The 111,785-nt window shown below is 71.8% G+C and carries 115 protein-coding genes, 4 tRNA genes and 1 riboswitch (2 of these 120 running past the window's edge); of the genes, 77 read left to right on the forward strand and 42 right to left on the reverse strand.

The features are described from left to right. The 9 genes from J3P41_RS09375 to J3P41_RS09415 form a co-directional block, all read left to right on the forward strand. Positions 1-11, forward strand: the 3' portion of a protein-coding gene (locus tag J3P41_RS09375; RefSeq protein WP_210650048.1) for a pirin family protein. Its footprint begins 928 nt before the window's first position; 11 of the gene's 939 nt are visible here — the last part of the coding sequence; the start codon falls outside the window, past its left edge; it ends in the stop codon at positions 9-11. Between the two features lie 5 nt (positions 12-16). Next, positions 17-604, forward strand: coding sequence for a DNA-3-methyladenine glycosylase I (locus tag J3P41_RS09380; protein ID WP_307861914.1), 588 nt, complete (start codon positions 17-19; stop codon positions 602-604). Between the two features lie 9 nt (positions 605-613). Further along, positions 614-2,053: an amidase gene (locus J3P41_RS09385; protein ID WP_210650049.1), complete on the forward strand. Its 1,440-nt coding sequence runs from the start codon at positions 614-616 to the stop codon at positions 2,051-2,053. Positions 2,054-2,111: 58 nt separating this feature from the next. After that, positions 2,112-2,184, forward strand: a tRNA-Thr gene (locus J3P41_RS09390). A 37-nt stretch (positions 2,185-2,221) separates the two neighbouring features. Next, a tRNA-Met gene (locus J3P41_RS09395) sits at positions 2,222-2,298 on the forward strand. A gap of 40 nt (positions 2,299-2,338) precedes the next feature. Continuing rightward, a complete protein-coding gene (gene rpmG, locus J3P41_RS09400) occupies positions 2,339-2,509 on the forward strand; it encodes a 50S ribosomal protein L33 (RefSeq protein ID WP_090969093.1) in 171 nt (56 codons plus the stop codon). A gap of 68 nt (positions 2,510-2,577) precedes the next feature. After that, positions 2,578-2,991: a MaoC family dehydratase N-terminal domain-containing protein gene (locus tag J3P41_RS09405; RefSeq protein ID WP_210650050.1), complete on the forward strand. Its 414-nt coding sequence runs from the start codon at positions 2,578-2,580 to the stop codon at positions 2,989-2,991. Next, on the forward strand, positions 2,988-3,404 hold the full coding sequence (locus J3P41_RS09410; RefSeq protein ID WP_210650051.1) for a MaoC/PaaZ C-terminal domain-containing protein: 417 nt from the start codon (positions 2,988-2,990) through the stop codon (positions 3,402-3,404). Before J3P41_RS09405 ends, J3P41_RS09410 begins: the two co-directional genes overlap by 4 nt. After that, positions 3,397-4,455: a UDP-N-acetylmuramate dehydrogenase gene (locus tag J3P41_RS09415; protein WP_210650052.1), complete on the forward strand. Its 1,059-nt coding sequence runs from the start codon at positions 3,397-3,399 to the stop codon at positions 4,453-4,455. Before J3P41_RS09410 ends, J3P41_RS09415 begins: the two co-directional genes overlap by 8 nt. A gap of 10 nt (positions 4,456-4,465) precedes the next feature. Here J3P41_RS09415 and J3P41_RS09420 read toward each other — a convergent pair whose 3' ends face one another. Next, positions 4,466-5,491, reverse strand: coding sequence for an adenosine deaminase (locus J3P41_RS09420; protein WP_210650053.1), 1,026 nt, complete (start codon positions 5,489-5,491; stop codon positions 4,466-4,468). 174 nt (positions 5,492-5,665) lie between these two features. Here J3P41_RS09420 and J3P41_RS09425 point away from each other — a divergent pair. From J3P41_RS09425 to J3P41_RS09450, 6 genes are all read left to right on the forward strand, one after another. Continuing rightward, positions 5,666-5,738: transfer RNA gene (locus J3P41_RS09425), tRNA-Trp, on the forward strand. A 42-nt stretch (positions 5,739-5,780) separates the two neighbouring features. Further along, positions 5,781-6,035, forward strand: a complete 255-nt coding sequence (gene secE, locus J3P41_RS18670; protein ID WP_307861915.1) for a preprotein translocase subunit SecE — start codon at positions 5,781-5,783, stop codon at positions 6,033-6,035. A 97-nt stretch (positions 6,036-6,132) separates the two neighbouring features. Beyond that, positions 6,133-6,945, forward strand: a complete 813-nt coding sequence (gene nusG, locus J3P41_RS09435) for a transcription termination/antitermination protein NusG (protein WP_307861916.1) — start codon at positions 6,133-6,135, stop codon at positions 6,943-6,945. 100 nt (positions 6,946-7,045) lie between these two features. Beyond that, positions 7,046-7,474 (forward strand): 50S ribosomal protein L11, encoded by a 429-nt coding sequence (gene rplK, locus J3P41_RS09440; RefSeq protein WP_210650054.1) that lies wholly within the window; start codon positions 7,046-7,048, stop codon positions 7,472-7,474. Positions 7,475-7,575: 101 nt separating this feature from the next. Continuing rightward, on the forward strand, positions 7,576-8,298 hold the full coding sequence (gene rplA / locus J3P41_RS09445; RefSeq protein WP_210650055.1) for a 50S ribosomal protein L1: 723 nt from the start codon (positions 7,576-7,578) through the stop codon (positions 8,296-8,298). Between the two features lie 172 nt (positions 8,299-8,470). Beyond that, positions 8,471-9,352 carry a hypothetical protein gene (locus J3P41_RS09450; RefSeq protein ID WP_210650056.1) on the forward strand — a complete coding sequence of 294 codons (882 nt, stop codon included), beginning with the start codon at positions 8,471-8,473 and terminating at the stop codon, positions 9,350-9,352. Positions 9,353-9,356: 4 nt separating this feature from the next. On the opposite strand, the gene J3P41_RS09455 is transcribed toward J3P41_RS09450, so the two are convergent. Then, positions 9,357-10,346, reverse strand: a complete 990-nt coding sequence (locus J3P41_RS09455; RefSeq protein ID WP_210650057.1) for a DnaB-like helicase C-terminal domain-containing protein — start codon at positions 10,344-10,346, stop codon at positions 9,357-9,359. Positions 10,347-10,630: 284 nt separating this feature from the next. On the opposite strand from J3P41_RS09455, the gene rplJ reads away from it, so the two are divergent. The 16 genes from rplJ to J3P41_RS09535 all read left to right on the forward strand — a co-directional run bounded on the left by rplJ (position 10,631) and on the right by J3P41_RS09535 (position 32,135). Continuing rightward, positions 10,631-11,287, forward strand: coding sequence for a 50S ribosomal protein L10 (rplJ, locus tag J3P41_RS09460; RefSeq protein ID WP_210650058.1), 657 nt, complete (start codon positions 10,631-10,633; stop codon positions 11,285-11,287). Positions 11,288-11,368: 81 nt separating this feature from the next. Then, complete coding sequence (gene rplL, locus J3P41_RS09465; RefSeq protein ID WP_210650059.1) at positions 11,369-11,764, forward strand: 50S ribosomal protein L7/L12; 396 nt, start codon at positions 11,369-11,371, stop codon at positions 11,762-11,764. A gap of 186 nt (positions 11,765-11,950) precedes the next feature. Further along, positions 11,951-12,907: an ABC transporter ATP-binding protein gene (locus tag J3P41_RS09470; protein WP_210650060.1), complete on the forward strand. Its 957-nt coding sequence runs from the start codon at positions 11,951-11,953 to the stop codon at positions 12,905-12,907. Positions 12,908-12,919: 12 nt separating this feature from the next. Beyond that, positions 12,920-13,699, forward strand: coding sequence for an ABC transporter permease (locus tag J3P41_RS09475; protein WP_210650061.1), 780 nt, complete (start codon positions 12,920-12,922; stop codon positions 13,697-13,699). A 2-nt stretch (positions 13,700-13,701) separates the two neighbouring features. Then, positions 13,702-14,538: an ABC transporter permease gene (locus tag J3P41_RS09480; protein ID WP_210650062.1), complete on the forward strand. Its 837-nt coding sequence runs from the start codon at positions 13,702-13,704 to the stop codon at positions 14,536-14,538. 4 nt (positions 14,539-14,542) lie between these two features. Then, positions 14,543-15,820: an MCE family protein gene (locus J3P41_RS09485; protein WP_307861917.1), complete on the forward strand. Its 1,278-nt coding sequence runs from the start codon at positions 14,543-14,545 to the stop codon at positions 15,818-15,820. Then, the gene (locus J3P41_RS09490; protein WP_210650063.1) at positions 15,817-16,854 is read left to right on the forward strand and encodes an MCE family protein; all 1,038 of its coding nucleotides are present in this window, start codon (positions 15,817-15,819) and stop codon (positions 16,852-16,854) included. Before J3P41_RS09485 ends, J3P41_RS09490 begins: the two co-directional genes overlap by 4 nt. Further along, on the forward strand, positions 16,851-17,813 hold the full coding sequence (locus J3P41_RS09495; protein WP_210650064.1) for an MCE family protein: 963 nt from the start codon (positions 16,851-16,853) through the stop codon (positions 17,811-17,813). The genes J3P41_RS09490 and J3P41_RS09495 overlap by 4 nt, the downstream gene beginning before the upstream one ends. 3 nt (positions 17,814-17,816) lie before the next feature. After that, the gene (locus J3P41_RS09500) at positions 17,817-18,959 is read left to right on the forward strand and encodes an MCE family protein (RefSeq protein WP_210650065.1); all 1,143 of its coding nucleotides are present in this window, start codon (positions 17,817-17,819) and stop codon (positions 18,957-18,959) included. Beyond that, entirely contained in the window at positions 18,956-20,401 is a 1,446-nt protein-coding gene (locus J3P41_RS09505) for an MCE family protein (RefSeq protein WP_210650066.1), read from the forward strand. Before J3P41_RS09500 ends, J3P41_RS09505 begins: the two co-directional genes overlap by 4 nt. Beyond that, positions 20,398-21,687: an MCE family protein gene (locus J3P41_RS09510; RefSeq protein ID WP_210650067.1), complete on the forward strand. Its 1,290-nt coding sequence runs from the start codon at positions 20,398-20,400 to the stop codon at positions 21,685-21,687. The genes J3P41_RS09505 and J3P41_RS09510 overlap by 4 nt, the downstream gene beginning before the upstream one ends. An 8-nt stretch (positions 21,688-21,695) precedes the next feature. Continuing rightward, on the forward strand, positions 21,696-22,247 hold the full coding sequence (locus tag J3P41_RS09515; RefSeq protein WP_210650068.1) for a hypothetical protein: 552 nt from the start codon (positions 21,696-21,698) through the stop codon (positions 22,245-22,247). After that, positions 22,244-23,023, forward strand: coding sequence for a hypothetical protein (locus J3P41_RS09520; RefSeq protein WP_210650069.1), 780 nt, complete (start codon positions 22,244-22,246; stop codon positions 23,021-23,023). The genes J3P41_RS09515 and J3P41_RS09520 overlap by 4 nt, the downstream gene beginning before the upstream one ends. A 242-nt stretch (positions 23,024-23,265) precedes the next feature. Next, positions 23,266-26,847 carry a DNA-directed RNA polymerase subunit beta gene (locus tag J3P41_RS09525; RefSeq protein WP_210650070.1) on the forward strand — a complete coding sequence of 1,194 codons (3,582 nt, stop codon included), beginning with the start codon at positions 23,266-23,268 and terminating at the stop codon, positions 26,845-26,847. An 86-nt stretch (positions 26,848-26,933) separates the two neighbouring features. After that, positions 26,934-30,779, forward strand: coding sequence for a DNA-directed RNA polymerase subunit beta' (locus tag J3P41_RS09530; RefSeq protein ID WP_210650071.1), 3,846 nt, complete (start codon positions 26,934-26,936; stop codon positions 30,777-30,779). 108 nt (positions 30,780-30,887) lie between these two features. Further along, on the forward strand, positions 30,888-32,135 hold the full coding sequence (locus tag J3P41_RS09535; protein WP_210650072.1) for a geranylgeranyl reductase family protein: 1,248 nt from the start codon (positions 30,888-30,890) through the stop codon (positions 32,133-32,135). On the opposite strand, the gene J3P41_RS09540 is transcribed toward J3P41_RS09535, so the two are convergent. Continuing rightward, positions 32,128-33,156, reverse strand: a complete 1,029-nt coding sequence (locus J3P41_RS09540) for an acyltransferase family protein (RefSeq protein ID WP_210650073.1) — start codon at positions 33,154-33,156, stop codon at positions 32,128-32,130. The two genes, J3P41_RS09535 and J3P41_RS09540, sit on opposite strands and share 8 nt — an antisense overlap. A 31-nt stretch (positions 33,157-33,187) precedes the next feature. On the opposite strand from J3P41_RS09540, the gene J3P41_RS09545 reads away from it, so the two are divergent. The 5 genes from J3P41_RS09545 to J3P41_RS09565 all read left to right on the forward strand — a co-directional run bounded on the left by J3P41_RS09545 (position 33,188) and on the right by J3P41_RS09565 (position 38,387). Further along, a complete protein-coding gene (locus tag J3P41_RS09545; RefSeq protein WP_210650074.1) occupies positions 33,188-34,087 on the forward strand; it encodes an NUDIX domain-containing protein in 900 nt (299 codons plus the stop codon). Between the two features lies 1 nt (position 34,088). Continuing rightward, a complete protein-coding gene (locus J3P41_RS09550; RefSeq protein ID WP_210650075.1) occupies positions 34,089-35,363 on the forward strand; it encodes a hydroxyacid-oxoacid transhydrogenase in 1,275 nt (424 codons plus the stop codon). Between the two features lie 198 nt (positions 35,364-35,561). Then, positions 35,562-36,212, forward strand: a complete 651-nt coding sequence (locus J3P41_RS09555; protein WP_210650076.1) for a hypothetical protein — start codon at positions 35,562-35,564, stop codon at positions 36,210-36,212. Positions 36,213-36,301: 89 nt separating this feature from the next. Beyond that, complete coding sequence (locus tag J3P41_RS09560) at positions 36,302-37,522, forward strand: SAM-dependent methyltransferase (protein ID WP_307861918.1); 1,221 nt, start codon at positions 36,302-36,304, stop codon at positions 37,520-37,522. Further along, entirely contained in the window at positions 37,515-38,387 is an 873-nt protein-coding gene (locus J3P41_RS09565; protein ID WP_210650077.1) for a hypothetical protein, read from the forward strand. Before J3P41_RS09560 ends, J3P41_RS09565 begins: the two co-directional genes overlap by 8 nt. A 36-nt stretch (positions 38,388-38,423) precedes the next feature. Here the strand turns inward: J3P41_RS09565 and J3P41_RS09570 are convergent, their stop codons facing one another. Beyond that, positions 38,424-39,200, reverse strand: coding sequence for an SDR family NAD(P)-dependent oxidoreductase (locus J3P41_RS09570; protein WP_210650078.1), 777 nt, complete (start codon positions 39,198-39,200; stop codon positions 38,424-38,426). Between the two features lie 25 nt (positions 39,201-39,225). On the opposite strand from J3P41_RS09570, the gene J3P41_RS09575 reads away from it, so the two are divergent. The 4 genes from J3P41_RS09575 to J3P41_RS09590 all read left to right on the forward strand — a co-directional run bounded on the left by J3P41_RS09575 (position 39,226) and on the right by J3P41_RS09590 (position 42,392). Beyond that, the gene (locus J3P41_RS09575) at positions 39,226-40,116 is read left to right on the forward strand and encodes a ribonuclease HI family protein (RefSeq protein WP_210650079.1); all 891 of its coding nucleotides are present in this window, start codon (positions 39,226-39,228) and stop codon (positions 40,114-40,116) included. Positions 40,117-40,154: 38 nt separating this feature from the next. Further along, on the forward strand, positions 40,155-40,523 hold the full coding sequence (locus J3P41_RS09580; RefSeq protein WP_210650080.1) for a hypothetical protein: 369 nt from the start codon (positions 40,155-40,157) through the stop codon (positions 40,521-40,523). Between the two features lie 122 nt (positions 40,524-40,645). Beyond that, entirely contained in the window at positions 40,646-41,890 is a 1,245-nt protein-coding gene (mshA, locus tag J3P41_RS09585) for a D-inositol-3-phosphate glycosyltransferase (protein WP_210650081.1), read from the forward strand. A gap of 4 nt (positions 41,891-41,894) precedes the next feature. Then, positions 41,895-42,392 carry a YbjN domain-containing protein gene (locus J3P41_RS09590; RefSeq protein ID WP_210650082.1) on the forward strand — a complete coding sequence of 166 codons (498 nt, stop codon included), beginning with the start codon at positions 41,895-41,897 and terminating at the stop codon, positions 42,390-42,392. A 38-nt stretch (positions 42,393-42,430) separates the two neighbouring features. On the opposite strand, the gene J3P41_RS09595 is transcribed toward J3P41_RS09590, so the two are convergent. From J3P41_RS09595 to J3P41_RS09605, 3 genes are all read right to left on the reverse strand, one after another. Further along, a complete protein-coding gene (locus tag J3P41_RS09595; RefSeq protein ID WP_210650083.1) occupies positions 42,431-43,345 on the reverse strand; it encodes a DMT family transporter in 915 nt (304 codons plus the stop codon). Positions 43,346-43,420: 75 nt separating this feature from the next. Continuing rightward, positions 43,421-44,098 carry a response regulator transcription factor gene (locus tag J3P41_RS09600; RefSeq protein ID WP_210650084.1) on the reverse strand — a complete coding sequence of 226 codons (678 nt, stop codon included), beginning with the start codon at positions 44,096-44,098 and terminating at the stop codon, positions 43,421-43,423. Further along, the gene (locus J3P41_RS09605) at positions 44,095-45,324 is read right to left on the reverse strand and encodes an ATP-binding protein (protein WP_210650085.1); all 1,230 of its coding nucleotides are present in this window, start codon (positions 45,322-45,324) and stop codon (positions 44,095-44,097) included. Before J3P41_RS09605 ends, J3P41_RS09600 begins: the two co-directional genes overlap by 4 nt. 121 nt (positions 45,325-45,445) lie before the next feature. On the opposite strand from J3P41_RS09605, the gene phoU reads away from it, so the two are divergent. Further along, positions 45,446-46,096, forward strand: coding sequence for a phosphate signaling complex protein PhoU (gene phoU / locus J3P41_RS09610; protein WP_210650086.1), 651 nt, complete (start codon positions 45,446-45,448; stop codon positions 46,094-46,096). 269 nt (positions 46,097-46,365) lie between these two features. Here the strand turns inward: phoU and J3P41_RS09615 are convergent, their stop codons facing one another. Genes J3P41_RS09615 through J3P41_RS09625 form a run of 3 tightly spaced genes read right to left on the reverse strand, consistent with a single transcriptional unit; the run spans position 46,366 to position 48,307 of the window. Beyond that, positions 46,366-47,109: a phosphoglyceromutase gene (locus tag J3P41_RS09615; RefSeq protein WP_210650087.1), complete on the reverse strand. Its 744-nt coding sequence runs from the start codon at positions 47,107-47,109 to the stop codon at positions 46,366-46,368. After that, positions 47,106-47,582, reverse strand: coding sequence for a hypothetical protein (locus J3P41_RS09620; protein ID WP_210650088.1), 477 nt, complete (start codon positions 47,580-47,582; stop codon positions 47,106-47,108). The genes J3P41_RS09615 and J3P41_RS09620 overlap by 4 nt, the downstream gene beginning before the upstream one ends. Positions 47,583-47,602: 20 nt before the next feature. After that, a complete protein-coding gene (locus J3P41_RS09625; protein WP_210650089.1) occupies positions 47,603-48,307 on the reverse strand; it encodes a hypothetical protein in 705 nt (234 codons plus the stop codon). A gap of 155 nt (positions 48,308-48,462) precedes the next feature. Here J3P41_RS09625 and J3P41_RS09630 point away from each other — a divergent pair, with 155 nt between their 5' ends. The 3 genes from J3P41_RS09630 to J3P41_RS09640 all read left to right on the forward strand — a co-directional run bounded on the left by J3P41_RS09630 (position 48,463) and on the right by J3P41_RS09640 (position 50,258). Beyond that, complete coding sequence (locus J3P41_RS09630; protein ID WP_210439844.1) at positions 48,463-48,948, forward strand: CarD family transcriptional regulator; 486 nt, start codon at positions 48,463-48,465, stop codon at positions 48,946-48,948. A gap of 90 nt (positions 48,949-49,038) precedes the next feature. Then, the gene (locus J3P41_RS09635) at positions 49,039-49,551 is read left to right on the forward strand and encodes a hypothetical protein (protein WP_210650090.1); all 513 of its coding nucleotides are present in this window, start codon (positions 49,039-49,041) and stop codon (positions 49,549-49,551) included. Then, positions 49,548-50,258, forward strand: a complete 711-nt coding sequence (locus J3P41_RS09640) for a 2-C-methyl-D-erythritol 4-phosphate cytidylyltransferase (RefSeq protein ID WP_210650091.1) — start codon at positions 49,548-49,550, stop codon at positions 50,256-50,258. Before J3P41_RS09635 ends, J3P41_RS09640 begins: the two co-directional genes overlap by 4 nt. Here J3P41_RS09640 and J3P41_RS09645 read toward each other — a convergent pair. From J3P41_RS09645 to ispF, 17 genes are all read right to left on the reverse strand, one after another. Next, positions 50,227-50,535, reverse strand: a complete 309-nt coding sequence (locus J3P41_RS09645) for a hypothetical protein (RefSeq protein ID WP_210650092.1) — start codon at positions 50,533-50,535, stop codon at positions 50,227-50,229. The genes J3P41_RS09640 and J3P41_RS09645 overlap by 32 nt on opposite strands. Beyond that, positions 50,532-51,323 (reverse strand): IspD/TarI family cytidylyltransferase, encoded by a 792-nt coding sequence (locus J3P41_RS09650; RefSeq protein WP_307861919.1) that lies wholly within the window; start codon positions 51,321-51,323, stop codon positions 50,532-50,534. Before J3P41_RS09650 ends, J3P41_RS09645 begins: the two co-directional genes overlap by 4 nt. 54 nt (positions 51,324-51,377) lie before the next feature. Continuing rightward, positions 51,378-52,706 carry an NAD(P)H-dependent oxidoreductase gene (locus J3P41_RS09655; RefSeq protein ID WP_210650093.1) on the reverse strand — a complete coding sequence of 443 codons (1,329 nt, stop codon included), beginning with the start codon at positions 52,704-52,706 and terminating at the stop codon, positions 51,378-51,380. Continuing rightward, positions 52,703-53,107, reverse strand: coding sequence for a PTS glucitol/sorbitol transporter subunit IIA (locus J3P41_RS09660; RefSeq protein WP_210650094.1), 405 nt, complete (start codon positions 53,105-53,107; stop codon positions 52,703-52,705). The genes J3P41_RS09655 and J3P41_RS09660 overlap by 4 nt, the downstream gene beginning before the upstream one ends. Further along, positions 53,104-53,475, reverse strand: a complete 372-nt coding sequence (locus tag J3P41_RS09665; protein ID WP_210650095.1) for a hypothetical protein — start codon at positions 53,473-53,475, stop codon at positions 53,104-53,106. Before J3P41_RS09665 ends, J3P41_RS09660 begins: the two co-directional genes overlap by 4 nt. 75 nt (positions 53,476-53,550) lie before the next feature. Further along, positions 53,551-54,138 (reverse strand): PTS glucitol/sorbitol transporter subunit IIB, encoded by a 588-nt coding sequence (locus J3P41_RS09670; protein WP_210650096.1) that lies wholly within the window; start codon positions 54,136-54,138, stop codon positions 53,551-53,553. After that, on the reverse strand, positions 54,135-54,767 hold the full coding sequence (locus J3P41_RS09675; protein WP_246861927.1) for a PTS glucitol/sorbitol transporter subunit IIC: 633 nt from the start codon (positions 54,765-54,767) through the stop codon (positions 54,135-54,137). The genes J3P41_RS09670 and J3P41_RS09675 overlap by 4 nt, the downstream gene beginning before the upstream one ends. Positions 54,768-54,911: 144 nt before the next feature. Continuing rightward, positions 54,912-55,310 carry a transcriptional regulator GutM gene (locus J3P41_RS09680; protein WP_210650097.1) on the reverse strand — a complete coding sequence of 133 codons (399 nt, stop codon included), beginning with the start codon at positions 55,308-55,310 and terminating at the stop codon, positions 54,912-54,914. Continuing rightward, positions 55,307-56,290 carry a sugar-binding transcriptional regulator gene (locus J3P41_RS09685; protein ID WP_210650098.1) on the reverse strand — a complete coding sequence of 328 codons (984 nt, stop codon included), beginning with the start codon at positions 56,288-56,290 and terminating at the stop codon, positions 55,307-55,309. The genes J3P41_RS09680 and J3P41_RS09685 overlap by 4 nt, the downstream gene beginning before the upstream one ends. 169 nt (positions 56,291-56,459) lie before the next feature. Next, a complete protein-coding gene (locus J3P41_RS09690; RefSeq protein WP_210650099.1) occupies positions 56,460-56,933 on the reverse strand; it encodes a PTS sugar transporter subunit IIA in 474 nt (157 codons plus the stop codon). Continuing rightward, complete coding sequence (locus tag J3P41_RS09695) at positions 56,930-58,315, reverse strand: PTS galactitol transporter subunit IIC (protein ID WP_210650100.1); 1,386 nt, start codon at positions 58,313-58,315, stop codon at positions 56,930-56,932. The genes J3P41_RS09690 and J3P41_RS09695 overlap by 4 nt, the downstream gene beginning before the upstream one ends. 50 nt (positions 58,316-58,365) lie before the next feature. Further along, positions 58,366-58,641: a PTS sugar transporter subunit IIB gene (locus J3P41_RS09700; RefSeq protein ID WP_210650101.1), complete on the reverse strand. Its 276-nt coding sequence runs from the start codon at positions 58,639-58,641 to the stop codon at positions 58,366-58,368. Further along, positions 58,638-59,612 (reverse strand): sugar-binding transcriptional regulator, encoded by a 975-nt coding sequence (locus tag J3P41_RS09705; protein WP_210650102.1) that lies wholly within the window; start codon positions 59,610-59,612, stop codon positions 58,638-58,640. Before J3P41_RS09705 ends, J3P41_RS09700 begins: the two co-directional genes overlap by 4 nt. Before the next feature lie 129 nt (positions 59,613-59,741). After that, positions 59,742-61,022, reverse strand: coding sequence for a dihydrolipoamide acetyltransferase family protein (locus tag J3P41_RS09710; protein ID WP_210650103.1), 1,281 nt, complete (start codon positions 61,020-61,022; stop codon positions 59,742-59,744). Then, positions 61,022-62,047: an alpha-ketoacid dehydrogenase subunit beta gene (locus tag J3P41_RS09715; RefSeq protein ID WP_210650104.1), complete on the reverse strand. Its 1,026-nt coding sequence runs from the start codon at positions 62,045-62,047 to the stop codon at positions 61,022-61,024. The genes J3P41_RS09710 and J3P41_RS09715 overlap by 1 nt, the downstream gene beginning before the upstream one ends. A 14-nt stretch (positions 62,048-62,061) precedes the next feature. Beyond that, entirely contained in the window at positions 62,062-63,039 is a 978-nt protein-coding gene (locus J3P41_RS09720; protein WP_210650105.1) for a thiamine pyrophosphate-dependent dehydrogenase E1 component subunit alpha, read from the reverse strand. 159 nt (positions 63,040-63,198) lie between these two features. Beyond that, positions 63,199-63,696: a 2-C-methyl-D-erythritol 2,4-cyclodiphosphate synthase gene (gene ispF, locus J3P41_RS09725; RefSeq protein ID WP_210650106.1), complete on the reverse strand. Its 498-nt coding sequence runs from the start codon at positions 63,694-63,696 to the stop codon at positions 63,199-63,201. Positions 63,697-63,733: 37 nt separating this feature from the next. On the opposite strand from ispF, the gene J3P41_RS09730 reads away from it, so the two are divergent. Further along, the gene (locus J3P41_RS09730; RefSeq protein WP_210650107.1) at positions 63,734-65,251 is read left to right on the forward strand and encodes a molybdopterin-dependent oxidoreductase; all 1,518 of its coding nucleotides are present in this window, start codon (positions 63,734-63,736) and stop codon (positions 65,249-65,251) included. Between the two features lie 15 nt (positions 65,252-65,266). On the opposite strand, the gene J3P41_RS19275 is transcribed toward J3P41_RS09730, so the two are convergent. After that, on the reverse strand, positions 65,267-66,469 hold the full coding sequence (locus J3P41_RS19275; protein WP_210650108.1) for a C39 family peptidase: 1,203 nt from the start codon (positions 66,467-66,469) through the stop codon (positions 65,267-65,269). Between the two features lie 116 nt (positions 66,470-66,585). Here J3P41_RS19275 and cysS point away from each other — a divergent pair, with 116 nt between their 5' ends. The 3 genes from cysS to J3P41_RS09750 are packed head-to-tail and all read left to right on the forward strand — an operon-like array spanning position 66,586 to position 70,449. Next, positions 66,586-67,983 (forward strand): cysteine--tRNA ligase, encoded by a 1,398-nt coding sequence (gene cysS / locus J3P41_RS09740; RefSeq protein ID WP_210650109.1) that lies wholly within the window; start codon positions 66,586-66,588, stop codon positions 67,981-67,983. A gap of 1 nt (position 67,984) precedes the next feature. Next, complete coding sequence (gene rlmB / locus J3P41_RS09745) at positions 67,985-68,944, forward strand: 23S rRNA (guanosine(2251)-2'-O)-methyltransferase RlmB (protein WP_210650110.1); 960 nt, start codon at positions 67,985-67,987, stop codon at positions 68,942-68,944. Then, positions 68,941-70,449: a metallophosphoesterase gene (locus tag J3P41_RS09750; protein ID WP_210650111.1), complete on the forward strand. Its 1,509-nt coding sequence runs from the start codon at positions 68,941-68,943 to the stop codon at positions 70,447-70,449. Before rlmB ends, J3P41_RS09750 begins: the two co-directional genes overlap by 4 nt. Here J3P41_RS09750 and J3P41_RS09755 read toward each other — a convergent pair. Further along, positions 70,433-71,641, reverse strand: a complete 1,209-nt coding sequence (locus J3P41_RS09755) for a DUF4032 domain-containing protein (protein WP_210650112.1) — start codon at positions 71,639-71,641, stop codon at positions 70,433-70,435. The genes J3P41_RS09750 and J3P41_RS09755 overlap by 17 nt on opposite strands. A gap of 72 nt (positions 71,642-71,713) precedes the next feature. On the opposite strand from J3P41_RS09755, the gene J3P41_RS09760 reads away from it, so the two are divergent. Continuing rightward, a tRNA-Thr gene (locus J3P41_RS09760) sits at positions 71,714-71,786 on the forward strand. 140 nt (positions 71,787-71,926) lie between these two features. Here J3P41_RS09760 and pdxY read toward each other — a convergent pair. Genes pdxY through J3P41_RS09790 form a run of 6 tightly spaced genes read right to left on the reverse strand, consistent with a single transcriptional unit; the run spans position 71,927 to position 78,164 of the window. Continuing rightward, a complete protein-coding gene (pdxY, locus tag J3P41_RS09765; protein ID WP_210650113.1) occupies positions 71,927-72,790 on the reverse strand; it encodes a pyridoxal kinase PdxY in 864 nt (287 codons plus the stop codon). A 37-nt stretch (positions 72,791-72,827) separates the two neighbouring features. Beyond that, positions 72,828-73,595 carry a dioxygenase gene (locus tag J3P41_RS09770; RefSeq protein WP_210650114.1) on the reverse strand — a complete coding sequence of 256 codons (768 nt, stop codon included), beginning with the start codon at positions 73,593-73,595 and terminating at the stop codon, positions 72,828-72,830. Between the two features lie 22 nt (positions 73,596-73,617). Then, complete coding sequence (locus J3P41_RS09775; RefSeq protein ID WP_210650115.1) at positions 73,618-74,313, reverse strand: uracil-DNA glycosylase; 696 nt, start codon at positions 74,311-74,313, stop codon at positions 73,618-73,620. Next, positions 74,310-75,734 carry an aminotransferase class V-fold PLP-dependent enzyme gene (locus J3P41_RS09780; protein ID WP_210650116.1) on the reverse strand — a complete coding sequence of 475 codons (1,425 nt, stop codon included), beginning with the start codon at positions 75,732-75,734 and terminating at the stop codon, positions 74,310-74,312. The genes J3P41_RS09775 and J3P41_RS09780 overlap by 4 nt, the downstream gene beginning before the upstream one ends. Further along, a complete protein-coding gene (locus J3P41_RS09785) occupies positions 75,727-77,124 on the reverse strand; it encodes an MFS transporter (protein WP_307861920.1) in 1,398 nt (465 codons plus the stop codon). Before J3P41_RS09785 ends, J3P41_RS09780 begins: the two co-directional genes overlap by 8 nt. After that, entirely contained in the window at positions 77,076-78,164 is a 1,089-nt protein-coding gene (locus J3P41_RS09790) for an alpha/beta fold hydrolase (protein ID WP_210650117.1), read from the reverse strand. Before J3P41_RS09790 ends, J3P41_RS09785 begins: the two co-directional genes overlap by 49 nt. 94 nt (positions 78,165-78,258) lie before the next feature. Here J3P41_RS09790 and J3P41_RS09795 point away from each other — a divergent pair, with 94 nt between their 5' ends. Genes J3P41_RS09795 through J3P41_RS09810 form a run of 4 tightly spaced genes read left to right on the forward strand, consistent with a single transcriptional unit; the run spans position 78,259 to position 81,954 of the window. After that, positions 78,259-78,897, forward strand: coding sequence for a fasciclin domain-containing protein (locus J3P41_RS09795; RefSeq protein ID WP_210650118.1), 639 nt, complete (start codon positions 78,259-78,261; stop codon positions 78,895-78,897). A gap of 52 nt (positions 78,898-78,949) precedes the next feature. Further along, a complete protein-coding gene (locus J3P41_RS09800; RefSeq protein WP_210650119.1) occupies positions 78,950-79,582 on the forward strand; it encodes an RNA polymerase sigma factor in 633 nt (210 codons plus the stop codon). Further along, a complete protein-coding gene (locus J3P41_RS09805; protein ID WP_210650120.1) occupies positions 79,569-80,330 on the forward strand; it encodes an anti-sigma factor in 762 nt (253 codons plus the stop codon). The genes J3P41_RS09800 and J3P41_RS09805 overlap by 14 nt, the downstream gene beginning before the upstream one ends. A gap of 58 nt (positions 80,331-80,388) precedes the next feature. Continuing rightward, positions 80,389-81,954: an FMN-binding glutamate synthase family protein gene (locus J3P41_RS09810; protein ID WP_210650121.1), complete on the forward strand. Its 1,566-nt coding sequence runs from the start codon at positions 80,389-80,391 to the stop codon at positions 81,952-81,954. Positions 81,955-81,972: 18 nt separating this feature from the next. Here J3P41_RS09810 and J3P41_RS09815 read toward each other — a convergent pair whose 3' ends face one another. Beyond that, positions 81,973-83,415 (reverse strand): trehalose-6-phosphate synthase, encoded by a 1,443-nt coding sequence (locus J3P41_RS09815; protein WP_307861921.1) that lies wholly within the window; start codon positions 83,413-83,415, stop codon positions 81,973-81,975. A 200-nt stretch (positions 83,416-83,615) separates the two neighbouring features. Between J3P41_RS09815 and J3P41_RS09820 the strand changes: the two genes are divergently transcribed. The 3 genes from J3P41_RS09820 to otsB all read left to right on the forward strand — a co-directional run bounded on the left by J3P41_RS09820 (position 83,616) and on the right by otsB (position 85,398). Then, entirely contained in the window at positions 83,616-83,909 is a 294-nt protein-coding gene (locus tag J3P41_RS09820; protein ID WP_210650123.1) for a DUF3263 domain-containing protein, read from the forward strand. A 28-nt stretch (positions 83,910-83,937) separates the two neighbouring features. Beyond that, positions 83,938-84,486, forward strand: a complete 549-nt coding sequence (locus J3P41_RS09825) for a LytR C-terminal domain-containing protein (protein WP_210650124.1) — start codon at positions 83,938-83,940, stop codon at positions 84,484-84,486. A gap of 66 nt (positions 84,487-84,552) precedes the next feature. Continuing rightward, positions 84,553-85,398 (forward strand): trehalose-phosphatase, encoded by an 846-nt coding sequence (otsB, locus tag J3P41_RS09830; protein WP_210650125.1) that lies wholly within the window; start codon positions 84,553-84,555, stop codon positions 85,396-85,398. On the opposite strand, the gene J3P41_RS09835 is transcribed toward otsB, so the two are convergent. Genes J3P41_RS09835 through J3P41_RS09845 form a run of 3 tightly spaced genes read right to left on the reverse strand, consistent with a single transcriptional unit; the run spans position 85,358 to position 88,292 of the window. Further along, entirely contained in the window at positions 85,358-86,932 is a 1,575-nt protein-coding gene (locus J3P41_RS09835; protein ID WP_210650126.1) for a hypothetical protein, read from the reverse strand. The two genes, otsB and J3P41_RS09835, sit on opposite strands and share 41 nt — an antisense overlap. Then, positions 86,929-87,336 carry a GtrA family protein gene (locus tag J3P41_RS09840; protein ID WP_210650127.1) on the reverse strand — a complete coding sequence of 136 codons (408 nt, stop codon included), beginning with the start codon at positions 87,334-87,336 and terminating at the stop codon, positions 86,929-86,931. The genes J3P41_RS09835 and J3P41_RS09840 overlap by 4 nt, the downstream gene beginning before the upstream one ends. Beyond that, on the reverse strand, positions 87,333-88,292 hold the full coding sequence (locus J3P41_RS09845) for a glycosyltransferase family 2 protein (RefSeq protein WP_210650128.1): 960 nt from the start codon (positions 88,290-88,292) through the stop codon (positions 87,333-87,335). Before J3P41_RS09845 ends, J3P41_RS09840 begins: the two co-directional genes overlap by 4 nt. A 171-nt stretch (positions 88,293-88,463) precedes the next feature. After that, a riboswitch (SAM riboswitch) is annotated at positions 88,464-88,603 on the forward strand. A gap of 10 nt (positions 88,604-88,613) precedes the next feature. Here J3P41_RS09845 and thrC point away from each other — a divergent pair. The 20 genes from thrC to J3P41_RS09945 all read left to right on the forward strand — a co-directional run bounded on the left by thrC (position 88,614) and on the right by J3P41_RS09945 (position 109,064). Beyond that, positions 88,614-89,885, forward strand: a complete 1,272-nt coding sequence (thrC, locus tag J3P41_RS09850) for a threonine synthase (protein WP_210650129.1) — start codon at positions 88,614-88,616, stop codon at positions 89,883-89,885. Between the two features lie 13 nt (positions 89,886-89,898). Beyond that, positions 89,899-90,174, forward strand: a complete 276-nt coding sequence (locus J3P41_RS09855) for a MoaD/ThiS family protein (RefSeq protein WP_210650130.1) — start codon at positions 89,899-89,901, stop codon at positions 90,172-90,174. A gap of 106 nt (positions 90,175-90,280) precedes the next feature. After that, positions 90,281-91,120: an SGNH/GDSL hydrolase family protein gene (locus tag J3P41_RS09860; protein WP_210650131.1), complete on the forward strand. Its 840-nt coding sequence runs from the start codon at positions 90,281-90,283 to the stop codon at positions 91,118-91,120. 9 nt (positions 91,121-91,129) lie between these two features. Beyond that, entirely contained in the window at positions 91,130-91,972 is an 843-nt protein-coding gene (locus tag J3P41_RS09865; protein WP_210650132.1) for a hypothetical protein, read from the forward strand. Then, positions 91,969-92,829, forward strand: a complete 861-nt coding sequence (locus J3P41_RS09870) for a RimK family alpha-L-glutamate ligase (protein ID WP_210650133.1) — start codon at positions 91,969-91,971, stop codon at positions 92,827-92,829. The genes J3P41_RS09865 and J3P41_RS09870 overlap by 4 nt, the downstream gene beginning before the upstream one ends. A gap of 230 nt (positions 92,830-93,059) precedes the next feature. Continuing rightward, a complete protein-coding gene (locus J3P41_RS09875; protein ID WP_210650134.1) occupies positions 93,060-93,446 on the forward strand; it encodes a TadE family protein in 387 nt (128 codons plus the stop codon). Then, positions 93,446-94,924, forward strand: a complete 1,479-nt coding sequence (locus J3P41_RS09880; protein WP_210650135.1) for a TadE/TadG family type IV pilus assembly protein — start codon at positions 93,446-93,448, stop codon at positions 94,922-94,924. The genes J3P41_RS09875 and J3P41_RS09880 overlap by 1 nt, the downstream gene beginning before the upstream one ends. A 235-nt stretch (positions 94,925-95,159) precedes the next feature. Then, positions 95,160-96,791, forward strand: a complete 1,632-nt coding sequence (gene groL / locus J3P41_RS09885) for a chaperonin GroEL (RefSeq protein WP_210650136.1) — start codon at positions 95,160-95,162, stop codon at positions 96,789-96,791. 101 nt (positions 96,792-96,892) lie between these two features. Then, complete coding sequence (locus J3P41_RS09890; RefSeq protein ID WP_210650137.1) at positions 96,893-97,684, forward strand: hypothetical protein; 792 nt, start codon at positions 96,893-96,895, stop codon at positions 97,682-97,684. An 80-nt stretch (positions 97,685-97,764) separates the two neighbouring features. Continuing rightward, positions 97,765-98,286, forward strand: a complete 522-nt coding sequence (locus J3P41_RS09895) for a hypothetical protein (RefSeq protein WP_210650138.1) — start codon at positions 97,765-97,767, stop codon at positions 98,284-98,286. Then, positions 98,283-98,837 carry an NTP transferase domain-containing protein gene (locus J3P41_RS09900; protein ID WP_210650139.1) on the forward strand — a complete coding sequence of 185 codons (555 nt, stop codon included), beginning with the start codon at positions 98,283-98,285 and terminating at the stop codon, positions 98,835-98,837. Before J3P41_RS09895 ends, J3P41_RS09900 begins: the two co-directional genes overlap by 4 nt. A 46-nt stretch (positions 98,838-98,883) precedes the next feature. Continuing rightward, the gene (locus J3P41_RS09905; protein ID WP_210650140.1) at positions 98,884-99,750 is read left to right on the forward strand and encodes a MoxR family ATPase; all 867 of its coding nucleotides are present in this window, start codon (positions 98,884-98,886) and stop codon (positions 99,748-99,750) included. Further along, positions 99,747-100,871: a VWA domain-containing protein gene (locus J3P41_RS09910; protein ID WP_307861922.1), complete on the forward strand. Its 1,125-nt coding sequence runs from the start codon at positions 99,747-99,749 to the stop codon at positions 100,869-100,871. Before J3P41_RS09905 ends, J3P41_RS09910 begins: the two co-directional genes overlap by 4 nt. Further along, a complete protein-coding gene (locus J3P41_RS09915) occupies positions 100,864-101,988 on the forward strand; it encodes an XdhC/CoxI family protein (protein WP_210650141.1) in 1,125 nt (374 codons plus the stop codon). The genes J3P41_RS09910 and J3P41_RS09915 overlap by 8 nt, the downstream gene beginning before the upstream one ends. 74 nt (positions 101,989-102,062) lie before the next feature. Then, a complete protein-coding gene (locus J3P41_RS09920; protein WP_210650142.1) occupies positions 102,063-103,286 on the forward strand; it encodes a transcriptional regulator in 1,224 nt (407 codons plus the stop codon). A 115-nt stretch (positions 103,287-103,401) separates the two neighbouring features. Then, entirely contained in the window at positions 103,402-104,463 is a 1,062-nt protein-coding gene (locus J3P41_RS09925; protein WP_210650143.1) for a ScyD/ScyE family protein, read from the forward strand. 107 nt (positions 104,464-104,570) lie between these two features. Next, positions 104,571-105,047, forward strand: a complete 477-nt coding sequence (locus J3P41_RS09930; protein WP_210650144.1) for a (2Fe-2S)-binding protein — start codon at positions 104,571-104,573, stop codon at positions 105,045-105,047. Further along, the gene (locus J3P41_RS09935; protein WP_210650145.1) at positions 105,044-107,503 is read left to right on the forward strand and encodes a xanthine dehydrogenase family protein molybdopterin-binding subunit; all 2,460 of its coding nucleotides are present in this window, start codon (positions 105,044-105,046) and stop codon (positions 107,501-107,503) included. Before J3P41_RS09930 ends, J3P41_RS09935 begins: the two co-directional genes overlap by 4 nt. A gap of 5 nt (positions 107,504-107,508) precedes the next feature. Then, on the forward strand, positions 107,509-108,357 hold the full coding sequence (locus J3P41_RS09940; RefSeq protein ID WP_307861923.1) for a xanthine dehydrogenase family protein subunit M: 849 nt from the start codon (positions 107,509-107,511) through the stop codon (positions 108,355-108,357). After that, positions 108,348-109,064, forward strand: a complete 717-nt coding sequence (locus J3P41_RS09945) for an SRPBCC family protein (RefSeq protein ID WP_210650147.1) — start codon at positions 108,348-108,350, stop codon at positions 109,062-109,064. The genes J3P41_RS09940 and J3P41_RS09945 overlap by 10 nt, the downstream gene beginning before the upstream one ends. 4 nt (positions 109,065-109,068) lie before the next feature. Here the strand turns inward: J3P41_RS09945 and J3P41_RS09950 are convergent, their stop codons facing one another. Continuing rightward, entirely contained in the window at positions 109,069-109,680 is a 612-nt protein-coding gene (locus tag J3P41_RS09950) for an alpha-ketoglutarate-dependent dioxygenase AlkB (protein ID WP_307861924.1), read from the reverse strand. A gap of 119 nt (positions 109,681-109,799) precedes the next feature. On the opposite strand from J3P41_RS09950, the gene J3P41_RS09955 reads away from it, so the two are divergent. Continuing rightward, positions 109,800-110,522: a GntR family transcriptional regulator gene (locus J3P41_RS09955; RefSeq protein ID WP_210650149.1), complete on the forward strand. Its 723-nt coding sequence runs from the start codon at positions 109,800-109,802 to the stop codon at positions 110,520-110,522. Positions 110,523-110,525: 3 nt separating this feature from the next. Here J3P41_RS09955 and J3P41_RS09960 read toward each other — a convergent pair whose 3' ends face one another. Both J3P41_RS09960 and J3P41_RS09965 read right to left on the reverse strand, forming a co-directional pair. Continuing rightward, positions 110,526-111,110 carry a hypothetical protein gene (locus tag J3P41_RS09960; RefSeq protein WP_210650150.1) on the reverse strand — a complete coding sequence of 195 codons (585 nt, stop codon included), beginning with the start codon at positions 111,108-111,110 and terminating at the stop codon, positions 110,526-110,528. After that, positions 111,107-111,785, reverse strand: the 3' portion of a protein-coding gene (locus J3P41_RS09965) for an oxygenase MpaB family protein (protein ID WP_210650151.1). It continues 188 nt past the right edge of the window; 679 of the gene's 867 nt are visible here — the last part of the coding sequence; its start codon lies off the right edge, out of view; it ends in the stop codon at positions 111,107-111,109. The genes J3P41_RS09960 and J3P41_RS09965 overlap by 4 nt, the downstream gene beginning before the upstream one ends.

Below are 111,785 nucleotides of genomic sequence, written 5' to 3' on the forward strand. Positions count from 1 at the left end.
TCAGGCGCTGACCGGCGTGGGTGCTGAGGGCGCGGTGCTCGGCGACGACGGCCTGGCCCGGTGCCCCTGGGGCGCCGGCGACCCGGTCATGCAGGCCTACCACGACACCGAGTGGGGACTGCGCGTCCACGGCGAGGCCGCCCACCTCGAGCGCCTCACCCTCGAGGCGTTCCAGTCCGGGCTCTCCTGGCGGACCATCCTCGACAAGCGGGAGCGCTTCCGCGCCGCCTTCGCCGGCTTCGATGCCGACGTGGTCGCCGCCTACGGTCCCGCCGAGGTCGAGCGGCTGATGGGCGACGCCGGCATCGTGCGCAACCGCCGCAAGGTGGACGCTGCGATCGCCAACGCCCGCGCGACCGTGGCGCTGCGCGACAGCGGCGGGCTGGAGGCGTTCATCTGGTCGTTCCGGCCCGCGCCGGCGCCCGCGCCCCGCACGAGCGCCGACGTGCCGACCGCGTCGCCGGAGTCCCTCGCTCTGTCGAAGGCGCTCAAGAAGGCGGGCTTCGCCCACGTCGGGCCCACGACGATGTACGCCCTCATGGAGGCCGTCGGCCTCGTCGACGACCACCTGGAGGGCTGCCACCGCCGCGGCTGCGCGGACTAGCCTCGCGCCATGACGCGCGTGCACGCCTTCGCCGACGACGCCCTGGGTGACCTCGACGCCACCGCGCTGGTGGCCGCGCTGCGGGCCGGCCAGGTCTCGATCCCCGAGGTGGTCGAGGCGGCGATCGCTCGCACCGAGCGGGTCGACCCGACGCTCGGTGCGGTGGCGTACGCCGCCTACGACCGCGCCCGCGAGCAGGCTCGCCACCCGCGCGGCGGCTGGTTCGCCGGGGTGCCGACCTTCGTCAAGGACAACGTCGACGTGGCCGGGATGCCGACCCAGCACGGCGCCGACGCGTTCACGGCCGAGCCGGCGCCGGCCGACGGCGACTTCGCCCGCATGTACCTCGCGACCGGGCTCATCGCCCTGGGCAAGACCCAGCTCTCCGAGTTCGGCTTCTCCGGGGCGGCCGACCACGTGCGGCTGGGGCCGGTGCGCTCGCCGTGGAACCCCGAGCACTACGCCGGCGCCTCGTCGGCGGGCTCGGCCGCGCTCGTCGGCGCGGGTGCGGTTCCCATCGCCCACGCCAACGACGGCGGTGGCTCGATCCGGATCCCGGCGGCTGTCAACGGCCTGGTCGGGCTCAAGCCCACACGCGGCCGGCTGGCCCAGGACCGGAGGCTGCGCGACATGCCGGTGCGCATCGTCTCCGACGGCGTGCTGACCCGCAGCGTGCGCGACACCGCGGCCTTCTACCGCGAGGCCGAGAAGGTCTGGCGCAACCCCCTGCTCGTACCGGTCGGCGACGTCACCCGTCCCAGCCGGGCACGGCTGCGCATCGCGGTCGTGACCCGCGGCATCGGGCGCGACAGCAGCCCCGAGGTACGCGAGCTGACGCTGCGGACCGCGGCGCTGCTGGAGTCGCTCGGCCACCACGTCGAGGAGATCGACAACCCCGTCCCGGCCGGCTTCCCCGACCACTTCGTGCGGTTCTGGTCGATGCTCGCGCTCGTCATCGCCCGCCGCGGACGCCGCGACTTCGGACCGACGTTCGACCCCGCGCGGCTCGACAACCTCACCCTCGGGCTGGCCCGGCACGCGGCACGCAACCTGCACAAGCAGCCGCTCTCGATCGCGGTGCTCCGCGCCTCGCAGCGGCTCGCCGCGCGCCACCGGGCGTCGTACGACGTCACCCTGACGCCGACGCTGGCCACCGAGACCCCCCGGGTCGGGCACCTGCGCCCCGACCAGGACTACGAGGAGATCATGAGCCGGCTGATGGACTGGGTGGCCTTCACCCCGCTGCAGAACGCCACCGGCGAACCCGCCATCTCCCTGCCCCTCGCCACCACCGCGAGCGGACTCCCGCACGGCATGATGCTCGGCGCCGGCGTGGGGCGCGAGGCACGCCTGCTGGGCCTGGCCTACGAGCTCGAGGAAGCCGTCGGCTGGCCCCGGATCCAGGAGGCCGGACAGGCGGCCGGACAGGCGGCCGGACAGGCGGTCTGAGGGTCGGTCCGAGCCGATTTCTCATCGTGGCGGGGCGTGTGTACAGTTCTCCGTCGTTGCCCCTTTAGCTCAGTCGGCAGAGCGTCTCCATGGTAAGGAGAAGGTCTACGGTTCGATTCCGTAAAGGGGCTCTGGGTCGGACCTCCTCCGGGGGCGTCCTTCCTCCGCGGCGGGGTAGCTCAGGTGGTTAGAGCACACGGCTCATAATCGTGGTGTCGCGGGTTCGAGTCCCGCCCCCGCTACCACCCGCTCACACCGCACCACCCTGCAACCCAAGGATCTCCCATGGCCAGCAAGTCTTCTGACGTTCGCCCCAAGATCACGCTCGCGTGCACCGAGTGCAAGGAGCGCAACTACATCACCAAGAAGAACCGTCGCAACGATCCCGACCGGATCGAGCTGAAGAAGTTCTGCCCGCGCTGCCGCAACCACACCGCGCACCGCGAGACCCGCTGACGCCTGCTCGTCACCACCGACCCGTCCGAGACACTCGGGCGGGTCGCTGTGTGTTCTAGGTTGGAGCCATGCCCGTCGACCCCTCCCTCGTGGGACGCGAGTTCCCCGCCCCGGCGTCCCTGACCGTGACCGCCGAGCGGGTCAGCGCGTTCGCCGCCGCCGTCGGCCACCCGCAGAGCCCCGGCGAGCCGCTGCCGCCGACGTTCCCCATCGTGCTGGCCTTCGGGGCCATGCAGGCCTTCCTCGACGCCGAGCGGATCGACCTGCACCGCATCGTCCACGGCGAGCAGCGCTTCGCCTACGTCCGTCCGCCCGAGGTCGGCGACGAGCTCACCGCGACGCTGACCGTCACCGGGCTGCGCCAGATCGGCGGTGCCGACATCATCGCCACGACCAGCGAGATCACCGACGAGACCGGGGCCGTGGTCTGCACGGGCAAGGCGACCCTCGTCCACTCGGCCGCACCGGGAGGTGCCGCATGACCGCGATCCTCGCCGCCGGCGACACGCTGGAGCCGCGCACGTTCACGATCACCCGCGCCGACCTCGTCGCCTACGCCGACGCGAGCGGTGACCACAACCCGATCCACCAGGACGAGGAGGTCGCGCTCGCAGTCGGCCTGCCCGGCGTCATCGCGCACGGCATGTACACCCTCGCCCTGGTCGGGCGCGCCGTCGCGGAGTGGACCGGCGGCGCCGAGGTCGTCGACCTCGGCGCGAAGTTCACCAGCCCGGTCGTCGTGCCCGCCGACGGCGGCGCGGAGGTCGTGGTCGGCGGCACCGTGAAGTCAGTCGCCGACGGCCTGGTCACCCTCGCGCTCGAGGTCACCAGCGGGGGCACCAAGGTGCTCGGCATGCCGCGCGCGGTCGTGCGGCAGGCCGGTGGCCGTGCCTGACCTGCGCCAGCACACCACGCTGCGCCTGGGCGGCCCGGCCCGCGAGTGGGTGCGAGCCACCACCGAGGCGGACCTCGTCGCGGCGGTCGCCGAGGCCGACGCAACCGGCACGCCGGTGCTCGTGCTGGGCGGCGGGTCCAACCTCGTCGTCGGCGACGACGGCTTCGACGGCCGGGTCGTGCAGGTCGCGACGACCGGCGTCCGGGCCGACACGGACGCGTGCGACGTGGACACCCCCGCCCAGTGCGGGGGAGTGGTGCTCACCGTCGCGGCCGGCGAGGACTGGGACGGCCTGGTCGCCCACGCCGTCGCCCGCGGCTGGGCGGGCCTCGAGGCCCTGTCGGGCATCCCCGGCTCCGTCGGCGCCACCCCGATCCAGAACGTCGGCGCCTACGGCCAGGACGTGTCGCAGACGATCGCCCGGGTGCGCACCTGGGACCGGGTCGACCGGACCCAGCGCACCTTCGCCGCCGCCGACTGCGGCTTCGGCTACCGACACTCGCGCTTCAAGGCCGAGCCGGGTCGCTACGTCGTCCTCGAGGTGGCCTTCCAGCTCCGTCAGGGCGACCTGGGCGAGCCGGTGACGTACCCCGAGCTCGCCCGTCACCTCGGGGTGGAGCTCGGGGAGCGCGCCCGGCTCACCGCCGTGCGCGACGCCGTGCTGGCGCTGCGGGCCGGCAAGGGGATGGTGCTCGACGCGGAGGACCACGACACCTGGAGCGCGGGATCGTTCTTCACCAACCCCGTCCTGACCCCCGAGCAGGCCGCCGGCCTGCCCGCCGAGGCCCCACGCTGGGAGCAGCCCGACGGCACGGTCAAGACGAGCGCCGCGTGGCTCATCGAGCACGCCGGGTTCCACCGGGGCCACACCAGCGCCGCCGCGGGGCAGCGGGTCGGGCTGTCCACCAAGCACACCCTCGCGCTGACCAACCGCGGCGACGCCACCAGCGCGGAGCTGCTCACGCTCGCCCGCGAGGTGCGTGACGGGGTGCGCGAGGCGTTCGGCGTCACGCTCGTCAACGAGCCGGTGACGGTGGGCTGCTCGCTCTGAGGCAGCCCCGTCAGCCCAGCCAGGCAGCGATGTCGCGCCGGGCCGCCGCCACGACGTCGGAGGGCGCCCGCGAGGCCGCGAAGGACATCTCGGCCAGCCGGGCCAGGGTCGCGTCGTCGAGCTCGTGCGCCGCGCGCATCGTGGCGTACTGGCCGGCGAGCCGGGACCCGAACAGGAGCGGGTCGTCGGCCCCCAGGGCCACCGTGGCGCCGGCGGCGAGCAGCTGCGGCAGGGGCACCGAGGTGAGGTCGGAGTAGACGCCGAGCGAGACGTTGGAGACCGGGCACACCTCCAGCGCGACACCGGCAGCGACGATCCGGTCCAGCAGCGCGGGGTCCTCGACGCTGCGGACGCCGTGACCCAGCCGCTGGGCCCCGAGCTGGTCGAGGCACGCACGCACGTGGTCGGCCCCGCGCAGCTCGCCGCCGTGCGGCACCAGCAGCAGGTCGGCGCGCGCCGCGATCCGGAACGCGCCGGCGAAGTCCTCGGTCCGACCGCGCCGCTCGTCGTTGGACAGCCCGAACCCGACCACGCCGCGGCCGGCGTACTGCGCCGCCAGCCGAGCCAGCGTCCGCGCGTCGAGCGGGTGCCGGGTGCGGTTGGCCGCGATCACCACCGCCATGCCGAGACCGGTGCGCTCCGAGGCGTCGCGCACGCAGTCGAGCACCAGGTCGGTGAACGCCGTGACGCCGCCGAAGCGCGCCGCGTAGCCGCTGGGGTCCACCTGGATCTCCAGCCACCGGCCGCCGTCGCGCACGTCGTCCTCGGCGGCCTCGCGCACCAGGCGGCGTACGTCGTCGGGCGTGCGCAGGACCGAGCGGGCCACGTCGTAGAGCCGCTGGAACCGGAACCAGCCCTTCTCGTCGGCGGCGCTGAGCCGCGGCGGCCAGTCCTCGACCAGCGAGTCGGGCAACGCGATCCCGTCGCGCTCGGCGAGCTCGAGGAGGGTGCCGTGACGCATGGAGCCGGTGAAGTGCAGGTGCAGGTGCGCCTTCGGCAGCGCGGAGACGTCGCGCACCCGGTCGGCCCCTGACATGCGAGGCATCGTAGGGGGACGCTCCGGGGGCGCGTCGGCCGGTCGGGCGGTCCGGTCGGGCGGTCCGGTCGGCCGCGCCGGTTCGACGGGGGCTGGACCGGCCCCGTATGCTTCTCGACTGGTGGTTCGCACCCCATGCTTCGGCATGCCCCGCATAGGGCGCGCGGCCATCGGAGGGCACTAGCTCAACTGGCAGAGCATCGGTCTCCAAAACCGAAGGTTGGGGGTTCAAGTCCCTCGTGCCCTGCGAGGAATCACTGCACACAGCAACAGCGAGAAGGTGGGAAACGTGGCCGACGGCAACGCGGTTCAGGACCGGCGCGCCTCGCGCGGCGACGACCGTGGGCGCACCAGCCCCGTCACGTTCCTGCGCCAGGTGGTGGCCGAGCTCCGCAAGGTGGTCTGGCCCACCCAGCAGCAGCTGATCACCTACTTCCTCGTGGTGCTGGTCTTCGTCCTCGCCGTGATGCTGCTGGTCTCGGTCCTCGACCTGGCCTTCGGGAAGCTCGTCTTCGAGATCTTCACCGGCAGCAACACCCAGTGACGACGGGGCAGTGAGCTCCACCGCACCGACATCCGCCGGCTCAGCCCGGCCCCCGGTCCGCAGCGACCGGCACCAGCAACGACGTACGGAGTGAGACGTGTCTGACAACTATGACGACGACCGGGTCGAGGACCAGGTCGAGTCCGCCGACGAGGTCACCTCGCAGGACCCCGTCGTGGACTCCGTCGAGGGCGCTGAGGACTCGGTCGAGGACGACGCGGAGGACGACGCCGAGGGCGCGGCCGACGCGGACGGCACGGCCGAGGACGCCGACGCCGACGCCGAGGCGAGCGATCCGCTCGAGGCGTTCCGCCGCGAGCTGTGGGCCAAGCCCGGCGACTGGTTCGTCGTGCACACCTACTCGGGCATGGAGAAGCGGGTCAAGCACAACCTCGAGAACCGCATCATCTCCCTCAACATGGAGGACTACATCCACGAGATCGTGGTCCCCACCGAGGAGGTCGCGGAGATCAAGAACGGCCAGCGCAAGATGGTCACCCGCACCGTCCTGCCCGGCTACGTGCTGGTCCGCATGGACCTCACCGACGAGTCCTGGTCGGCCGTGCGGCACACGCCGTCGGTCACCGGGTTCGTGGGGCACAGCCACCAGCCGGTCCCGCTGAGCATGAGCGAGGTCGAGGACATGCTCGCGCCGGCCGTCGTGGCCGTCGCCGAGGCCGAGGCCGCCGCCGCCGGCGACAAGGGCTCCGCCACCACCCCGCGCAAGCCGGTCGAGGTGGCCGACTTCAGCGTCTCGGACTCGGTCATGGTGGTCGACGGCCCGTTCGCCACGCTGCACGCGACGATCACCGAGATCAACGCCGAGTCGCAGCGCGTCAAGGCTCTCGTCGAGATCTTCGGGCGCGAGACCCCGGTCGAGCTGTCGTTCTCCCAGATCCAGCGGGTCTGACGATTTCACCCGGTCCGCCCGGCGGACCGACAATGGACGAGCAACAACCCGTGGCAGGGGGCGTCCGCCCTCGTCAGGACCACAAGAGAGAGAGAAGGCAATGCCTCCCAAGAAGAAGATCGCCGCACTGGTCAAGGTGCAGCTGCAGGCCGGTTCGGCCACCCCGGCTCCGCCGGTCGGTACGGCGCTCGGCCCGCACGGCGTCAACATCATGGACTTCTGCAAGGCCTACAACGCCCAGACCGAGTCCATGCGCGGCAACGTGATCCCCGTCGAGATCACCATCTACGAGGACCGCTCGTTCGACTTCATCACCAAGACGCCGCCGGCCGCCGAGCTCATCAAGAAGGCTGCCGGGCTGTCCAAGGGCTCGGGCGTCCCGCACAAGGAGAAGGTCGGCAAGCTGACCAAGGACCAGGTGCGCGAGATCGCGGCGACCAAGCTGCCCGACCTCAACGCCAACGACATCGACGCGGCCATGAAGATCGTCGAGGGCACTGCGCGCTCGATGGGCATCACGACCGACTGACAGCGCCCCGTCAGGGGCATGTGGGAGAGCCGCGCTGGCTCGCCGACCACTCCACTCTCGGAGCGCGCTCGCCGCGCCCCGGCCAACGAAAGAGAAGACTCATGCAGCGCAGCAAGACCTACCGCGCGGCGGCCGAGACGTTCGACAAGGACGAGCTCTACGCCCCGCTGGCAGCCATCTCGATCGCCAAGGGCGGCTCGAAGAAGAAGTTCGACGAGACCGTCGACGTCGTGATGCGACTCGGCGTCGACCCGCGCAAGGCGGACCAGATGGTCCGCGGCACCGTCAACCTCCCGCACGGCACCGGCAAGACCGCCCGCGTCCTGGTCTTCGCCAACGGCGACAAGGCCGAGGCCGCCCGTGAGGCCGGTGCGGAGTTCGTCGGCGGCGACGAGCTGATCGAGAAGGTCGCCGGCGGCTGGCTCGACTTCGACGCCGTCGTCGCGACGCCCGACATGATGGGCAAGGTCGGCCGCCTCGGTCGTGTCCTGGGCCCCCGCTCGCTCATGCCCAACCCGAAGACCGGCACGGTGACCCCCGACGTCGCCAAGGCCGTCTCCGACATCAAGGGCGGCAAGATCGAGTTCCGCGTCGACCGGCACGCCAACCTGCACTTCATCATCGGCAAGGCGTCCTTCTCCGAGGTCCAGCTCGCCGAGAACTACGCGGCCGCCCTCGACGAGGTGCTCCGCCTCAAGCCGGCCAGCTCCAAGGGCCGCTACATCAAGAAGGTCACCGTCTCCACGACGATGGGCCCCGGCATCCAGGTCGACCCCAACCGCATCAAGAACGTGGCTTCGGAGGACGAGGCCGTCCAGGCCTGATCCGCGGCAGTCGTGCTCGGCCCGGTCGCCCTGTTGGGGCGGCCGGGCCGAACTGCTGTCCGCACCGAACTGCTGTCCGGGCCGCCGTTTCGATGTGGAACCATCGGGTAGGAACGAGGCGGGCGCATCGCGTCCCACCTCGTCCGTTCCCGTCCTCGTCCCAGGAGATCCCATGCGCCGCACGTCCCTCACCCGCCGCCTCGGCACCGCCACCTTGGTGCTGACCCTCGGGGTCGGGCTCGCCGCCTGCAGCGGAGAGGACGGGTCCGGGGACTCGTCGAGCTCCGCCACCGACGAGAGCACCAGCGAGTCGAGCGAGGGTGCCGCCGACGAGTCGTCGGAGGAGCCCGCTGAGGAGCCGTCGGAGGAGCCCGCGGAGGCCTCGCTGGCGGAGCTGACGAGCGAGGACTTCTACCCGTCGGTGATGGCCGCGATGCGCGAGGCGGAGACGTTCGCCTTCGAGACCGCCACCGGCGCGGCCGGCCAGGCCCAGACGATGACCGGCCAGGCCAGGTTCGGCGACGACGGCGTCGAGATGAAGGCCTCGAGCACCGGCGCTCAGGCGATGGAGCTGATCCTCCTCGGCAAGACGATGTACCTGAAGTCGCCCGACCTCGGCACCGGTGACAAGTGGCTCGAGGTCGACCTGAGCGACCCCAACTCGCTGTTCGGGATGATCGGCAAGGCCACCGACCCCGAGGTGATGTTCCAGGCCATGGAGGCTCCCAAGAAGCTGGAGCTCGTGGGCACCGAGGAGGTCGACGGCGTGGAGACCAACCACTACCGGATCACCCTCGACCCCACTCAGTACCTCGAGGCGATGGAGTTCCCGCCGGCGATGGCGGACATGCTCCCCGAGGAGCTGGTGACCGAGATGTGGGTCGACGCCGACGACCTGCCGCGCAAGTTCTCCCAGACGATCGAGATCCCGGCCGTCGGCGGCGGGCAGCCCACCACCACGACCAGCGAGGGCACCTACTCCGACTTCGGCACCGAGGTCGACATCCAGGCGCCCCCGGCCAGCGAGGTCACCCAGGACGCCCCCGGCGCCTGAGGGGTCACTCCCGGAAGACCCGCTCGTCGATGAGCTGCTCCTTGACCGGGGCTCCCTCGGGCTCGTAGCGGCCCTGGTCGAAGCGCGTACGGAACTGCAGGGCCACGCCGTCGCGGCCGAAGCGGTTCTTCTCGACCGTGAGGACCGCGTAGTCGCGGAACCGCTCGGCATTGGTGAGGTCGTAGGTCAGGTGGTGGCGCGCGACGATGTCGAACTTGTTGTTGAGCACCAGCACCACGTCGGCCTCGTAGGCCAGCGCGCTGGACCCCCGCAGGTCGTTGGCACGCATCCGCTTCCCCGAGCGCAGCGCCTCCTTGTCGGCCGCGGCGACGGCCAGCACCGGCGCGCCGAGGTCGATGGCGAGGTCCTTGAGGCCCTCGACGACCTCGGTGGAGCGCGCCTCGTCGTCGTCGTGGTGCGACTTGACCTTCTGCAGGTAGTCCACAACCACGAGCGGCGCGCTGCCGGCCATCTCGCGCACCGCCTCGACGGCCGCATGGATGGCGGCGAGGTCGGTGCGGGTGCCGGTGGAGCGGTGCACGAAGAGCTGCTCGGAGTAGTGCGCGACCCGGGCCAGCGCCTCGGTGCCCGCCGGCACGGACTCGAGGCGGCGCTCGAGCGAGCTGACCCACAGGTCGTCGAAGATCGCGCGCACGTGGGTGATGCGCACCTGGTCGGAGTCGTCGAGCTCCCCGGCCTCCATGGCGAGCAGCTTCTGCGTGAGGTCCTCGGCGTCGTGCTCGTAGGAGAAGTACACGACGGGCCGCCCGGTGGCGGCGTTGTTGCGCGCCACCTGAAGGGCGAACGTCGACTTGCCGAGACCCTGCGGGCCGGCGAGCAGGACGAGCGAGCCGGCGCGCATGCCGCCGCCGATCAGCGGGTCGAGCCCCTCGAAACCCGTCTTCCACACCCTTCCGGCGGCGTTGCGCCCGGTGAGCATGCGTTCGTCGCTGCGAGCCAGCGAGGCCCCGACCGTCGTGAGCTGGTGATCCACGCCGCCCATCGAACCAGTCCGACGAGCTCCGCGTGGGGGTAATGCCGCGAACGGCCCGCGGCGCCGATTTGGCCCGTCCGGCCGGCCGGCGTAGTCTCCTTCTTCGAAACCAAAGACCGCAGGTTGTCACGGGCTCCTCGCCCGTGGCCGAAGGTTCGCAGGAGCGGACGGCCGGCGCAGGTGACAGAGCAGCGGCCTCGCGCCGCACCCACGCCCTGAGCCTGCGCTCGGGGCGTTCGTCGTCTGTGGGCCGGACGCCGGTGGTCAACCCCGGAAGGAGACCCATGGCGCGGCCAGAGAAGACTGCCGCCGTCGCAGAGATCGTTGAGTCCTTCAACGACTCCGCCGGCGCTGTGCTGACCGAGTACCGCGGGCTCACCGTGAAGCAGCTGCAGGACCTGCGGCGCTCCCTCGGCGAGAACGCCAACTACGCCGTGGTCAAGAACACGCTGGCCAAGATCGCCGCCACCGAGGTGGGCATCGACGGCTTCGACGACCTGCTGACCGGCCCCACCGCCATCGCCTTCATCAATGGAGACGTGGTCGAGGCCGCCAAGGGTCTGCGTGACTTTGCCAAGGCGAACCCCGCCCTTGTGATCAAGGGTGGCGTCCTCGACGGCAAGCCGCTCGACGCGTCCGAGGTGGCCAAGCTGGCCGACCTCGAGTCGCGCGAGGTGCTGCTGGGCAAGCTGGCGGGCGCGATGCTCGCCTCGCTCTCCCAGGCCGTCTACCTGCTCAACGCCCCGATCGCCCAGGCCGCCCGTCTCGCGGGTGCCCTGGAGGCCAAGGCGCAGCAGGACCCCTCGATCCTCGCAGGTGGTGCCGGTACGCCGGCTGCTCCCGCTGCCGAGGACGCCCCGGTCGAGGAGGCCCCCGCGGCCGCCGAGCCCGAGGCGACCGACGAGGCTGCCGAGCCGGCCGCCGAGTCCACCGACGCCTGAGCCCAGGCCGACGTACACCACCTGAAACCCGGCACGACCCGCACCACCGCGGTCGCGCCACACACGGAAGGAACCGCCACCATGGCGAAGCTCAGCACCGACGAGCTCCTTGACGCGTTCAAGGAGATGACCCTGATCGAGCTCTCCGAGTTCGTGAAGCAGTTCGAGGACACCTTCGGCGTCACCGCCGCCGCCCCCGTCGCCGTGGCCGCCGCCCCGGCCGCCGGTGGTGCCGCTGGTGGCGACGCCGCCGCCGCCGAGGAGAAGGACGACTTCGAGGTCGTCCTCGAGGCCGCCGGCGACAAGAAGATCAACGTCATCAAGGAGGTGCGCGCCCTGACCTCCCTCGGTCTGAAGGAGGCCAAGGACCTCGTCGAGGCCGCCCCCAAGACGATCCTCGAGAACGCCAACAAGGAGACCGCGGACAAGGCGAAGGAGGCCCTCGAGGCCGCCGGCGCCACCGTCACCGTCAAGTGACCCGCTGACGGCCGGGCCCTCGCGGCCCGGTCGTCGACCGCCCAGGGCGGTCACCCTCGTTCGGGGGTGACCGCCCTGTGCTCGTTCGGGCATCCGTGTGACGACCGTCGCATCCCGGCGTAACCTGCCGCGCAGTCCCGCGTTGGACTACTCAGGAGTAGCGACGGGGAGGAAGGGGCCGCGCGCGTGGGTGTGGAGATCAAGGTCGAGGACCTCACCAAGTCGTTCGGCAAGCAGCTGATCTGGGGCGACGTGACCCTCACCGTCCCTGCGGGCGAGATCTGCGTGATGCTCGGTCCGTCCGGCACGGGCAAGTCGGTGTTCCTCAAGACCCTCATCGGCCTGCTCAAGCCCGACAAGGGCTCGATCGTCATCGAGGGCACCGACATCGCGAGCTGCTCCGAGCGCGAGCTCTACGAGATCCGCAAGCTGTTCGGCGTGCTGTTCCAGGACGGCGCGATGTTCGGCTCGATGAACCTCTACGACAACGTCGCGTTCCCGCTGCGTGAGCACACCCGCAAGACCGAGTCCGAGATCCGCGAGATCGTCATGGAGAAGATGGACCTCGTCGGGCTCCTCGGGGCCGAGGACAAGCTGCCCGGCGAGATCTCCGGCGGCATGCGCAAGCGGGCCGGCCTGGCCCGTGCGCTGGTGCTGGATCCCGAGATCGTGCTCTTCGACGAGCCCGACTCCGGGCTCGACCCCGTGCGCACGGCGTTCCTCAACCAGCTCATCGTCGACCTCAACGCCCAGATCGACGCGACGTTCCTGATCGTCACCCACGACATCAACACCGCGCGGACGGTGCCGGACAACATCGGCCTGCTCTACCACCGGCACCTGGCCATGTTCGGCCCGCGCGAGCAGCTCCTGAGCTCCGAGGAGCCCGTGGTGCGGCAGTTCCTCAACGCCCAGCGGGTCGGCCCCATCGGCATGTCGGAGGAGAAGGACGCCGACGAGCTCGCCGCCGAGGCGGGCCAGGAGCTGCCGCCGCTGCCGCCGATCCCGCTGCAGCTCGATCCCTCCAACGGCATCCCGCGGCGCAGCCAGCGCCCGGCGGGACAGTGGTGCCGGGAGAACGGCGTCACGCCGCCGCCCGGATCGTTCGAGTCCAGCAACGCCGGCCTCGCCCCGGGAGCCTGAGGCGCCGTGGCCATGTCGACGTCCTCGCGCGCCCTCGCGCCCATCGGGGTCGCGGGCAACCTGTTCGCCTTCGCCCTCGACGTGGGGCGCGGATTGTTCCGGCGGCCCTTCCAGCTGCGCGAGTTCATCCAGCAGGCCTGGTTCATCGCCTCGGTGACCATCGTCCCCACGGCCCTGGTCGCCATCCCGTTCGGTGCCGTCATCGCGCTGCAGGTCGGCGGGCTGATCAAGCAGTTCGGTGCGCAGTCCTTCACCGGCTCGGCCTCGGTGCTGGCCGTGGTCCAGCAGGCCGCGCCGATCGGCACCGCCCTGCTGATCGCCGGCGCCGGCGGCTCCGCCATCGCCGCCGACCTCGGCGCGCGGAAGATCCGCGAGGAGCTGGACGCGATGATGGTGCTGGGCATCGACCCCATCCAGCGCCTCGTCGTCCCGCGGGTGCTCGCCTGCATGCTCGTGGCGTTCTTCCTCAACGGCATGGTCAGCGTCGTGGGCGTGGCCGGTGGCTACGTCTTCAACGTCATCCTGCAGGACGGCACTCCGGGCGCCTACCTCGCCAGCTTCACCGCCCTCGCCCAGCTCCCCGACCTGTGGATCGGCCTGATCAAGGCGCTCGTCTTCGGCCTGATCGCCGCGATCGTCGCGTCCTACAAGGGCATGAACGCCAAGGGCGGCCCCAAGGGCGTCGGCGACGCGGTCAACGAGTCCGTGGTCATCACGTTCCTGCTGCTCTTCGTGGCCAACTTCGTCCTGAGCATGATCTACCTGCAGGTCGTGCCCCCCAGGGGCGGATGACGATGTCCTCGAAGTGGGCCCTCAGGGACGTCTACGCCAAGCCCCTCGCCTCCCTGGACGACCTCGGAGGCCAGCTGGCCTTCCACCTCGCCGTGCTCAGGGCGGTGCCCCGCGCGGTGACCCGCTACCCCCGCGAGATCATGCGGATCCTCGCCGAGGTCACCTTGGGCTCGGGCGCGCTGGCGGTGATCGGCGGGACCGTCGGGGTCATCGTCGGCATGACGTTCTTCACCGGGGCGCAGGTCGGCCTGTCCGGCTACGCCGCGCTCGACCAGCTCGGGACCGCCGCGTTCTCGGGCTTCGTCTCGGCCTACTTCAACACCCGTGAGATCGCGCCCCTGGTGGCCGGGATCGCGCTCGCAGCCACCGTGGGCTGCGGGTTCACCGCCCAGCTCGGCGCGATGCGGATCTCCGAGGAGGTCGACGCGCTCGAGGTGATGGCGATCCCGTCGATGCACTTCCTGGTCGCGACGCGGGTGGTCGGCGGGCTCGTCGCGATCATCCCGCTGTACGTCGTCGGCCTGCTGTCGTCGTACTTCGCCAGCCGGCTCGTGGTGACGCAGATCTACGGCCAGTCGCCGGGCACCTACGACCACTACTTCAACGCCTTCCTGCCTCCGGGCGACGTCCTGTGGTCCTTCGGCAAGGTGCTCGTGTTCGCCGTGACGGTGATCCTCATCCACTGCTACCACGGCTACCACGCCTCCGGCGGACCCGCCGGGGTGGGCGTCGCCGTCGGTCGCGCGGTGCGCACGAGCATCGTGGCCATCAACGTGCTCGACCTGCTCCTGTCCATGGCCATCTGGGGCGCGGCCACGACCGTCCGGCTGGCGGGGTGATCGGGTGCTGAGGACCAGGTCCCTGGGCGTGTTGTTCCTCGCCCTCATGCTGGCGGCGGTGTGGGTGACGTACGGCGTGTTCACCCAGAAGTTCTCCGACTACGACGAGGTGACCGTCCACGCCTCCCGCATCGGCCTCCAGCTACCGCACCGCGCGGACGTCAAGATCAGGGGCGTCATCGTCGGCGAGGTGCTGGGCTTCGATCCCACCGCCGAGGGCGCCGACATCACCCTCGGCCTCTACCAGGACCGCACGGCACAGATCCCTGCCGACGTCACCGCCTCGATCCTGCCCAAGACGCTGTTCGGCGAGAAGTTCGTCTCCTTGATCGTGCCCGGCGACACGTCCTCGGCCCGGCCGCTGGCCGACGGCGACGTCATCGAGCGGACCGACCTGTCCATCGAGGTCGAGCAGGTGCTCAGCGACCTCTACCCACTGCTGCGCGCCGTCCAGCCCGCAGACCTCAACACCACCCTCAACGCGATCGCCACCGCGCTCGAGGGCCGCGGGGAGCAGCTCGGCGCGAGCCTGGAGACGCTCGACGGCTACCTGACCCGCTTCAACCCCGAGCTGCCCGGCCTGATCGAGGACCTGCGGCTGACCGCCGAGGTCTCCGACACCTACGCCGACGTGCTGCCGGAGGTCGCCACGATCCTGCGCAACACGATCACGACCACCTCCACGCTGGAGGACCGCGAGGACAGGCTGCAGGCGCTGTTCAACGACGTCTCGAGGTTCGCAGCCGTGGCGGAGCGCTTCTCCCGGGCCAACGGCGACAACCTCGTGCACCTCGCCGAGCTCGGCGCGACCCAGCTCGAGGTGTTCGCCCGCTACGCCCCCGGGTATCCCTGCCTGCTCGGCGGCATCGTGGGCGCCGGCAAGCTCCAGGGCGAGGCGTTCCGCGGCTTCACCCTCCACATCGTCCTCGAGACACTGCCCAACCAGCCGCGTGCCTACGGGCCGCAGGACGCCCCTGTCTACGGCGACAAGAGCGGCTACTCCTGCGGGCAGCTGCCCGACCCGCCGTGGTCGCAGAGCAACCCGGTCACCAGCCAGCCGGATTTCGTCGACGGCATCGACGAGCCGACCGGCAAGGGCACGAGCCGGGTCGGGCCGGGGTGGTCCGGAACCGCGGCGGGCTACGCCGGCGGTCGGGACGAGAGCGCCCTGCTCAAGGCGCTGCTCGCGCCCGGCCTGGGGATGGGCCCGGACGACGTGCCGGACCTCGGTGTGCTGCTGGTGGGGCCGATGGCACGCGGAGCGGAGGTGTCGCTGCGATGAGCCGGCTCCTCGACGCCAGAACCTCCGTCGACCTGGTCAAGCTCCTGGTCTTCGTCGTGGTCACCTCCCTGGCCACGGCGGTGCTGGTGGTGACCATCGGCAACCTCGGGTTCGGCGACTCGCGGAAGTACCGCGCCGAGTTCACCGACGCGACCGGCGTCACCAAGGGCGACGACATCCGCGTGGCCGGCGTACGCGTCGGCACCGTCGACGACGTCGAGATCGTCGACCGCACGCGCGCGCTCGTCACCTTCTCCGTCGACGAGGGCACGTCGGTCAACGGCGGCACGCACGCCTCGATCCGCTACCGCAACCTCGTGGGCCAGCGCTACATCTCCCTGACCCAGGAGGTCGGTGCCACCGAGCGGCTCCCGGAGGGCACCACCATCCCGGTCTCGCGGACCCGGCCTGCGCTCGACCTGACGGTGCTCTTCAACGGCTTCAAGCCGCTCTTCCAGGCGTTGTCGCCGGAGGACGTCAACAAGCTCTCCTACGAGCTGGTGCAGGTCTTCCAAGGCGAGGGCGGCACGCTCGAGGGCCTGCTGGCCCACACCGCGTCGGTCACCTCGACGCTGGCCGACCGCGACCAGGTGATCGGCGACCTGATCGACAACCTCTCCGTCGTCCTCGACCACGTCGCCGACCGCGACGAGCAGCTGACCCGGCTCATCGACTCCTTCCGCACGCTCGTCGGTGGCCTGAAGCGGGACCGCAACGCGATCCTCGACTCGCTGGAGGACGTCTCGGCCCTGTCCGTCGAGACCGCCTCGTTGATCGACGGGATCCGCGAGCCGTTCGTCCGGGACATCGAGGAGCTGCGTGCCGTGGCCGCCAATCTCGACAGGAACAAGGCCGAGCTGGACCGGGCCATCCAGGTGCTGCCGATCAAGCTCAACAAGATCGGGCGCACCGCGATCTACGGCTCGTTCTTCAACTTCTACCTCTGCGAGTTCCAGGGTCGGGTCAACCTGCCCGGCGACGTCTCGCTGCCGGTGAAGTACCACACCGGATCGGACAGGTGTGACCTGGGATGAAGCCCTTCCGCGAGCGCAACCCCGTCGTCGTCGGCGCCGTCAGCCTGGTCGTCCTGGCGGTGCTGCTGGTCGCCGCGCTGCGCGCCGACGACCTGCCGGTGATCGGGGGCGGCGACACCTACCACGCGATGTTCACCGAGGCCGGCGGACTGAAGGTCGACGACGAGGTCCGCATCGCCGGGGTGCGAGTGGGCCAGGTGGACGAGATCGAGCTCGACGGCGACCAGGTCAAGGTGAGCTTCAAGGTCGATGACACGGCCGCCTTCGGCGCCGAGACCCGCGCGGCGATCAAGGTGAAGACGATCCTCGGCTCGATGTTCCTCGCGCTGGAGCCCGCGGGCGGAGGGCGGCTCGACGAGGGCGCCACCATCCCTGCCGACCGGACCTCCTCGCCCTACGACGTGGTCGAGGCGTTCGAGGGGCTCGCCTCGACCACGGAGCAGATCGACACCGACCAGCTCGCCGAGTCGCTCACGACGCTCGCCGACCTGACCCGCAACACCCCCGACGAGTTCCGCGGCGCGCTGACCGGGCTGAGCCGGCTCTCGGCCAACATCGCCGCCAAGGACGAGCAGCTCAACACCCTGCTGGTGAACCTCGAGCGGGTCTCGAAGGTCCTCGACGCGCGCGACGAGGACATCATCGAGCTGATGGAGGACAGCGACGTCCTCTTCCGGGCGTTGGTCGCGCGGCGTGAGGCGGTGCACGACCTGCTCGTGTCCAGCAGCCGGCTCTCCAAGGAGCTGACCGCGCTGGTCCGCCAGTCGCGTGCCGACCTGAAGCCCGCCCTCGCGCACCTCGAGAACGTGGTGGCGGTGCTCAACAAGAACGAGGACAACCTCGACAGCAGCCTGCGGCTGATGGCGCCGTTCTACCGGGTCTTCGCCAACACGCTCGGCACCGGGCCGTGGTTCGACACGTGGATCGCCAACTTCCCTCCCGTCCCGCAGGTGGGCTGAGCCATGGACCTCGTCAGGCGACTCCTCGTCCCCCTCGTCGTGCTCGGCTTCGTCGTCGCAGCCGCCGTCACCGTCCTCGGCGGCGATCCCGGCCGCAGCGTCGTGGCCCGCTTCCCGCGCACCGTGTCGGTCTACGAGGGCAGCGACGTGCGCGTCCTCGGCGTGCCGGTGGGCACGGTCACCCGCGTCGAGCCCACCGGCACCGACGTGGCGGTCACGATGACGTACGACAGCGAGGTGCGGCTGCCGGCCGACGCACGCGCGGTGATCATCGCCCCGTCGGTGGTCGGCGATCGCTACGTCCAGCTCACGCCGGCCTACGACGGGAGCGGGGAGGTGCTGCCCGACGGCGCCGAGCTCGACGTGGACCGGACCGCCGAACCGCTCGAGCTGGACCAGATCTACGACAGCCTGGACCGCCTCAACGTGGCACTCGGTCCGCGCGGCGCCAACCGGGGTGGCGCGCTGTCCGACCTGTTGTCGGTGACAGCGGACAACTTCGGCGGCCAGGGCACGACCTTCCGTCAGACGATCGCGGACTTCTCGCGGCTCAGCGAGACCCTCGCGGGCAACAAGGAGGAGCTGTTCGGCTCCGTGGAGGCGCTGGAGGGCTTTCTGCAGACCCTGGCCGAGAACGACCAGACGGTGCGCCAGTTCAACCAGTCCCTCGCCGACGTCTCGACGATGCTCGAGGGCGAGCGCGAGGAGCTGGTCGCGGCCACGCGCAACCTGTCGGTGGCCCTGACGGCGGTGAAGGGCTTCGTGGAGGAGAACAAGGACTCGCTCAGCCGCAACATCACGGGCATCAACCGGGTGGCCAAGGTGCTGGTGCGCCAGCGCGCCGCGCTCGACGAGATCCTGCACGTGGCCCCGGCGACGCTCAACAACCTGGCGATGACGTACAACCCGCAGGCCGGCACCCTCGACACCCGGTCCAACTTCGGCGAGTCGGTCAACCAGCTCGAGTTCGACCCCGCCGCGATGCTCTGCGGCTTCGTGTCGCAGGTCGAGCGCTCCGGTCAGGCGTGCAGCACGATCACCCGGCTCCTCGACCGGCCGCGTCCCGGTGCGCTGCAGCGCGACGTGCTCCCCGCGCAGGACGTCTTCGACCCCACCCTCGGCGGACTCGTGGAGGTGGAGCGATGACGCGGGTGAAGGTCCTCGTGCTGGCCGTGTGGGCGGCGATGTGGCTCTCGGCGTGCGACGCGAGCGTGTACTCCCTGCCGCTGCCCGGCGGTCCCGACGTCGGCGAGGACCCGATCACGGTGAAGGTCGAGTTCGCCGACGTCCTCGACCTGGTGCCGCAGTCCACCGTCAAGGTCAACGACGTCAACGTCGGCAAGGTGACCGCGATCGACCTGCAGGGCTACCAGGCCCTGGTGACGCTCGAGCTGCGCCGCGACGTCGACCTGCCGGGCAACGCGGTGGCCGAGCTGCGGCAGACCAGCCTGCTCGGCGAGAAGTTCGTGGAGCTGCGCGCACCGGAGGAGGGTGCGGTCGCCGACCGGCTCGAGGACGGCGAGGTGATCCCGATCGAGCGCGCCGGTCGCAACCCCGAGGTCGAGGAGGTGCTCGGCGCGCTGAGCCTGCTCCTCAACGGCGGTGGCGTGGCCCAGCTCAAGACCATCACCCAGGAGCTCAACTCGGCCCTCGAGGGCCGCGAGGACTCCGCGAGGTCGGTGCTGCGCAACCTGCGCGGGCTCACCGGGCAGCTGGACGAGAACAAGGCCGACATCGTCGCCGCGATCGAGTCGCTCAACCGGCTGGCCATCGCGGCCGAGAAGCAGCTCCCGACCATCGACCGGGCACTGGAGGAGCTGCCCAGCGCGCTGCACTCCATCGACCGCCAGCGCGACGACCTCGTCGAGATGCTCACGGCCCTCGACGAGCTGTCCTCGGTGGCGGTCGACGTGATCGCCCGCTCGAAGGGAGCCACCATCACCTCCCTCGAGCGGCTCCACCCCGTCTTGTCGCAGCTCGCGGCGTCCGGTGACGACTTCACCAACGCCTTCCACGTGTTCTTGACCTACCCGTTCGTCGACGAGGTGGTCGGCCGTGACCCGCAGGTGGCGCGCAACCTGCACATGGGCGACTACACGAACCTCTCGATCACCCTCGACGTCGACCTCACCGCCGTCCCCACCACGATCCCGACGACGCTGCCCACGCAGGCGTGCATCCCGCTCAGCGCGCTGCCCCAGGACGGGCCGCTGCCCGACACCAGCCGCCTGTGCCAGGACGCCCTCGACGCCATCAACGACTGCCTGGCCGGGCTGCGCCGCGGCGACGTCGCCGCCTGCCTCGGCCTGCCGGGCTCGGTGATCACCGTGGTGTGCCAGCAGTTCCCGGTCCCCGGCCTGTGCAGCACCACCGGCAACCCGACCCCGCTGCCGACGCCGAGCCTGCCGACCGTCCCGCTGCCGACGCTGCCGACCATCACCCTGCCCGGGCTGCCCGGCCTGCCGCGCCCGGCGGCGTACGACGATCCACCCGACCCGGCGCGCGGGCCCACGGTGGGACAGCTCGTCGAGCTCTACGACCCCGATCTCGTGAGCCTGCTCGTCCCCGGGATGGTGGTGCAGCGATGATCACCCGCCGCACCAAGGTCCAGCTCCTCGTCTTCGCGGTCATCACGATGGTCGGCGTGAGCTTCGTCGGCGCCCGCTACGCCGGCCTCGACCGGCTCCTCGTCGACCGCAGCTACACCGTGGTGGCGCACTTCGCGGACTCCGGCGGCGCCTTCGAGGGCGCGGAGGTCTCCTACCGCGGGGTGCGGGTGGGGGAGGTCAGCCAGCTCGTCCTGACCGACGACGGCGTCGACCTCCTGCTCTCCATCGACGACGAGTTCGACGACATCCCCGCCGACGCCCACGCGCTGGTCGGCAACCGCTCGGCCGTCGGCGAGCAGTACGTCGAGCTGCAGCCGCAGAGCGACGGGGAGCCGTTCCTGCGCGAGGACTCCGAGATCGCCCGGGACCGCACGACGACGCCGATCCAGACCGACACCCTGCTGACGCACCTCGACGAGACGGTGCGCAGCGTCGACGAGGAGGACCTGCGCACGGTCACCTCGGAGTTCGGACTGGCGTTCAACGGTGCGGGCGAGGACCTGCAGACGATCCTCGACAGCAGCACCGAGTTCATCACCGCCGCCGAGCAGAACTTCGACGTCACCGTGGACCTGATCCGCGACAGCAACACGGTGCTCGAGGGACAGATCGACTCCGAGCGTGCGTTCCGCCGCTTCGCCCGCGACCTGTCGGCGTTCTCCACGACCGTCGCCGGTGCCGACAAGGACCTGCGCCGACTCATCGAGGACGGCTCCCTCGGCGCCAACGAGCTGCGCGTCTTCCTCGAGGACAACGAGGTCGAGCTCGGCGACCTGATCAACAACCTCGTCACGACCGGGGAGGTCGTCGTCCGGCACCTCGACGGCATCGAGCAGCTGCTGGTGATCTATCCCCACGTCGTCGAGGGCGGCTTCACCGTGGTGTCCAAGTCGCCCGGCACGGGACTGTACGACGCGCACTTCGGGATGGTCCTGACCCCGGAGCCGCACGTGTGCCACGCGGGCTACGAGGACACCGACCGGCGCTCCCCGCTCGACGGCAGCAACCGCCCGATGAAGGAGGACGCGGGCTGCACCGCCCCGGCCTCGCAGACCAACGCCCGCGGAGCGCAGAACATCCAGGCGCCGCGCGCAGCTACCGGGTGGGGCCCCGCCGACTTCGCCTACGACCCGGAGACGGGCACGCTCACCTCGGATCCCGCGGAGGTCAGGCGCCTGGAGCGGGCCGGTAGCGTGGCGCCGCCCACCCTGGGAGAGGAGACGTGGAAGTGGCTCTACCTCCAGCCCCTGCTGGCGCGCGAGTGACGCCGCGGGTGCGCTCCGCGACGGCCGTCGCGCTGGTGCTGGTCGTGGTGGCCTGCATCGCGCTGCTGGTCCGCTCCGCCCTCGCCGACCGCGCCTCGGCCGCCGGTGGGCTCGAGCTGCCCGAGGAGCGCGAGCGGGTGATGAGCCTGACCGACCAGTTCGTGCGTCGGCTGGGGACCTACAGTCCCGACATGCTCGACGCCTCGGGCCGGATGCCGGCCTACCGCGAGCAGGTGCGCGAGGTGATCACGCCGAAGTTCGCCGCCGACTTCGACGAGCAGGTCGCCACGGCCGAGCAGCTCGTCGCGCAGGGCGGGATCACCCGCACCGCCGACGTGTTCGCGACCGGGGTGTCCTCGATCGACGACGACTCCGCGCGGGTCCTGGTCGCCGGTGCGTTCACGGACAGCTACACCCAGGGCAAGGGGGACGACGCGCGCACGGTCGACCAGGAGCCGCTGCCGTTCCGGTTCACCGTGGACCTGGTGACGATCGAGGGGGAGTGGCTCGTCGACGACTTCGCGCCGGTGAGCAGCCCCGAGGAGGGGACCGCCCCGTGAGCGACGCCCCCACCTGGTACGACCTGCTCGACGTGCCCCGCGACGCCACGACCGAGGAGGTGCGCACGGCCTGGAAGAGCCAGATCGCCGACCTCGAGCCCGGCGACCGGCGCTTCGACGCCTCCAACCGCGCCGCGAAGGTGCTGCTCGACCCGGCCTCGCGCGCGGCGTACGACGCCTCCCTGCCGCCCTCGGAGGAGGAGTCGGCGGAGCAGCCGGCGGAGCCGGCCGAGGCTGGGCCGACCGAGGACCCCGCGAGCGCCGTGGTCGGGGACCGCGCCGGGGGCCGCGGCGTGCCGTCCTGGCTCCTGGCCGGTCTCGGCATCCTCGCCGCGGGGCTGGTCGCGGCGACGGTGTGGGTGTGGACGACCTCGGGTGGCGACGGCGGCTCGTCGGCCGCTCGCGAGGCCCAGGTCGCCGCGGAGCGCGCCGTCGTGCCCGTGCTCTCCTACGACTACGAGGACCTCGAGGCCGACCAGCGCGCAGCGCAGGCACTGATGACCGGCAGCTATCGCGAGGAGTACGACCGGCTGTTCGCGGTGCTGGAGGAGAACGCGCCGCGCACGCGGACCAAGGTCACCGCCACGGTGGTCGCGTCCGGCATCGTCCGCGCCACCGACGAGCGGGTGCAGGTGCTGGTCTTCGTCGACCGGCCGACGACCAACCGGCTCAGCGCCGAGCCGGTCGTCTACAAGGACCAGGTCACGCTGTCGATGCAGCTCGTGGACGGCGAGTGGCTCGTCGACGACCTCGTCACCTCTCCGGTCCAGGGCTGACGGGCGGACCCCCGCAGGGGTGGGCGCGGCGCGCCCTGCTTGACCCCGGGCGCTGTGGCGTTCATAGTCGTGGCAACGCGTGGCACTCGTCCCTTCGGGAGATCGCCCCCGCGTTTGAGGCGTGTGCTGACTTGCGCTATCGTTGGTCTTTGCGCCTGCCCTCAGATGCCCGACGCCTTCCGGACGGCTGTTGCGGTGGTCGGCCGGCGCCGAGATCACTTGATCATTTGTGAGGACACCTCTTGGCCGCGCGCAGCTCCGCTGGTAATCACCGTCGCACCTCTTTCGCAAAGATCACCGAACCTCTCGAGGTTCCCGCCCTCATCTCGCTCCAGACCGACAGCTTCGACTGGCTGGTCGGCAACGAGCGCTGGGAGGAGACGGTGGCTGCCCGCAGGGCTGCCGGTGAGGACGTCTCCGAGAAGACCGGTCTGCAGGAGATCTTCGAGGAGATCTCCCCGATCGAGGACTTCTCCGAGACGATGATGCTCTCCTTCGACAACCCCGTCTTCCTGGACGAGAAGTACACCGAGGAGGAGTGCAAGGAGAAGGACTTCACCTACTCCCGCCCCCTCTACGTCTCGGCCGAGTTCATGAACCACGAGACCGGTGAGATCAAGGGCCAGACGGTCTTCATGGGCGACTTCCCCATGATGACCAAGAAGGGCACCTTCATCATCAACGGCACCGAGCGCGTCGTCGTGTCGCAGCTCGTGCGCTCGCCCGGCGTTTACTTCGAGTCGACCCCGGACAAGACCTCCGACAAGGACATCTTCACCGCCAAGCTCATCCCGAGCCGCGGCGCGTGGCTGGAGTTCGAGATCGACAAGCGCGACCTGGTGGGCGTGCGCCTGGACCGCAAGCGCAAGCAGAACGTCACCGTCCTGCTCAAGGCGCTCGGCTGGACCACCGAGCAGATCCGCGAGGAGTTCGGCCAGTACGAGTCGATGATGCTGACCCTCGAGAAGGACAGCGTCCGCTACGAGGTCGTCTACGAGGAGCTGCAGAAGAAGGCGCGCGGCGAGGCTCCGACCGCCGAGCAGGTCAACGACGAGGTCACCCGCCTCGCGCTGCTCGACATCTACCGCAAGCTCCGCCCGGGCGAGCCGCCGACGGCCGAGGCCGCGCAGACGCTGCTCAACAACTACTACTTCAACCCCAAGCGCTACGACCTGGCCAAGGTGGGGCGCTACAAGATCAACAAGAAGCTCGGCCTCCACGAGGCCTTCGACCAGCAGACGCTGACCATCGACGACGTCGTGGCCGCCATCCGCTACGTCGTGCAGCTGCACGCCGCAGGCGTGCAGGGCGAGGCGCCGGACCTGGTCGACGCTGCCGGCAACGTGGTCGAGGGCCCCGACGGCGCCCCCGTCAAGGTGCAGGCCGACGACATCGACCACTTCGGCAACCGCCGCATGCGCACGGTCGGCGAGCTGATCCAGAACCAGCTCCGCACGGGCCTGGCCCGCATGGAGCGCGTGGTCCGCGAGCGGATGACGACCCAGGACGTCGAGGCCATCACGCCGCAGTCCCTGATCAACATCCGCCCCGTGGTCGCGGCGCTGAAGGAGTTCTTCGGCACCTCGCAGCTGAGCCAGTTCATGGACCAGACCAACCCGATCGCCGGACTGACGCACAAGCGTCGCCTGTCCGCGCTCGGTCCCGGCGGTCTCTCGCGCGACCGCGCCGGCATGGAGGTCCGTGACGTCCACCCGTCGCACTACGGCCGCATGTGCCCCATCGAGACCCCTGAGGGCCCCAACATCGGCCTGATCGGCTCGCTGGCCTCCTACGGCCGGATCAACCCGTTCGGCTTCGTCGAGACGCCCTACCGCCGCGTGGTCAAGGGTGTCGTCACCGACGAGATCGACTACCTCACCGCCGACGACGAGGACCGCTACGTCATCGCGCAGGCCAACGCTCCGCTCGACGAGAACATGAAGTTCGTCGAGGAGCGCGTGCTCGTCCGCCAGAAGAACGGCGAGGTCGACGCGATCCTGGCCGAAGAGGTCGACTACATGGACGTCTCGCCGCGCCAGATGGTGTCGGTCGCGACGGCCCTGATCCCGTTCCTCGAGCACGACGACGCCAACCGCGCGCTCATGGGCGCCAACATGCAGCGTCAGGCCGTCCCGCTGATCACCAGCGACAGCCCGCTCGTCGGCACCGGCATGGAGTACCGCGCCGCCGTCGACGCCGGTGACGTGGTCGTCGCGGAGAACGCCGGCGTGGTCAAGGAGGTGTCCGCCGACGCCATCGAGACGATGAACGACGACGGCACCTACCAGACGTACCGGCTGGCCAAGTTCCGTCGCTCCAACCAGGGCACCTGCATCAACCAGCGTCCGCTGGTGAAGGCCGGTGACCGTCTCGAGGTCGGCACCCCGATCGCCGACGGTCCCTGCACCGACGACGCCGAGATGGCGCTGGGCACCAACCTGCTCGTCGCCTTCATGCCGTGGCAGGGTCACAACTACGAGGACGCGATCATCCTCAGCCAGCGCCTGGTGCAGGAGGACATCCTGACCTCGATCCACATCGAGGAGCACGAGGTCGACGCCCGCGACACCAAGCTCGGCCCCGAGGAGATCACCCGGGACATCCCGAACGTCTCCGAGGAGGGCCTGGCAGACCTCGACGAGCGCGGCATCATCCGCATCGGCGCCGAGGTCACCACCGGCGACATCCTGGTCGGCAAGGTCACGCCCAAGGGCGAGACCGAGCTGACCCCCGAGGAGCGCCTGCTCCGCGCGATCTTCGGCGAGAAGGCGCGCGAGGTGCGCGACACCTCGATGAAGGTGCCGCACGGCGAGTCCGGCACGGTCATCGGCGTGCGGGTCTTCGACCGCGAGGACGGCGACGACCTTCCCCCGGGTGTCAACCAGCTGGTGCGCGTCTACGTCGCGCAGAAGCGCAAGATCTCGGTCGGCGACAAGCTCGCCGGACGCCACGGCAACAAGGGCGTCATCGCCAAGATCCTGCCCGTCGAGGACATGCCGTTCATGGAGGACGGCACGCCGGTCGACGTCGTGCTCAACCCGCTGGGTGTGCCGCGACGCATGAACATCGGCCAGATCCTCGAGCTGCACCTCGGCTGGCTGGCCAAGCAGGGCTGGGACCTCAACCTCTCCGGCGAGCAGGGCGAGGCCGAGTGGAAGCAGCGCCTGATCTCCATCGGCGCCGACAAGGCCGACCCCGACACCAAGGTCGCCACCCCGGTGTTCGACGGTGCCCGCGAGGACGAGATCACCGGCCTGCTCGGCTCCACGCTGCCCAACCGTGACGGTGAGCGCATGGTCAAGGAGGACGGCAAGGCCAACCTCTTCGACGGTCGCTCGGGCGAGCCGTTCCCGGAGCCGGTGGCGGTCGGCTACATGTACATCCTCAAGCTGCACCACCTCGTCGACGACAAGATCCACGCGCGCTCGACCGGCCCCTACTCGATGATCACGCAGCAGCCCCTGGGCGGTAAGGCCCAGTTCGGCGGCCAGCGGTTCGGCGAGATGGAGGTCTGGGCGATGGAGGCCTACGGCGCCGCCTACGCCCTGCAGGAGCTGCTCACGATCAAGTCCGACGACGTGCCGGGCCGCGTGAAGGTCTACGAGGCCATCGTCAAGGGCGAGAACATCCCCGACTCGGGCATCCCCGAGTCGTTCAAGGTGCTCGTCAAGGAGATGCAGTCGCTCTGCCTCAACGTGGAGGTGCTGTCGCAGGACGGCTCCACCATCGAGATGAAGGACGCCGAGGAAGACGTCTTCCGGGCGGCCGAGGAGCTCGGCATCGACCTGTCCCGCCGCGAGCCCAGCTCCGTCGAGGAAGTCTGAGTCGTCGGTACGGCGGCCGTCCGCGGTCGCCGTACCACCTCAGTCCCCAGCTTTTTCCACGTACCTAACGAAGGACTGCAGCCATCGTGCTCGACGTTAACTTCTTCGACCAGCTTCAGATCGGCCTGGCCACCGCGGACGACATCCGCACGTGGAGCCACGGCGAGGTCAAGAAGCCGGAGACCATCAACTACCGCACGCTCAAGCCCGAGCGTGACGGCCTCTTCTGCGAGAAGATCTTCGGTCCCACCCGGGACTGGGAGTGCTACTGCGGCAAGTACAAGCGCGTGCGCTTCAAGGGCATCATCTGCGAGCGCTGCGGCGTCGAGGTGACTCGCTCCAAGGTGCGTCGCGAGCGCATGGGCCACATCGAGCTGGCCGCCCCCGTGACCCACATCTGGTACTTCAAGGGCGTCCCGTCGCGCCTGGGCTACCTGCTCGACCTGGCGCCGAAGGACCTCGAGAAGGTCATCTACTTCGCCGCCTACATGATCACCTCGGTCGACGAGGACGCGCGCCACCGCGACCAGGACTCCCTGGAGAACAAGGTCAGCCTGGAGCGCGAGCGCCTCGAGAAGCGCCGCGACGCCTCCGTCGAGGACCGCGCCAAGAAGCTCGAGGAGGACCTCGCCACCCTCGAGGCCGAGGGTGCCAAGGCCGACGCCAAGCGCAAGGTGCGCGACGGTGCCGACCGCGAGATGAACCAGCTCCGGGACCGCGCCAACCGTGAGATCGCGCGGCTGGAGGAGGTCTGGGACACCTTCAAGAACCTCAAGGTGCAGGACCTGCTCGGCGACGAGCTGCTCTACCGCGAGATGAAGACCTGGTTCGGCAAGTACTTCGAGGGCCACATGGGCGCCACGGCGATCCAGAAGCGCCTCCAGGACTTCGACATCGAGGCCGAGGTCGAGTCGCTGCGCGACACGATCGCCAACGGCAAGGGCCAGCGCAAGGTCCGCGCCCTCAAGCGCCTCAAGGTCGTCGACGCGTTCCGCAAGACGGGCAACCAGCCCATCGGCATGGTGCTCGACGCCGTCCCGGTGATCCCGCCGGACCTGCGCCCGATGGTCCAGCTCGACGGTGGCCGCTTCGCCACCTCCGACCTCAACGACCTCTACCGCCGCGTCATCAACCGCAACAACCGCCTCAAGCGACTGCTCGACCTCGGCGCTCCCGAGATCATCGTCAACAACGAGAAGCGGATGCTGCAGGAGGCCGTCGACAGCCTCTTCGACAACGGTCGTCGCGGCCGTCCGGTCACCGGACCGGGCAACCGCCCGCTCAAGTCGCTGTCCGACATGCTCAAGGGCAAGCAGGGTCGCTTCCGGCAGAACCTGCTCGGCAAGCGCGTGGACTACTCGGGCCGTTCGGTCATCGTGTCCGGCCCGCAGCTCAAGCTCCACCAGTGCGGTCTGCCCAAGCAGATGGCGCTCGAGCTGTTCAAGCCGTTCGTGATGAAGCGCCTCGTCGACCTCTCGCACGCGCAGAACATCAAGTCCGCCAAGCGGATGGTCGAGCGCGCTCGCCCGGTCGTGTGGGACGTCCTCGAAGAGGTCATCACCGAGCACCCCGTGCTGCTCAACCGTGCGCCCACCCTGCACCGCCTCGGCATCCAGGCCTTCGAGCCGCAGCTGATCGAGGGCAAGGCCATCCAGATCCACCCGCTCGTGTGCGGCGCGTTCAACGCCGACTTCGACGGTGACCAGATGGCCGTGCACCTGCCGCTGTCCGCCGAGGCGCAGGCCGAGGCCCGCATCCTGATGCTGTCGACCAACAACATCCTCAAGCCGTCGGACGGCCGTCCGGTGACCATGCCCTCGCAGGACATGATCATCGGTCTGTTCTGGCTGACCGCCGACCGCGAGGGTGAGATCGGCGAGGGTCGCGTCTTCTCGTCCCCGGCCGAGGCCATCATGGCCTTCGACCGCGGCGAGATCACGCTGCAGAGCCGGATCCGCATCCGCCTCACCGACGTCGTCGCCCCGCTCGACCACGAGGTCGGCGCGGACTGGGAGGAGCAGACCGCTCTCCTGCTCGACACGACGCTGGGCCGCGTGTACTTCAACGACACGCTGCCGGCCGACTACCCCTTCGTCAACGAGGAGGTCGGCAAGAAGCGCCTCGGCGCGATCGTCAACGACCTGGCCGAGCGCTACACCAAGGTCCAGGTCGCCGCGTCGCTCGACGCCCTCAAGGACGCCGGCTTCCACTGGGCCACGCGCTCGGGCGTGACCGTCTCGATCGACGACGTCACCACGCCGGACAGCAAGGCCGAGATCCTCGGTCGCTACGAGGCCCAGGCCGAGAAGGTCCAGAAGAACTACGAGCGCGGTGTGATGACCGACGACGAGCGTCGTCAGGAGCTCATCGAGCTGTGGACCCAGGCTGCTGCCGAGGTCGGTCGCGCGATGGAGACCAACTTCGACCGCACGAACCCGATCTACATGATGGTCGACTCGGGTGCCTCCGGAAACATGAACCAGATCCGGCAGGTCGCGGCCATGCGTGGTCTGGTGGCCAACCCGAAGGGCGAGATCATCCCGCGCCCGATCAAGGCCAACTTCCGCGAGGGCCTGTCGGTGCTCGAGTACTTCATCTCGACCCACGGTGCCCGCAAGGGTCTCGCCGACACCGCGCTGCGCACCGCCGACTCGGGCTACCTGACCCGTCGACTGGTGGACGTCTCGCAGGACGTGATCATCCGTGAGGACGACTGCGGCACCGAGCGCGGCCTGCCCAAGCGGATCGACGACGAGCACGTGGAGACCTCGGCCTACGCCCGGGCCGCCGCGGTCGAGATCACCCACCCCGAGACGGGCGAGGTCCTCGCTGCCGCCGGGGAGGACCTCGGCGACGTCAAGATCGGCGAGCTCGTCGCGGCCGGCATCAGCGAGGTCAAGGTCCGCTCGGTCCTGACCTGCGACGCCCGCACCGGCACCTGCGCCAAGTGCTACGGCCGCTCGCTGGCCACCGGCAAGCTGGTCGACATCGGCGAGGCGGTCGGCATCATCGCCGCCCAGTCGATCGGTGAGCCCGGCACGCAGCTGACCATGCGCACCTTCCACACCGGTGGTGTGGCCTCCGCGGACGACATCACGCAGGGTCTGCCCCGCGTGGTCGAGCTCTTCGAGGCCCGCTCGCCCAAGGGTCGTACGCCGATCTCGGAGTCCGCGGGTCGCGTGAAGATCGAGGAGACCGACAAGGCGCGCGTCGTCGTGGTCACCCCCGACGACGGCTCGGAGGTCCAGGAGATCCCCGTGTCGAAGCGCTCGCGCCTCAACGTCGAGGACGGCGACCACATCGAGGTGGGTCACCACATCACCTCCGGTACGCCCGACCCGCAGGACGTGCTGCGCATCCTCGGTGTCCGCAAGGCCCAGGAGCACCTCGTCAACGAGGTGCAGGAGGTCTACCGCTCGCAGGGCGTGTCGATCCACGACAAGCACATCGAGATCATCGTGCGGCAGATGCTGCGTCGCGTGACGGTCATCGAGTCCGGTGACACCAACCTGCTCCCGTCCGACCTGGTCGACCGGGTGCGGTTCGAGGAGGAGAACCGTCGCGTGGTCTCCGAGGGCGGCAAGCCGGCCTCGGGTCGCCCGGTGCTGATGGGCATCACCAAGGCCTCGCTCGCGACCGAGTCGTGGCTGTCGGCGGCCTCCTTCCAGGAGACCACCCGGGTGCTCACCGACGCCGCCATCAACGGGCGCTCCGACAGCCTGCGTGGCCTGAAGGAGAACGTGATCATCGGCAAGCTCATCCCGGCCGGCACCGGCCTCGAGCGCTACCGCAACATCCGCGTGGAGCCCACCGAGGAGGCGCGTGCCGCGGCCTACTCGGTCACCGGCTACGACTCCTACGACTACGACTTCGGTCCGTCGTCGCAGGCCGTCGCGCTCGACGACTTCGACTTCGGCTCCTACCAGAACTGATCCGAGGTCGTCCGCACCACCTGCCGAGCCCCGGTCTCCCGCATGGGAGGCCGGGGCTCGGCGCGTACCGGCCGGGGCCGCGTCCCGTCGGTCTGAGAGGATCGCGCCGTGACCACCGCCTCAACGCGCCCGACCTCGGCGGACGTGCTGGTCGTCGGCGCAGGGCCCGCCGGCTCGGCTGCGGCCGCTTGGGCGGCACGCGCCGGGCTGGACGTGCTCCTCGTCGACGCGGCCACCTTCCCGCGCGACAAGACGTGCGGTGACGGTCTCACCCCGCGGGCCATCGGCGAGATGGAGAGACTCGGCCTCGAGGACTGGCTGCGTGCCCACACCGTCAACCGCGGACTGCGTGCGCACGGGTTCGGTCAGGTCCTCGAGCTGCCCTGGCCGGGCGGCTCGCTCCCGGACTGGGGCTCGGCCGTGGCACGCACCGAGCTCGACGACCACCTGCGCACGACCGCGGTCGCGAGCGGCGCCAGGGCCGTCGACGGCCTACGGGCGGTCGGCGTGCGCCGCGACGGCGAGCGGGTGGCCGCGGTGGAGCTCCGCGACGCCGACGGCACCTTCGAGGTCGCGTGCCGCTGGCTGGTCGTCGCCGACGGCGTACGCTCCCCGCTCGGCAAGCTGCTCGGCCGCGAGTGGCACCGCGACACCGTCTACGCCGTGGCCGGCCGCTCCTACGTCGACTCCGACGCCTCCGACGACCCCTGGATCAGCTCCCACCTCGAGCTGCGCGACGAGCAGGGCGCGCTGGTGTCCGGCTACGGCTGGATCTTCCCCCTCGGCGACGGCACCGTGAACCTGGGGGCGGGCACCCTCGCCACCAGCCGGCGGCCGGCCGAGGTGGCCATCAAGCCGCTGATGCAGACCTACGCGGACGCGATCGGCAAGGACTTCGGGCTCTCCGGCGAGCTGCGGATGCCGACCTCGGCGCTGCTGCCCATGGGTGGCGCGGTGAGCAACGTGGCCGGGCCCAACTGGGCGCTGATCGGTGACGCCGCGGCCTGCGTGAACCCGCTCAACGGCGAGGGCATCGACTACGGCCTCGAGACCGGCCGCCTGGTCGCCGACCACATCGCGAGCGGCGCCGGACTCGGGGAGGCGTGGCGCTCGACGCTGGTCGGCCACTACGGCGAGGCGTTCTCGATCGCCCGCCGGCTCGCGGGGATCGCCACGCAGCCGCGGGTGGTGGCCGCACTGGGGCCGGCCGGGATGCGCTCGGAATGGCTGATGACGCTCGCGCTGCGCTGGATGGGCAACCTCGTCGACGACGCCGACCGCGACCGCGCCGCCCGCGTGTGGCGCTGGGCGGGGCGGCGTTCCATGGCCCGCGACACGCGGGCGCCGTTCAGCTGAGCGGTGCCGCCGCAGCGTCGCGACGCGACCGCCGCCGCTCCGCCCAGCCGAGCGGATTGGTGAACGGCTCGAGCGCGCGGCGTACGGGCGGGGCGGCCAGCACCAGCGACAGCGCCACCGCGCCCAGCACGGTCAGCACCAGCCCCAGCGTCGGCTCGGCCGCGGTGAAGTCGGGCCACCCGAGCGCCTTGACGGTCTTGATGACGAAGCCGTGGAACAGGTAGACCACCATCGTCGCGGTGCCCATCGTCGTGAACCACCCGAGGGAGCGGCGCGGCACCAGCGCCATGGCGGAGAACGCTCCCACCAAACCGACCATCATCACGGTCAGCCGCGTCTGGAAGGCGATCTCGTTGTCGATCGGCAGCTCGTCGTAGCCGGTGTCGTACCAGAGCAGCGCGGTCTCCGCCCACGTGTCGGTGTAGAGCGCCATGACGCCGATCCCGACCAGCAGCGGCACCGCCGCGACCCGGACCCAGACGTCGTCGAGGTGCTTGAGGTGGCGAGGCTGGAGGTGGAGGCCGAGCACGAAGAACGGCAGCAGGCCCAGGAAGCGCGGGATCATCAGCGAGTCGTCGTCCCACAGGCCGCCGAGGAGGCTCACGATCACCGACAGGGGCAGGAAGAGCCAGTGCCGCTTGAGGACCGGCGTGACCAGGCGCCACATGAGCAGCACGATGAGGTACCACATCGTCCAGTGCGGCTGGAGCCACAGCGGGCCCGTCACCTGCTCGTCGGCCACGGTGCGGCGGAAGTACACCAGCGCGGGCTCGAACAGCAGGTAGGGGATGGCGAGGGTGTAGACGAGGCTCTTCAACCGGCGCCGGTCCCACTCGAAGGACTTCGAGAGGTAGCCGCTGACGAACACGAAGGCCGGGATGTGCCACAGGTAGATGAAGTCGTAGACCCAGTGGCTGCCGGTCGTCTCCTCCACCAGCCCGATCGAGTGTCCGACGACGACGAGGGTGACCAGCACCATCTTGACGTTGTCGAGCCACGGATCTCGGGACGTGGGAGACACGGCGCTCACCGTACTTCACTAGGTTGGGGGCATGAGCTCCCTGCCGAGGCGACAGCGGGTGGCGGCGTACGCCGTCATGCTGCGCGAGCGCTCGGGCGCCGTGGAGATCCTCCTGTGCCGCCTCGCACCGCGGGTCTCGCGCACCGAGCTGTGGACCCTCCCGGGAGGCGGGGTCGACCACGGTGAGGACCCGCGGGCCGCGCTGGTGCGGGAGATCCACGAGGAGACCGGACTCGCCGCGACGGTGGGGGAGACCGCGCGGGTCTACAGCGCGCACCTGCCGCGTGCCTCGCGGGACGGCCGGCTCGTCGACGCGCACGCCATCCGCATCGTCTACGACGCCTGGGTCGCCCCCGACGCCCCCAGTCCGCGCGTGGTCGAGGTGGACGGCTCCACGATCGAGTCGGCGTGGCACCGGCTCGACGACGTGGCCTCGGGCGCGGTGCCCGTCGCCGCGCAGGTGACCGACGCGCTGGTGGACCACCAGCCGTTCCGGCTGCAGCGGGTCGCGGCGTACGCGCTGGTGCTGCGCGACGGCGCGGTCCTGCTGACCCGGCTGTCGCCGCGCGCGGCCCACCCGGGACGGTGGACCCTCCCCGGCGGCGGCGTGGACCACGGAGAGCACCCGTCCGACGCGCTCGCCCGGGAGGTCGAGGAGGAGTGCGGGCTGCCCTGCGAGGTGGGCGGCCTGCTCGGCGTGCACGACACCCACTTCTCCGGCACCGCGCCGTCGGGGCGGATCGAGGACTACCACGGCATCCACCTGGTCTACGCGGCGACGGTCGGGCCCGGCGCCCCACGCGTGCAGGAGGTCGACGGCACCACCGACGCCGTCGCCTGGGTGCCCCTCGTCGACGTCGAGGACGGCCGGGTCGAGGTGCTCGACCTCGTCCGCCACGCGGCGCGGCTGTCTCCGAACGGGGGGACGTGAGATGACCGAGAGCGTCTTCACCTACGCGGCGCCGGGACTCAAGTTCGGTCGCGGCGCCAGCGGCGAGATCGGCTGGGACGTCCGCCAGCTGCTGCCCGCTGCCGACGGGCGGACCGAGGGCGGGCGTCGGGTGCTGCTCGTCACGGACCCCGGCGTCGCCGCGACCGGGCACCCGGAGCGGATCGCGCAGCGGCTCCGGTCCGCAGGGCTCGACGTCACGGTGTTCGCCGGCGCCCGCGTGGAGCCCACCGACGCGTCCCTGGAGGACGCCATCGCCTTCGCGCGCGACGGCGGCCCCTACGACGCCGTGGTGGCGGTCGGCGGCGGCTCGGCGATCGACACCGCCAAGGCGGTGAACCTGCTGCTGACCAACAGCGGCTCGCTGATGGACTACGTCAACGCCCCCGTGGGCGGCGGCCGGGCTCCGGACCATCCGCTGCTCCCGCTGGTCGCCGTCCCCACGACGACCGGCACCGGCGCCGAGTCGACCACCATCTGCGTCCTCGACGTGCTCGCCCTCCAGGTCAAGACCGGCATCTCCCACGCCCGGCTCCGCCCCACCCTGGCGGTGGTCGACCCCGACCTCACCGCCACGCAGCCGGCGATGGTGACCGCGTCGGCCGGCATGGACATCCTCTGCCACGCGCTGGAGAGCTATACCGCCCGCTGGTACGCCGACTTCGACGCAAAGCGGCCCGAGCAGCGCGTCCCCTACTGCGGCGCCAACCCCATCGCCGACATGTGGGCCGAGAAGTCGCTGTCCCTCCTGGCCGGCTCCTTCCGTCGGGCAGTGCGCGACGGCGAGGACCGTGAGGCACGCGAGCAGATGGCGCTGGCGGCCACCTTCGCCGGCCTCGGCTTCGGCAACGCAGGCGTCCACGTGCCGCACGCCTGCGCCTACCCGATCGCCGGCCGCGTGCGCGACTACCGGCCCGAGGGCTATCCCGCCGACGATCCGATCGTGCCGCACGGCATGGCGGTGGCGATGACCGCTCCGGCGGCCTTCGCGTTGACCTTCGAGGCCTCGCCCGATCGGCACCGCCGGGCGGCGGAGCTGCTCGGCGGCGGCACCGACCCGCTGCCCGAGGTCGTGCGCGGCCTCATGCGCGACGTGGGCCTGCCGAGCGGGCTCGCGGAGCTCGGCTACGGCCCCGCCGACGTCGACGACCTGGTCGAGGGTGCCCTCAAGCAGCAGCGCCTGCTCGCGACTGCCCCCCTCGAGGTCACCGCCGACCACCTCGCCGCCGTCTTCCGGGACTCGCTCGAGCACTGGTGAGCCGGTCCGGCCGCACGGGTCAGTTCATGTTCCCCGCCAGATGTACGGGAGTGGTGGGCGGCACTCGCGTACACGTGGTGGCGAACATGAACTGCTCACGGCCTTCGTTGGCCGGGCGGCCAGGCAGTCAGCGGATCTGCGTCGGCGGGGCTGTGGATGGCCGCCCACGGGGGCGCCCTGCGGCCTAGCGTCGGGAGGATGGAGCTGTGGACCGAACGCCAGGCGACCCGCCACCTCATGGTGCCCGGCATCGGCCGCGACGCGGCGCGCAGCGCCTTGAAGGCCGGTGTGGCCGGGCGACCGGTCGAGGTGAGCACGGGCCTGCTCTACGACGCCCGGGAGGTGCGCGACGTGCTCGACCGGATGGATCCGCCCTGCGAGATCCGGCAGCGCACGAGCCGGCCCGTGTTCGTCGCCAGGGTCGCGCCACGCGAGCCGGACGAGCGCACGCCGTGGCGGTCGTGGCGCGGCGCCGACGTGCTGGCGCCACGGGCGGAGCAGCTCGACGCGGCCCGCGCGTGGTGGCACCTGGGCGCTCGGATGGACGCGCTCATCGGCGGCGTCGGATCCGCGAAGGGGGTGCCCTTCGTCGTCACGTGCGGAGGCATCATCGTGCTCGGTGCCGAGATCAGGGGAGTCGACCACGCGGTGGCCGCAGCCGGGCTCGAGATGAGCAGTGCCCGCCGGTCTGCCTCGCCGCTCGGTGAGTCGTACTCCCGCAACGCGCGGGCATTCGTGCTGGGCGATCCGGGCCCGTGGTTCGACGGTCAGGACGGCCGGCGGTTCGGCACCGGTCCGGGCGGGCCCTTCCGGGTGGTCCAGGGCCGCAGTCGTGACCGCTCCACCTAGACTCGCCGCATGAACCCCCGCCACCGCCGACTCGTGATCCCGGTGGCGCTGGGGACACTCATCCTCATCGTCGTCCTCGCCTCGGTCCTGTGAGCGCGGACCGGCTGGAGGGCGACGAGTGGGCGCGGTTGCGAGCCGCGGTGCTCGACGCGGACCGCCTGGTGCGCGCACTGGCCAGCGGTCGCCGCAAGGGGCAGCCGGCGCCGGTGGTGGCGGGCCGTGAGGTCCGGCGCGTCGAGGCACGGGTCGTCGACCTGCGCGCCGGACGCCACCTGCAGGTGACGTCGTACGACGACACCCAGGCACACACCGCCAACCACCTGATCGGTGACGCCGCCGACGCCGCGGTGGACGCCCTGCTCGCGCAGCCCTTCGCCAACTGGCACGTCGACACCGCCACCGAGACCCTCCAGCTGCGGGTGACGAAGAAAGGCGCGGCGCTGCTGCACACCTCGGCCCGCACGGTGCCGGCCGAGGTGTCGCGTGACCACGACCGCGCCAAGGACCGGCTGCTCGCCGAGGACGACCCGGTGCTGGTCGCGCTGGGCATCAGCGACGCGCACGGACGGGTGAAACCGACCCGGCAGGCCAAGTACCGCCAGGTCGAGGAGTTCCTGCGGCTCCTCGACGCCAGTCTCACCGAGGCGATGTCGCAGGGACTCGTGCGCACGCCCTCCGAGCAGGATCCGCTGCGGGTCGTCGACCTCGGCTGCGGCAACGCCTACCTGACCTTCGCCGCCCACGCGTTCCTCAGCCGCCGGCTCCCGGTGCGGATGACCGGCGTGGACGTCAAGCAGCAGTCCGCCGACCACAACTCCGAGGTCGCAGCCGGCCTGGGCATCGACGCCGACTTCGTGGTCGGCACCATCCAGGACGCGCGGCTGGAGCGTCCGCCCGACGTCGTGCTGGCCCTGCACGCCTGCGACACCGCCACCGACGACGCGCTGGCTCGGGCGCTGGACTGGCAGGCCTCGCTCGTGCTGGCGGCGCCGTGCTGCCACCACGACATCGCGGCCCAGCTGCGCGCGGCCCCGGCGCCGGAGCCGTACGCGCTGCTGACGCGCTACGGCATCCTGCGCGAACGGTTCGCCGACACCCTCACCGACGCCCTGCGCGCCTCGCTCCTGCGGCGCGAGGGCTACCGCGTCGACGTGGTCGAGTTCGTCGAGAGCGCGCACACGCCCCGCAACACCCTCCTGCGCGCCGTGCGGACCGGCGCCGCTGGCGCGGACGCGGCGCGGGAGTACGACGACCTGCTGGCGCAGTGGGGCGTGCGCCCGCGCCTCGGGGAGCTGCTGCACCGTGGCTGACGCGCGCCGGCTCGCCGTCGGTGCGTGCGTCGCGCTGCCGTTCCTGCTCGGCGCGGCGGCCGGCGGACCCGGGCCCGACGACCGCCCGGCCTTCCGCTTCAACGATCCCGAGATCGTCGAGTCGAGCGGCCTCGTCGTGACCGGCCGGCACGTGGTCACGACCAACGACTCCGGCGACTCGGCGCGGGTGTTCACCGTCGATCCGGGCACCGGTGACACGGTCGGGGTCACCACCTGGGCCGGCGAGACGACCGACGTGGAGGCCCTCGCGCCGGCGGGACCCGGACACGTGTGGGTCGCCGACATCGGCGACAACCGGCACGCCCGCGAGTCGGTGCAGGTGCTGCGGGTCCCGGTAGGCGCCGGCGACCTCCACGCCACGCCGGCGTCGTACGAGCTCGCCTATCCCGACGGAGCGCGGGACGCCGAGGCGCTGGTGGCTCACCCCCTGACGGGCCGGCTGTACGTGATCACCAAGGGCGTCTTCTCCGGCACGGTGTACGCCGCCCCGCCACGTCTCCAGCCCGGGCGCGTGAACCGGCTGACGGAGGTCGCCGGCGCCCCGGGGATGGTGACCGACGCCGTCTTCTCCGCGGGCGGCGGAGGTGTCGTGCTGCGCACCTACTCCAGCGCCCACCTCGTGTCGTTCCCGTCCTGGCAGCCGCTGACGTCGTGGGACCTGCCCGAGCAGGACCAGGGCGAGGGCGTCGCGCTGGACGCGGGCGAGCTGCTGGTCAGCACGGAGGGGGCGCGCTCGCAGGTGCTGCGGGTCGACCTGCCCGACGCGGCCGTGGCGGCCGACCTGCGCTCGCCCGCGTGGACCGCCCTGCGCTGGCTCGCGACCGCTCGCGGGCTCCCGTTCTAGGCGAGCGCCGCGTCGTCCTCGGAGGTCTCCCACACGTCAGGACCGGTGGACCTTGTGTGCCGCTGCCTGGGCACGCGGCTTGATGACCAGCTCGTCGATGTCGACGTGCGAGGGCCGGGTGGCCACCCACGCGATGGCGTCCGCCACGTCCTCGGCCAGCAGGGGCTGGTCCACGCCGGCGTACACGGCGGCGGCCTTGTCGCGGTCCCCGCCGTAGCGCACGAGGGAGAACTCCTCGGTCTGCACCATGCCGGGGGCCACCTCGCTGATCCGGATCGGCTCGCCGTTCAGCTCGAGCCGCAGCGTCTCCGTCACGACTCGCACGGCGTGCTTGGCCGCGGTGTACCCGCCCCCGCCCTCGTACGCCCAGCGACCGGCCGTCGAGCCGACATTGACGACCAGCCCGTCCCCGCTGGCGCGCAGGGCGGGCAGCAGCGCCTTGGTGACGCGCACCAGGCCCAGCACGTTGAGGTCGTACATCGAGCGCCAGGCCTCGATGTCGGCGGAGTCCACCCGGTCGACCCCGACGGCGCCGCCGGCGTTGTTGACGAGCACGTGCAGGGTCGGCACCGCCGCGGCCAGGGCGTCGACGGAGTCGGAGTCTGTGACGTCGCAGGTGACGGCCTGGCCGCCGATCTCCGCGGCCAGCTCCTCGATCCGGTCGGTGCGCCGGGCGGCACACACGACGTGGAAGCCGCGCGCCGCCAGCGCCCGCGCGGTCGCGGCGCCGATGCCGCTGGACGCGCCGGTGACGACGGCGGTGCGGAGCTGGGTGCTGTCCTGGGTGCTGTCCTGGGGCTGGTCCTGGGTCATGCGCCCATCCTGCCAAGATGTCCCGGTGATCATCGCGGCGGCTGACGGCTCGGCACTCGGCAACCCCGGCCCGGCGGGCTGGGCGTGGTACGTCGACGACGACTGCTGGGCCTCCGGCGGCTGGCCGCACGGCACCAACAACATGGGTGAGCTGATGGCGGTGCTCGACCTGCTCCAGCAGACCGCACACCTCGACGACGAGCTGCGCGTCTACTGCGACAGCACCTACGTCATCAACACCGTCACCAAGTGGATGGCCGGGTGGAAGCGGCGCGGCTGGCGCAAGGGCGACGGCAAGCCGGTGATGAACGTCGAGCTGGTCAAGGGCCTCGACGCGGCGATGCAGGGCCGCCGCGTCGACTTCGTCTGGGTCAAGGGCCACGCCGGTCACCCCCTCAACGAGGCCGCCGACCGGCTCGCCAACGCCGCCGCCGTCGCCTTCCGCGAGGGTCGCTCGCCCGAGCCGGGGCCGGGCATGCCGGACAGCACGGTGGCCCACCCGGCGGCGAGCGTCGGTCAGGTCGAGGCGGAGCCCGACCTGTTCACGGGAGCGCTCGGAGTCGAGGAGACGGCGGCCACGCCCACCGACGAGGAGCACGTCGTCGCGATGGAGCGGGCGCTGCTCACCGACGAGGTGCGCGCGGACCCGGCCGCCCTCGCCGCGCTGCTCCACCCCGACTGGCGCGAGGTCGGGCGCTCGGGACGGCTGCGGACCCGCGAGGAGCTCCTCGACGAGGCCGCGCCGGTGGGCAGGGTCGACGTGGAGGTGCTGTCCGCCGACCGGCTCCGCGACGACACGATCCTGCTGCTGTGGCGCACGGCGGGCGACGGGCGGTCGACGGTGCACAGCACCGTGTGGGTGCGCACCGGTGGCCGGTGGCAGGCGCGGTTCCACCAGGAGACCGACGAGGCCTGAGCTGGGACCGCCCATCCGGGCCGTGGCACACTTCCCCGATGCCTCCCGCGAAGCTCGCCGCAGCTGCAGCGCTCCTGGGCGGTGCGCTGTGGATCCTGTACGCCCTGCTCGGCGGTGGCGACGACCCCGTCCCCAGCGCGCTGCACCTCCTCGGGTTGGGCTGCCTGCTCGTCGCCGCCGGTGCCTTCGGCACGACCCTGGTCAGGAGCGACGCCCTGGCGATGCGCATCTTCGTCGGCTTCGCCTCCGCGCTGCTGGCGCTGTCGCTCGTCGAGGCGTTCCGCCAGCCCGACAACGCGTGGTACGACGGCTGCTGGGGCATCGCGGCGGTCCTGCTCGGCGGCTACGGCCTGCGGCGCACGCGTGGCGGCTCTCGACGTACCGCCACCGGCGCGCACGCACGCTGACCTCACCCCTGGGGACGCCCCGGCGTCGCGTCCGGGAATCCCGGGTGGTGCCGCCGCGTTGTGCCGGGGTGCCTGCTGGAGGCACGAGGACGAAGGGAACGCCGTTGGGTGAGCGGGTGGCGATGATCAGCCTCCACACCTCCCCCCTGGACCAGCCGGGCACGGGGGACGCCGGGGGCATGAACGTCTACGTCATCGAGCTGTCCAAGCGGCTGGCGGCGCAGGGGATCGACGTCGACGTGTTCACCCGGGCCACCTCCTCCGCGCTGCCGCAGGTCGTCGAGGCCGCGGACGGCGTGCTCGTGCGACACGTCGCCGCCGGCCCGTTCGAGGGGTTGAGCAAGGCCGAGCTGCCGGGCCAGCTGTGCACCTTCGCGCGCGAGGTGCTGCGCACCGAGGCCATGCAGCCGCTCGGCCACTACGACGCGGTGCACTCCCACTACTGGCTGTCCGGGCAGGTCGGCGCGCTGGCCCGCGACCGGTGGAACGTGCCGCTGGTGCACTCGATGCACACGATGGCCAAGGTCAAGAACGAGGCGCTCGCCCGAGGCGACGCCCCCGAGCCGGTCTCGCGGGTCATCGGTGAGGAGCAGGTGGTCGAGGCCGCGGACCTGCTCGTGGCCAACACCGACACCGAGGCACGCCAGCTCGTCGAGCTCTACGGTGCCAGCCCGGACGCCGTCGAGGTGATCCACCCCGGGGTCGACCTCTCGGTCTTCACCCCGCGCAGCCGCGCCGAGGCCCGCCGTGAGCTGGGCCTGCCCGAGGACGCGGTCGTGCTGCTCTTCGCCGGTCGCATCCAGCCGCTCAAGGCGCCCGACGTGCTGCTGCGCGCGGTCGCTGTCCTGCTGGAGCAGGACCCGTCGCTGCGCCACCGGCTCGTCGTACCCGTCGTGGGCGGGCCCTCCGGATCCGGCCTGGAGCACCCGACCGCCCTGGCCGACCTCGCCGCCGACCTCGGCATCGAGGACGTCGTCCGCTTCGTCCCGCCCGTCACCCAGCCCGAGCTGGCCGTGTGGGCGGCGGCGGCCACGGCCGTGGCGGTGCCGTCGTACAACGAGTCCTTCGGCCTGGTCGCGGTCGAGGCGCAGGCCACCGGGACGCCCGTCGTGGCCGCCTCGGTCGGCGGTCTGACCACGGTGGTGCGCGACGAGGTGAGCGGACTGCTCGTCGCCACCCACGAGCCCCGCGACTGGGCAGCCAGCCTGCGCCGTCTGGTCGACGACCCGGCGCTCGCCGAGCGGCTCGGCCGTGGCGCGGTCGCGCACGCGCAGGAGTTCTCCTGGGAGCGCACCGCCGAGCGCACCCTCGCCGCCTACGAGCGGGCCGGCAGCCGGATGCTCGAGGCCGGCTCCGTGGTGGGATGAGCGCATGACCGCCGTCGACACCGTGCGCGCCTACCTCCGCGACAACGGCATCGAGCACCAGGAGACCTCGCGTGAGGGCGTCGAAGGCGCGAGCTTCTCACTGACCCTGCCGGGGGAGAAGAAGCTGCAGACCCCCGTGCGCCTCGACGTCGGGCCGCACGCGCTGGGCGTGCACGCCTTCGTGTGCCGCAACCCCGACGAGAACCACGCCCGCGTCTACCGATGGCTGCTCGAGCGCAACCTGCGGATGTACGCCGTCTCCTTCGCCGTCGACCGCGACGGGGACATCTACCTCGAGGCCAGGCTGCCGCTGGCCTCGGTGGACGCCGAGGAGCTCGACCGGGTCCTGGGCTCGGTGCTCGCCAACGCCGACGAGTCCTTCAACGCCATCCTCGAGCTCGGCTTCGCCTCCTCGATCCGCAAGGAGTGGGAGTGGCGCATCTCGCGCGGCGAGTCGACCCGCAACCTCGAGGCGTTCCGCGGCTGGCTCGAGTCGTCCTGACCCGCGCCTGAGCTCTCCCCGCCGCTCCTGATCAACGCTCAGCCGGCTGAGGCTGCCGGCTTGCGCCGCGTCATCAGCACGCCGACGATCGCCAGCGCGCCACCGACGAAGGTCAGCGTGGGCGGCACCTCGTCGATGGTCAGCCACGCGATCAGCGTCGCGATGCCGGGCACCAGGAAGGTCGTCAGCGAGAGCGCCCCCGCGTCGGTGTGGGTCAGCGCGTAGGCCCAGGTGGTGAACGCGACCGCCGTCGGCAGCACGCCGAGGTACACGATCCACCACAGCTCGGCGCCGCCGCCGGCCACGATGCCCGGCAGGTCGGCGGAGAACGGCAGGCAGGTGGCCGCGCCCATCAGGAACGACACCAGGACGACCTGGACCGACGGGAGGCGGCGCAGCAGCACCTTCTGCGTCAGCACGCCGACGGCGTACATGGCCGCCGCGACGAGCACCAGGAGCACCCCCAGCAGGCTGGCGTCGGCGTCGGTCGACGAGCCGCGCGCGATCACCGCGACCCCGGCGAACCCGACCACCATGCCGCCCAGCAGCCAGCCGTGCAGCCGCTCGCCGAAGAGCGGCACCGCCATGAGCGCCACGATCACCGGGCCGATCTGGATGATCATCGCCGCCGTGCCGGCGTCGACGTGCCGCTCCCCGGCGTTGAGGGTGAGGTTGTACACCCCGAACCAGCCGATGCCGCCGACGGCGAGCAGCAGCCACTCCCGCGGCGTGGGACGCACCCACCCGCGACGCAGGACCAGCGGCAGCACGACCAGCGCAGCGACCAGGAGCCGGCCGGCGCCCAGCGCGCCCGGGCTGACGTCGTGCGCGACGTGCCGGATCACGACGAAGGCCGAGGCCCACATCGCCAGCGTGATCCCGCCGGCCGCCACGGGCAGCCAGGCGGGCGGTGCCGCGGTCTCGGCGGAACGGGGCTCGGTCGTCGTCGTCACGGGTCAAGGCTAGGTACGGTCATGACCGGCCCGCCAGCGCTTTTCGGACGCCGAACGGCGAGATCCCGCCGGGTGTCAGAGGTCGAGCTTGTAACCCAGGCCGCGCACCGTGACCAGGTACTTCGGCTCGCTGGGGTCGGGCTCGAGCTTGGCTCGCAGCCGCTTGACGTGGACGTCGAGCGTCTTGGTGTCCCCGACGTAGTCCGAGCCCCACACGCGGTCGATCAGCTGTCCCCGGGTGAGCACCCGGCCGGGGTTGCGCAGGAACATCTCCAGCAGCTCGAACTCCTTGAGCGGCAGGCGCTGCTCCGAGCCGTCGACGGTGACGACGTGGCGCTCCACGTCCATCCGCACCGGGCCGGCCTCGAGCGTGTCGGGCATCAGGTCCTGCTCCTGGCCGCGCCGCAGCACCGCCCGGATCCGGGCGACCAGCTCGCGGGGGGAGTACGGCTTGGTGACGTAGTCGTCGGCGCCGAGCTCCAGCCCGACCACCTTGTCGACCTCGTCGTCCTTGGCGCTGACCATGATCACGGGCACCGACGACGACTGCCGGATCTGCCGGCACACCTCGGTGCCGGGCACGCCGGGCAGCATCAGGTCGAGGAGCACGATGTCGGGCCCGAACCGGTCGAACTCCGTCAGCGCCGTGTTGCCGTCGGCGGCGATGGCGACCTCGTAGCCCTCCTTGCGGAGCATGTAGGCCAGCGCGTCGCTGTAGCTCTCTTCGTCCTCGACGACGAGTACCCGGGTCATGCGGGCTCCTCCTGCTGTGTTCTCTGGGTGACGGTGCGGGTGACGGTCGCGGGCGTCGCAGGTACGACGACCTCGACCGGGCTGGTGCGGCTCGGGCCCTGCCCGGGGTCGGAGTTGCGGGGAAGCGTGAGCGTGAAGGTCGAGCCCTGGCCCTGGACCGACCACACGGAGATGTCGCCGCCGTGGGTGGCTGCGACGTGCTTGACGATGGACAGCCCGAGTCCGGTGCCGCCGGTGGAACGGTGGCGGGCCGGGTCGACGCGGTAGAAGCGCTCGAAGATGCGGTCGATGTCCTCGGCCGGGATGCCGATGCCCTGGTCGACCACGGAGACCTGCACCTGCTCGCCCTCGGAGCGGGTGGTGACCACGACGCGGGAGCCCGCGTCGGAGTAGGCGACCGCGTTGGCGACGAGGTTGCTGATCGCCGCGCCGATCTGCTCCTGGGAGCCGAAGACCTCCAGCCCGGGCTCCCCGCGCGACTCGACGGTGATCTGCTTGGCCGCCGCCTCCATGGCGCTGGTGTCGACCGCGGTGGCGACCGCGGCGTCGAGGTCGACCATCACCGGCATCTCCAGCGGGTCGTGGCCCTGCAGGCGGGACAGCTCGATGATCTGCTGGACCAGCTTGGCGAGGCGGTCGCTCTCGACCAGCATCCGGTTGGCGAAGCGCTGGACCGCCTCGGGGTCGTCGGCGGCGTCGGTGACCGCCTCGGCGAGCAGCCGGATCGCGCCGACCGGGGTCTTGAGCTCGTGGCTGACGTTGGCGACGAAGTCGCGGCGCACCGCCTCGACGCGGCGCTCGCGGGTGCGGTCCTCGACCAGTGCCAGCACCAGCCGCGCGCCCAGCGGCGCCACTCGAGCGGTGAGGGTGCGGGCGAACCCGCCGTCGGTCGCCGGCATGTCGAGGTCGCTCTCGCGGATCTGCCCGTCGCGCCGCACCTGCGAGATGACGTCGAGCAGCTCGGGCACCACCACGGAGTTGCCGCGCACCAGCCCGAAGGCGTACGCCGGCGCGGACGCCTTCAGCACCTGGTCGGACTCGTCGACCACGACCGCGCTCGAGCGCAGGATGCTCAGGACCGCGGCGACGCCGGCCTGGACGACGGGCTCCTCGACCTGCGGCAGCGTGTGTCTCTGGCGGTCGCTGATGTGCCAGGCGAGCACGGCGCCACCCGCCACGATGGCCCCGATGATCGCGGCCAGACCAGCCTGCGTCGTCGGATCCACGCCCACCATCGTACGCACCGCCCACCCTTGGCCAGTCCCAGTGGACGAGGGGCGCCGAGTGTTCACCCCGCGTTCATCGCGCGCGCACAGTTGTTCGCTTCCGCTGCCTAGGCTGGGGGGCATGCGTGAGGCTTTCCACGACCAGCTCGACGGCATCTTCGCCGACCTGTCCGAGATCTGCGGGCAGGTCGAGGTGGCGGTCCGCGAGGCCACCAAGGCCCTGATGACCGGCGACGTCCACACCGCCGACCAGGTCATCAGCGGGGACAAGGCGATCGACGCCGCCCGTGAGCGCGTGGACGACATGGCCTTCGCGCTGCTGTCCCTCCAGCAGCCCGTCGCCGGCGACCTGCGGATGATCGTCTCCGCGCTCCGGATGGTCAGCGAGCTCGAGCGGATGGGGGACCTGTCGGTCCACGTCGCCAAGATCGCGCGCCTGCGCGTCCCGGCGGTGGCCGTCCCCGACGAGCTCCGCCCGACGATGGAGCGCATGGCCGCGACCGCCGAGGACATGGTCCGGCGGGTGCGCGACATCATCGTCGACCGTGACGTCGAGGCCGCGATCGAGCTCGGTCGCGACGACGAGGTGATGGACCAGCTGCGACGCCGCAGCTTCACCGAGCTGCTCTCCACCGACTGGGCCCACGGCGTGGAGGCGGCCGTCGACATCGCCCTGCTCGGTCGCTACTACGAGCGCATCGCCGACCACGCCGTGACGGTCGCCAACCGCGTCGTCTTCGTGGTCACCGGCGAGCAGCCGGTTCGCCCCTGACCCGTCGTCGCTGACCGCCCGGGCACAGGTAGCTGCCCCGGTCCGGGGCTCGATCGGCCTCTGGGTCCTCCGGGCTCATCCGCCCCTCCTGTCCCTGCTTCATCAAGGTACGTCGACGAACAGGCACTTCCCTGGGCGAGCTCGCCTAGGGAAGTGCCTGTTGATCGACATACCGTGATGAAGCACCAGGGCCGGCGGAGCCGCACCCGAGCGCGTACCCAACCCGAGCCGGCGACGCCGCGCCCGAGCTCGTACGCTCGCTCGTACGCTCAGCGACCCTGGTTGGCGACGGCGGCCGCCGCGGCGGCAGCGGCCTTGGGGTCGAGGTACTCCCCGCCGGCGATCGTGGGGCGCAGGTCCTCGTCGAGGCGGTAGACCAGCGGCATCCCGGTCGGGATGTTGAGCCCGGCGATGTCCTCGTCGCTGATCTGGTCCAGGTGCTTGACCAGTGCCCGCAGGCTGTTGCCGTGGGCGGCCACCAGCACCGTCCGGCCGCTGCGGAGGTCGGGGACGATCTCGGCGTCCCACCAGGGCAGGAACCGGGCGATCACGTCCTTGAGGCACTCGGTGCGGGGCAGGTCGTCGCCGAGGTCGGCGTAGCGCGGGTCACCGGCCTGCGAGTACTCGTCGGAGTCGTCGAGCGGCGGCGGGGGAGTGTCGAACGAGCGGCGCCAGAGCATGAACTGCTCCTCGCCGTACTCCTCGAGGGTCTGCTTCTTGTCCTTGCCCTGCAGCGCACCGTAGTGACGCTCGTTGAGGCGCCAGCTGCGCTTGACCGGGATCCAGTGCCGGTCGGCGGCGTCGAGCGCCAGGGCCGCGGTGTTGATGGCGCGCCGCTGCAGCGAGGTGTGGACGATGTCGGGCTCGAGCCCGGCCTCGCGGATGAGCCGGCCGCCGCGGACCGCCTCGGCCTCGCCCTTCTCGGTCAGCGGGACGTCGACCCAGCCGGTGAAGAGGTTCTTGGCGTTCCACTCGCTCTCGCCGTGGCGGAGCAGCACGAGGGTGTACGTCATGAGGCGTCGAGGCCTTCCCAGTAGCCGGAGTCGTTGGAGACGACCGGGACCTTGATCGCGATCCGCTCGCCGTTGCCGAAGTCGAGGGCCAGCGGGACGAAGTCGCCCGCGGAGAAGTCGCCGGTCAGGACGATGTCGGCCGGGGGGTCGGCGAGGTTGACCAGCCCGTCGGCCGGGATGGTGACCGGCTCGAACTCGGGCGCGGTGATCGAGGTGCCGTCGTCGCCGGACACGCCGGTGAGGGACTGCTCCTCGTCGACGTCGTTGTTGGCGAACGAGGCCACGAAGGTGCCCGAGCCCTCGGCGGCCGAGACCACGACGGCGTTGAGCACGTCGACCTCGCCCTCGCGGTTGTCCGTGGAGCTGTTCACGGTGTACTCGCGATCGGTCGAGTAGCTGAAGCCGCAGGAGGAGAGCGCGGCGCACGACACGAGGAGGACCGCGGCGGCCGCAGGGGTGGATCGAAGCCTCATGGCGACAGCCTAGCGTCGGCTCACGTCAGGCCGACGGTCCGCCCTGCGATCAGGATGCCGACGGCGACCAGGCCGGTCCACACGCCGGCGAGCAGCAGCAGCCGAGGGGTGCCGGTCCGCAGCGCCAGCACCAGTGGCAAGGGTCGCCGGCCCTCCTCGTGGTCGCGAGCGACGCCGGGCAGCGAGAGCAGCACGTGCACCCCCAGGCCGAGGGCCGCGGCGAGGACCGTCATCGCCACGGTGGGCGGCGTGTCGGTGCCGACGCCGTTCCAGCCGCCGTAGGCCAAGAACGCGGGATAGAGGGCGAAGCCGGCCATCCAGGGCAGGAACGACAGCACGCGGCCGCGCAGCAGGCGGTCGCCGATCGCCGACACCGCCAGCAGGACGAGATACGCCGCGGCCGCGCGCCGCCCGTTGGCCACGGCGAGCGGTACGACGAGCAGCACCGCGCAGGTCAGCGCGAACCAGACGGTGCCGGCGTCGAGCGCGTCCCCGTCCCGGGTCTGGTCCGGGTGCGGACGGTGCCGGGCTTCGCGGCGGCGATCGGCGAGGTCCGCGGCCCACCCCAGCGCCGACTGCCCCGTGAGCACCGTGGCGGCCACCAGCCCTACCTCGCGCAGCGGCCGTCCGGCGGCCGCCGCCGCGGCAGCCAGCGCGAGCGCCGTGACCAGGGCCTGGCGCGGTCGCGCTGCGCGGAGGAGGAGCAGGGCCGGGGGCGTCGGCATGGGCCGCAGTATGTCGCAGGCCGCTCCCGGGATGCGGCGCACCACAGGAACCGGTGATCTGTCAAGCCCCGAAGTGGCCTCTGACCTGCGCAAACGCGTCGGAGGGCGATTCGGAACCGTGTTAGAATGGACGCCTAGGAAGGGGAACTGAACATATGACTTTCACCGTCGGCGAAACGGTCGTCTATCCCAATCACGGGGCCGCAGTCATCGAGGACATCGAGATGCGGAAGATCAAGGGAGAGGACCGGCAGTACCTCGTCCTCAGGATTGTCGCGCAGCAGGACCTGGTCGTGCGCGTGCCGGCCTGCAACCTCGACCTGGTCGGCGTCCGCGACGTCGTGGACCGGGAGGGCCTCGACCGCGTCTTCGACGTGCTGCGCGCGGCTCACGTCGAGGAGCCGACCAACTGGTCGCGCCGCTACAAGGCCAACCTGGAGAAGCTGCACTCCGGCGACGTCATGAAGGTCTCGGAGGTCGTGCGCGACCTGTGGCGCCGCGAGCGCGACCGGGGCCTGTCGGCCGGCGAGAAGCGCATGCTGGCCAAGGCGCGCCAGATCCTGGTCTCCGAGCTCGCCCTGGCGGAGAAGACCAACGAGGACAAGGCCGAGGCCATGCTCGACGAGGTTCTCGCCTCCTGAGCAGCATCGACTCCGACACGACCCCCGGCACACTCCCCCGTGGCCGGGGGTCGTGTCGTACCAGGGCTCGGGGGATAGCGTGACTCCGCGATGACTTCCGCAGCGAGCACAGACGACCCCGCCTCCGCCCTCGGCACGGTCCTCGACGAGGACCGCGGGGCGCTTCCCTACCAGCTGATCCACGGGGAGTCGCTCGTGGCGTGCGCCGCCTGGGCGCTCGGCGAGGCGGGCGTGAGGACGCTCGATCTCGGGACGTCCTGGTCGGTGGTCGTCGACAGCGGCGAGCCGTTCGTGGTCCACGACTCCCTGTGCCCGATGACACCGGCACCCTTCATCGCCGGGTGCGTCGAGCGGGCGGTCGCCGGGGGCGTCGCCGTGGTCGGTGTGGGCGAGGCGGGTACGGCGCTCTCGCCGGTCGTTCTCCCCGCAGCCGTCGCGGCCGAGCTCGCGGCGCTGCCCTCGAGCGACGTCGCGGAGCTGGTCCGCGAGCTGGAATCGCTCGGTGCCGTCGACCGCGTGGTCGCGCCGCTCTCCGCCGCGCGGGTGTCGAGCGCCGCGGACGTCGCTGCGCTGGAGCGCCTGACCGCCCCCGAGAGCGCATGAGCGCCCCGGCGATGACGGCGGTGCTCGCGATGGCTGGCCGTGACGGCCTGCCGTTCGCCTCGCTGCACCGCGCGCCGGTCTACCTGCACGCCTTCCGGGCGCTGGCCGCGTCCGGCGTCGACGACCTGGTGGTCGCCGTGGACGCGACCGATCTCGACCGCGTACGCCGGGAGCTGCGCAGCGCCGGGATGCGAGCGGACGTGCTCGCCGGCGCGAGCTGGTGGGAACGCGTGCGCGACGTCGGCGCCGGGAGCGGACTGCTCGTGCACGACGCACTCTGCCCGCTGGCCGCCTCCGACTTCCTGCGGGAGGTGCGGACTGGCGCCGCTGCGCGCCCGTACGCCTCGGTGATGGCGTTCCGGCCCGTCACCGACACGGTGAAGACCGTCGTCGACTCCCGCATCCAGGGCACGATCGACCGCGAGGGACTGGCCGCGCTGGTCTCGCCCGCCGTGATCGCTCCGCGCGTGCTGAAGGCGGCGCTGAGCGCCGACGAGCGGCCACCGATCGACGACTTCGCCCGGCTCGCCACCTGGCTGCGCGCGCGCGGCGACGTGGAGCTGGTGCGAGCACCGTCGCTGGGCCGGCGGGTCGACGACGCCTCGTCGGTCAACCTGCTCGAGTGCGTCGACGAGCTGGCTCGGCGCGTGCGCCGCGAGCCGGCCGAGACAGTCGTCAGCGACGCAGCAGCTCGCGGAACTCGTTGAGGAACTTCCGCGGTTGGCGCAGTGCCGAGCCGGGCAGCTGGCGCAGGTAGCCGACCGGGTCGCGGGCGATGCGCCGCATCATCCGCCGCGGCTTGCTGACCAGGCGGTGCTCGAGATCCATCGCGTACGCCGGGATGAGGGCGCGCGAGGACAGCTCGACGTGGGTCCCACAGCGCGTGCAGCGCACCGAGTCGAGCAGGCGGCCCGTGTAGTGGAGCTCGTGGTCGGTGAGCTGGTTGCAGACCTCGCAGTGCAGCTCGGCCTCGGTGGTGCTCACGGCTTGTCCCCATGGGCGAACAGATCCCGCAGGTGCGACATCGCAGACTCCCGTCGGTGACGCTGCCGGCCGGAGAGGTCCCAGTCGGTCTTGGCGAGGAGGCGCTCGGCGAGGAACAGGTCCTCGGGGAACGTGATCTTGATGTTGCCCGCGTCGCCGGGTACGCACAACACCGGCACGTCGGTGTAGCGCTCCATGCAGGAAGCGGTGTCCGTGCCGACGAAGCCGTCGGCCTCGGCCAGGCGGTAGGCCTCCAGCACCGGACCTGCCCGGAAGGCCTGCGGCGTCTGCACCGCCACGACGCGGTCGGGAGGCTGCTCGCCGTCCTCGGTGAGGGAGGCCAGGTGCGCCTGGTCGCGGACCGGGATGGCGCCGCCGTGCTCGAGCGCGGCCTCGATGACCGAGGCGAACATCGTGGTCACGGCGAGCGGACGAGCGGCATCGTGGATGACCACGACGTCGACCTCGCCGGCCTCGATGGCGGGTGCGAGCGCCTGGAGCGCCTGCCACTCCGAGCTGTGCCGGCTGTCGCCACCGACGACGACCGTGACGTCGGGCGGGCCGACCTCACGCTCGAGCATGCTCATCACGGCCTCCCTGTCCTCCTCGCGGATCACGAGCACGGTCTGGGTGACGGCGGGGAGCCGGCGTGCCGACTCGATCGACCAGGTGAACACGCCGCGGCCGGCCAGCGGGAGCAGGACCTTGTTCGTGTGGTGGCCGCTGCGTCGTCCCTCTCCCGCGGCGAGCATCACGACTGCGGCGCGGGCGGACGGGGGGAGGGGCACCGCGCGAGCCTAGGTCATCGGCGTGCGCGCCGTGCCACCTCCCGCCGCCTGCGCTCATCGGCTGATCGACGCCGCCAGCTCGGCCAGGCTGGGGGCCTGGCTCGGGTCCTTCTCCATCGACTCCTGGATGCCCCGCATCCGGACGATGAGCGACGACTCGTCGAGCTCGACGTCGTCGTAGGTCAAGGTGTGGTCGACGGGCACGTCGTGCTTGAGCGTCGCGCCGGCGAGCACGCCGAGAGGAACCAGGCCGTCGCGGGCGAAGTCCTCGGCCGGATCGATCAGGCCGCGCACCATCGTCCCGCCGATGCCGTCGATCCGCTCACCGGCTCGAAGCGGTCGTTTGGCCTGCGCACCCACCTCGGCCGTCCAGTGTTCCGAGGTGAGGCTGGGGCGCTGGTCGAGAACCATCTCGTAGACCGTGAGCGGAGCCTCGATGCTGGCCAGGTGGTAGGGGCGGTAGAGGGCGAAGTAGGGCCCGTCGCCCATCTGGAGGTAGGTCATCTCGTGGTGGACGTACGGGTCGTCGGTGCGGATGACCACGAAGACGCCGGGGGCGACCGGACCGGTGCAGTAGTCGACGACGCCCGCCTTCTCGATGACGCCGCCGTCCTCGGCGAGCGCGAACGTCTCGTGAAGGGTCGGGACCGTCGACGCGGGACCGTGCATGCCGCGCTTGCTGACGCCGAGACCTGTGGTGTTGGCCAGCGACGCCATCTCGATCATGGCCTTGGACCCGTCGACGAAGCTGGTGAGCATCTTGGGGTTCATCTGCTTCTGTGCGGCGCGCTCGGCCAGCGTCTCCGGGGTCGCGTAGGGATCGAGCGGGTTGTTCTTGCCCTTGCCGGCGCAGATCACCTCGAAGTTCAGGTCGCGTGCGTAGTCCACGAGGATCTTGGTCTCGACCGGCTCGTCGCCGCGGCAGATCGAGTAGATGGCACCGGACTGCTCGGCCAGCAGGGCGAGGTAGCGGCCGACCGTGACGTCGGCCTCGACGGTCAAGGTGGCGACGTTGATCCCGGCGGCCAGGGCCCGGACCGCCACCGCGACGGCGACCTCCGGGACGCCGGTGGCCTCGACGACCACGTCGAGCGGCAGCCCGGCGAGCTCGTCGACACCGGTGAGGGCGACACTCCCGCCGGCCTCGATGGCGGCGACCGCCGCGGCGGTGTCGGCGGCGTCGTTCGGCGTGATGCCCGCCTGGGTCAGGGCCTCGACCGCCCGCTGGTGCTGGACGTCCAGCACGGCGGACAGGGTGATGCCCGGCATCCGGAGCAGCTGGGCGGCGAAGCCGCGGCCCATCTGGCCGGCCCCGACGAGGCCGACCCGCAGTGGGCGGCCGGTCTCGTCCAGGCGTTGCTGGAGCCTGTCTCGGTAGCTCATGAGAGATCCTGTTCGGCGGTAGTGGCTGGCCGGGTGATGCGGAACGCGTCACCCGTGGCCAGGAGGGGGATGGGTCCCTTGCGTACGCAGACGTCCCCGGGCAGCTTCGCCTCGGTGAGGCCGTCGGCCTTGATGTCGAGATGGCCGAGGTTCAGCAGGTTGTCGCGCACGACGTCGCCCACGGCGAGGACCTCGAGGGACTCCTCGCCGAGGTGGACGACGTCGCCGGGACGCGGACCGTCGTCGGCGACGTCGACGCGGTGCAGGACCGAGATGTCGTGCAGCTCGGCGGGCGCCTGCTCGCCGAAGAAGATGAGGATCCCGTGCTCGATGAACGCAGGGACCTGGCTGCCGACCGCGGTCACCGTGGTGTCGTAGACCGTGGTCATCGCGGTGCTCACGTCTCTTGCACGTCCTCGGGCTTCACGCCGGACACGAAGAGGTCCTCGGTGATGAACTGCGCCAGCGGCCCGGCCGGGCTGGTGGCGTGCACGTCGACGGTGAGCACCTTCTTCATGGGGTAGACGCCGACGCGGGCGGTGCCACCGCAGTCGATGACCGCGACGGCGATCTTGTCGAACGGCGCGGACGACTTGAAGCCGTCGAAGGCCTCGCCGCCGGTGAGGTCGGCGATGCGCTGCGCGACCGGGTGGATGCCGCCGCCGGTGATGGACGCGACCAGGGGGCGTTCGTCGGTCGGGAGGACGGTCAGTGGACCGCCCCAGCCGCCGCGGCCCTTGCTGACGATGACGGGCTTGTACTCGCTCATGACTTCTCCAGTGCTCGATGGAGGGGAGGGGGGAGTGAGGTCCGGCCGGCGAGCCCGCCGGCCGGACCACGTGGCTCAGTTGCTGCTGCTGTAAAGGCCGAAGCTCGCGAAGTAGGCGATGACGACCGACAGCGGACCGGTGATGAGACGCGACATCAGGACGGCTGGGACGCCGACCTCGACCGTCTCGGGCTCGGCCTCGCCGAGTGCCAGTCCCACGGGGATGAAGTCGCAGCCGACCTGCGGGTCGATCGCGAACAGGGCCGGGAGGGCGTACTGCGGGGGGATGTCGCCCTCGCCGATGCGGGTGCCGAGCAGCACGCCGACGACCTGCGCGATGACGGCGCCGGGGCCCAGGACGGGCGAGAGCACCGGCAGGGCGCAGAAGATGCTGATCGCGAGGAGGCCGACCAGGCTGCCGGCGAGCGGCTCGATGAGGTGCGCCAGCGCGTCACCGAGACCGGTCTCGGTGATGATGCCGATGAGCACCGCGATGAAGGCCATGAAGGGCAGGATGTTGCGGATGACCGTGTCGATGGTGTCGCGGCCGGCCTGGTAGAGCGTGCCGACGACGCCACCGACGGCCGTGCCGATCGTGACCAGGACCTTGTTGATGCCTTTCATCCCGCCGCGACCGGGGCTGGTCTGGGTCGTGGTGCTCATGCTGCGACCTCCTTGGCAGCGGCGGAGCGCCGAGCCAGCATGCGCGTGGTGATGATCTCGGTGAGGACACCGCGGATCATGATCACCAGCAGGCCGACGAGCAGGTAGCGGACGGCGAGGTCGCTGGTGTTGAGGCCCAGCGTGGTGATGCCGGCGGCGATGCCGAGGTAGACGAAGAGCTCGCCCGCGTTGGCGTGGGGGAAGATCCCGGTGATCGGGTGCACGAAGCTCACCGCCGAGTCGTAGAAGGCCGGCTTGTACTTCTCGGGCAGGAAGCGGCCCATGGTGTACGCCATCGGGTTGGTGAGGAAGAAGACCGCGAGGACCGGCAGCACGAGGTACCGCACGGGGTACCACTGCAGGCCCGGGCGGGCGGCGTACTCGCCGAGCTTGTCGATGCGCTCGGGTCCGATCATCCGGATCAGCGCGTTGACGAAGGTCAGCAGCACGATCAGGGTCGGGATGATGCCCGTGACGAGGCCGAGGAAGGTCTCGCCACCGGCTTCGAAGAGGCCGATGAACCAGTCGGCGGCGTCGGCGAGGGCGCCGAACAGCCCGGTCGGCGGGTCCACCGTGGGGGTCTCGGCGGCAAGCGGCGGCCCCGCTGGCGCCATGGGTGTGAATGGCATGATTGCTCCTGTCGAGTCGGCTCTGTGTTGAACCTGGTCGTGATGCTTGCCCGGCATCTGTTTCACCGGCGGACATGCCCGCTCGATGTCTGACCCACTGACCGGCCCCGGGCTCCACCCCGGGGTCGGTCCGTGGTCGTGCTCCTACACGTCGGCCCGGACCGTCGTGCGTGCTGCGTCGTAGAGGTCTGCCGCCTGGCGTGCGGCCAGGCGCTGCGACGGCGAGACGTCGGCCAGCGCGCGGTCGCCGCGCAGGGTGGAGACCTTGAGGTCGAGAAGCCCGGGGACCGGCCTGGCCCGAGCGAAGGTGGTGAGGCCGCCGAGGGTGATCGCGTCGCGGACGACGCCGTCGGCGTCGACGGCGATGGCGACGAACGAGCGACGGCCCTTGTAGCGGTTGCCGCCGACGCCGACGCTCACCGTGCCGGAGGTGCGCAGAGCGCGCACGTCGTCGTTGAACGCCATCGACTGCCGGTAGGTGAGGAAGATCTGCACCAGCCAGCCGGCCACCACGGCCGCGATGATGATGATCCCAGGGTTCATGCGTGCTTCCCTCCGGTGCTGGAGCCCGCGGCGCTGAGCACGCTGCGGGCGAGGGCCTCGTCGCAGACGAGGGAGTCGATGATGCGGCCGCGCAGGGCGCCGAGGACGCCGGGCGTCTTCGCGCGGCCCGAAGCGACGCCGACCACGTTGGGGATCTCCAGCAGGCCATCGAGGCTGATGCCGAGGACCCGGTCGTCCACCACGCCGCGGATCGGGCTGCCCTGCGCGTTGTAGTAGCGGGCGGCGACGTCGCCGGCGGGCTCGTGCGCCCAGAACTCGTCGTGCTCGGCCTTGCTGAGGTTGAGGGACTCCAGGATCGCCGAGGACGAGCCGTGGGTCGGGGTGCCGATCCCGACGAAGGCGATGTCGGCGCGGTTGGCGTCCTCGAGTGCCGTCCGGATCGAGGGCTCGGCGAGCAGTGCGTCGCGGGAGGTGACGCTCTCGAGCGTGGCGGGGGCGTGCAGGAAGCGGTACTCCGCGCCGAGGCGGACCGCGAGCTCGCGGACCAGCTCCTGGCCGCTGATCTCGTTGCTGATGGACGACAGGCCCCCGACCAGCTGCACCAGCGTGAGGCGGTGGTGCTCCTGCTCCGCGGTGGTCGCGTAGACCATCGCCTGGAGCGCGTGACCCCACGACAGCGCGACCGTCATCGAGTCCTTGAGCTCGTCGAGGAGGAGTCGCGCTGCCTGCGTGCCGACGGCGTCCTCCATCCTCAGGCCCGGGACGTTGCGGGTGTGGGCCACCCGCACCTCGCCGAGGCCGAAGGTGGTGCGCAGCTCGTCCTCGAGCTCGTGGACGCGTCCCTCCGGGTCGTTGATCCGGATCTCGACGATGCCCTGCCGCTGCGCCTCGGTGAGCATCCGCGAGACGTTGGACCGGCTCGTGCCGAGGGTGGTGGCGATCTCGGCCTGCGACCGGTTCTGCTGGTAGTAGAGCCGCGCTGCGGCGAGCAGGGTGGCGGGATCACGTGGGGCAGGCATCGTCACTTCCGTGCAGATAGATCGTCACATATGACCGGGTTGAGCCATGAAACCTTGTGGCGTGCGTCACGTCAAGGCCTTGTGCCGATCTCGTGGCCTGCGCGAACGCCGGACGCCCCCGCACCCCGGTCGGGGCGCGGGGGCGTCCGGCGCCCGCGTCGGCGGTGGGCTAGCCCAGCAGAGCGTTGAAGCGCGTGGCGAGGTCGTCGGGACCGGTCAGCCCGGTGAGGAGGCTCTGCTCCAGGTCGGGGGCGCGGAGCACGGCGATCAGCCGGCCGAGCAGCGGCACCTGCGCCTGCGGGTCGTCGACGAAGAGCATCAGCACCAGGCGCGCCTCGACCGTGCGGTCCCGGCTCCCCATCTCGCCGAAGACGAGCGGGGTGCGCGGGACCAGCGCGGCCAGTGCCGGCGCCACGACATGCTCGGCGCCGACGTGGGGGATCGCCGCAGGCACGGGCAGGGGCAGCCCGGTGGGGTGCTCCTGCTCGCGCGCCAGCACCGCGTCGACGTAGCTCTCGCGGGCGATGCCCTGCGCGACGGCTCGCCCGGCGAGGTGACGGATCGCGGTCCGCGCGTCGGGGGCGTCGCTGTCGAGGACGCAGAGGTCGGGGCGGAGCGCCGGGTGGAGGACCGGAGTCGTCATGCGCTCGCTCCGGCGGTCTCCTCGGCTGCGACGTCGCGCCGCGCGACGATGCGGCGTACGACGAACGCGAAGGCGAGGGACGCGAGCAGGAGGACGACTGCTGCCGCCGGGCCCAGCTCGCCCATGCCCACGAGGAGGCCGGTCAGCGGGTTGGCGCCGTCCACCAGCGAGGAGATGCGGCTCGCGCCCGAGGCGTTGTCGAAGCCCGAGGCCAGCGCGACCGCCGTGAAGGTGCCGGAGATGGCGGTGGCGATGAAGAGGCCGCCGCCGATCGCGATGGCGCCGCCGACGACCGAGCGGATGATGTTGCCGCCGAACAGGGGCACCATCACGGCGACGATGAACGGGATGGTCGCGAGGTCGACGAGGGGGAGCACGCGGTTGCCCAGCGGCGCGAGGGCGATGGCGACCAGCAGCGTGACCGGGACGAGGATGAGCGAGGTCGCGACGACCGCCGGCTGACCGGCGGCGATCGCGGAGTCCAGGCCGATGTAGTAGCGACGTCCGGGGAAGCGCTTCTGCATGAAGGTGCGGGCGGACTCCGAGACCGGGACCAGGCCCTCCATGAGGATCGCGACCATGCGGGGGAGGATGACCATGACCGCCGCGACGGTGATGCCGAGGGTGAGGATCGCGATCGAGTCGGCGCGCGGGTCGTCGAAGCCGAAGCCCGCGACGCCGATCACCAGGCCGATGCCCAGGCCGAGAAACATCGTCTCGCCGAACAGGCCGAAGCGCCTCTGGATCGCGGCCGGGTCGGCCTCCAACCTGTTGAGCCCGGGGATCTTGTCCATCAGCCGGTTGAGCGGGAGGGCGAGCAGGGCGTACGGCGCCGAGGTCATGTGCGGGAAGGAGATGTCGGGGAAGCCGAAGTACTTCTGGATCATCGGTGCCGAGAGGTCGGCGAGCGCCAAAGTGACGATCATCGCGATCGCGGCGCCGAGCAGGCCCCACCAGAAGCTGTCCATCACGACGGCCACCAAGGCGCCGCCGAGGGCGAAGTGCCAGTAGTTCCAGAGGTCGATGTCGAAGGTGCGGGTCAGGCCCGTGAGCAGCAGCACCACGTTGAGGGCGAGGCAGAACGGGATGATGACCGCGCCCACCTTGGAGCCGAACGCGATGGCGGCGCTGGACGGCCAGCCGACGTCGACCACGTCGAGATCGACGCTAAGCCGGTTGGCGAGCTCCGTGGCGGCCGGCCCGATCGAGCTGCCGAGGAGTCCGATCACGAGGTTGACGCCGATGAAGCCGACGCCGATGAGGATGCCCGACCGGAGTGCACGACCGGGCTTCTGGCCGATCGCGATCGCGAAGAGCGTGATCAGGACCGGGAGCACGACGGCTGCGCCGAGGTCGGTGATGTAGGACGAGAAGGCTTCCATGGGGTGAACCTGTTCTGACGAGGACCGTGGCGGTCCGGCCGGTGGCGGGGCTACTGCAGGTGGGAGACGATCTCCGCGAGCGCGACGTCCTGGCCGATGCCGGTGAGGAACGCCAGGCCTGCGACGACGGGGACGGTCACCGTGTCGGGGACCGTGGTGGTGGCGACGATGAGATCGACGTCCGGGGTGCCGTTGACGAGGTCCATGACCTTGCCCTGGCTGATCTGCGCGTCGATGCCCTGTCCGGTGAGGTGGTCCCGGATGCTGCTGGCGACCATCGTGGACGTGGCGACGCCGGTGCCGCAGATGACGAGGATCTTCTTCATGGGGTGCCTTCCGGGCTGGAGTTCTGGTGGGTGAGCAGGCTGCGGGCGAGGCTCTCGTCGCAGACGAGGGTGTCGACGTGGTGGCCGAGCAGGGCGCCGTGCACGGCGGCGGTCTTGTCGCGACCGATCGCTACACCCACGACGAGGGGGATCGCGGCGAGGTCGCGGAGGCCGACTGCGATGACGCGGTCGTCGACCGGGCCGCCGACGGGGGCGCCGGTGGCGGTGAAGTAGCGGCCGGCCAGGTCGCCGACCGGTTCCTGGTCCCAGAAGGTACGGGCGTCGGCCTCGTCGAGGCCGATCGAGTCCACCACGGCCGCGGACGAGCCCGAGGTGGGCGTCCCGATGCCGACGAGCGCGATGTCGCAGCGGCGTGCCGCGTCGAGCGCCTCGGCGACGCTCGGCTCCTCCCGGAGAGCCCGGGCCGCGTCCGCCGAGCCGAGGGTGGCCGGTGCGTGCATGAGGCGGTAGCCGCCCCCGAGCGCCAGGGCGAGGGACCGGGCGAGCTCCTGCCCGCTGACCTCGTTGCCGATCGCCGACATGCCGCCCAGCAGCTGGACGACGGTCACGTCGTGGTCGCGGTCGGTGTGGAGCGCCTCGACCGACGCGTGCAGGGCCCGGCCCCAGGAGATCCCGACGGTCGTGGTCTCGCCGAGCGACTCGAGGAGGAGGGCGGCGACGAGTGCGCCGACCCGCGCCGAGACGTCGCCGCCGTGGGGGTTGCGCGCCGAGACGCGCACGTCGCTCAACCCGAAGACGTCGGCCAGGCGGCGCTCCAGGTCGCGCGCGCGTCCGCTGGGGTCGTGAACCTTGATCTCGACGATGCCCTGGCGCTGCGCCTCCTTGAGCATCCGCGACACATTGGGTCGTCCCGTGGACAGGATCTCGGCGATCTCGGCCTGCGACTTGTCCTCGAGGTAGTAGAGCTCGGCGACCCGCATCAGGACGGCTGGGTCGCGGGGAGCGGGCATCGGCACCTCCGTGCTTGTCGACGGCACGACCGTGCCGATCCGCGAACAGTAGATGTGACAGGGGTCACAGTCAAAGGTCCCGGGTGGGCGTGCGACTCGGCCGCACGCCCACCCGTAACTCAGGAGGGCTCAGAGACCGCCGGCCAGCCGGCGCGAGAAGGCCTCGAGCAGCTGCGCTCCATGGGCGCCGTCGGCCACGCGGTGGTCCACCGTCAGCCCGGCGTTGACCGTCAGCGCGACACCCAGGCCACCGGGCACGGCGACGGGGCGCTGCGTGATGGTCCCGAGCGAGAGCACGCTGGCCTGCGGCGGGGTGAGCAGGGCCTGGAACTGGTCGACGCCGAGGCCGCCGAGGTTCGACAGCGAGCCGTTGGCCACGCCCATGTACGCCGGGTCGAGCCTGCCCTTCTGGACCTGTGCGACGACCGAGCGCACCTCGGCGTCGACCTCGGCGATCGGGCGGGCGTCGGGCTCGGTGAACGTCGGCACCATGAGGCCGCGCTCGGTCGCCACGGCCAGCGCGATCGCCGGCGGTCCGGCCTCGGTCGGCGCGTCGTCCTCCCACCGCGACAGCAGCTCGGGCACGTCGCGGAGCGCGGCGGCGTACGCCCGCAGCAGGACGGTGGTCCACGAGACGCCGTTGCGAATCGCGTTGGCGGTGTCCAGGTGCACCTGGCGCCAGACGGTGAACTGCGGGATGGCCGCGGTCGGCACCATCGTGCGGGCCACGGCGCGCCGGACCGCGATCCGTCGGTCGGTGCTGGGGCGTGAGGCACTCGCTGCAGGTGGTGCGGCCGCAGGCGCCGGAGCGGGACTCGGGGCGGGACTCGGGGCGGGACTCGGGGCGGGACTCGGGGCGGGAGACGGGGCGGGACTCGGGGTCGGGGACGCCGGCTCCGCGGCGGCCCGGGGCAGGAGCGCCTCCACGTCCTCCACCCGGACCAGGCCGTCGGGACCGGTGCCCGTGACCGTCCGCAGGTCGATGCCCCGCTCGTGTGCCAGTGCGCGGGCGCGCGGCACAGCCGCCACCGGTCCGGTCGAGGGTGGGGCAGCGTCGGGCTCCTGCTCTGGAGTGGCCTCCGGCTGGGCGGCGGCGGTCTGCGGCTCGGTCGCCGTCACGTCGGCGTCGGGCACTGGCTCGGCCAGCAGGTCGCCGAAGCCGCCGCCGGTGTCCTCGCCCTCGACCCAGCCGATCGGCGCGCCCACCTCGGCGATGCCCGACTCGACCACGATCTCGACGAGGGTGCCGGAGACGGTGCTCTCGACCTCCATGTCGACCTTGTCGGTCATCACCTCGCAGACGACATCGCCCTCGGCGACCTCGTCACCGACGCTGACCAGCCACTCGCTGACCTCGCCCTCGGTCATGGTCATCGACATCTTGGGCATCCGGATCGCTAGCCGGGCCATCACGACTCCTTCACGAGCGTCTTGGCGGACTCGACGATGTCCGCCACCTGGGGGACGGAGGCCGTCTCGAGCTGCGGCGCGTAAGGGATCGGGGCGTCGAGCCCGCTGAGGCGGCGTACGGGCGCGAGGAGGCGGTAGATCGTGGGCGACTCCGCAATCCGGGCCGACAGCTCGGCGGTGAAGCCCACGTGACCGGGCGCCTCCTGGACGAGCAGGGCGCGGCCGGTGCGGGAGACGTCCTCGTGGATGGGCGCGTCGTCGAGCGGGGTCAACGTGCGCGGGTCGATCACCGAGACGTCGATGCCGTCGGCCGCGAGGACCTCGGCCGCCTCCAGCGCCCGCGAGACCATCACCCCGGTGCCGACGATGGTGAGGTGCTCGCCGCGGCGACGTACGGCGCTCTGGCCGAGGGGGACGCGCACTGCCTCCTCCGGAACGGGGCCGGAGGTGCGGTAGAGCAGCTTGTGCTCGAGGACGATGACCGGGTTGGGGTCGTCGATCGCGGAGAGCAGCAACCCCTTGGCGTCGGCAGCCGTCGCGGGCATGACGACCTTGAGGCCCGGGACGTGGGCGAACCACGCCTCGAGGCTCTGCGAGTGCTGGGCTGCGGCGCCGGTGCCGGAGCCGAGCGGGGCACGCAGCACCATCGGCACGGACATGGCGCCGCCGAGCATGTAGTGGATCTTGGCGGCCTGGTTGACGATCTGGTCCATCGCCTGGTTGGTGAAGTCGGAGAACTGGATCTCCACGATGGGGCGCATGCCGACGAGGGCAGCGCCGACGGCGGCGCCGACGATGCCGAGCTCGGAGATGGGGGTGTCCCGGATCCGCTCGGCGCCGAAGCGGTGGTAGAGGTCGCCGCTCACGCCGAAGGCGCCGCCGTAGACCCCGATGTCCTCACCGAGCATGAAGACGCGGTCGTCGGCCTCCATGGCCTGGCCGATGGCTTCGCGCACCGCCTCCGAGTAGGTGATGACGCGGTCGGTGCCGAGGTCGGCGGAAGTGCTGGTCTGGGTGCTGCTCACGGGAAGGCTCCTGTTCACGCTCGGGCGAAGACCGCGTCGAGAAGGTCGGACGGGTCGGCGTCGGGGGCGGCGTTGGCTTCGCGCACGGCCGCGCGCATGTCCTCCATCGCCTGGGTGCGGATGAGCTGGACCTCCTCCTCGGTCAGCAGGCCCGACTCCTTGACCCGCGCCTCGAACCGGAGGATGGGGTCCTTCGCGCGCCACTCCGCGATCTCCTCCTTGGTGCGGTAGAGGTTCTTGTCGGACTTGCTGTGGCCCTTCCAGCGGTAGGTCACGTTCTCCACGAGGGTCGGGCCCTCGCCGGCTCGGGCCCGGTCGACGGCCGCGCTGACCGCGCCGTACACCTCGTCGAGGTCGTTGCCGTCGACGGTGGTGCCGGGGATGCCGTAGGCAGCGGCTCGCTCGGAGATGTTCTCGATGGCGAAGGACTTCTCGGTGGAGAAGGACATGCCGTACTTGTTGTTCTCGCAGATGAAGACGACCGGGAGCTTCCAGATCGCCGCGAGGTTGACCGCTTCGTGGAAGGCGCCCTCGTTGGCGGCGCCGTCGCCGAAGAAGCAGGCGACCACACGGTCCTCGGCGCGCATCTTGAAGGCCAGGGCGGCGCCGGCGGCGATCGGGATGCCGCCCGCGACGATGCCGTTGGCACCGAGGTTGCCGGTGGCGGTGTCCGCGATGTGCATCGAGCCACCGCGACCGCGGCAGTAGCCGGTCTCCTTGGCGAGCAGCTCGGCCATCATCCGAGTCAGGTCGGCGCCCTTCGCGATGCAGTGCCCGTGGCCGCGGTGGGTGGAGGTGATGGCGTCGTCGGTGCGCAGGGCCAGGCACGCACCGGTGGCGGACGCCTCCTGCCCGATGGAGAGATGCATCGTCCCGTGCATCAGGCCGCGCGCGAACAGGTCGTCCACCGCCTCCTCGAAGCGGCGAATGGTCCACATCGTCAGCAGCGCATGCCGGGCGGTGTCGTGGTCGGTCCCAGGGGTGGCAGACATGGAGTCTCCTATGCACAAATGTGCTTATGGTCGTCACGTATGTTCAGACTGTAGGTGACCGACGTCACGGGGCACAAGAGGACGCAGGACGCCCCTCCCGACGAGGCGCGGAGGGGCGTACGGCGAGGGCGAGCGCCGAGGAGGGCGCGGACGGAAGACTCAGCCGGTGACCAGCGCGGTGGCGATCGCCGCCACGCCCTCGCCGCGTCCGGTCAGGCCCAGGCCGTCGGTGGTCGTGGCCGACACGCTGACGGGCGCGCCGACGGCGGCCGAGAGCGCCGCCACGGCCTCGTCGCGGCGCGGGCCGAGCCGCGGCGCGTTGCCGATCACCTGGACCGCGACGTTGCCGATCTCCCAGCCCGCGGCCCGCACCCGTCGCGCGGTCTCGGCCAGCAAGGTGGCACCGGAGGCGCCCGCCCACTCCGGCGCCGACGTGCCGAAGTTGCTGCCCAGGTCGCCCAGCCCGGCGGCGGAGAGCAGCGCGTCGCACGCGGCATGGGCGGCGACGTCGGCGTCGGAGTGTCCCTCGAGGCCTGCGGGCTCGTCCGGCCACGCGAGACCGGCGAGGTGCATCGGCACGCCGGGGACCAGGCGGTGAACGTCGGTGCCGATGCCGGTGCGGAACCCGGCGCGCGCGTCAGGGCCGGGTGAGGTCACGTCGGCATTGTGCCTGAGGGCGCGCCACAATGGGTCGGTGACCACTCGCCGCCCCCCGTGGCAGCTGGCCGGGATCCTCGCGGGGTTCGCCGGGCTGGCGACCAGCTATGCCACGGCGATGGTGCTCACCATCCGGGAGGCGCCCGTGGTCGCGGTCGCCGAGCTCGTCATCAGGTTGACGCCGGGCGCGGTGGCCGAGCGGGCCATCTCGATCCTGGGCCAGGCCGACAAGCCGGCGCTGGTGGCCGGCATCCTGGTGCTGCTGGTCGCCTGCTTCGCCGGTGCCGGGTCGCTTGCTCGCAGGGCCTGGTGGCGCCCGCTGCTCGTGTGGGTCCCGCTCGCCGCGGTCGGTGCGGTCGCGGTCCTCGTCCAGCGCGGGGCGGGCATGGTGGACGTGCTGCCCGTGGCCGTCGGCCTGCTCACCTGGGTCACCGTCCACTCGGCCCTGAACGACGCGCTCCACCGGGGGCGACGCCGCCCGGAGCTGGAGTCGCACGAGCGCCGCGTGTTCGTCATGGTGGCCGGGGCCGTCGCGGTGGCGTCGGTGGGCATCGCCGTGCTCGGCCGGTTCGTCGGCGCGGGCCGCAGGCACGTCGAGGTGAGCCGGCGACTGCTGCGCATCCCCGGCGTCACGCGGCGCCAGGCGCCGGCGGCGACCTCGCTGGGGCTGCCGGGCATCGCGCCGTGGCAGACGCCCAACGCGGACTTCTACCGCATCGACACCACCATCGCGCTGCCCACGATCGAGCCCGAGGACTGGTCGCTGCGCATCCACGGGCTGGTCGAGCGCGAGCTGACGCTGAGCTTCGCCGACCTCGTGGCGCGGCAGATGACGGAGTCGTGGATCACCCTCAGCTGCGTCAGCAACGAGGTCGGCGGCGAGCTGGTCGGCAACGCGCGCTGGAGCGGCGTACGGCTCGCCGACCTCCTCGCGGGCCTCGGTGTCAGCGAGGACGCCGACTGCGTCCTGCAGACGTCGCACGACGGATGGACCTGCGCGACACCGCTCGAGACCCTCACCGACGACCGCGACGCGATGCTGGCCGTGGCGATGAACGGTCGCCCCCTGCCCATCGAGCACGGCTTCCCCGTGCGCACCATCGTCCCCGGGCTCTACGGCTACGTGTCGGCCACCAAGTGGGTGGTCGACCTGGAGGTCACCAGGTTCGCGGACGCGGTGGGCTACTGGACGACGCGGGGCTGGTCGGCCGAGGGCCCGGTCAAGATCGCCTCGCGCATCGACGTGCCCCGTTCCGGTGACGAGGTCGAGGCGGGACCGGTGACGTTCGGCGGCGTCGCCTGGCACCAGCACACGGGCATCGCGTCGGTCGAGGTGCAGGTCGACGGCGGCGAGTGGGAGCCGGCCGAGCTCGGCGAGGTGCCGTCGGTCGACACGTGGGTGCAGTGGGCGCTGACGCTCGACGTGGGCGCGGGCGACCACGAGGTGCGGGTCCGCGCGATCGGCCGGGACGGGGAGACCCAGACCAGCATCGTGCGAGCGCCCGACCCGGACGGCTCGACCGGGCTGCACACCATCGAGATCAGTGCGGGGTGAGGCCCGCGGTGGACCTCAGCCGCGGATGACGTACGCCGTGCCGCCCGAGGCGGCGATCCACAGCCGTTCGAACTGCGCGCGGTCGTAGACACGCCGGACCTCGCCGTTGGTCGCGCCGGCGGGGTCGTTGACGACCACGTCGCCATCAGCCTCGAAGCCGACGACCACCAGCAGGTGCCCGTTGCTGGCGCTGATCGGGGCACCGGCGAGCTGGTTGCGGCCGAAGGCGATCGACACGATGAGCGGCACCCCGGCGGCGATGTGGTCCTCGGCCTCGCGCAGGTCACGCATCCGGGTGACGTAGGAGTCGCCGCCGACCAGCGTGGCGGCGTAGGCGGTGTTGAACGCCCAGTTGCCGGTGCCGTCGTAGCCGTGGTCGTAGACCATCTTGGCGGTGTGGTCGACCACCGGGTCGGCGTGACCGGCCGCGATGCCGGTCGGCGTGGGGGAGATGCCGTAGTAGGCGAGCACCATCGCCGTCGAGGTCGGCGAGCACCAGGCCTCGCCGCCGCCGCCCCACTGTGGGTAGTGCCCGCTGTGCACCATCTGGGAGTAGACCGGCACGGGCAGCACGGTGCCGGCGGCCGGTCCGGGTGCGGAGGTGGGCCGCGGTGCGGAGGCGTCGGCCGAGGCCACCGCGCCGACGCGCTCGAGGCTCACGGCCAGGCGGGAGCCCCGCGGTCGCATCAGCGTCACCCGGACCTGCCACGACGTCACCGTGCTCGCCGCGCGCCATGTGTCGACGCTGACTGCACCGAGGTCGTCGGCCTGCCCGGAGTACGTCGTGCGCGCGACGGGGCGGTTGGTCAGCCCCCAGTCGGCGACGGTGTCCCAGGTGCCGGTCCTGCCGTCCGCCCCGCGTCCGCGCACCTCGACGCGCACCAGGGACCGGCCCGGCGTCGTGGCCTCCCACGAGGGGACGAGGTCCGTGGCCCCGAAGCCGGGCGTGGCCCAGGGCGAGGTCCAGGTGCCGGCCTCGTAGGCGCGGCCGGCGACGGTGCGGCGCTTCGCGCGGAGGAGGGAGACGTGTCCGCGGCCCAGCTTGAGCCCGGAGCGGGTGCCGGCCTTGAAGTCGGCGTAGCTGCTCCACGAGGTCAGCTGCACGTGCGGAGTGGCGCGCCTCGACTCGGCGTGCGCGGTGGCGGCGGGCGGCGCGACCAGGCTCCCGGTCAGCAGGACGAGGAGGGTCAGCAGGAGGGCGGCGCGGCGTCGGAGCACCCGACGACGATAACCCGGCGGATCCCACACGTCCCAGGAGTCACAGCGATCGCCCGGGTCCGCGGTCGCTGCTCGCGAAGGCGGGTGTTGGCGCGCGGCGCCCTAGACTGGGCCGGGTGACCCTGAGGCTCCACGACACCGCGACGCGCGAGACCCGCGACTTCGTCCCCCTCGTCCCGGGCAGGGCCGGCATCTACGTCTGTGGGCTCACGGTGCAGTCGGAGCCGCACGTCGGCCACGTGCGCTCGGCGGTGAACTTCGACGTGCTGCGCCGCTGGCTCTCCGCGAGCGGCTACGACGTCGACTTCATCCGCAACGTCACCGACATCGACGACAAGATCCTCACCAAGTCCGCGGAGCAGGGCGTGCACTGGTACGCGCTGGCCGCCGCGATGAAGCGCGAGCTGGACAAGGCGCTCGCGGCGATCAACGTGCTGCCGCCGACGTACGAGCCGGGCGCCACCGGCCACGTCCCGGAGATCGTCGAGCTCGTCGAGCAGCTCATCGACCGCGGGCACGCCTACGCCGCCGAGGACGGCAGCGGGGACGTGTACTTCGACGTCCGCAGCTGGCCGGCCTACGGCGAGCTGACCCGCCAGCGCGTCGAGGACATGGAGCCCGCGGGCGACGCGGACCCGCGCGGCAAGCGCGACCCGCGCGACTTCGCCCTGTGGAAGGGGTGGAAGGAGACCGAGCCGAGCACCGCGGCCTGGCCCTCCCCGTGGGGGCGCGGGCGTCCCGGTTGGCACATCGAGTGCTCGGCCATGGCCGGGAAGTACCTCGGCCCCGCCTTCGACGTCCATGGCGGCGGCGTCGACCTGCGCTTCCCCCACCACGAGAACGAGCAGGCCCAGTCCCGGGCAGCCGGTCGCCCGTTCGCGTCGTACTGGCTGCACAACGCCTGGATCACCACCGCGGGCGAGAAGATGAGCAAGTCGCTCGGCAACTCGCTGCTGATTCCGGAGGTCCTCAAGCGCGTGCGCGGCATCGAGCTGCGCTACTACATGGTCTCGGCGCACTACCGCTCGCACGTCGAGTTCAGCTTCGAGGCGCTGGAGGAGGCCGCCAAGGCGTTCCGCCGCATCGAGGACTTCCTCGACCGGGCGGCGCCCGCGGTGGGCACCTGGTTCGCCGCGCTCCCGGAGGCCTTCGTCGCCGCCATGGACGACGATCTCGGCACCCCCGCCGCCGTCGCCGTGGTGCACGAATCCGTGCGCGAGGGCAACCGGTTGCTCGCCGACGGACCCTCGGAGGCCCTGGGGCAGAGGTTCGGCGAGGTGATCGCGATGCTCGACGTGCTGGGGCTCAACCCCTCAGACGAGGCGTGGGCACCCAGCGGCTCCGACGACCGGATGACCGAGGTCGTCGACGCGCTCGTGCAGGGCCTGCTGGCCGAGCGGACGGCGGCGCGCGAGGCGAAGGACTGGGCGCGTGCGGACGCCATCAGGGACCAGATCAAGGCGGCCGGCATCGAGGTGGAGGACACCCCGTCCGGCCCGAAGTGGAGCGTGTGACATGCCCGGCAACTCCCAGCGCAAGGGCGCCATCAAGAAGACCGGCAAGGGCAACCCCACCGCCGGCTCCGGCGGCCGCGTGCGCCGGGGCCTCGAGGGCCGGGGGCCGACCCCCAAGGCCAAGGACCGGCCCTACCACCAGGCGCACAAGGCGGCCAAGCGTGCCGAGCGGGACAAGTCCACGAAGCCCAGGCGGCGTACGTCGTCGGACGCCGAGTGGGCAGCCGGGCGCAACTCCGTCGTCGAGCTGCTCCAAGCGGGCGTTCCGGTGGCCGCGATCTACGTCGCCGAGGGCGCCGAGCGCGACGGCCGGATGCGCGAGGCGTTCAAGCTCGCGGCCGAACGCGGCCTGACGCTGCTCGAGGTCACTCGCAACGAGATGGACCGGATGACCGGCGGCGCAGTGCACCAGGGACTGGCGGTGCGCCTGCCGGCCTACGAGTACGCGCACGCGGACGACCTGCTCGAGCGCGCCGCCGAGCTCAAGGAGCCGGCGCTCGTCGTCGCCCTCGACCAGGTGACCGACCCGCGCAACCTCGGCGCGGTCATCCGCTCCGCGGCCGGCTTCGGCGCACACGGCGTGCTGATCCCCGAGCGCCGCGCGGCCGGCATGACGGCGTCGGCGTGGAAGACCAGCGCCGGCGCCGCGGCCCGGCTCCCCGTCGCGCAGACCGTCAACCTCACCCGTCAGCTCAAGGCGTACCAGGACGCCGGCTGCATGGTCGTCGGCCTGGCCGCCGACGGCGACATCTCGCTCCCGGAGCTGGTCGCCCCCGGCGGGCTGGCCGAGGGGCCGCTGGTCGTGGTCGTCGGGTCCGAGGGCAAGGGCCTGGGCCGGCTGGTCGCCGAGACGTGCGACCAGATCGTCTCGATCCCGATGGCCGGCCAGCTCGAGTCGCTCAACGCCGGCGTGGCCGCGTCGGTCGCCCTCTACGCCATCTCGCAGGCCCGCGTGGGATGACCACCCCACGGCGGCTGCTAGTCGGCGTGGCGCTGGCCGGCTTGAGCATCGCGCTCGGCCTGGCCGTCGCGGTGTCGCTGTTCCTCACCAGCAGCCGGACGGTGGTGCTGGTGGGCCACGACACGGTCGTACGCCCCACGCAGGGTCACGACGCGGTCGTGCAGACGGGACCGCTGCTCCCGGACCTGCGGATCCGCGACGTCGGCCCCGTCGGGGTCACCCTGACGCTCGGCAAGACCGAGGTGGGCTCGGTCGAGGAGCTCGTCGAGCGCTACGCCTACATCGCCGGTGACCCCACCGCGCAGGTGGACAAGGTGCGCGACGTTGTGGTGGACATGGCGGTCTCGGCGGCGGTGCGCGGAGTGGGGGTGGGGCTGGTGCCGGTCGCCCTCTTCCTCCTGCTCGGCCGGCACCGCCGCGGCGAGCTGTTCCGCGGTCTGCGCACCAGGCAGGGCCTGCTCGCCCTCGTCCTGCTGCTGGTCCTGCCCCTGCTGATCTGGCAGCCCTGGGAGTCGCGGGAGCGCACGCAGGAGGAGCAGGGCAGCTGGCAGACGCTCGCCGAGCTGGCCGGGCCCGGCGTCGTCCTGCCCGAGGAGGTGCGCGGCCTGGAGGTGCGCACGGGCCCCGTCACCACCGAGAGCAAGCGACTGGTGCTCAGCGCGATCGACACCTACGACAAGAGCAAGGAGTTCTACTCCGACGCTGCGGCAGGTGCTGCGGACCTGACCCTCCGCCAACCCGGCGAGGGCGAGACGGTCGCCCTGCTGGTCAGCGACCGGCACGACAACATCGGGATGGACCGCGTCGCGCGCGCGATCGGCGACGCGGCAGGCGCGACGGTGATCCTCGACGGGGGCGACGACACCTCGACCGGCCAGCCGTGGGAGGCCTTCAGCCTCGACTCGCTGGCCACGGCCTTCGAGGACTGGGAGCGGTTCGGCGTCGCCGGCAACCACGACCACGGCACGTTCGTGAGCACGTACCTGGCCGACCAGGGGTGGACGATGCTCGACGGCGAGGTGGTCGACGCACCGTGGGGCGGGACCCTGCTGGGGGTCGACGACCCGCGCAGCAGCGGGTTGGGCAGCTGGCGCGACGAGTCCGGTCTGAGCTTCAGCGAGGTCGGCGAGCGGCTGGCCGACGCCGCGTGCGCCGCGGCCGAGGACGGCGAGCGCGTCAGCACCGTGCTGGTCCACGACGCCAACCTCGGGCGCGAGGCGCTCGCCCGCGGCTGCGTCGACCTCGTGGTGGGCGGGCACACCCACGTGCAGCGCGGCCCGGAGGCCGTCGAGGGCGAGGACGGCGCCGTCGGTTACAGCTGGACGAACGGCACGACCGGCGGGGCGGCGTACGCCATCGCGCTCGGCAGCAAGCCGCGCCGCGACGCCGACGTCAGCCTGGTCACCTACGCCGACGGACGACCGGTGGGCCTGCAGTGGGTGCGCCTGCGCAGCGACGGGTCGTGGGTGGTCGGCGACTGGGAGCCCGTCACTCCTGCCCCGTGATCGCCTCGTCCGGCCTGGTGGTGAGGAAGCGGTCGATGTAGTCGCGGGCCGTCTCGTGGATGCCGACCTCGTGTCCGGCCTGCTCGGAGAGGTACCAGCGGTGCTCGAGGATCTCGTGGAAGACCTCGGCCGGCTCCAGCTTGCCCGTGGCGTCGGGCGGGATCATCGCCATGATCGGCTCGAAGATCTCGTGCATCCACCGCGACGCCACCACGTGGCGGTCCTCGCGCCCCAGGTCGTGGTGCGCGGTGAAGGACGCCAGGTCGTTGAGCAGGCGCCGGGCCTGGTTGTCCTCCACCGTCATGCCGGTCAGCGCCTGGATCTCGCGCGTGTGGTGGCCCAGGTCGACGACCTTGGGCTGGATGCGGATCGTGTCGCCGCCGAGGTCGGTGACGATGTCGAGCTCGTCGACGTCGAAGCCGAGGTCGTTGAGGCGCTCCACCCGCCGCTCGATGCGCCACATCTCGTCGGCCCGGAACTCCTCGAGCCCCGTGAGCTCGCTCCAGAGCGTCTCGTAGCGCTCGCGCAGGTGGCTCACGATCGCGAACCCGTCGATCGGCTTGGCGACGGCTCCGCTGGCGTTGAGGTCCATGAGCTCGGCGAAGATGTTCTCGCACCCGACCGTGATGTCGTGCTCGCGCATCCGGTCGCCCACCGTGTCGTGCAGCTCGCCCGTCTCCGCGTCGACGAGGTAGGCCGCGAACTCGCCGGCGTTGCGGCGGAACAGGACGTTGGAGAGCGACACGTCGCCCCAGTAGAAGCCGGCGAGGTGCAGCCGCACGAGAAGCACCACGATCGCATCGATGAGCACCGGCACGTGCTCGGCGGTCATGCCTCGGCTGAAGAGGCTGCGGTAGGGCAGGGAGAACTTCAGGTGCCGGGTGATCAGCGCGGCAGGGAGCTCCTCGCCGTCGCGGTCCACCCGACCGGTGACCACGCCCTGCGGCGTGACCGCCGGCAGCCCCAGCCGCTGCAGGTCGCGCAGCATCCGGTACTCGCGGAAGGCGATGTCGTCGTTGGTCTCCTTGACCGCGTAGACCCGGTCCCCGAGCCGGACGATGCGCACCACGTGGCGCGACAGCCCCCGCGGCAGCGGGACGACGACGTCCTCGGGCCACTGCTCGAGGCAGGTGTCCCAGGGCAGGGTCAGGATGGCCGGGTCGGGCCGGCTCGCGACGATCCGCATGGCCATGCGCCGACGCTACTCCGACTCACGCGCCTCGTCGCCCCTCGCCTAGGATGGCCGCCGCGCCCTCGGGCGCAGGCCGGTGTAGCTCAGTTGGTAGAGCGCCATACTTGTAATATGGATGTCGCGGGTTCGACTCCTGTCACCGGCTCTCGGCGTTGCGGGCCGCCGTTCCGGGTCGGGCCGCCCGGCCCCCCGCCTGTCCATCACGGTATGTCGGTGAACAGGCACTTCCCGTGCGGAGTTGACCCGGGGAAGTGCCCGTTCGGCGACGTACCTTGATGGAGCAGGTCAGCGGACCTGCCGCACCTCGAACTCGCACGCCGGCGAGGCGATGGCGTCCTGGGCGGCGATCAGCCGGAGCTCGCGCTCACCGGAGTCGAGGGTCGCCTTGAGCACCGCGAAGACCGACGAGGCGGTCCGGGCGAGGGCGTCGGCCGCCGACCCCGTCGTCGCGAGGTGCGCGGTGAACAGCGCCGCCGTGATGTCGCCGGAGCCGTTGGCCTTCATCGGCAGGCGCGGGGTCGTCACGAGCCATGCCCCGTCGGCGGTGACGGCGAGCATCTCGATGACGTCCTCCTCGGCACCGGCCCGGTCGACGGAGGTCACCAGCACCGTCGACGGACCGAGCGCGCGCACCTCGTCGACGGCCGCGAGGACGTCGTCCAGGGACGAGGGCCCGCTCAGCGCGTCGCGGTCGGTGATGAACCCGAGCTCGAACTGGTTGGGGGTCAGCACGTCGGCGACCGGGATCACCGTGGAGCGGTACTTCGGCGGAATCGCGGGATTGACGAAGCAGCCGGACGTCGCGTTGCCCATGACCGGGTCGCAGGTGTACGTCGCCGCCGGGTTGGCGGCCTTGACCTGCGCCACGGCGTCGACGATGACGTCGGCGATCTCCGGCGACCCCTGGTAGCCCGAGAGCACGGCGTCGCAGGTCTCGAAGGCGCCGCGCTCGCCGATGCCGGTGATCACGGCGGCCACGTCCTCGGCCGCGATGAGGGGCCCGCGCCACGCGCCGTAGCCGGTGTGGTTGGAGAAGTTCACGGTGAGGACCGGCCACACCTCGTGGCCGAGCCGCTGGAGGGGGAACACCGCAGCTGAGTTGCCGACGTGGCCGTAGGCGACGTGGGACTGGATCGAGAGGACGCGCACACGCCGAGACTAGTCCTGTCCCCGGCGAGCCGGGACGTCAGGCGAGCTGGAGCGACCGCTTGGAGAGTCCCAGCCAGTAGCCGTCGATGACCTGGGCGCCGGGCTCGCCCGGGGTCGTCGCCGCACCCAGCGCGACGAAGAGCGGCGTGTAGTGCTCGACGGTCGGGTGGGCGTACGGCATGCCGGGCGCGAAGCGGAAGTCGGACAGCGTGTCCAGGTCGCCGCGGGCCAGCGCCTCGGCAGCCCACAGGTCGAAGTCGCTGGACCACCCCGGCGCGGCGGCGTCGGTGCGCCAGTCGGTGAGGAAGGGCAGGCCGTGGGTGAGGAAGCCGGAGCCGATGATCAGCACGCCCTCGTCGCGCAGTGGGCGCAGGCGCTCGCCGAGGCGCAGCAGGCGCTGGGGGTCGTCGGTGGGCAGCGACATCTGCAGCACGGGGACGTCGGCGTCGGGGTACATGACCTTGAGCGGCACCCAGGCGCCGTGGTCGAGGCCCCGCGAGGTGTGCTGGTGGACCGGCTCGGTGCGCGGCATCATCGCCGCCACCCGCTGCGCCAGTGCCGAGGCGTCCGGCGTCGCGTAGGTCATCTCGTAGTACTTCGGCGCGAACCCGCCGAAGTCGTAGACGAGCGGTGCGCCGCTCGCGGACAGGCTCACCGGCGCCGACTCCCAGTGCGCGCTGACGATCAGGATCGCGCTGGGCCGAGGCAGGTCCCGCGCCCAGGCCGAGAGCTGCCCCGACCAGGTGGGGTCGTCCAGCAGCGGCGGGGCGCCGTGGCCGATGTAGAGCGCGGGCATCGACGTCATGACGACCTCAATAGTACGAGATTCAATTATATTCCGGGAGCGTCCAGTCGACCGGTGCGGCGCCCTGCTCCTCCAGCAGCCGGTTGACCCGGCTGAACGGCCTGGACCCGAAGAAACCGCGCCGCGCGCTCAGCGGCGAGGGGTGCGCCGACTCGACCGCCGGGACCGGGCCGAGCAGCGGCTTGAGCGACTGCGCGTGCCGGCCCCACAGGATCGCGGCGCAGGGTCCGCCGCGCTCCGCAATCGCCGCGAGCGCCCGCTCGGTGACCGCTTCCCAGCCCTTGCCCTGGTGGCTGCCCGACTCGTGGGGCCGCACGGTCAGGACCCGGTTGAGCAGCATCACACCCTGGTCGGCCCAGGCGGAGAGGTCGCCGTGCCGAGGAGGGACGATGCCGAGGTCGTCCCTCAGCTCGACGTAGATGTTCACCAGGCTCGGCGGCAGTGGCCACACGTGCCGCTCGACGGCGAAGCTCAGGCCGATCGGGTGGGTGGGGTTGGGGTAGGGGTCCTGGCCGACCACCAGCACGCGTACGTCGGCCAGCGGGCGCCGGAACGCCCGGAACACCAGGTCGCCAGCCGGCTGGTAGCCGCGTCCGGCCGCCAGCTCGTCGCGCAGGAACCGGCCCATGGCGGCGACCCGGTCGTCCACCGGTGCCAGCGCCTCGGCCCAGTCGGGGGCGACGATGCCCCGGGCCACGAGCCCCGCGAGCGCGCTCATCGCACCGGCCGCTGGAGCCGGTCGAGGAACGCCACGAGGAGTGCCTCGCGCATCGCCGGTGACGCGACGTCGAGCATCGCGTTGACCTCCGCCATCCGGGTCGGCAGCTCGAGATCGCCCGCGGCTGAGGCTGCGACCAGGCCGGAGGCTGCCAGCAGGCCGTTGAAGTCGGCGTCGGTGAGGGCCGCCGGGTCGAGCGCCTCGATGACGGCCACCACGTCCGGGTCCACCGTGACCGGGCCGGCCGCCCGGGCCGCGGCGACGGAGTCGCGCAACGCCGTCGCGAGCTCCCCGACGTGGGGCAGGGTGCCGGCGCTCACCGAGAGGTGGATCGTCGGCCCGCCCGCGCCGAAGGACAGCTGGGGCTGGACGTACCAGCCGCGCTCGAGGAGCTCGTCGGTCACCGTGAACGGGTCACACGAGTCGTCGGTCGCCACGGCCACCAACGTCGAGTCCGGGTCGGCGACCAGGCGCAGCGCGGGCTCGGCCTCGACGCACCGCACGATCGCGTCGACGGCCGCCAGGGCCTGCCCGGCCAGCTCGAGGTACCCCGCGTCGCCGATGTGCTCGACGACCGCCCACGTCCCCGCGACCGGACCGCCCGACCGCGTCGACTGCGTGGTCGCGTTGAGCATCGTGTAGCCGGGCCAGGCCGCCGAGGCGAAGTACTGCGGCCGGCGCAGGGCGGGGTCGCGGTGCAGCAGGATCGAGGTGCCCTTGGGTGCGTAGGCGTACTTGTGCGTGTCGAGCGAGATGGAGGTGACCCCGTCGACGGCGAAGGTCCACGGAGGCACGTCACGGCCGATCCGGGCGGCGTAGGGCAGCACCCACCCGCCGATGCAGGCGTCGACGTGGCAGCGGATCCCGCGAGCCGCGGCCGCCGCGGCGATCTCGGTCACCGGGTCGACCACCCCGTGCGCGTACGACGGCGCGCTGGCCACGACCAGCACCGTGTCGTCGTCGACGGCCGCCGCCATCGCCGCCGGGTCGGCGCGGAAGTCGGGTCCGACCGGCACCAGCACGGGCTCGACGCCGAAGTAGTGGGCCGCCTTGTGGAACGCCGCGTGCGCCGTCTGCGGCAGCACCATCCGGGGGCGCGCCACCTCGGGCCGACTGTCCCGGGCGCCCTGCACGGCCAGCAGGATCGACTCGGTCCCGCCCGACGTCACGGTGCCGACCGCGGTCTCCGGGGCGTCGAGGAGCCGGCAGGTGAAGCCGACGAGCTCGTTCTCCATCCGCAGCAGCGACGGGAACGCCGTCGGGTCCAGCGCGTTGGACGCGGAGTAGGCGGCCACCGCCTCGCGCGCGACCCGATCGACCGCCGGGTCGCCGGCGTCGTAGACGTAGGCGAGCGTGCGGCCCCCGTGCACGGGCAGGTCGGCGCCCTGCAGCGCGCGGAGGCGTTCCAGCGGGTCAGGCATCGAGGGCTCCTTCCGCAGCCGCCACCTCGGCGGCATCGAGCGTGTACTGCCGCAGCCACCACAGGCTGAGCAGGGTCAGGGCTGCCGGCAGCACCGAGAACCCGAGCGTGATCGCCGTCAGGGCGGAGTCGGGCTGGGTGATCTCGCGGCCCTCGCTGGACAGGTAGCCGCCGAGGGCCAGCACCACGGCGAACACGGCTGGGCCGAGGGCCAGCCCGAGGGTCTCGCCGGCCGTCCAGACCCCGGTGTAGACACCGGCGCGGTTCTCGCCGGTCCGGGCGGAGTCCACGGCGGCGGCGTCCGGCAGCATCGCCATGGGGAAGACCTGGCAGCCGGCGTAGCCGACCCCGACGAGCGCGGTGGCAGCGAACACGACGGCGGGCGGCGCCACTCGGGCCGTGACAGCCAGCACCGCGCCGGCGGCGAGCACCAGGGACGCCAGGACGTAGCCGCGCCGCTTGCCGATGCGCGTGCCGACCGAGGCCCAGACGGGGGTGAGCAGGAGGGCCGGCCCGACGAAGCAGACGAACAGGACGGTCGACGCACCCGAGCTGCCCAGCACGTCGCCGGCGAGGTAGTCCACCCCGGCGAGCATGCAGCCGGTGGCCAGCGCCTGCAGGACGAACGTGGTCAGCAGCACCCGGAAGTCGCGGGCGCGGGCCACGACGCGCAGCTGCTCACGCAGCGACCCGGCACCCGCCGCGACCGCGCCGACCGGCGCCGACCGGGTGCCCCACCAGGCGCTGACCACGCCGACGACGATCAGGGCCGCCATCACCACGCCCATCACCCGGTAGCCGTCGCGCCCGCCGACCGCGTCGCGGATCACCGGGGCGGTCGCGCCGGCCAGCATGATCGTCAACGCGAGGATCGCCACGCGCCAGGTCATCAACCGGGTGCGCTCGTCGTAGGACGAGGTGATCTCCGCCGGCATCGCGACGTAGGGCACCTGGAAGAACGCGTACGCCGACGCGGCGAGCACGAAGAACAGCAGCACCCAGCCGGCCTCGAGCGCCGGGCTGCCGAGGTCCGGTGCGGCGAAGATCAGCGCGAACGCCCCGGCCAGCATCAGTCCCGCGCGGAGCAGCCACGGCCGACGCGGCCCGGCGGCGTCCACCGTGCGGTCGCTGACGCGACCGGCGACCGGGTTGAGGACGACGTCCCAGGCCTTCGGCACGAAGACGATGACACCGGCCCAGAGTGCGGCGATCCCCAGCTCGTCGGTCAGGTAGGGCAGCAGCATCAAGCCGGGCACCGTGCCGAAGGCGCCCGTCGCCACCGACCCGCTGCCGTAGCCGATGCGTACGCCGCGGGGGAGCCGCGCGCGCCCGAGCGTCGTCGTCACGAACGCCCCGGCGCCGGAGAGCCCGCGGACCACTGGGCCAGCCACTCGTCGAGGACCGGCCACGTCGTACGTCGGGCCTCCCGGCCGGTGAGCGTGCCGAGGTGCCCGCCGGGCACGATCTCGAACCGAACCTGTGGCGACCCCGTCAGCAGCGGCACCACCGCACGTACGGCCGGCAGCGGCGCGATGGCGTCGGTGGTGCCCGCGAAGACGAGCACCGGGACGGCGATGTCGGCGAGGTCGACGGTCCGCCCCAGCACCTCCATCCGGCCGGCGGCGAGGGTGTTGCCCTTGGCGAAGCGGTGGTACAGCTGCCCGAACGTGCGGCCCCGGTAGGCCGTCATGGTGGACGTGAGGCGACTGACCGCCTCCAGCTGTGCCAGGTAGTCGGTGTCGTCGAGGTGCGTGAGCACTGCGAGCGGCTTGGCCACCAGCTGCTGCGCCGACACCGTGGCGAGGGCCCAGTCGAGCAGCGGCACCGGTACGCCCCCCAGCGCGCGGCGCCCACGCGTGCGGCCGCCCCCGATGGTCGGGTCGACGAGTGGGCGTGCCGGCGCGACGAGCGGGACCGAGGTGACGTCGACCGGTGACCCGAGCACCGTCAGCGAGGCGATGGGGAGGTCCTGGCGGTCCGCGGCGACGAGCATCGCGAAGATGCCGCCGAGGCTCCAGCCCAGCAGGTGGATCCCGCGTCCGCCGGCGTGCTGGTGCACCGCCTCCACCGCCCGCGGCAGTACGTCGTCGACCCAGCGGTCGACCTCGAGCGCCCGGTCGTGCAACGGCACCTGGCCGTAGTCGAGCAGGTACGTGGGACGGCCCCGCGTCACCAGGTGCTCGACCAGCGAGCACCCGCGGCGCAGGTCGTAGCACAGCGCCGGTGCGCCCAGCGGCGCCACCAGCAGGACCGGGTCGCCCTCCGGTACGACGTCGGCAGCCGGCCGGTAGTGGTGGACCTCGCGCAGGTCTCCCTCGTCGACGAGGATGCGCGGCATCGGCCGCAGGTCGGCCAGCCCCCCGTGCAGCAGGGACTGCGCCACGTTGCCCGCCGCGGCGACCACCTGGCCGGGGCTGGGGATGAGGTCCATGCGAGGAATCTACGGCCAGCTGCATCCGGTGGGGCCCCGCGAGCGGAGAAGAGGGTGACGGGCGCGACGGGCGCCCCCGACGGAAGGAACGCACATGTTGCGACGCGTACCCGCACTCCTGGCGGCCTCGGCCCTCGCGCTGGGCACCGTCTCGGCGACCGCTCCCGCGGCCCACGCCCGGGCGGTCGGCGAGGACAGCCTCGCCGCCCTGCTGACCTCGGACGGCAACACGTTCGACAAGAAGAAGGGCGACTTCGACATCGTCACCGAGGCCGCCCTGGCGGTCGTCGGCGCGAAGCCCGACTCGCCCGTCGCGCTGCTGGCCGACGGCACGCAGCGCCTGACGGTCTTCGCTCCGACCGACCAGGCGTTCCGCCGCCTCGCCGAGGACCTCACCGGCACGACCATCCGGAGCGAGAAGAAGGTCTTCGAGGCCCTCGTCGAGCTCGCCGGTGTCGACACCATCGAGACCGTGCTGCTCTACCACGTCGTCCCGGGCAAGACCCTGACCAGCAAGAAGGTCCTCAAGGCCGACGGCGCCCGGCTCGGGACCGCCGCCGGCGGGACGGTCAAGGTCGACGTCAGAATGAAGCCGCGCGTCTCGGTGACCCTGCAAGACAAGGACACGGACGCTCGAAACCCGAGGGCCGTGTTGAAGGCCCTCGACCTCAACAAGGGCAACAAGCAGGTCGCGCACGGCATCGACCGGGTGCTTCGCCCGATCGACCTCTGATCCGGACGGTCTGACCCAGGTCCGCGACAGGTGCGCCGGGTGGGGAGCGCAGATGAGCAGCATCGCGTTCCCCACCCGCACGCCGCCGGACTACGGTGGCGCCGTGGTGACCGGGTTGCAGGAAAACGCGCAGGACGACGTCGTGTCGCTCGCCACCCGCCTGGTCGCCGGTGACGAGACCGCACTCGAGACGATCTACGACCGGTGGTCCGCGCTCGTGCACACCTACGCGCTGCGTGCCCTCGGCGACGCCCACGACGCCGAGGACGTCACCCAGCAGGTGTTCGTCAGCGCCTGGCGCAGCCGGCACACGCTGAACCCCAGCCCATCCGCCCTGCCGGCGTGGCTGGTCGGCATCGCCCGGCACAAGGTGGCGGACGTCCGGGCTGCACGAGCCCGTGACGCGCACCGGGTGGAGTCGGCGGCGGCGCTCGGGGAGGGCCGTGACGCCGTGGTCCAGTCCGCGGACGACGAGGTCGCCGAGCGACTGGTCGTACGACAGGCCGTCGACGACCTCCCCGACCCGCGTCGCACGATCGTGCTCCTCGCCTTCTGGGAGGGGCTCAGCCACGCCGAGATCGCCGAGTCCGTCGGCCTCCCTCTCGGTACGGTCAAGAGCCACGTCCGTCGTGGCCTGCTGAAGATCCACGAACAGCTCGAGGGGGCGCGCCGTGAAGCACGTTGACGACGAGGACCTCGCCGGCTTCGCGCTCGACCCCGCCGACGCCTCTCCCGAGGTGCGCCGCCACGTCGAGTCCTGCGCGGACTGCGCGGAGACGCTGGCCGCACTGTCCGACGTACGCCGGCTCACCGGTGCCGAGCCGATGGTTCCCGCCGCCGACCGGGTGCGCGCCGCGGTGCTGGCGGAGGTGCGTCGACCGGACGGACCGAACGACGTCACCAGTGCTACGACACCGGCTGGCACGCCCGGCCTGGCCGCCGCTGCGGACACGGTGCGGCTGGCTCCGCGCGCGCCTCTGCGCGCCGCGGCCCGCATCCCGGCGTGGGCCGCCGGGATCGCGGCCGCGGTCGCCTTGGCCGCAGGACTCGGACTGGGCCAACTGACGGCGGGCGACCCGACGCCGGAGGAGTCCGACCCGGGCACCGTCGTGGCCGCCGCCGACCTCACCGCCCTCGACAGCGACGCCCCCCGCGGTGTGGCCCGGGTCGTGCGGTCGGGCGAGACCGTCACGCTGCGGGTCAGCGCCGAACAGCTGGGGGGCGAGGACGGCTTCCACGAGGTCTGGCTGATCAACGTCGACGGCACGCGCATGGTCGCCCTCGGCGTCCTTGCCGCGGGCGACGAGGGTCAGTTCCAGGTCCCGCGGGGCCTCATCGACGACGGATACCGCATCGTTGACATCTCCGTGGAGCCCGAGGACGGTGACCCCACGCACTCCGGCGTGAGCCTCGCCCGCGGCGAGCTCGCCTGACCCAGCCCTTCGGGCGGGCGTCCTCGACATCGCGCCCCTACAGGACTAGGAACGGTGCATGAGGTGGAGGAACGCGATCCTCGGCGGCGCCGCGGCTGCGGCTGCCGCCACGTCGGTCCACGACCTGGTGCAGAAGAGGCACGCGATCCTGCGCAACTACCCCCTCGTGGGCCATGCCCGGTTCCTGGTCGAGCGGTTCGGCCCGGAGCTGCGGCAGTACATCGTCACCAGCAACGACGAGGAGCGGCCCTTCAGCCGCGACCAGCGGCGCTGGGTCTATGCCAGCTCCAAGCTGGAGAACAACTACTTCGGCTTCGGCACCGACAACGACGTCGAGCGGGTCGAGGGCTACCCGATCATCAAGCACCGCACCTTCACCGGTCCCGGAGCGGCCACCATGCCGCACGCGCAGGAGGAGGTCGAGCTGCCGTGCGCCAAGGTCATGGGCGCCGCGCGAGGCCGTACGCACGCCTTCCGCCCGACGTCGGTGGTCAACATCTCCGGGATGAGCTTCGGCTCGCTGTCGGGCAAGGCCATCGAGGCGCTCAACAAAGGGGCGGCGCTGGCCGGCTGCCTGCAGAACACGGGCGAGGGCGCGCTCTCGTCCCACCACCGGCACGGCGGTGACATCGTCTTCCAGATCGGCACCGCGTACTTCGGGTGCCGCGACGAGCACGGTCGGTTCGACATGGCGCGCCTGGTCGACCTCGTCGCGTCCGCGCCGGTGCGGGCGATCGAGATCAAGCTGAGCCAGGGGGCCAAGCCGGGCCTCGGCGGCATGCTGCCGGGCGAGAAGGTCAGCCGCGAGATCGCCGAGATCCGCGGGATCCCCGAGGGCAAGGACTGTGCCTCGCCCAGCCGGCACGCGGTCTTCGGCGACGTCGACTCGATGCTCGACTTCGTCGAGGACGTCGCGCAGGCGACCGGCCTGCCGGTCGGCATCAAGTCGGCCGTCGGCAACCTCACGATGTGGGACGAGCTGACCGAGGAGATGGCACGCGGTGGCCGCGGGGTCGACTTTGTCAACATCGACGGGGGAGAGGGCGGGACCGGTGCGGCGCCGATGATCTTCGCCGACTCGGTGGCCTACCCGTTCCGGATCGGCTTCGCCGAGGTCTACAAGCGCTTCGCCGCGGCCGGGCTCACCGACGACGTGGTCTTCCTCGGCGCCGGCAAGCTCGGCATCCCCGAGAACGCGATCGTCGCCTTCGCCCTCGGCGCCGACATGGTGCAGGTCGGGCGCGAGGCGATGATGGCCATCGGCTGCATCCAGGCCCAGAAGTGCCACACCGACCACTGTCCGGTCGGCGTCGCCACGCAGGACCCCCGCTACACGCGCGGCCTGGACGTGGGGCTCAAGAGCGTGCGGGCCGCCAACTACATCCGCTCGCTGCGACGCGACCTGCTCAAGGTCTCCGAGGCCGTGGGCGTCGTCCATCCCGGCCTGATCGCGCCGCGCGACGTCGACCTCCTCGACGGCACCCGCTCGGCGGTCGGTCTCGGCGAGGTCTACGGCTACGACCCGTCGTGGCAGCGACTGGGGCCCGGGCTCGTGGCGGAGGTCGAGACGATCATGCGGGCGCAGGCCGCCACGCACGGGACGGCCGTCGACGCCAACCCCTGAGCGTCCGCGGCCCCCGGCTCAGGTCGAGGCGGGGCTGCGGACGGTCTTGTCGTGGTGGTCGGGCAGCCGCTCGAGCTCGCTGAGGAAGGTGCGCGCCCACTTGGCGACGTCGTTCTGCACGACGGTCTTGCGCATGGCCCGCATCCGACGGCTCGTCTCCTTGGGGCCGGCGGCGTAGGCCTCGAGCAGGGCCGCCTTCATCCCGTCGATGTCGTAGGGGTTGACCAGCCACGCCTGCCGGAGCTCCGCGGCGGCGCCGGCGAACTCCGAGAGCACCAGGGCGCCGTCGTCCTCGAAGCGGCAGGCGACGTACTCCTTGGCGACGAGGTTCATGCCGTCGCGGAACGGCGTGACGACCATGACGTCCGCGGCGCGGTAGAAGGCCGCCATCTCCTCGCGAGGGTAGGAGTTGTGCAGGTAGGAGATCGCCGGACGCCCGATCAGCCCGTGGTCGCCGTTGATGCGTCCCACGAGCCGCTCGATGTCGTCGCGCAGGATGCGGTACTGCTCGACGCGCTCGCGTGAGGGCGTGGCGACCTGGACGAAGACGGCGTCCTCCACGTCGAGCTTGCCGTCGCGGACCAGCTCGCCGAAGGCGCGCAGCCGCGAGTAGATGCCCTTGGTGTAGTCGAGGCGATCCACGCCGAGGAAGATGCAGCGGGGATTGCCGAGCGCCTCGCGGATCTCGGCAGCGCGCCGCTCGACGCTCTCGGAGCGTGCCAGCTCCTCGAAGCCCGCGGTGTCGATGGAGATCGGGAACGCCATCGCCTTCACCGGCCGACCGTCGGGGAGGTAGATGGTGTCGCGGTGCGTCTTGTGGCCCACCCGGCTGCGCACGAGTCGTACGAAGTTGGCGGCCGCGCCCGGCAGCTGGAAGCCGATCAGGTCGGCGCCCAGCAGGCCCTCGAGGATCTGGCGGCGCCACGGCAGCTGGGAGAACAGCTCGGCGGGCGGGAACGGGATGTGCAGGTAGAACCCGATGCGGAGGTCGGGTCGCTGGGAGCGCAGCATCTGCGGCACGAGCTGCAGCTGGTAGTCCTGCACCCACACCGTCGCCCCCTCCGCCGAGACCTCGGCAGCCTTGTCGGCGAAGCGCCGGTTGATCGCGACGTAGGCGTCCCACCACTCACGGTGGAACTCCGGCTTGGCCACCACGTCGTGGTAGAGCGGCCACAGCGTGCCGTTGGAGAAGCCCTCGTAGAACTCCTCGACCTCGCGTGCGCTCATCGAGACCGGCACCAGGGAGAGTCCGTTCTCGACGAACGGCTCGAAGTCGCCGTCGTCGGCCGAGCCCGGCCAGCCGATCCACGCTCCGTCGTTGGCCCGGAGCACCGGCTCCAGCGCGGTCACCAGCCCGCCGGGGGACGGTCGCCACGACACCGATCCGTCGTCGGCGTGGACGCGGTCCACGGGCAGTCGGTTGGCCACGATCACGAGGTCTGCCTGCGGGGCTGGGCTCACGAGCGCCACCCTAACGACGTGGACCCTGCCGCAGACCACCCCACAGTGTTCCGCGGCGCCCCGGCGCCGGACGACCGGCTGTTCGCCGGTCTGTGTCCAGACGACTCGCCGTGGACGAATGACATCGTTGTCGTTCGTCGCCTAGACTGACCGGAGTCCACCCGGCCGCGGGTGGAGGTGGGGTCGAGGAGGACAAGGCAATGGACGCAGCCGAGCACATCGCAGCCGAGCGGGAGGCCGCGGCGGGGTTGAGCCAGCGCGACCGCGAGATCCTCGAGTTCGAGCGGCACTGGTGGAAGTACGCCGGCGCCAAGGAGCAGGCCGTCCGCGACAAGTTCGACATGTCCTCGACCCGCTACTACCAGGTCCTCAACGCGCTCATCGACCGCCCGGAGGCGCTCGAGGCCGACCCGCTCCTGGTGCGCCGCCTGCGTCGGCTCCGCGCCTCCCGCCAGCGTCAGCGCTCCGCGCGACGCCTCGGCTTCGAGATCTGACACCCACTCACGATCGGTCACCTTCCCCATGACCTTCACGACCCGCACGACCTCCCACAGGACCACCGGGTCCGCGCGTCGTCACGACGACCGCGGCGTGGCCTTCCCCTCGCCGCTGGTGATGCTCTCGGTCATCGCAGTCGCGATGGCCGCCGTCACCTTCGTCGCCACGCGCGACCAGGCGCCCACCGAGCGTCGGATCGACACCGCCACCATCGCCAGCGCCGACCGGTCCCCGAGTGCCGAGCCCGCCCCGAGCGCCACCAGGACGCCCGAGCCCAAGCCGAAGCCCCAGGTCCAGCGCGGCGAGGTCTACGTCGAGGTGTTCAACAACTCCGGCATCAAGGGGCTGGCCGCCACCACCGCGGCCAAGGCCACCGGCGTCGGCTGGGCCGTGGTGGGCGAGGACAACTGGTACGGCGTCATCCCGACCACGACGGTGTACTTCCCGCCGCGGCTCGAGGCTGCCGCCAAGCAGTTGGCGCTCGACCTCGGCATCGAGCGCACCGCTCCTGCCGTCGGGGTGATGAAGCGTGACCGGCTCACCGTCATCCTGACCGCCGACGCCCCGCAGTAGGCCGACATCGGGAGCGGCCACCCGGCCGGTTCGCCCGCGATCAACCCTGCGTGGTTGGCTTCAGCCATGGAGTTCACCTCCGACGACGCACGCGCCCACTTCGACGCCGTACGCGACGTCCTCGACGGTGCGGTGGTCGGCCTCGACTTCGACGGCACGCTGTCGCCGATGGTGGACGACCCCGAGGCGGCCCGGCTGCACCCGGGCGCGCCCGGCGCGATGCTCGAGCTCGCCGAGGCGGTCCGCGCGGTCGCCGTGATCACCGGCCGTCCCGCGCGCCAGGCGATCGCGATGGGCGACCTCGACGCGCTCGGCAACGCGATGCTCGACCGCGGCGCCGAGCTCTTCGTCCTCGGGCAGTACGGCAACGAGCGCTGGTCGGCGACCGAGCAGCGGATCCGGTCACCACGCCCGCCCGCCGGGCTGGCCAGCTTCGAGCGCGAGCTCCCGTCGGTGCTGCGCAAGGCCGGCGCCGCCGACGCGTACGTCGAGGAGAAGGGTCTCGCGGTGGCCGTGCACACGCGCCGCATGCAGGACCCCGCCGGCGCCCTCCAGCGCCTGACCGGCCCGCTGTCGGAGCTCGCCGAGCGGCACCACCTCACGCTCGAGCCGGGACGCAACGTCATCGAGGTCCGCTCCGGCCAGATGCACAAGGGTCACGCGCTGCGCGCCTTCGTCGCCGAGCAGGAGGCCACCGGGGTCGTCTTCGGCGGCGACGACCTCGGCGACGTGGAGGCGTTCGAGGCGGTGCGGGCGCTGCGCGCCGACGGCCTGCCCGGCTTGGTCGTGTGCTCCGCCTCCACCGAGCAGCCCAGCCTCGTGGAGCTCGCCGACGTCGTCGTAGACGGCCCGGCCGGGGTGGTGGAGCTGCTCACCGCCCTGGTCGCACGCGGTCCCGCACCCGCCGGCTGACCGCCGGCGCGAGGACGGCTGCCGTCGCTGCGGCCAGCACCAGGAAGTAGGGCAGGTAGAGGTAGACGTAGCGCGAGCGGGCCTCGAAGAGCAGCAGGAACGCGGCCAGCATCAGCAGGCTCAGCCGCGCCATCGTCGGCACCGCCTGGAGCTGGGTTCCACGACGCGGAAGCGCAGCCCCAGCGACCAGCAGCAGCACGAGCAACCAGGTCCCCTGCCACAGGGAGAAGGTGGCGCCGTAACGGTCGCCGTGGAGCCCGAACCAGCGCTGGACCCGGACGCTCGCCGGATCGGAGACGAGGAACGGGGTCGGCTCCACCGCCATCTGCCCCTCGCTCCAGGCGAAGAAGGAGCCGTCGCCCAGCGTCCACGCGGCCTTGCGCTCCAGGAACCGGGCATATCCGAGCGGCCCCATGTCGGCCACGCGCTGCCCGAAACGCTCGAGATTGGCCCGGGTGCGGTCCTCGAGGGGGGTGGCACGGCTCTCGGCGGCGTCCTCCTCGCGGTAGGCCCCGAAGTAGTCGTTGTGCACCCCGGGGCCCTGCTGGGCGCCCATCTTGAGGAAGTGGGTGACATCGAGCCTCTGCTCGGCGGCGCCGGCCGCCGGCTCCATGCCCTGCCAGGCCACGAGCTGGCCGGCCAGCAGCGCGCCGGCGACGACGCCGCCCACCACCGCTGCGCCGGACGCGACGAGGACCCGCCACGAGCGACGCCATGCGCGCGCGCCGAGGACGAGGGCCACGACCACGGCCGCCGCGGAGGCGAAGACGGCGGTCGGCTTGAGGGCGTAGCCGACGTAGGTCGCCGCACCCATGGCCGCCCACAGGGCTGCCCGGGCCGCGGTGCCGCGCCGGTCCCGCTCGAGGCTGAACAGGTAGAGCACCAGCGCCGGGAACGGCATCGTCAGCGTGTCGGAGTACGGCACGGCGCTCCACGGGGACAGCCCCACGAACACCAGGGCCAGGCCCAGGGTGAGGTAGGCGGCCACCGGGCCGCCGAGGCGGCGGGCCGCGAGGTGGGCCAGGGCGACGGCGCCGGTCATGCACAGCGCCACCAGCACGACGCCTGCCGACCAGAGATCGGGGTGGCCGGTCGCCAGCGCGAGGCCGTACCAGACGTGCAGCACGGCCACGATCAGGGCGTTGTTGGGGTACGTGGCGACGTACAGCTGCTGGCCGGGATCGTCGGGGAGGCCGAGCGCCATCCGCTCCGCGATGCCCGCGACCATGCTCGCGTCCCAGCCCGGCGCGACCCGGATCGCCCAGCCGATCTGCAGCTGGAGGACGAAGAGGCCGGCCAGGACGGCCGCCACGAGCAGCCGACGTCGCCACGGACGCGCCTCGAGCCAGGGCGCGACCCGGGACACCGCCAGCGTGAGGGGCACCAGCGCGACCGCGAGGACCACGAGCACCGCGAGGACCGGGGACGTGTCGTAGCGGTACGCGCCGTAGAGCGGCGAGAGGACGGTGTGGACGACGACGACGAGCAGCAGCGCACCCAGCACGAGCGCGGTGGCGCGCGCAAGCAGCCTCATCGGGCCGCCTCGCGCTCGGCGAACACCACGCGGCCGTACCAGGTGTAGTTCCACACCAGCCCGACCGCGACAGCTGCCACCTTGCCGAGCAGGAGGGCCGGCACAGCCGGAACGCCCAGCCCACCGAGGACTGCGGCGGCGGCCCAGATGACCAGGGGGTGCAGGACCCACAGCCCGACGAGGGTCACCGCGAGGAAGGGGCCCAGGGTCGAGCGGACCGAGGCGGTCGAGCGGAACGAGAAGGCGCGGTTGGCCGCGAAGCTGAACGCCATGCCGGCTGAGGTCGACACCGTGTTGGCCAGCAGCAGCCCGCATCCGGCGGTGCTCAGCACGGCGAACAGGACGAGGTCGATCGCGGTGTTGACGACGCCCACCAGCGCGAAGCGCGCCGCGGTCGAGCTCACCACGGGTCGCCCAGGACTGTGGCGACGCTGTAGAGGGGGCGGTCCTGGACCTCGACGTAGACCCGGCCGAGGTAGCTGCCCAGGATGCCCAGCATGGAGATCTGCACGCCGCCGATGAGGAAGAGCGTGATGGCGAGGAACGCCCACCCGGGCACGGCGTTCTCGGGATAGGCGAACCGGACCACGACGGCGTACGCGATGCCGATGAGGCTCAGCAGCGAGAAGACGAGGCCCACGCGGCTGATCAGCTGCAGGGGAGCGGTGGAGAAGCCGAAGATGCCGTCGCCGGCGAGCTTGAGCATCTTGGCGAGGGGGTAGCCGCTCGTGCCGCCGTGCCGGCGCGCCCGGTCGAAGAGGACGGCCTCCTGGGTGAACCCGACGTGGCTGACCATGCCGCGCAGGAACCGGTTGTGCTCGCGGTACTTGGTCAGCTCCTCGACGACCCGGCGGTCGAGCAGCCGGAAGTCGCCGGTGTCGCGCGGGATGTCGATGGAGGCTGCCTTCGACAGGACCCGGTAGAAGGCGTGCGCGGTGGTGCGCTTGAACCACGAGTCATCGCGCGTGCGGCGCTGCGCGTAGACCACCTCGGCGCCGGCCTCCCATCGCTCGACGAGCTCGAGGCTGACCGCCGGCGGGTCCTGCAGGTCGGTGTCCATGATGATGGCCGCGTCCGCGTGGCACGCGTCGAGCGCGGCCGTCACCGCCTTCTGGTGGCCGAAGTTGCGCGAGAGCCGGAGCACGACGACCCGCGAATCCGCCTCGTGCAGCGCGACGAGGTGCTCGAAGGACCGGTCCTGGGAGCCGTCGTCGACGTAGAGGAACTGCAGGTCGTAGCGGTCGCGCAGCGGCTCGGTCGCCTCGACCAGGGCGCGGTGGAACGCCGCGACGCTCTGCTCCTCGTTGTAGACGGGCAGCAGGTAGGCGATCTTCCTGCGGGCGGCAGGTGGTTCGGTCATGCTCGTCGATCACTCACTCAGGTCGGCCGGGCCCGCGAGCACCGGCAGGCCAGCAGGGCGCCACGGACCGTACCGCACCGGCGTCGACGAAGCCGAAGCCTCGACCGGCGCGCTTCCGACCACATCGTGGACTCGGTGTGCACATCGTGAGACCGCTGCCTAGGCTGAGCGTGCTCATCACGAGGGACTGAGGGAACGGCCCGTCGAAGTCCCGGCAACCACCCGTGAGCCTCCTGTCCGGACTCCGTCCGGCAGTCACGGGAGCAGGTGCCAAATCCGGCCCACGCGAGAGTCGCGGGGACAGATGAGAAGGAGGACTTCATGAGCACCCTGCTGGACGAGACCACCACGCACACCCTGCGCGAGGGCGCCTTCGGCAACGCCCGCGCCCTGGCCTGCCGCGAGTGCGGCCACGAGGTCGAGCTCGGGCCGTCGTACGCCTGTCCGGAGTGCTTCGGGCCGCTCGAGGTGGCCTACGAGTTCCCGGCCGTGACCCGCGAGGAGATCGCGGCCGGCCCCGCCAACATCTGGCGCTACAAGGCGCTCCTGCCCGTTCCGTCGGACATCGAGCAGAGCCCGAACACCGAGCCGGGGTTCACCCGGCTGCTCCAGGCGCGCAACCTCGGCCGCGAGCTGGGCATCGAGAAGCTGTGGGTGAAGGACGACTCCACCAACCCGACGAACTCCTTCAAGGACCGCGTGGTGGCCTGCGCGCTCAGCGCGGCGCGCGAGCTCGACGCCAAGGTCTTCGCGTGCCCCTCGACCGGCAACCTGGCCAACGCCGTCGCCGCCGCGGGTGCCCGGGCCGGCATTCCGACCGTCGTGTTCATCCCGAGCGACCTCGAGAAGCCGAAGCAGGTCAACTCCGCCGTCTACACCGAGCGGCTCGTGGCGGTGGAGGGCAACTACGACGACGTCAACAAGCTCGCCTCCGAGATCGCCGGCGAGGAGGAGGGGTGGGCGTTCGTCAACGTCAACGTGCGCCCCTTCTACGCCGAGGGATCCAAGACGCTCGGCTACGAGATCGCCGAGCAGCTGGGCTGGCGGCTGCCGGATCAGATCGTCATCCCGGTCGCGTCGGGCTCGCAGCTGACCAAGGTCGACAAGGCGTTCCGCGAGCTGATCAGCCTCGGCCTCGTCGAGGACAAGCCCTACAAGGTCTTCGGCGCCCAGGCGAGCGGCTGCTCACCGGTCTCGGTGGCCTACAAGGCCGGCACCGACGCGATCCGGCCGGTCAAGCCCGACACCATCGCCAAGAGCCTGGCCATCGGCAACCCCGCGGACGGGATCTACGTGCTCGACATCTGCCGCCGCTCGGGCGGTGCCGTGGAGGACATCACCGACGACGAGGTGCGCGAGGGCATCCTGCTGCTCGCGCGCACCGAGGGCATCTTCACCGAGACCGCCGGCGGCACGACCGTGGGCGTGCTGAAGAAGCTCGTCGAGACCGGTCAGCTCGACCCGTCGCTCGAGACCGTCGTCATCAACACCGGCATGGGCCTCAAGACCCTCGACGCCGTCGCGGACCGCGTCGGGCCCGCCGCCACCATCGCCCCGTCCTACGACGCGTTCGTCGCGTCCGGCGTCCTCTGAGGAGCACCAGCACATGAGCGTGTCCGTCCGGATCCCCACCATCCTCCGCACCTACACCGGCGGCGAGTCCGAGGTCACCGCCGAGGGCGACACCCTCGCCGCGGTGCTCGACGACCTCGACTCCCGCTACGCCGGCATCAAGGGCCGCATCCTCGACGAGGCCGGCAAGCTGCGCCGCTTCGTCAACGTCTACGTCGGCAACGACGACGTGCGCTTCCTCGACGAGCTGGACACCGCCACCCCCGACGGCACCCAAATCTCGGTGATCCCGGCGGTCGCCGGCGGGTGATCCACGTCTCCTCGCGAGCGCGGCGGCCGGGATCCGGTCGCGCCGTTCGGCAGGGCGACGCCCGGGGTTGCGGGTGCGTTCACGTCGGTGTGGTTCAACGTGTGCCGTGTCGACCAAGCACCTGACCCGGGCCGGCGTCGCGCTGGCCGTCCTCAGCGGCCTGGCGGGCGGGACGGCGTACGGCGCCCGCGAGCTGCTGACGCGTCAGGCCGCCCAGGCCCGCCGGGCCATCGGCAAGCCGCTGGGGGACCAGGCGCCGTTGGCGGACCGGCACTACAAGAAGAAGTACGGCGACCCCGTCGACCTGCTCGTGCTCGGCGACTCCATCGCAGCGGGGCTGGGCGCTGAGCGGCCGAAGCAGACGCTTGGCAGTCGGCTGGCGCGGGGGGTGGCCACGCACGCGGGGCGCTCGGTGCGCCTGCGCACGGCCGCGGTGGTGGGCTCGGAGAGCAGCATGCTCGCCACCCAGCTCGCCTCCCTGCCGGAGTCCTACCGGCCCGACGTCGCCGTGATCATCGTCGGCGGCAACGACGTCACCCATCGGGTCCCGGTCGCGGACTCCGTGCGTCACCTCGCCGAGGCGATCGATGCGCTGCGCGAGCGCGGGGCGGCCGTCGTCGTGGGGACCTGCCCCGACCTGGGGGCGTTGCGCCCGGTGCCGCAGCCCCTGCGCGCGCTCGGCTCGCGCGCGTCCCGGCAGCTCGCCGACGCCCAGCGCGTGACGGCGCTCGAGCGCGGGGCGTGGGTGGTCTCGCTCGCTCACGTGGTCGGGCCGTTCTTCATCTCCAACCCCGAGGAGATGTTCAGCCTGGACCGCTTCCACCCCAGCGCCCACGGCTACAAGCGCACCGCCAAGGCGATGCTGCCCTCGGTGCTCGCGGCCCTGGGGGTGGTGGACGTCGTGCCATTCGGGCACCACGCGCCCCTGGTGGGACGGTCAGGCTAGGGTTCGCGGGTGCGCACCACTGCTCGACGAGCCGGCCAGGCCGTCAAGAAGGCAGCCCAGAAGGCAGGCCGGGTGCAGGCGCCGCCGCCCGTCCCCGAGGCCGAGCCGGCACCCGCCGACCCCAAGGTCGAGCGTCGGCGTCGGTTGCTGGCCAGCAACCTCACCGAGCTGGCCATCGAGTTCCGCACCGACAAGTGGGGGGTCCACAAGTACACCCCCCACTACGAGCGGCACCTGCAGCACCTGCGGGGCGAGTCGTTCACGCTGCTCGAGCTCGGCATCGGCGGCTACAAGAAGCGCCGTCGCAGCGGGGCGTCGATGAAGATGTGGCGCTGGTTCTTCCCCAAGGCGAGGATCGTCGGCCTCGACATCGAGGACAAGACCTGGCTGACCCGAGGTCACATCCACACCTACCTCGGCGACCAGACCGACCCGGAGATCCTCCACCGGATCATCGAGGAGCAGGGCGCGCCGCTGGTCGTCATCGACGACGGCAGCCACATCCCGGCGCACGTGCGCGAGTCGTTCCGCATCCTGTTCCCGCTCCTGCCCGACGGCGCGATCTACTGCATCGAGGACACCCAGACGTCCTACTGGCCGGCGTGGGGCGGCCAGCTCGACCCGCGTGCGCCCGGCACCTCGATGGACCTGGTCAAGGACCTCATCGACGGCCTCAACCACGAGGAGTTCCTCGTCGAGGGCTACGAGCCCACCTACACCGACCAGTGGGTCAAGGCTGTGCACTGCTACCACAACCTCGTGATCATCGAGAAGGGCGACAACCGCGAGGGCACCAACCGCGACCACGCCGCCCACTCCTTCCACGGCTCCTCGGAGCTTCCCAGGGCATGACCGTCCTGCTGGCCACCTGCGGCGACCTGCCGTACGGCGAGCCCGGCGCCGCCGTGCTGGACGCCGTGCTGGCCGAGCGGGGGATCGACGCCGCGTGGGCGCGGTGGGACGACCCCGCCGTCGACTGGTCGGCGGCCGACCTCGTCGCCGTGCGCTCGACGTGGGACTACGTGACGCGGCACGCCGAGTTCCTCGCGTGGGCGGGCTCCCTCGACCAGTCCCGGCTGCTCAACGGCGCCGACGTGTTCGCCTGGAACCACGACAAGCGCTACCTCACCAACCTCGGTGAGCTCCCCTCGGTGCCGACGCTGCTCGCCGACGACCGGCCGGCGCTGGCCGAGGCGGTCCGGCGCTTCGGCACGGCCGTGGTCAAGCCGCGGGTCGGCGCCGGGGGCGCCGGCCTGGTCGTGGTCACCGATCCCGACGACCCTCGGCTGGGCCGCCCCGTGCGCAGTCATCCCGACTATCCCGAGGTCGGTGGCCCCTGGGTGGTGCAGCCCCTCGTGGAGTCGATCCGCACCTCCGGCGAGGTCTCCGTCTACGTGCTCGGCGGACGGATCACCCAGCGCTTCGACAAGCGGCCGGGTGCGGACGACGTACGCGTGAACGAGGAGTTCGGCGGACAGGTCCGGCCCGCCGAGCTGGGCGACGTCGGCGACCTCGTCCTCCAGGCGTACGACGCCATGGGTGAGCGGTTCGGACGACCGATGGACTACCTGCGCGTCGACCTCCTGCAGTGGGAGGGCGGGTGGGTCGTGAGCGAGCTCGAGCTGATCGAGCCCGGGCTCTACCTCGACGTGTCGCCGGCCAACGCGGCTCCGTTCGCCGGCGTGGTCGAGGCGAGACTGCGCTCCTAGCGCGTCATGGCCTACGGGCAACTGGTCATTTCGGGCTATTAAGTCCGGCCGTCGGGTCGAGGCATCCTTGGTCGGCCGGCGTCTAGCGTTCGTCACGGTCGGGCGCCCTGCGCTCGACGGACGCGAGTGCCGGCTGCCGGAATCGCCGGGCAGTTTCGCTCAGCGGGCAACACGAGGGGACATCAGTGGGGGCTTTGCGCAAGCGGCGCGACGACCGAGGCGTTGCGGCGGTGGAGTTCGCGCTGGTCGTGCCGATCCTGCTGGTGATGCTGTTCGGCATCATCGACTTCGGGTTCGCCATCAACCGCTACGCCATCGTCAACAACGCCGCCCGCGAAGGTGTGCGCGAGGCGAGCCTCGGTGCTTCGGAGGCGGAGATCCGCGCCGCGGTGACGCGAGGCATGTCCGACCTCGGCGGCACCTTCACGATCACGGTCGGCTGCAAGAAGCCCGACGGTACGACGAACTGCACCAGCTGGACCGGCGGGCAGGAGTCCGGCGGCATCGCCATCGTGTCCGTGACCTTCACCCATGAATGGCTGACGCCGGTCGCGGAGCTCATCGATGCCGACGACGTCCTCCAGATCTCCAAGACCAACCGGATGAGGATCGAATGATGCGCGCAGTTCGTGAGCGTGGCGACGACGGGGCCATCGCGGTGATGACCGCGCTTCTGACGGTGGTGATCTTCGGCATGGCGGCTCTCGCCATCGACATCGGCATGCTGGCGATGGAGCGGCAGAAGCTGCACGACGCCGTTGACTCGGCGGCGCACGCGGGGGCGTACGCCATGCCTGGTGACGGAGCCACCGCGATCAAGGCGGCTCGCGACATGGCGCTCTCCAACGATCCGGACCTCACCTACGACATGACGGAGCACAACCCCGAAGTGCGGCTGTGGTGCGTCGTGGCCTCGACGGGCACGACGCCTCCGGCCGTGCAGACCTCGCAGATCCCAAGCACCTGCAACCCCGGACCCGCCCCCTACACAACCTCCAAGTACCCCGACCTGCGCTGCAACGGCGCCATCTGCAAGATCCCGTGCGCACCGAGCACGACCACCCACTGCAACACCGTGGAGGTGGTGGCGGAGAAGAAGGTGCCCTTCGGCTTCGCCAACATCTTCGACCGGAGCTTCGGCTCGACCGGGTCGGTGGCATCTGCGGCGTGCAAGGGGTCCTGCGGAGCCGAGTCGCCGAACCCCTTGGACGTCGTCGTCGTGGCTGACCGCACGCTGAGCCTGTCCAGCGGGGACCGCTCAGCCATGAAGACGGCCATCAAGGACATGCTCAAGGAGATGGATCCCAGCATGCACTTCCTGGCGCTGGGCACGATTCACAAGAGCGAGACGGTCTCGGGCTGCGTCTCGGGCGCCTACAGCATCCCCACGCCGGACCGGCGGAACCCGCTCGACGAGGCCGACATGAATCGTGGCACCTGGGTGCCCACGGACTTCAGCAACGACTACGTCACCGGGGCTCCCGGCGCCCGAGCGTGGAAGACAACGGACCCGGTCTACAAGGCCATCGACTGCCTCACCTCATCGGACGCCGACTACGGCACTCACTTGGCGGCACCGATGAAGGAGGCGGCGCGCAAGCTCCTCGGCTTCAGCTCGAGCAACCTGGCGAGTCTGAGCTCGTCCAACCCGCGGCCTGGGGAGGTCCGGAAGGTCATCATCTTCGAGACCGACGGCCAGCCCAACGAGAAGGTCTCGACCAGCGCCAGCAATTCGGTGACGGTCTCGGGGGACCCGCGAAAGACCGACGGAGGAGATGCCTGCGCGAACCTCGTCAAGGCTGCCCAGAGCGCCAAGGACCACGGCATCCTGGTCATGACGATCGGGTTCGGGGATGCGACCACAGCGCGATGCGAGAGCGGCGGTCGCTTGACGCGGGACGTTCTCGCTGAGGCGGCATCGCATGGACCTTCGGGGCCGAGCACGGCCAACTCGTGCTCGTCCACCGACGCTCCTCTAGAGAATGCCGACGGAGACTACTTCTTCTGCTCAGCCCGTGGCTCGGACTTCCGGAACATCTTCCTCACGGCGCTCTCGCAGGTCAGCAAGGGCGTCAAGCTCGTCAGGTTGCCGTAGGGGCGCACGCTGTCGAACGCCGCCCCGGGTCAACCGGGGCGGCGTTTGCACTCTCCGGGGTCGAGTGCTAAACATGAGGTTGGCACTCTCGTCACGAGAGTGACAACGACCCAGGCGACGCTGAGGTCTGCGAAGGCGGCGTGAATGGATCGCCGGCGGAGCGGATCGTCCGTCGCGGGCAGCCCGCCAGGTGTCGTGCCCACAGAACTCACGTCGACAGGAATCGCGAAGAGTTATGCCGAAGCTGATTGCTTTCAACGAGGAGGCCCGCCGCGGCCTCGAGCGGGGTATGAACACCCTCGCCGACGCGGTCAAGGTCACCCTCGGCCCCAAGGGCCGCAACGTCGTCCTGGAGAAGAAGTGGGGCGCCCCCACGATCACCAACGACGGTGTCTCGATCGCCAAGGAGATCGAGCTGGAGGACCCCTACGAGAAGATCGGCGCCGAGCTGGTCAAGGAGGTCGCCAAGAAGACCGACGACGTCGCCGGCGACGGCACGACGACGGCCACCGTCCTGGCCCAGGCCATGGTCCGCGAGGGTCTGCGCAACGTCGCGGCCGGCGCGAACCCGATGGGTCTCAAGCGCGGCATCGAGGCCGCAGTGTCCGCCGTGTCCGAGCAGCTGCTCGCCATGGCCAAGGACGTGGAGACCAAGGAGCAGATCGCGTCCACCGCGTCGATCTCCGCGGCTGACACCACCGTCGGCGAGATCATCGCCGAGGCGATGGACAAGGTCGGCAAGGAAGGCGTCATCACGGTCGAGGAGTCCAACACCTTCGGGCTGGACCTCGAGCTGACCGAGGGCATGCGGTTCGACAAGGGCTACATCTCCGCCTACTTCGCCACCGACCTCGAGCGCATGGAGGCCGTGCTGGAGGACCCCTACGTCCTCATCGCCAACTCCAAGGTGTCGACGGTCAAGGACCTGCTCCCGCTGCTGGAGAAGGTCATGCAGTCCGGCAAGCCGCTGCTGATCATCGCCGAGGACGTCGACGGCGAGGCGCTGTCGACCCTGGTCGTCAACAAGATCAAGGGCACCTTCCGCTCCGTGGCCGTCAAGGCCCCGGGCTTCGGTGACCGCCGCAAGGCCATGCTGCAGGACATCGCCATCCTCACCGGTGGCCAGGTCATCTCGGAGGAGGTCGGCCTCAAGCTGGAGTCGGCCGGTCTCGAGCTGCTCGGCCAGGCCCGCAAGGTCGTCATCACCAAGGACGAGACCACCATCGTCGAGGGTGCCGGCGACCAGGGTCAGATCGAGGGCCGGGTCAACCAGATCCGCGCCGAGATCGAGAAGTCGGACTCCGACTACGACCGCGAGAAGCTGCAGGAGCGCCTCGCCAAGCTCGCCGGCGGCGTGGCCGTCATCAAGGTCGGCGCGGCCACCGAGGTCGAGCTCAAGGAGCGCAAGCACCGCATCGAGGACGCGGTGCGCAACGCCAAGGCCGCGGTCGAGGAGGGCATCGTCGCCGGCGGTGGCGTCGCTCTCGTCCAGGCTGGTGCCCAGGCGTTCGCCAAGCTCGACCTGGCCGGCGACGAGGCCACGGGTGCCAACATCGTCAAGGTCGCCATCGAGGCTCCCCTCAAGCAGATCGCCGTCAACGCCGGTCTCGAGGGTGGCGTCGTGTCGGAGAAGGTCCGCAACCTGGAGGCCGGCCACGGCCTCAACGCGGCCACCGGCGACTACGTCGACATGATCGCCGAGGGCATCATCGACCCCGCCAAGGTGACCCGCTCGGCGCTGCAGAACGCCGCGTCGATCGCCGCGCTGTTCCTCACCACCGAGGCCGTCGTGGCCGACAAGCCCGAGAAGGCGCCCGCCGTGCCCGGCGGCGGCGACATGGGCGGCATGGGCGGCATGGACTTCTGAGTCCGGCTCCCACCACACAGCACCACCAGCAGGGCCCCCGCTCCGGCGGGGGCCCTGCTGCGTCCCGGCCACTCCGGGGACCTCGCTGGTAGGAAGGACGCATGCGTCTGCCCGTGCCCGGACCTCGTGACCTGATCTCCGCGTTCGAGAGGGGCGGCGAGCAGGTGGAGGCCCTGATCGGGGCGGTGCCCCGCGCCCTGGCGCTGCTGGACCAGGCCGAGGCCCTGCTCGCCCGGGCCTCCGCCACGATCGACCGGGTCGATGCGGTGGCCGAGGCGGCGACCGTCGAGGTGGCGCGGGTCTCGCGGGTCGTGGACGACGCGCAGAAGCAGATCGACCGGGTGGGCGCGGTGGCCGACGATGCGCGGACGCAGATCGACCGCGTGGGCACGGTGGCTGACGATGCGCGGACGCAGATCGACCGCGTGGGCACGGTGGCTGATGATGCGCAGAAGCAGATCGATCGCGTGGGCACGGTGGCTGATGATGCGCAGAAGCAGATCGATCGCGTGGGCACGGTGGCTGATGATGCGCAGAAGCAGATCGACCGCGTCGGGGAGGTGGCCGACGACGCGGCCGCCCTCGTGGGACGGGCCGTGAGCCTCCTCGACAGCCTCGAGCCGTCGCTCACGGCGCTGCAGCCCACCCTCGAGACCCTGGCCGACACCACGCACCCCGACGAGGTCGCCGCTCTGGTGCGCCTGGTCGACCACCTGCCTGCCCTGACCGAGCAGTTCGAGCGTGACGTGCTCCCGGTGCTGGCGACCCTCGGCTCGGTCGCCCCCGACCTGCACGAGATGCTCGACGTCTCGCGCGAGCTCAACGAGCTCCTCGGCAAGATCCCCGGGATGGGGCGGCTGAAGCGCAAGATCGAGGAGGACGACGACGCCTGAGGCGGAACGGGCCCGCGCCCGCAGGCGTCCAAGCGGTGTGGCACGGTGACCGCACCGGCCCCGCACCAGCAGGAGGAACCGTGAACACCAGCCGACCCCGCATCGTCCCCCGCCTCGTCGTATCCCTGATCGCCGTGGCCGGCCTCGCCGCCTGCGGAGCCGACGACCGCACCGACGGTGCCGGCGACTCCCCGGCTGCGTCGAGCCCGACGATGAGCACCGAGGCCGGCACCGAGACCGGCTCCGAGGACGCGGGCGACACGCTGAGCCTGACCGCGGACGCGTCGGCGGCCGGCAAGTGCGCGGTCCCGTCCGCGGAGACGCTCGCCACCTTCGACACCGCCTTCGCCGGCACGGTCACGTCCCTCGACGACGGCACCGCGACCCTCACCGTCGACGAGTGGTACGCCGGTGACGAGGCCGCCGAGGTCACGGTCGAGGCGCCGAGCGACGACCTCCAGGACCTGCTCATGGCGGTCGACTTCGAGCAGGGCTCGTCGTACCTCGTGAGCGCCGACGGTGACCGGGTCACGCTCTGCGGCTTCACCGCCGAGCGCACCCCGGAGCTGGAGGCGATGTACGCGGAGGCCTTCTCGCAGTGACGTCGGTCGTCGGGCTGCTCCTCGCCGCCGGGGCCGGGAGGCGGTTCGGCGGCCCCAAGGCGCTGGCGCGCGACGACGACGGCACGTCCTGGCTGCTGCGGGCCGTGCAGGCGCTGCGGCCGTGCGCTGAGATCGTCGTGGTGGTGGGCGCCGAGGCTGAGCTCGCCGCCGCCCTCCTTCCGATGTCCGTCGCACGGGTCCGTGCCGAGGACTGGTCCGAGGGCATGGGCGCCTCCCTGCGAGCGGGGCTCCGAGCGCTCGCGCCGACCGACCACGACGTGGCGCTCGTCTCGCTCGTCGACCTCCCTGACGTCGACGCGGGCGTCGTCGCCCGGCTCTGCGCCTCGGCCCGCGGGCCCGACGACCTGGCGCGAGCGGCGTACGGAGGGGTCCCGGGGCACCCGGTGCTGCTGGGACGCCGTCACTGGGCGGGTGTCGCGGACACGGCGACCGGCGACCGGGGGGCGCGCGACTACCTCGCTGCGCGGGAGGTGGCGCTCGTCGAGTGCGGCGACCTGGCCACCGGGCGCGACGTGGACTCGCGCCGCTGACGCGACCCAACGCCCGACCAACGTCGTGAGTCGTAGCCTGAGCGCCATGGACTCCGCCGCCGATGTCGTCGCCCGGCTCGGCGCGACCGGATACCTCGCCGATGAGGAGCTGGCCACGATCGTCTTCCTCGCCGCGCGGATGCAGCGCCCGCTGCTGCTCGAGGGAGAGCCCGGCACCGGCAAGACCGCCCTCGCCGAGGCGCTGGCGCAGGGCCTCGGCCTCCCGCTGGTGCGGCTGCAGTGCTACGAGGGGATCGACGCCAGCCAGGCGCTGTACGACTGGGACTTCCCGCGCCAGATCCTGCACCTGCGCGCCCTCGAGGCTGCCGGCCGGGTGGACTCCGACGCGGCGGAGAAGAGCCTGTACGACGAGCGGTTCCTGCTGGCGCGACCCGTGCTCGCCGCGCTGCGCCAGGCTCCGGCGGTGCTCCTCGTGGACGAGGTGGACCGCGCCGACGACGAGTTCGAGGCGTTCCTGCTCGAGGTCTTGTCGACCTGGCAGGTCACGATCCCGGAGTTCGGCACGGTCACCGCGCCCGAGCCGCCGCTCGTCGTGCTCACCTCCAACCGCACCCGCGAGCTGCACGACGCGCTCAAGCGGCGGTGCCTCTACCACTGGATCGAGCACCCCACCCTGGAGCGCGAGGTGCGCATCGTGCGCTCGCGGGCCCCGGAGGTGGGCGAGGTGCTGGCCCGCCAGGTGGTCGACCTCGTGCAGCAGCTCCGGACCAGGGACGACCTGCTCAAACCGCCGGGGGTCGCCGAGACGCTCGACTGGGCCCGCGCCCTGAGCCACCTGGGAAGCGCCGAGCTCGACCTGGCGGCTGCGGCGGCGACGCTGGGCGCGCTGGTGAAGTACCGCGAGGACGCCGACCGGGTCCGGGTCGCGCTCGATCGGATGACGGTGAGGTGAGCACGGTGCTGCACTCGGCGGACGAGGTGATGCTCGGCTTCACCCGGGCGGTGCGGGCCGCGGGGGTCCCGGTCACCCAGGACCGTGCGCAGACCTTCCTCACCGCCGTCGCGACCCTCGGCGCCGGTGACCGGCAGACGACCTACTGGGCCGGCCGGGCCACCCTGTGCGCCTCGCCCGACGACCTGGAGCGCTACGACCGGGTCTTCGCCGCGTGGTTCGACCCGCGCGACGCGCTGCCACGCACCCACCGCCGGGACAGCTCGCGCCCCTCGACGGCACACCTGCTGCCCGACGCGGAGGGCGCGGGTGCGTCCGACCCGGGCGAGGAGGACGTCGTGCGCGCAGCCGCCTCGGCGGCGGAGGTGCTGCGCCACCGCGACGTCGCGTCGCTCGACGCCGCCGAGCGGCGACGGCTGGCCGCGATGTTCGACCGGCTGTCGCTGCGCCCGCCCCGACGTCGTACGGCCCGTCATCGCGCATGGCACCGCGGGCGCCTCGACGCGCCGCGCACCCTGCGCAGCTCGCTGCGCCACCTCGGCGAGCCCGCCGAGGTCGCGTGGCGTCGGCGCGGCACCCGTCCGCGCCGGGTGGTGCTGCTGGTCGACGTGAGCGGCTCCATGAGTGCGTACGCCGACGCCCTGCTGCGCCTGGCCCACCGGCTCACCCAGTCCGGTCGCGCCGCGGGCGCCGCGGTCGAGACCTTCACGGTCGGGACCCGCCTCACCCACGTGACCCGCGCGCTGCGCTCGGTCGACGCGGACCGAGCCGTCGGCGCCGCCGGGGAGGTCGTGCCGGACTGGTCCGGCGGGACGCGGCTCGGGGAGACCCTGCAGGTGTTCCTGGACCGCTGGGGCCAGCGCGGCATGGCCCGCGGCGCGGTCGTGGTCGTCTTCAGCGACGGGTGGGAACGCGGTGACGCGGGCCTGCTCGGCGCCCAGATGGCGCGCCTGCAGCGCATCGCGCACCGTGTTGTGTGGGTCAACCCGCACCGCGGCAAGGCCGGCTACGAGCCGCTCCAGGGCGGCGTCGTGGCAGCCCTGCCGCACTGCGACGACTTCCTCGCCGGCCACTCGCTGGCCACGTTCGCCGACCTGACGGAGGTGATCGCGCGTGCGTGACGTCCTTCCCGAGCTGATGGCGTGGTGGGAGGCCGGCGAGACGATCGGCGTCGGCACGGTCGTGGCGACGTTCCGCTCCGCGCCGCGACCCCCCGGCGCCTCGATGCTGGTCGGTCCCGACGAGACCGCGGTCGGCTCGGTGTCCGGCGGCTGCGTCGAGGGCGCGGTGTACGAGCTGGCGCAGGCCGTGGCGGGTTCCGGGACCCCCGTGCTGGAGCGGTACGGCGTGTCGGACGACGACGCGTTCGCCGTCGGGCTCACCTGCGGCGGGATCCTCGACGTCTTCGTCGAGCAGGTGTCCCGCGCGACGTTCCCCCAGCTGGGGGCCATCGCCGCCGACGTCGCAGCGGGACGTCCGGTCGCCCTCGCGACCGTCATCGAGCACCCCGACCCGACCCGGGTCGGTCGTCGGATGGTCATCCGGCCCGACGCCGCGTCCGAGGGCGGTCTGGGCTCCACGCGGGCCGACGCGGCGGTGCGCGACGACGCCCTCGGCCTGCTGGCGGCCGGCACCGACGCCACGCTCACCTACGGCCCCGACGGCGAGCGCCGCGGCGAGGGGATGCGGGTCTTCGTGTGGGGCTTCGCCCCGAAGCCGCGCATGCTGGTGTTCGGAGCGATCGACTTCGCGGCCGCGGTGGCCGAGGTCGGCTCCTTCCTCGGCTACCGCGTGACCGTCTGCGACGCCCGGCCCGTGTTCGCCACCGCGTCGCGCTTCCCCCGTGCCGACGAGGTCGTCGTAGACTGGCCGCACCGCTACCTGCAGGCCGAGGTCGAGGCCGGGCGGGTCGACGGCCGCACCGTGCTGGCGGTGCTGACCCACGACCCGAAGTTCGACGTGCCGCTGCTCGAGGTGGCGCTCCGGCTGCCGGCCGTGGCGTACGTCGGCGCGATGGGCTCTCGGCGCACCCACGAGGACCGGGTGGATCGCCTCCGCGCGGCCGGCGTCACCGACGCGGAGCTGGCGCGCCTGTCCAGCCCGATCGGACTCGACCTGGGCGCCCGCACGCCCGAGGAGACGGCGGTCTCCATCGCCGCGGAGATCGTGGCGCGGCGCTGGGGCGGCTCCGGGGAGCGGCTGGCCGCCACGCAGGGGCGCATCCACCACGACGGCTGACGGCTCGACCTCGCACACCCTGTCGCACGCCCCGACCGCAGGCTAGGTTGGCCGCGAGCACCCGGGGAGCCGACATGACCGACCACGACCTGCACGACCGCAGGGTGAGCGCCGTGCGCGCCTGGACGCGGTTCGTCTCCGACGGGGACGAGCAGGCCGAGGCGGTCCGGCCGGAGATCCTCCGCAGCTGGCAGCTGTCCCACGTCGTGTCGCCGTCGGTGCCCCAGGCCCCGCTGGCCGACGAGGCGGACACGGCCGACTTCTGGAAGGCGTCGCCGTTGCAGACGGCGGTCGAGCGGGTGCAGGACGAGCTGCGCCGCACGGCCGAGGACGGCGACCTGGTGATCGCGGTCACCGACGAGCAGACGCGGATCCTGTGGACGTACGGCGGGCGGGTGATGCGCCGCAAGGCCGAGACCGTCAACTTCGTGCCCGGCGGGTGCTGGGACGAGGCGAGCGTGGGCACCAACGCGCTCGCCATCGCCGGGCGCACGGCGGCGCCGGCCATGGTGTTCGGCGCCGAGCACTACGCCGAGGTCGTCCACAACTGGGTCTGCTGGGCCGCGCCGGTGTTCGACCCGGTCACGGGCCGCTCCCTCGGCGTGATCGACCTGTCGACGACGTGGGACCGCAGCCACCCGATCGGCCTCGCCACGGCGCGGGTGATGGCCCGGTTGATCGAGGGCGCGCTACCCGCGGACCGGCGTACGGTCCCGGCCGGCGGCTCCGCGCCGAGCGAGCCCGGCCTCACCCTCACCCTCCTCGGCACCGCCGAGGTGTGGCTCGACGGCCAGCGCCTGCTGCTCAACCGCCGCCAGACCGAGATCCTGGCCCTCCTGGCGCTGCATCCCGGCGGGTTGTCGGTCGAGCACCTCCACGCGCTGCTCTACGGCGACGCCGCGGTGACCACCTCCACCCTCAAGGCCGAGGTGTCGCACCTGCGCTCGGCGCTCGCCGGCCAGCTCTCCTCGCGGCCGTACCGGCTCACCATGCCGGTCGTCACCGACGTCGAGGAGGTGCAGCGGCTGCTGCGGCGCGGCGACGTACGCGCGGCGGTGCGGGCCTACGGAGGCGACCTGCTGCCCGGCACCGACTCGCCCGCACTCGTGCAGATGGGCGAGTTCCTCGCAGTCAGCGTCCGCGAGGCCCTCCTGGCCGATCCCGACCCCGACGCGGTGCTGCGCTACAGCGACCTCGCTCCCTACGACACCGCGGTCCTCGAGGCGTGCCTGGCGTCCCTGCCCGTGCACCACCCGGTCGGGCCACTGCTCAAGGGCAAGCTGGCCAGCGCACGCTGACGCGTGCCCGATCTTCGGTAAAGGGGGTCGCAGGCGCGCACCACGCGCCGCGGGCATGGATCCTGCGACGAGGTGTCGCACCGAGGGAGGGTGCGGCCACGTCCAAGGAGAATGCATGGTCACGACACGTTTCGGGATGACTGCCGGGGTGGTCACCCTGCTCGCGGGCAGCCTGCTCGGCGCTGCCTCGGCGGGTGCCGCACCGGCCCCCGAGCCCACGAAGGTGGCGACGAGGCTCGTCTCACCACTCAGCATGGTGGTCGCCGGCAACGGCACCGCTTACGTCAGCCAGAACTTCGCCGGCATGCTGACCGCCATCGAGCCGGGCCGCAGGCCGCAGGTCGTCTTCCAGGCCCCCAAGGGCACCGAGGTCGGTGCGCTGTCGGAGGCCGGCGGCATGCTGCGGCTGGCCACCACCAAGGGCAAGCGGACCGCGCTGTGGACGATGCGCCCCGGCGCTCGACCGACCAAGCTGGCCGACCTCTGGAAGCACGAGCGCACCAAGAACCCCGACGGCGACCAGGCGTACGGATTCAGCGACCTCGACCCGGCGTGCGCCGCCCAGATCCCCGAGGAGGTCCCGGCGACCTACACCGGGATCCTCGAGTCGCACCCCTACGGCACGGCGGTGCACCGGGGGACGACGTACGTCGCCGACGCGGCCGGCAACACCATCCTGGGCGTGAGCGCCAGGGGCAAGGTGTCGACCGTCGCGGTCCTGCCGCCGGTGCCGGTGACCATCACCGCCGAGGCGGCGCAGGCCAACGGGCTGCCCGCGTGCACCGTCGGGCACAGCTACGGCTTCGAGCCGGTGCCGACCGACGTCGAGGTGGGCAAGGGCGGTTGGCTCTACGTCTCGCTCCTGCCCGGCGGCCCGGAGGACGGCAGCACCGGCGCCAACGGCGCTGTGGTCAAGGTCAAGGCGCGCACCGGCGAGGTCCGGCCGGTCGCCACAGGCTTCGCCGGCGCGACGGGCGTGGCGGTGGCCGGCAACGGCGACGTCTACGTCGCCCAGCTGTTCGGCGGCCAGGTCTCGCGCATCAAGGCGGGCAGCACGCGGGTCCGGACGTGGGCACAGGTGCCGATGCCGGCCGCGGTGGAGTGGGCCGGCGGCGACGTGCTCGTGTCGGCCAAGGTGCTGAGCGAGACCCCCAAGGGAGTCGTGCTGCGCTACTGAGCAGGGCCTCCGGGCGTGGGGAGGGGGGCACGGCGCCCAACCGTCGACCAACCAGGGCGTCCTAGCGTCGGCGCCAGTGACCCCCCTCACACGCCCGGAGGCGCTCGATGACGAAGATCCACCTCACCGTCGACGGAGCCGCGGTCTCCGACGACGTGGAGCCGCGGATGCTGCTGGTGCAGTACCTGCGCGAGAAGCTCGGCAAGACCGGGACCGTGATCGGCTGCGACACCTCGAACTGCGGCGCGTGCACCGTCCACCTCGACGGCACCAGCGTGAAGTCGTGCAACGTGCTCGCCGTGCAGGCCGACGGTCGCAGCGTGACCACGATCGAGGGGCTGGCCGACACCGTCGAGGGTGAGCTGCACCCGGTCCAGGAGGCGTTCCGCGAGTGCCACGGCCTGCAGTGCGGGTTCTGCACGCCCGGCATGATCATGCAGGCCGTCGACCTGCTGGCCGAGAACCCGCACCCGACCGAGGAGGAGGTGCGCCTCGGCATGGAGGGCAACCTGTGCCGCTGCACCGGCTACCACAACATCGTCAAGAGCGTCCTGCACGCCGCCGAGGGAGGTGCACGCGCATGACCGCCACCCAGGACCGTCCGGCCCAGGAGATCGGGCGGGACCGCCGCCGCAAGGAGGACCAGCGGCTGATCACCGGCCGCACCCGCTGGACCGACAACATCACCCTGCCCGGCATGCTGCACCTGGCGATGGTGCGCAGCCCCTTCGCCCACGCCACCATCACCTCCATCGACGTCGAGGAGGCGAAGGCGTCCCCCAACGTGGTGGCCGTGCTGAGCGGCAAGGACTTCGGCGACGAGCTCGGCGTGAACATCAACGCGTGGCCGATCACCCCGGAGCAGAAGACGCCGACGCACTCGCCGATGCCGGCCGACCGCGTCGCGTTCGCCGGCGAGATCGTCGCCGTGGTGGTGGCCCGCAGCGCCGCGGAGGCGCGCGACGCCGCCGAGCTCGTCGACGTGGAGTACGACGAGCAGCCGGCCGTGGTGGGCATCAAGAAGGCCCTGGAGGACACGGTGCTCGCCCACCCCGAGCTGGGCACCAACAAGTCGGCGCTGTGGGTCTTCGACTCAGCCGAGGCCGGCACCGGCGGCGACGTCGAGGCCGCCATCGCCCAGGCCCGGGCCGACGGCATCGTGATCGAGCGCGAGTACCGCCAGCAGCGCCTCATCCCGGCGTTCATGGAGCCGCGCAGCGTCGTGGTGGACCCCACCGGGGAGCAGCTCACCATGTGGTCGGCCACCCAGATCCCGCACATCCTGCGGTTCGCGCTGGCGGCCACCACCGGCGTGCCGGAGTCGAAGATCCGCGTCGTCGCCCCCGACGTCGGCGGCGGCTTCGGCGGCAAGCTCCAGACGACCCCGGAGGAGTGGATCACGTGGGCGGTGGCCCGCCGGCTGTCCAAGCCGGTGAAGTACACCGAGACCCGCAGCGAGAGCCTGATGGCCGCCCACCACGGCCGCGACCAGGTGCAGACGCTGACGCTCGCGGCCGACCGGGACGGCAGGGTCACCGGGTTCAAGGTGCACCTCGACGCCGACCTCGGTGCCTACGTCTCGCTCGTCGGCGGTGGCGTGCCGGTGCTCGGCGCCTTCATGTTCAACGCCATCTACAAGTTCCCCGCCTACCGCTTCGAGTGCCAGACCGTGCTGACCAACAGCACCTGGACCGACGCCTACCGCGGCGCCGGCCGGCCGGAGGCGACGTACGCGATCGAGCGCATGATGGACGAGCTGGCGGCCGAGGTGGGCGTCGACCCGCTCGAGATCCGCGAGCGCAACTGGATCACGCACGAGGAGTTCCCCTTCACCACGGTGGCCGGGCTGGAGTACGACACCGGCAACTACGAGGCCGCGACCGCGAGGGCCAAGGAGGTCTTCGGCTACGACGCCCTGCGCGCCGAGCAGCGCGAGCGGCGCGAGCGCGGGGACCGGGTGCAGCTCGGCATCGGCGTCTCGACCTTCACCGAGATGTGCGGCCTGGCCCCCAGCCGGGTGCTCGGCAGCCTCGACTACGGAGCCGGCGGATGGGAGCACGCGAGCGTGCGGATGCTGGCCACCGGCAAGGTGGAGATCGTCACCGGCGCCAGCGCCCACGGACAGGGCCACGAGACGGCGTTCAGCCAGATCGTCGCGGACCGGCTCGGCGTGCCCTTCGAGGACGTCGAGGTGCTGCACGGCGACACGCAGGTCGCGCCGCGGGGGCTGGACACCTACGGGTCGCGCTCGCTGGTGGTGGGCGGGGAAGCCCTCGTCAAGGCCGTCGACAAGGTCGTCGAGAAGGCCACGCGCCTGGCCGCGCACCTGCTCGAGGCGAGTGAGGACGACCTCGACTACGCCGGCGGGCGGTTCACCGTCCGGGGCACCGACCAGGGCATCGCGATCCAGGAGCTCGCCACCGCGGCGTTCGCGGCGCACGACTACCCCGAAGACATGGAGCCGAGCCTCGACGCCGACGCGACGTACGACCCGGTTAACTTCAACTACCCGCACGGCACGCACCTGTGCGCGATGGAGGTCGACACCGAGACCGGCAAGGTCTCGATGCGCAAGTACACCTGCTGCGACGACATCGGCACGATCATCAATCCGCTGATCGTGGCCGGCCAGGTGCACGGCGGCCTGGTGCAGGGGATCGCGCAGGCCCTGTGGGAGGAGGCGGTCCACGACGAGTCCGGGACGCTGGTCAGCGGCTCCTTCGTGGACTACCTGCTGCCGACGTCGGCCGACACGATCTCGTTCGACGTCGTGCACGCCGACGACCCGAGCGTGTGCACCACCAACACCCTCGGCACCAAGGGCGTCGGCGAGGCGGGCACCATCGCCTCGACACCGGCCGTGGTCAACGCGGTCGTCGACGCCGTACGCCACCTCGGCGTCCGCGACATCCAGATGCCGTGCACGCCGGAGCGGGTGTGGCGCGCGATCCACGCGAACGACGGCGATGCGCCGACACCAGGGGGTGCGATGCCCCACTTCGACGAAGGTGCTCTCAACCAGGACGGAGCGGCCCAGTGATCCCGGTGAAGTTCGACTACGTCGCCCCCACGTCGGTCGAGGAGGCGCTCGCCGCCTTGGGCGAGCACGGCGACGACGCGAAGATCATGGCCGGCGGGCAGAGCCTGCTCCCGGTGCTGCGGATGCGGCTCAACGCGCCCGAGGTCGTCATCGACCTCGGCGGGATCGACGCGCTGCGCGGTGTGCGCGACGAGGGCGACGCCATCGTCGTGGGCGCGATGACCACCCACCACGAGGTGCGCGACCACCCGCTCGTCCGCGAGCACGCGCTCCTGGTCGCCAAGGCCGCCGCTGACGTGGCCGACGCGCAGATCCGGCACCGAGGCACCTTCGGCGGGGCGCTCGCCCACGCCGACCCCGCCGGCGACCTGGGTGCGCCGGCCCTCGCCCTGGGGGCGCAGTTCGTCATCGCCGGCACCGACGGCACGCGCACGGTCGAGGCGAGCGACTTCTTCGTCGGGCTGTTCGAGACCGCGATCGGGGACGACGAGATCCTCACCGAGGTGCGCATCCCCAAGCACACCGGCTGGGGCGCGCACTACGAGAAGTTCGTCCGGGTCGCCCACCAGTGGCCGATCGTGGCCGTCGCCGCCACCGTGCGGGGATCGATCGACGAGGCGCGGGTGGGCCTGACCAACATGGGACCGACGCCGCTGCGGGCCCGTGCGACGGAGGCCGCGCTGGCGGGGGTCAGCGCGACCGAGGACGGCGTACGCGCTGCGGCGGACCTCGCGGCGGAGGGGACCGACCCGCCGTCCGACCTCAACGGCGCCGCCGACTACCGGCGGCACCTCGCCCGGGTGCTGACCCGCCGGGCCGTGCTCGAGGCCGCGGGGGCGCAGGCGTGGAGCTGAGCCACCGCTTCACCGTCCCCATCGGCGTCGAGGCGACCTGGGCGCAGCTCAACGACATCGCCTCGGTGGCCGAGTGCTTCCCGGGCGCCCAGGTCACCGAGGCCGACGACGAGTCCTTCGCCGGCTCGGTCAAGGTCAAGCTGGGACCGATCGCGTTGCTCTACACCGGCAGCGGGACCTTCGTGGACAAGGATCCCGACGCGCATCGCTTCGTCGTCGACGCCAAGGGCAAGGACAAGCGCGGCAACGGTACGGCGGGCGCGACGGTGACCGTGTCGATGGCGGAGGCCGGCGGCTCGACCGAGGTGTCGGTGGACACCGACCTCTCCATCACCGGCAAGCCCGCACAGTTCGGCCGCGGGGTGATGCAGGACGTCTCGGACAAGCTGCTCGCGCAGTTCGCGGCGTGCCTGGAGCAGCGACTGGCGGTCCGCGGCGCCGCAACCGCACTGAGCGGCGCGCCAGCCGCAACACCGGCTGCACCACCGGCTGCACCATCGGCTGCGCCCGCCGCTCCGAAGCCTCCGGCCCGGTCCGAGCAGGCCGCTGCGGCTGTGGATCCGGATGACCCCACCGAGGCCTCCGCTCCCACCGAGGCGCTCGACCTCGGGAGCACGGTGCTGCCGGTGCTGGTGCGGTCGTACTGGAGGCACGCCGCGGCGGCGCTCGCCGCGCTCGTCGTGCTGCGCAGACTGGTGAGGCGGTAGGCCTTCAGAACACGTTGAGCGGTCGGAACTGCACCGAGATCCGTGGTCCGGAGTGGGCCACCTTGGGCACCGCGTGCTCCCACGTGCGCTGGCAGGACCCGCCCATGACGACCAGGTCGCCGTGCCCCATCGTCAGCGCGATCGAGGCGCCTCCTCCGCGAGGCCGCAGGAGCAGGCGCCGCGGGTCGCCCACGCTGACGATGGCGACCATCGTGTCGGTGCTGCGCCCGCGGCCGATGGTGTCGCCGTGCCAGGCGACCGAGTCGCGGCCGTCGCGGTAGTAGCAGCAGCCGGCGCTGACGAACGGCTCGCCGAGCTCGGGGAGGTAGTGCTCGTTCAAGTCGGCACGAGCCCGCTCGAGCGCGGGGTGCGGCAGCGGGTCGCCGCCGAGGTAGGTGTGCACGAGGCGGGGCACGTCCACCACGGCGTCGTACATCTCCCGGCGCTCGGCACGCCACGGCACCCGCTCGACGAGCGCGGCGAAGACTGCGTCGGCGTCGTCCAGCCAGTCGCGCTGCACGTCGACCCAGGCGCCGTGCGTGAGCGTGCGCCGCTGCGGGGCGAGCCCGGTGGGCGCCACGGCGCGGTCGGCGAAGAGGGACGACTGGAAGTCCACGGGAGCCAGCGTAGCGCATCCGTCGAACAGAGGTTCGAACATCAAGAATCCGTCAAGGCACTACGAGGGAATGGGTCAATCGGGTGACGCCGGTCCAGCCCAGTCCTAGCCTGACGGTTATGGACCACCCGGACCTCGTCGTCCCGCGCCAGCGGGCGCTCAAGCACGTGCAGGTCCGCGAGCACGTCCGGAGCCTCATCGAGTCACAGCCGCCCGGGGCGGCGGCACCCTCCGAGCGCGAGCTCGTCGCCCGCTTCGGCGTGGCACGGATGACCGTACGCCAGGCCCTCGACGCACTCGTCGCCGAGGGTCTCCTCGAACGCATCCCCGGACGCGGCACGTTCGTCGCGCAGCCGCCGAGGACCCCGGGGCGGCTCAGCTCCTTCACCGAGGAGATCCGCCGCCGCGGCATGCTCCCGGAGTCCCAGACCCTGCTCGCCCGTGTGGAGCAGGCCGGTCCGGGCGTGGCTCGCGCGCTCGACATCTCGCCGGGTGACCCGGTGCTGCACTGGCGCCGGCTGCGCCGGGCGGACCAGGCCGTCGTCTGCGTCGAGGACGCCTACCTCAACGAGGTGCTGCTCCCGGGCTTCCTGCAGCACGGGACGCCGACGAGTCTCTACGAGGCGCTGGCAGCACGCGGTCTGCGTCCCACCGAGGTCGAGGACTCGATCAGCGCCGACCGCGCGAGTGCGGAGGAGGCAGCCGTCCTCGAGGTCGCCGAGGGCGACCCCGTGCTGCGCCACTCGCGGCGCGCGGTGTCCCAGGGCCGCATCGTCGAGGTCTCGCGCACCTGCTACCGCCACGACAGGTTCACCGTCTACCACCAGCTCGCCGACCGCTGAGCCTCACCCGTTGCGGAGCGATGCCAGCTCGCGGGCGATGTTGCCGCGGGCGGCCGCCTCCCACAGGGCGCGCCCCTGAGCCGTGCGGAACAGGTGCGGGCGGGCGACCAGCTCGTCGAGCACGGCTGCCCGGCCGGACCGGAAGTCGTCGTCGGCCACGTGCGCGAAGTCGGTGCGCACGCCCGCCGCGTAGGCGTCGTAGCGTTCGTCGGGGGCGGCGAGGATGCCCAGGTCGGCGTCGCTGAGCGCGCAGCCGGCGGGGTCGTCGTCGACGGGCTGGTGGTGGGCGGTCACCCGCACGAGCCGCGCCACCTCGGCGGCGTACGCGTCAGGCAGGGCCCGCTCGGCCCACTGGGCGGAGCGCTCCTCGTCGTCCTCGGCCCCGTCGTAGACGGCGTCGTGGAACCAGGCGGCGAGGCCGACGGTGGTGGCGTCGAAGGCGGCGCCGGCCTCCGCCAGCTGCTGGAGCCGGTCCAGCACCTCGCTCAGGTGGAGCAGGTCGTGATAGCCGGGCCGGTCCCAGGCCAGGAGCAGCTCGTCGCGCAGGTCGTGGTGGTCGGGCAGGGGCCACCGCTCGCTGATCGTCACGTCCCGGCCTGCCGCTGGAGCTCGCGGGCGTGGGCGTGCGCAGGCGCCATCGCCCATCGGATGGCCACGGTGGCGGCGGTGCCCAGCACCCGGTCGGTCACCGGCAGCACCGGGGGCAGCCGCAGCTCGCGGCGGGCCTCGCCGGGCAGGAGCCCCACGGCCGCGGCCACCAGTGAGAGGTAGCCGGGCCGTGCCGGCAGCGGCAGGTCCGGGTGCAGGACCAGGAACCGGATGGCGTCGCGGGCCTCGGGCGTGCCGCGCAGCTCGGGACCGTACGCCGTCAGGGTGGCGCGCAGCTCGTCCTCGGTCCGCGGCGGGTCGAGGACACCGAGGTGGCGCGCCGCGACGGCTGTCTGCGCGACGTACTCGTCGCGGTCCGCACCGACGAGGCGGCGGTGCCCGTAGCGGTCGTGCGCGGCGAGGAAGCTGTCGATCTCGGCGGCGTGCACCCAGCCGAGCAGGTGCGGGTCGGAAGCGGCGTAGGGGGTCCCGTCGGGCATCGTGCCGGTGACCGACTCGTGTGCTCGCCGCACGGCGCCGATCACCTGCAGGGCGTCCCGCTCGGTGCCGAACGTGGTCATCGCGAGGTAGGTGGAGACCTGCGCGAGACGACCCCACATGTCGCCGCGGTAGCCCGAGTGGTCGGCCACGCCCTGCATCGCGGCGGGGTGCAGC

Source organism: Nocardioides sp. SYSU D00065 (genome assembly GCF_017916425.1).
GTDB lineage: Bacteria > Actinomycetota > Actinomycetes > Propionibacteriales > Nocardioidaceae > Nocardioides.

Bases quoted from the DNA above. Each gene is read 5' to 3' on its own strand.
- J3P41_RS09385 (WP_210650049.1), top strand. From the start codon at position 614: ATGACGCGCGTGCACGCCTTCGCCGACGACGCCCTGGGTGACCTCGAC.
- rpmG (WP_090969093.1), top strand. From the start codon at position 2,339: ATGGCCAGCAAGTCTTCTGACGTTCGCCCCAAGATCACGCTCGCGTGC.
- J3P41_RS09405 (WP_210650050.1), top strand. From the start codon at position 2,578: ATGCCCGTCGACCCCTCCCTCGTGGGACGCGAGTTCCCCGCCCCGGCG.
- J3P41_RS09410 (WP_210650051.1), top strand. From the start codon at position 2,988: ATGACCGCGATCCTCGCCGCCGGCGACACGCTGGAGCCGCGCACGTTC.
- J3P41_RS09420 (WP_210650053.1), bottom strand. From the start codon at position 5,491: ATGTCAGGGGCCGACCGGGTGCGCGACGTCTCCGCGCTGCCGAAGGCG.
- rplK (WP_210650054.1), top strand. From the start codon at position 7,046: ATGCCTCCCAAGAAGAAGATCGCCGCACTGGTCAAGGTGCAGCTGCAG.
- rplA (WP_210650055.1), top strand. From the start codon at position 7,576: ATGCAGCGCAGCAAGACCTACCGCGCGGCGGCCGAGACGTTCGACAAG.
- J3P41_RS09450 (WP_210650056.1), top strand. From the start codon at position 8,471: ATGCGCCGCACGTCCCTCACCCGCCGCCTCGGCACCGCCACCTTGGTG.
- rplJ (WP_210650058.1), top strand. From the start codon at position 10,631: ATGGCGCGGCCAGAGAAGACTGCCGCCGTCGCAGAGATCGTTGAGTCC.
- rplL (WP_210650059.1), top strand. From the start codon at position 11,369: ATGGCGAAGCTCAGCACCGACGAGCTCCTTGACGCGTTCAAGGAGATG.
- J3P41_RS09475 (WP_210650061.1), top strand. From the start codon at position 12,920: ATGTCGACGTCCTCGCGCGCCCTCGCGCCCATCGGGGTCGCGGGCAAC.
- J3P41_RS09480 (WP_210650062.1), top strand. From the start codon at position 13,702: ATGTCCTCGAAGTGGGCCCTCAGGGACGTCTACGCCAAGCCCCTCGCC.
- J3P41_RS09490 (WP_210650063.1), top strand. From the start codon at position 15,817: ATGAGCCGGCTCCTCGACGCCAGAACCTCCGTCGACCTGGTCAAGCTC.
- J3P41_RS09495 (WP_210650064.1), top strand. From the start codon at position 16,851: ATGAAGCCCTTCCGCGAGCGCAACCCCGTCGTCGTCGGCGCCGTCAGC.
- J3P41_RS09500 (WP_210650065.1), top strand. From the start codon at position 17,817: ATGGACCTCGTCAGGCGACTCCTCGTCCCCCTCGTCGTGCTCGGCTTC.
- J3P41_RS09505 (WP_210650066.1), top strand. From the start codon at position 18,956: ATGACGCGGGTGAAGGTCCTCGTGCTGGCCGTGTGGGCGGCGATGTGG.
- J3P41_RS09510 (WP_210650067.1), top strand. From the start codon at position 20,398: ATGATCACCCGCCGCACCAAGGTCCAGCTCCTCGTCTTCGCGGTCATC.
- J3P41_RS09545 (WP_210650074.1), top strand. From the start codon at position 33,188: ATGAGCTCCCTGCCGAGGCGACAGCGGGTGGCGGCGTACGCCGTCATG.
- J3P41_RS09550 (WP_210650075.1), top strand. From the start codon at position 34,089: ATGACCGAGAGCGTCTTCACCTACGCGGCGCCGGGACTCAAGTTCGGT.
- J3P41_RS09555 (WP_210650076.1), top strand. From the start codon at position 35,562: ATGGAGCTGTGGACCGAACGCCAGGCGACCCGCCACCTCATGGTGCCC.
- J3P41_RS09570 (WP_210650078.1), bottom strand. From the start codon at position 39,200: ATGACCCAGGACCAGCCCCAGGACAGCACCCAGGACAGCACCCAGCTC.
- J3P41_RS09580 (WP_210650080.1), top strand. From the start codon at position 40,155: ATGCCTCCCGCGAAGCTCGCCGCAGCTGCAGCGCTCCTGGGCGGTGCG.
- mshA (WP_210650081.1), top strand. From the start codon at position 40,646: ATGATCAGCCTCCACACCTCCCCCCTGGACCAGCCGGGCACGGGGGAC.
- J3P41_RS09590 (WP_210650082.1), top strand. From the start codon at position 41,895: ATGACCGCCGTCGACACCGTGCGCGCCTACCTCCGCGACAACGGCATC.
- J3P41_RS09600 (WP_210650084.1), bottom strand. From the start codon at position 44,098: ATGACCCGGGTACTCGTCGTCGAGGACGAAGAGAGCTACAGCGACGCG.
- phoU (WP_210650086.1), top strand. From the start codon at position 45,446: ATGCGTGAGGCTTTCCACGACCAGCTCGACGGCATCTTCGCCGACCTG.
- J3P41_RS09615 (WP_210650087.1), bottom strand. From the start codon at position 47,109: ATGACGTACACCCTCGTGCTGCTCCGCCACGGCGAGAGCGAGTGGAAC.
- J3P41_RS09620 (WP_210650088.1), bottom strand. From the start codon at position 47,582: ATGAGGCTTCGATCCACCCCTGCGGCCGCCGCGGTCCTCCTCGTGTCG.
- J3P41_RS09625 (WP_210650089.1), bottom strand. From the start codon at position 48,307: ATGCCGACGCCCCCGGCCCTGCTCCTCCTCCGCGCAGCGCGACCGCGC.
- J3P41_RS09630 (WP_210439844.1), top strand. From the start codon at position 48,463: ATGACTTTCACCGTCGGCGAAACGGTCGTCTATCCCAATCACGGGGCC.
- J3P41_RS09635 (WP_210650090.1), top strand. From the start codon at position 49,039: ATGACTTCCGCAGCGAGCACAGACGACCCCGCCTCCGCCCTCGGCACG.
- J3P41_RS09640 (WP_210650091.1), top strand. From the start codon at position 49,548: ATGAGCGCCCCGGCGATGACGGCGGTGCTCGCGATGGCTGGCCGTGAC.
- J3P41_RS09655 (WP_210650093.1), bottom strand. From the start codon at position 52,706: ATGAGCTACCGAGACAGGCTCCAGCAACGCCTGGACGAGACCGGCCGC.
- J3P41_RS09665 (WP_210650095.1), bottom strand. From the start codon at position 53,475: ATGAGCGAGTACAAGCCCGTCATCGTCAGCAAGGGCCGCGGCGGCTGG.
- J3P41_RS09670 (WP_210650096.1), bottom strand. From the start codon at position 54,138: ATGAGCACCACGACCCAGACCAGCCCCGGTCGCGGCGGGATGAAAGGC.
- J3P41_RS09675 (WP_246861927.1), bottom strand. From the start codon at position 54,767: ATGCCATTCACACCCATGGCGCCAGCGGGGCCGCCGCTTGCCGCCGAG.
- J3P41_RS09680 (WP_210650097.1), bottom strand. From the start codon at position 55,310: ATGAACCCTGGGATCATCATCATCGCGGCCGTGGTGGCCGGCTGGCTG.
- J3P41_RS09685 (WP_210650098.1), bottom strand. From the start codon at position 56,290: ATGCCTGCCCCACGTGATCCCGCCACCCTGCTCGCCGCAGCGCGGCTC.
- J3P41_RS09690 (WP_210650099.1), bottom strand. From the start codon at position 56,933: ATGACGACTCCGGTCCTCCACCCGGCGCTCCGCCCCGACCTCTGCGTC.
- J3P41_RS09695 (WP_210650100.1), bottom strand. From the start codon at position 58,315: ATGGAAGCCTTCTCGTCCTACATCACCGACCTCGGCGCAGCCGTCGTG.
- J3P41_RS09700 (WP_210650101.1), bottom strand. From the start codon at position 58,641: ATGAAGAAGATCCTCGTCATCTGCGGCACCGGCGTCGCCACGTCCACG.
- J3P41_RS09705 (WP_210650102.1), bottom strand. From the start codon at position 59,612: ATGCCCGCTCCCCGCGACCCAGCCGTCCTGATGCGGGTCGCCGAGCTC.
- J3P41_RS09710 (WP_210650103.1), bottom strand. From the start codon at position 61,022: ATGGCCCGGCTAGCGATCCGGATGCCCAAGATGTCGATGACCATGACC.
- J3P41_RS09720 (WP_210650105.1), bottom strand. From the start codon at position 63,039: ATGTCTGCCACCCCTGGGACCGACCACGACACCGCCCGGCATGCGCTG.
- rlmB (WP_210650110.1), top strand. From the start codon at position 67,985: ATGCCCGGCAACTCCCAGCGCAAGGGCGCCATCAAGAAGACCGGCAAG.
- J3P41_RS09750 (WP_210650111.1), top strand. From the start codon at position 68,941: ATGACCACCCCACGGCGGCTGCTAGTCGGCGTGGCGCTGGCCGGCTTG.
- J3P41_RS09755 (WP_210650112.1), bottom strand. From the start codon at position 71,641: ATGGCCATGCGGATCGTCGCGAGCCGGCCCGACCCGGCCATCCTGACC.
- J3P41_RS09770 (WP_210650114.1), bottom strand. From the start codon at position 73,595: ATGACGTCGATGCCCGCGCTCTACATCGGCCACGGCGCCCCGCCGCTG.
- J3P41_RS09775 (WP_210650115.1), bottom strand. From the start codon at position 74,313: ATGAGCGCGCTCGCGGGGCTCGTGGCCCGGGGCATCGTCGCCCCCGAC.
- J3P41_RS09780 (WP_210650116.1), bottom strand. From the start codon at position 75,734: ATGCCTGACCCGCTGGAACGCCTCCGCGCGCTGCAGGGCGCCGACCTG.
- J3P41_RS09790 (WP_210650117.1), bottom strand. From the start codon at position 78,164: ATGGACCTCATCCCCAGCCCCGGCCAGGTGGTCGCCGCGGCGGGCAAC.
- J3P41_RS09795 (WP_210650118.1), top strand. From the start codon at position 78,259: ATGTTGCGACGCGTACCCGCACTCCTGGCGGCCTCGGCCCTCGCGCTG.
- J3P41_RS09800 (WP_210650119.1), top strand. From the start codon at position 78,950: ATGAGCAGCATCGCGTTCCCCACCCGCACGCCGCCGGACTACGGTGGC.
- J3P41_RS09810 (WP_210650121.1), top strand. From the start codon at position 80,389: ATGAGGTGGAGGAACGCGATCCTCGGCGGCGCCGCGGCTGCGGCTGCC.
- J3P41_RS09820 (WP_210650123.1), top strand. From the start codon at position 83,616: ATGGACGCAGCCGAGCACATCGCAGCCGAGCGGGAGGCCGCGGCGGGG.
- J3P41_RS09825 (WP_210650124.1), top strand. From the start codon at position 83,938: ATGACCTTCACGACCCGCACGACCTCCCACAGGACCACCGGGTCCGCG.
- otsB (WP_210650125.1), top strand. From the start codon at position 84,553: ATGGAGTTCACCTCCGACGACGCACGCGCCCACTTCGACGCCGTACGC.
- J3P41_RS09835 (WP_210650126.1), bottom strand. From the start codon at position 86,932: ATGAGGCTGCTTGCGCGCGCCACCGCGCTCGTGCTGGGTGCGCTGCTG.
- J3P41_RS09845 (WP_210650128.1), bottom strand. From the start codon at position 88,292: ATGACCGAACCACCTGCCGCCCGCAGGAAGATCGCCTACCTGCTGCCC.
- thrC (WP_210650129.1), top strand. From the start codon at position 88,614: ATGAGCACCCTGCTGGACGAGACCACCACGCACACCCTGCGCGAGGGC.
- J3P41_RS09855 (WP_210650130.1), top strand. From the start codon at position 89,899: ATGAGCGTGTCCGTCCGGATCCCCACCATCCTCCGCACCTACACCGGC.
- J3P41_RS09870 (WP_210650133.1), top strand. From the start codon at position 91,969: ATGACCGTCCTGCTGGCCACCTGCGGCGACCTGCCGTACGGCGAGCCC.
- J3P41_RS09880 (WP_210650135.1), top strand. From the start codon at position 93,446: ATGCGCGCAGTTCGTGAGCGTGGCGACGACGGGGCCATCGCGGTGATG.
- groL (WP_210650136.1), top strand. From the start codon at position 95,160: ATGCCGAAGCTGATTGCTTTCAACGAGGAGGCCCGCCGCGGCCTCGAG.
- J3P41_RS09890 (WP_210650137.1), top strand. From the start codon at position 96,893: ATGCGTCTGCCCGTGCCCGGACCTCGTGACCTGATCTCCGCGTTCGAG.
- J3P41_RS09905 (WP_210650140.1), top strand. From the start codon at position 98,884: ATGGACTCCGCCGCCGATGTCGTCGCCCGGCTCGGCGCGACCGGATAC.
- J3P41_RS09920 (WP_210650142.1), top strand. From the start codon at position 102,063: ATGACCGACCACGACCTGCACGACCGCAGGGTGAGCGCCGTGCGCGCC.
- J3P41_RS09925 (WP_210650143.1), top strand. From the start codon at position 103,402: ATGGTCACGACACGTTTCGGGATGACTGCCGGGGTGGTCACCCTGCTC.
- J3P41_RS09930 (WP_210650144.1), top strand. From the start codon at position 104,571: ATGACGAAGATCCACCTCACCGTCGACGGAGCCGCGGTCTCCGACGAC.
- J3P41_RS09935 (WP_210650145.1), top strand. From the start codon at position 105,044: ATGACCGCCACCCAGGACCGTCCGGCCCAGGAGATCGGGCGGGACCGC.
- J3P41_RS09955 (WP_210650149.1), top strand. From the start codon at position 109,800: ATGGACCACCCGGACCTCGTCGTCCCGCGCCAGCGGGCGCTCAAGCAC.